Origin of the sequence: Curtobacterium sp. ME-Dv--P-122a, from assembly GCF_030209645.1 — a bacterium.
Taxonomy (GTDB): Bacteria; Actinomycetota; Actinomycetes; order Actinomycetales; family Microbacteriaceae; genus Curtobacterium; species Curtobacterium flaccumfaciens.
The window spans coordinates 53,492-152,403 of the sequence record NZ_JARVRO010000015.1; the positions used below are offsets into that span (position 1 = coordinate 53,492).

The following is a 98,912-nucleotide window of genomic DNA, read 5'->3' on the forward strand; positions in this document are numbered from 1 at the left end:
AGACCCTTGCTGCTCACTGAATGACGTTCGGCGTATCCGGTAGCGCCTCACCGCTCGGATGATGCGTTGGCATGCAGGTCGCGACGCCCGAAGGAGGAGAGGCCAACTTGTTGGAGCCAGAGGGCTCGGTGGAGCGCACACCAATCCCGGCACAGCTCAGCGCGCTGACGCCCGTTATGCGGACGAAACGGAAGCGCGGTCGAGATGCGCCAGTGGGTCGGCTTCCGTGCGGGGTAGTGCGCCGACGAGTGACGAAGTAAAGACGGCCTTCAGGGCGTCGACGAGTTCGAGATTCAGCACGCTGAGCTCGGGCTCGTCCGCATAGGCAGCGAGAAGGCTGGGCGCGGGCGGCACGTAGGTCGAGAGCGCCCCCGCGGACACGAGGGTCGTGAAGCAGAACATCTGTGCACCCTCGCCGAGCTCGGGCAGGTGGCGGCGCACGAGCTCGGTCATCGTTGCGAGCTTGGCAAGGGAGGACCGCTTGTGTGCTTTCACGACCTCGACCGAGACGTTGTGTTCGAGGACACCGCCTTGCGCGCCGAACAGATCGCAGAGCACAACCTGCTGCGCCAGGGAGCGGCTGAGGATCTCCGCCAGCTGGGAGGCCCGCGCCTTCAGCGTGGCCTTCGTGTCGCATGCCTCGTCTAATTCCTGCTTGAGCGTGTCCAGCCAACTCCCGAAGAAGTCGTCCAACAGGTCCAGCAGCACCGCCTCTCTCGACTCGAAGTACCGCAGAACGTTGGACTTGGCCAGTCCAACGCGTCTGCTCAGTTCGTTGAGGCTCACCTCGGCCACGGACATCTCCTCGAGCATGCTCGCTGCCGTGTCGAGAATCACCCGCCGCCGGATCTCTCGTTGCTCTTCGCTGCGCGCTCGTTGGAACGTCATGCCCTGACTCTAGTAAAGACCGGCGGTACCTTGACAAGAGACCGGCAGTCTCTTAACTTGCTAGTAGCAAGAGACCATCGGTTTTTAAAGGAGCATCATGACCCACGACTGGACCGAGCAGCAGATCCCCGATCAGGTCGGGCGGGTGGCGATCGTTACCGGTGCCAACACTGGGTTGGGTTTCGAAACCGCCCGGATGCTTGCCAACCACGGTGCGACGGTGATCCTCGCGGTTCGCGATGTCGAGAAAGGTCGGCGGGCGGCCGCCCGGATGACTGGTGACGTCCGGGTGCAGCCACTCGACCTGACCTCTCTTGACTCGGTCCGTTCCGCAGCGTCGGACCTGCGGAACGAACATGAACGTATCGACCTGCTGATCAACAACGCGGGCGTGATGTACACGCCGAAGAAGATCACCACGGACGGCTTCGAGCTGCAGTTCGGTACGAACCACCTCGGCCACTTCGCGCTCACCGGTTTGCTGCTGGACCGCCTCCTCCCCGTCGCAGGCTCCCGCGTCGTCACCGTCAGCAGCATCGGACACCGGATGCAGGCCGCCATCCACTTCGACGATCTGCAGTGGGAACGCTCCTACAGCCGCACAGGTGCCTATGGCCAGGCCAAGCTCGCCAACCTCATGTTCACCTACGAGCTGCAGCGCCGGCTCGCTCCCCATGGCACTACCGTCGCCGTCGCCGCCCACCCGGGCTTCTCCGACACGGACCTCACCCGCAACGTGCCAGCCGCGTTCCGTCTGCCGGTGAGCTGGCTCACGCCCGTACTAACGCAGCCTGCAGAGATGGGCGCGCTATCGACCGTGCGCGCCGCGACCGACCCGGGCGTGCTCGGTGGCCAGTACTACGGACCCGGCAACCGCATCGAAACCAAGGGCTCCCCCAGGATCGTCACGTCCAGCGCAGACTCGCACGACTTGGATGTCCAGCAGCACCTGTGGACGGTGTCAGAGGAGCTCACCGGAGTCACCTTCCCCGTCGCGGCAGTCCCAGCCCCCTAAGACCACAGGGGCACCGAGCTACGTCACCGCGTGCGGTCCTGAGCCTGCGCGGGGCTTCCGGCGCGGGTAAAAAGCGACAGAACCGTTCGTGCCGCCATCTGCGGTGAGCACTGTTAGCAGCGGCGACGCCCCGGTCGGTCATACGACGGCGCCCGCGGGTCGGGACCGCCGAACATCAACCTTCATCAAAGTGGCTATCACGGCCGCCTCCGGGTTCAGAGGCGGCCCGCGAAGACCGGTAACGCGAGCGCGAACACCGACCCCCGTCGAGCCTCTTAGGAGAGGTCCGCGTGGTCAGTGCACCATCTCGTCGACGCCCAACTCGGTATTGACCCCGGGTGCAAGCACGACGCCACCTTCCCAGAGTGCACAAGCCCACCCGCGAAGGCGTCTCGATAGCCGATCCGCTAGCGGTCTTCGCCGTCCCGCAAGCTTTTCAAGCCCGCATACAGCGGCCACGGCATGAGCACCATCAACAGAAGCCACGACCCGGGGCGGGTGGTGTTGATGATGAAGTTCAGCAGTCCGAGCGCGAGCAGAAGACTGGCTGCGATCACCATGAACCACGCAAACGGGCGCGGATACTTCGGGGGCTTCACCAGCTCAACGTAACGGCGAGCGGATTGTCTCGCACAACGATCGACCGCCGAACGAGGCTGCCGGCGACTCAGGTTCGCTTCGTCCGGTCACGCTCGGATCGGGCGGACCCGTGGAGTGCGAAGCCGATCGCGCCGACGATCGCAGCCAGCAATCCCATCGCCGCGATGACCAGCCCTCCCGCTACGAGTCCGACGTACTGGACGCCTGCACCGAGGAGCGCCATCACGAGCCCCGCGACCAGAGCCCCGAGGCCGAACGCAAGGCCGAACACACGAGGCGGAACGCGAGAGAACATGCGCCCATCTAACTCTCGACTCTCCGCGATCCGCGCGCGCTGGCGAAGTGACGTCCGTGCCGGGATGTGGCGGCCACACCCAGTCCGTCACCAGCTGCGCTCCGGACCTCCTCGACGACGACCGCGGGTCACGCCCGAACACTCGACCGCGGTGCAGTCTCGACTGGAGAACTCGGCGAACTCCCCCGCGAACAGCGTCGGTGACGGAAATGGGTTGCGATCTGCCAAGCGTCCTCGGTCTGCATCCATGCACCTTGCCAACGGACGCCGCTGCCGCCCGAGGCTGCGCGCGCATCACCGTAGCGATCAGGGCACGTCCTCGCCGAACCCGAGCAGCATCCACGGTTCCAGGTCACTCACTCTCCCGATGCGCATCTGCGACAACGGGTGGGCTCTCGAGGGCGTTCAACGGTGACCGTTCAGCCGAGTGCCGGCGGGAGCGCCCCGATCTGCCCGAGGATGCTGAGCACGTCCGGCTGACCGACCTCGTCGACGATCAGTCCCTCGTCGAAACGGTAGAAGTTGCTCGCGTTCGCGACCACCGTCCTCCCCGTAGCGGGGACACCGAGGAACTCGCCGTCGTGCGTGCCGCGGAGTTCGAAACGTGCTGCGACCGTGTCGCCCTCGACGACGATCCGGTCGATGCTCCACTGGATGTCAGAGAACGCGCCCCGCATGATCGTCAGGATTTGCAGGTACCCCGGCAGCCCGCGCAGCGGCTCGGGCGAGAACGGCGTCAAGAACGCCGCCTCCGGTGCGATGACCGTCTCACCGATGGACGGGTCGGCGCTGTTGATGAAGTCGACGAATCGCAGGAAGGACGTGCGGATGTCTGTGGTCATGGACAACTACTTTACATAGCAAGTAGATGCCGTAGAGTCGAAACATGAGCATGGACCTCGCCCCCCTCCCTGGAATCGACGCCCAGGATGACCGGACCGGGCGAGCGGCACGTCTGCACGAGTACTTCGCCGCGCTGGTGCGGCACGAGACCGACGTGTGGAACGCGGTCGAGAAGCGGATGCGGGGCGAGGGTGTGCTGAGCCTGGCCCGACTGGAAGTGTTGCGGATCGTCCAGGCAGCCCCATCGGGCGCCCGGGTGCAGGACGTCGCGACCGGCGTCGGGACGTCGATCGCTGCAGCCAGTCGCTTGCTCGACCGGCTCGCCGCCGATGGTTTCCTCGAGCGTTCGACGGACCCGGACGATCGGCGCAGTGTCCGCAGTGTGCTCTCACCCCAGGGGAGAGACGCCTTCGCCCTCGCGGACGAGCGGTTCGACCAAGCGCTGGACGCCGTGCTCTCGGACGCCGATGCCATGGCGATCGCAGACGGCATCGCGGCACTCGAGCGCCTGCAGTCGACGTTGGAGGCAAGGCGATGACGGCCACCATGCGGGCCGTCGTGATCGACGCACCCGGTGGCCCCGACGTGTTGCACCTCCGTGAGCTGCCGATCCCGATCCCAGGCCCGGGCCAGGTGCTGATCCGTGTGGAAGCGTTCGGGCTCAACCGGTCCGAGCTGCACTTCCGCCGCGGCATGGGCCATTTCGGGACCTTCCCACGGGTGCCCGGGATCGAAGCCGTCGGGACCGTGGAGGCAGCCCCAGGTGGAGAGTTCCCCGCCGGTACCCAAGTAGCCGGGCTGATGGGCGGGATGGGTCGCGACTTCGACGGGGGCTACGCCGAGTACACCGTCGTTCCGGCCAGCAGCGTCGTGCCGTTCCGGAGCAGCCTCGACTGGTCCCTGCTCGGCGCCGTCCCCGAGATGCTGCAGACCGCACACGGTTCGCTCACCGTGGGCGTCGGTGCCCGCCGGGGCGACACGATCCTGATCCGCGGTGGCACGTCGTCGATCGGCCTGGCGTGCATCGTGCTGGCGAAGCAGCAGGGCATGACCGTCATCGCCACCACGCGCAACCCGGACCGCACCGAGCGACTGCACGCCACTGGTGCGGACCACGTCGTGGTGGACTCGGGCCGGATCGCCGACGCGGTCCGTCGAATCGTGCAGGACGGCGTCAACGGAGCGGTCGAGTTGATCGGCACCGACACGCTGCCCGACACGCTCCGGGCGACAGCCGTCCACGGCACCGTGTCGTTCAGCGGGATGCTCTCCGACGTCTGGACCATCCCCGACTTCTACCCGATGGCGGTGATCCCCAACGGGGTGCGCCTCACCGCGTACTCCGGCGAAGCGAGCGACCTGCCGGCATCGGTGCTGCAGTCGTTCCTCGACACCGTCGCAGCCGGCACCGTGCAGGTCCCGATCGCGAAGGTGTACCCGCTCGAGGGGATCGTGCAGGCCCACCGCGACATGGAGGACGGGACCCGGTCAGGCAAGCTCGTCGTCACCATCCGATGATGGGTACGGGCTCTCCGGAACCCCGCTCTCGGGGTGGAACCCGTTCGTCCTCGACAAGGGCGCCAGCCAGTGCAAGGAAGGAAGGTCTCATGTCTCCTCGCAGCTACAAGAAGATTTCGATGGCCCGCAACTGACGGACTGGAGGCCCGGTACCAGCTGGCACCGGGCCTCCAGTCCGTCAGTGGCACGCGTCCAGGGCCTGCGCCTCTGTCGTGGCGTCCCAAGCGCGCCGCCGTACCCGGCAGCACCGTCCGGTCACCCCCAGGTCAAGGGCTGTTCACCCGCTGCCGCTACCTCTGCTTGTCGGACCGCCGCCCGAGGGTCCCGATACCGGAGGACCCATGAACACCCGCACCGCACTTTCCTGCGTTGCCGTCGCTGCCCTCGCCTCGCTGGTGTTCGCGACACCTGCGCACGCTGACGAGGCCAGCTCCTACAGCAGCAAGCAGCCCTACATCGCCCCCAGCCAGTCGGACATCGACGCCTACTCGCCGGCACCGACGGGCTACGCACCCGTCGCCACGGAGTCGGTCGCCCGACACGGATCGCGGGGACTCTCCGCGTACAAGTACGACGCGCTGCTGCACCGTCTCGCCGAGACCGCGCAGGCCGAGGACGGGTTCCTGACGCCGGAGATCGGGAAGGAGTTCTCCGCGAACCTCGATGCCATCACCGCGGCGAACGTCGCGAACGGCTACGGCATGCTCACCGGTCAGGGCGCCGCCCAGCACCAGGGCATCGGAGCGCGAGCCGCGCAGCGCAACAAGCAGCTGTTCGCAGCCGCGGCGAAGACGGGCGGGCGTGTCGTCGCCGAGACCTCGGGTGAGTCTCGCGCAACGGAGTCGGGCGAGAACTTCTTGCGGGACTTCGGGGCCACGGGTGTCAAGCTCGAACCGCCCCCTGACCTGCTCTACTTCCACGAGGTCGAGAACCCGGACGGCACCGACAAGGCAGCGGGGTCGCCCGAGCGGGAGCGCGCCCAGGCGTACGAGGACTACGTCGCCCAACAGACCGGCGACGGCGGCACGATCGCCGCAGCCTTGCAGTACATCGAGGCGAAGCCGCGATCGGTCGAGGCGGCGAACGATCTGCTCTCCGGCATCTTCACGCCCGGGTTCATCGCCGCGATCGGCACGGACAAGGCACACACCTGGTACAACACCGCCGACGGTTCGAAGGGCGGCGCGGTGGCGTGCGCGCCCGGCGCCGACACGAAAGCCGATCCCGATGCCTGCGGCGATCCGAAGAAGTCGATCAAGAGCACCGTCGACGCGGCGATGTCGCTGTACAACCTGTACATCATCGCGGCCGACATGCAAGAGGAGAACGTCGCTCCGCACCAGTTCGACTTCGCGCAGTACTTCGCTGGCCGGCCGGCGGATGCCGAGTGGTTCGCGTACCTGCTCGACGCCGAGGACTTCTACGAGAAGGGCCCGAGCCTCGCCGGGCACGACGAGACCTACTCGATCGCCGAGCCCCTGCTCGACGACTTCTTCGCCACGATCGACGCCCGCGTCGCCGGTGGCGACGTCGTCGCGACCTTCCGCTTCGCGCACGCCGAGACGATCATCCCGTTCGCGGCGCTGCTGCGGCTGCCGGGTTTCACCGTCGCCGCGCCGGACAACGCGGCTCCGGCATCGGACGCCGACGTCTACGGGTACGCCACCAACCCGTGGCGAGGCTCCCAGGTGACGCCGATGGCGGCGAACGTGCAGTGGGACGTCGTGTCGCGAGCGGGCATCGACCCCGCTACCGGAGCGACCTACACGCCGCTCGTGCGCATGCTCTACAACGAGCGGGAGATCGCGTTCGCCTCGGGGTGCCGTGCGGTCGCCGCAGGGTCGCACTGGGTCAAGGAGACCGAGCTCAAGCACTGCCTCACCGGCACGGCGATGACCGAGAGCCCGCTGATCGCTGCAGCCGTGCCAGGACCGACCGCGACGCCCATCGCGGAGCCCACGCCGACGCCGACCCCGACCGTGACACCAGCGGCGCAGGGCGCCGGCGCACCGACGACCCCGCCGACGATCCCGGCGACGGCGACGGCGACGGGCACGCTGGCCGCGACCGGAGCGGAGTCACCTGTCGGACCGGCGTTGCTCGCGACACTGCTCCTCCTGGCCGGCGCCGGGACGCTGGTGCTGCGTCGCCGGCGTCGCCGGCGACCCACCGAGTGACACCGACGCGGATCCGCGGCTTCTCGAAATGACCAGCCGGTACCGGCGCACCGCCCCAGCGGGGTGACGGACGGACTGGAGGCACGGTGCCAGCTGGCACCGTGCCTCCAGTCCGTCAGCGTCTCGAGTCCAGGGCCACGGACGACGCGACCACGCCGCTCACCGGAGCGGCGGAAGCCGCGAAACGAGCCGACGCCCACCTGCCCCTTCCTCGGGAGCCCTCCGGGTCGTATGGTTTACAGCGTTGTAAACGGGCCGCCGCAGGGACGGCCCGAAGGTCACGGCCGTTGCACGGCCCGATGGACGACGACGTCCACGAGGAGCACCCACTTGCGCCCCATCTCCTTCCGATCCCGAGGGCTGCGCCGTGCGCTGTCGTCGGGCATCGTCGCTGCGACCGCCCTCGGCATGCTCGGGATCGCCGCGATCCCGGCCGCCGCGGACCCCGCAGCCGACCGCACCGTCGTCTCGGGCCAGGCCCGGTTCGAGGTGCTCTCCCCCACCCTGATCCGCACCGAGTACGCGGGTGACTCGCAGTTCACCGACGGCAGCACCTTCAACGTCATCGGCCGCGACGAATTCGCACCCACGACGTTCACGAAGACCGAGCGGGACGGCTGGCTGACCCTCGACACGGGCGCGATGACCGTCCGGTACAAGGAGGGTTCGGGGGCCTTCACGCAGGACACCCTGCAGACCACCGTGACCACCGCGTCCGGGCAGCGGGTCACCGGCACGCCGTGGGTGTCGACACCCACCCCCTCGTGCACGATCGGGTCGCTCTGCGAGGCCGAGGCGCTCGGGCTCACCGGCCTGTCCCTCGCGACGGACCACGCGGGCTTCACCGGAGCCGGGTTCGCCGCGGGCTTCGAGTCCGTCGGCAACGCGATGACCTTCACGACCACGGCGGCACGTGCCGGCTCGTACGACCTCGCCCTGCGCTACGCGAACTCGCAGGGCGGCGACGGCCAGGTCGCTACCCGCACCCTCAGCGTGACCGTCGACGGCGGTGCCGCGAAGACGATCCGGCTCGCACCCGGCGCGAACTGGGACGACTGGAAGACCACCGCCGCCACGACCCTCGAACTGACGGCGGGCGAGCACCGCGTGCGCATCGAACGCACCGCGGACGACTCCGGCCGGGTGAACGTCGACAGCCTGGCCCTGGTCAGCACCGGCGACGCCTACCCAGCACCGTCCACCACGGTCACCGGCGAGGACTGCGCGTTCGGCACCGTGTGCCAGGCCGAGGACTCGGCACGCACCGCTCCGGCGACGACCGCCACGAACCACAACGGCTTCGCCGGGGACGGCTTCGTCGCCGGGTTCGAGCGTGGCGGGGCGCAGCTGACGACCCACGTCACCGGGGTGCCGGCCGCGGGCGACTACGCCCTGCAGGTCCGCTACGCCAACGGCTCCGCCGGGGCGCCGACACTCACCGCGGCCCCGACCGGTCAGCAGTCGACCACTGCACCGCTCCCGAAGACGAGCGGCTGGGACCACTGGAACACCGCCACCGTGCCGGTGCACCTGGCCGCCGGCGCGAACGACGTCGTGATCGGGTGCCCGACCGTGGCGAACAACTGCAACGTGAACTTCGACACCGTCGCCGTGGTCGACACCGCGTCGCCGGTCCTCGCCGCACATGCACCGCTCGGCGGGTACCGACGCGACCTCGACACCGCCAACGGCTCGGTCAAGACGAACCCGGGTCTGCTCTACCAGGACGGCTGGTCGCTCCTCGACGACAGCGCCTCGGCGCTGTACGACCAGGCGACCGACACCGTCACCCCCGCCGGCGACCACGGCGGCGAGCGCTACCAGGACGGCTACGTCTTCGGGTACGGCTCGGACTACCGCCACGCGCTCGAGGAGCTCGCCGTCCTGACCGGTCCGACGAAGCTGCTCCCCCGCTGGGCGTACGGCGTCTGGTACTCCGAGTACTACGACCGCTCGCAGGCCGACTACCTGGCGATCGCGAAGCAGTTCGAGGACGAAGGCGTCCCCGTCGACGTCATGGCGATCGACACCGACTACAAGATCGGCAGCCCCACCAACCAGGGCGACAGCAAGTGGAACGGCTGGTCGGTCGACCCGTCCCGGATCCCGGACATGACCGGCCTGCTCGCCGACTGGCACGCCGAGGGCATCCACAACACCCTCAACATCCACCCGTCGATCTCGAGCCAGGACCCGCAGTTCGCGAAGGCCCAGGCCACCGCGAAGGGCAAGCTCACCAAGGGCGACGGCGACCGGTACCTGTTCGACTGGTCCGACCCCGACCAGCTCAAGGCCTACTTCGACCTGCACACCTCGCTGCAGCCGAAGGGCGTCGACATGTGGTGGCTCGACTGGTGCTGCAGCGAGAACTCGAAGTACTCCGCGAACGGCGTCACCCCGGACGCGTTCATCAACCAGCAGTACGCGGAGTACACGGACCAGGCGCTCGGCGGCCGCGGGCTCGCGTTCTCGCGGGCGTACGGCTCGCTGACAGCCGGTGGCTACGGCAACCCGCAGGCGGTCCCGACCGGCCCGTGGGCGGACAAGCGCACGACCGTGCACTTCACCGGCGACACCACGTCGTCGTGGGACATGCTGCTCGCCGAGGTCGGTTACACCCCCGGTGAGTCCGCCGCGACCGGTCTGGCCTCGGTCAGCCACGACATCGGTGGCCACAACGGTGCGCAGTACGGCATCGAGGGCGCCGAGGAGGGCACGACCCAGCTGCCCGAGGACCTCTACGCCCGCTGGGTGCAGCTCGGTACCTTCCAGCCGATCGATCGCCTGCACAGCAACCACAGCGACCGGTTGCCGTGGCAGTACCCGGCCGCTGCCGAGGCGTCGGCGAAGCGGTTCCTGAACCTCCGCGAGGCCCTGGTCCCCCTGACCTACACGCTCGCTGCCCAGGCCACCGAGACGGGCACCCCGATCCTGCAGCCGCTCTACCTGCAGTACCCCGAGGCGCAGGAGGCCTACGCCCAGGCCGGCTCGGAGTACCTGTACGGCCCGGACGTGCTCGTCGCCCCGGTCACCACCGCGAACGACGACTCCGGCACGGCGACCCGCTCGGTCTGGTTCCCGGCCGGGAGCTCGTGGACCGACTGGTTCACTGGTGAGACGCACGCCGGAGGCACCACCGCCGACGTGACGACCGACCTGAACAGCATGCCGGTGTTCGTGAAGAGCGGCGGCATCGTCCCCACCCGCTCGGAGCAGGTCAAGAACGACGCCGCACCGCTCGACGCCGTCACCCTGACGGTCGCGACCGGAGCGAACGGTTCGTTCGACCTGCACGAAGACGCCGGCGAGGACAGCGTCGAGGACAGCGCTGCGAACGGCGCCGCGAAGTCGAGCGCGATGACCACGGCCGCCGCGTCCGCGAAGGCCACGGCGGGCAGCGCCTCCACCGCCGTCCGCTACACGCAGCAGGCGACCGGCGGCTCGCTCGCCATCGCCCCCGCCGACGGCTCCTTCGCCGGCCAGGTGCAGGACCGCTCGTGGACGGCGACGTTCACGAACGCGGACCGCCCCCGCACCGTCACCATCGACGGCCGGGTGATCGCGGACACCGCCTGGACCTACGACTCCGACACCCGCACCATCAGCGTGCCGGTCGACGAACGGTCCGTGACGAAGCGCACGGTCGTCGCCTTCAGCAGCAAGGCGGCGGCGACCCCCGTCCTGCAGGTCGAGTCGCCTCGGGTGGACGCGGGCGACACGCAGACCCTGACCGGCACCGGGTTCCCGGCGGACACCGACGTTGCGCTGGCGACCGCGCCACGCATCGGTGGTGCCACCGCGCACACCGACGCGAGTGGTGCGTTCTCGACCGACCTGCGGGTGCCCGGCACCGCGTCCGGTCGGGTGACCGTCACCGCATCGGTCGGCGGTGTGGCCCTGGCTCGGACCGCCTTCACCGTGGTGGCTGCGGCTGCTCCGGCGCCGACCACGTCGCCGGGTGCGGGCACGCCGGGCAGTGGCACTCCGACGCCGGGTGACAACGGATCGGGTGCGCCGGGCGCGGCAGCGCCGGGCAACGGCGGCGCGGATGCGGGCAGCGACCCGGGCGGCGCACTGGCATGGACGGGCGCGAACCTGCTCCCCCTCGGGCTGTTGGCGGCGGCGCTGCTCGCGGCCGGTGGACTCGTGTGGACACTGCGGAGCCTGCGACGCCGCGCGCGTGCCTGAGTCCGCCTGAGCGGTCACCCGTCACGGGCGGATGACGGACGGGAGGCCCGGTGCCAGCTGGCACCGGGCCTCCCGTCCGTCCGTGGACGCGCTGCAGATCCGCGATCATGCGTCCGCAGGACGGTTGCGACGGAGGTCACGCCCGCTCGACAGATCGTTCTACGTCTGACATTTTAACGGCTACCGTCAGCACACCTGCTGCTGCGTGAGGAGAAGACGTGACGAAGCAACAGATCACGGCAATCGCGGGCCTGCTCCTGTTGGCAATGCTGTTGACGGTCTTGATCGGGGTGTTCGACGCTCGCCGGCGTGTCGTTGCCGCGGAGGGCAACGATCTTCGCTCCGGCCAGAGCGCGTGGGTGATCGCGACGATCGACGAACTCATGCGTGCTCGGAGCGCGTTCGAACCGGGGACGAAGGTCTTCGTGGGTCTGGACGGTGACGTCCGCACCGTCGTGGTCCTGTCCGGACAGTGGACAGACGTTCCGCTGCACGACGGGCACGCACTGACCGGGCACCCCGGCGAAGCCCTCGCCGGCGCTGACGTTGCCGTCCGCGGCGAGGACATCACCGTCGGTGGCACGACGTACGAGGTGGTGGGGCGTCTCGGTGTGCGGGCCGACAGCCTGCTGTCCGATGACGTGGTCCTCGCCGATCCGGCGCAGTTCTCGGCGTCACCACAACGACTGCTCCTCGACGGCCCGAGCAGCGCCCACCACTACAGCGCACAGTTCCCCGGCCGAAGCGTCGAGATCATCGACGACGGCACGAACCGCAGGACGAACGTCGACGCCGTGTCGCCGGTCCTGGTCGCGCTCGGTTCCCTCGTCGTCGTGCTCATCGCCGTGGTCGCCGGGCTGCAAGCTGGACGATGGGAACTCCGCGCTGCCGCCGTCCGCTTCACCACGGGGATCCGACCGCTGACCACCCTCCACAGCGCGGCCGCCAGAGTCGCTGTGATCGGCACCGCCGCCTGTACGACAGCCATCGCGGGCGCGGCAGTCGTGAGGCAGACCACCATCCTCGACCTCGACGTCACCACCGCAGTCGTCGCGGTCGGAACCGTCGTGCTTGCCGTGTCCGTCACTTCGCTCTGGCAGGGAACCCGACGATGGAACTGCTGAACGATCTTCGATCCAACTGGACGATCATCGTCGCCAAGATCGTCCTGCTCGTGCTGCTCGCACTCTGCTGGTACAACGTGGCGTCGTTCACCCAGTCCACCTCGCAGGCAGTGGCCCAGGGCCTGTCCGCTGATGCCGACGTCGACCTCTACACCGTGATCGACGATCTCGGCCCGGAGGCTTTCGAAGCGATCCGGCGAGACCAGCACGCGGTCGACGGAGTCGCCTCGTTCGTCGACCGTATCGACGATGAGCCCGGATTCGACTTCATCTCCTCGTACGACCAACCCGTGACCGTCCAGGACTTCCGCCGCGACGACCGCTTCGACATCGGTTACGGCACCGAGTACACGCTCAAGGGGAAGTACCAGGACGAGTCCGGCAGGACCGTTCAGGACATCAAGTCCGTCCAGCTCAACGAGACCGCGTACGAGTTCGCGGGGCTCTCCGTTCAGGACGGCGTGCCGATCGATTGGGACGCTGTCGACTGGGGATCTGGCCGGATCCCGGTGCTGCTCGGCAACGAGTACCGCGGCGTGTACGAGGTTGGAGCGCGATTCACCGGAGCCGTCATCCTGCAGGAGCAGGAGCTCGAGGTCGTCGGTTTCCTCGAGCCGGACAGTGCCATGTACTTCCGCGGTGAGCCCAACCACTACCTCGACGACACCGTCATCGTGCCCTACCCGCCGACACTCGCCGGACTCGACCGAGCAGCGCTCGACCGGGTGGATCCCGAGCTGTTCGGACGCCTGGTGTTCCAGGTGCTCAACGCCGACCTCGCCGTCGATCACAGCCTCGATTTCGGGGACGTCGTCGCGCGTCTCGACGCGATCGGAGACGACACCGGCTTCCGGTCGTACACGTTGCTCGGAGTACCGACCTACCTCGTGCAGCTCTCCCTCGTCCGCCAGCTCATCCAGGACAACCTGGTGCTCGTCACTGCGCTGCTCATCATCCTCACCGCGGGCGTGGGCATCATCACGGCCTTCCTCCACCGGCTCCTGCATCACCGTCGTGCGCCAGTGGCGCGGGTGCACCATCTCCTCGGGAGGAGCCCGGACGCGACGAACCGACTGTTCCGCGCAAGCCGCCTGACCGAGTACACCGCCGCGCTCGGGCTGTTCCTCACGTCCAGCGCGCTGCTCCCCAACGACAGTGCGATGGCACGACTCGGCGCCGGCACCGCCCTGCTCCTCTGGTGTGTGGCAGACGGCGCACTCGGTCGACGAGCCGTCCGCATCGAACTGACCACCCAACGCCGAAGAGGTACCCCACGATGATCGTGCTGCGCGACGTCTCCAAGACCATCACCGAGCCCGACGGATCGACCCGAGCAATGTTCGACCGACTCGACTTCGACCTTCGCGAAAACGATCGCTCAGTAGCCATCACCGGGCGCAGCGGATCCGGCAAGAGCACACTGCTCCGGATCCTCGCCGGCCTCGACACCGACTTCGGCGGGACCTACGAGCACGACGGGCACGTGCTCGAGCGCACCGCACGGAGGATGGCGGCGCACCGACTCCGACACATCGGCATCGTCACCCAAGACCACAGCCTCCTCGGCGACCGCAGCGTGCTCGACAACGTCCGGCTCGGCGTTCCTGCTCGCGCTGACTCCGCCGACCGAGCGCATGACGCCCTCGAGGCGGTCGGCATCAGTCACCTCGCTGGCAAGCGCCCACGACGACTGTCAGGAGGAGAAGCGCAGCGCGTCGCGATCGCTCGAGCCATCGCGAAGCGCCCTGCCGTCGTCCTCGCCGATGAGCCCACCGGCGCACTGGACGAGACGACCGAAGACGACGTGCTCGCCCTCTTCGATCGGCTGCAGCAAGCGGGAACCAAGTTCGTGATCGTCACCCACAGTGAGCGCGTTGCACAGCGATGTGGACGTCGACTGCAGCTACAACACGAGCAACTCATCGCGCGCGGCACGTGACGGCCGGACTGGAGGCACGGTGCCAGCTGGCACCGCGCCTCCAGTCCGTCAGTGGTTGCGCTCCAGATCCCCGATCACGCGTGCGGAGTACGGTCGCGGCTGAAGAACTCGGCGAACATCTCCCGTTTCGCCGCGTGCGAATCGGGCTCGAGCTCGAGTCCCTCCATGTTGAGGTCGGTGCCGAACAGTCGCAGGATCCCAGGACCACTCGGCTCCGCGGTCTCGAGGGACACCGAGAACAGTGTCGGCGACGTCTCGCCAGCAGCAATCCGCCGAGCTTCTGCGAACGCCGCACGGTACGTCGCGTCGGTGACGCGAATCACACAGACCGCCCAACTCATGGCGTCCCAGTCGGGCGCAACCGTCTCGCCGCTCGGTGCATGGAAGAAGTGCACGACGAACGTGTCGCGCTCGCCTTCGCTGCCGTAGTGCCGCTCGTCCACTTCTTCGATCTGCACGAACTCATCTTGTCAGCGTCAGCCGGGGCGTTCGTGGCCGCAGACCAGCCGAAGCATGCACCTTCGCCGGTACCATTTCGCCATGGCTGAAGCAGGTCTGCTCGCAGCGAGCATCGCAGTCCTGGCGGGTACGGTCGCGATCCTCGTGCATCGCGTGCGGACCCCGGCCTGGGTGCGTGACGTGCAGCTCACCTTGAACGCCACCCCCGTGACCAGCCTGCTGCTGCTCCTCTGCGGTGCACTCCTGGTCGCCCTCGTCCTCGCCTTCGGGATCTTCTTGGTCGTCACCAGGCACGGCGTCGTCGGGTGGGCCATGGTCTGTCTCGCTGCGACCGGCATCGCTCACCTCGGGGTGACCGTGTGGATCCGGCGACAGCCGCTCTCGTGATCAGGTGCGGAGTCAGGTTGTGGTCAGTGTGGATGTTGCATGGGGCACTCCATGCCGTTCGCGACCTGCAAGGCTCAGGACATGTCGTGGCCACAGGCTGATCCCCTGGATTCGGATCGTCTCGCCCTGGAACCGCTTGCCGTTGACCACGCAGCCGAGATGCTGACCGCCCTGGCTCCACCAGAGCTCTACCGGTTCACTGGCGGCGAGCCACCAACCCTGGACGAACTGGGCGCACGGTACCGCCGCCAATCCCAGGGCCAGTCCGAGGACGGCAGCGCGGGTTGGCTGAACTGGATCGTCCGCCCTGCCTGCGGCGGACCCGCGATTGGATTCGTGCAGGCCACCCTCGGACGAGAGGAGGACGGCCTCGTCGCGGACCTCGCCTGGCTGGTCACGCCAGAGGAACAGGGTCGAGGGATCGCCGTCGAGGCAGCATCCACAGTCGTGATGTGGTTGCGTTCGGTCGACGTCCGACACATCCGGGCTTCCATCCATCCCGGTCACACCGCCTCGATACAGGTGGCGCGACGGACCGGGCTTGCACCTACGAGCGCTCTGGTCGACGGCGAGATCCTTTGGGAAGCCTTCTTGCCTACGGCCACTGAGCACTGATCCCGTCCGATAGCCGATATTCCAGCGCCCAGTCCAAGCGCGATGAGCACGTGGGCGTTCATGCGTCGCGCAGCAGTGGTCTGCCCCCGTGCCCAACTGATGGTTGAGAGGACCTCGCGTTGCGAATACGGCTCTGACGGGTTGCTGGGAGGTATCGGAGGGAGTCGTCTGTAACCCGTCCTGACGAGATGCTCCGAGACTCGCAGAAGCAAGGATCGTCGATTGCCGCGGGCCGCTGCCGTGAGGTGCCCGCATCCAACTTGGGCGTAGTACGCGATGACGTTTCGATTGAACAGTGCGGATATCTCGAGTGGGAGTGCTGCGCTCTGCCATCCCCACAAGGTGAACTCACTGACGCCGTTGTACAGATCCTTCGTCTTGTACGGCACGTGCGTCTCGGACCGTTCGACGACGTCGTAGACGAAGTCGCGTATCACCACCCAATGGTTTGGGTCGATGCGCGCTCGGTACGAGCGCGCCTCCTGCTCATCAGTGCCCATATGCTCAAAGTAACGAGCACTTGACTGTTGGGCATGTCTACTGACGGCGTGTCGACAGGTCGTGTCTTTGGGCCATTGCTGGTCCGAAGTCCGCGGTTAGCCCCCGTACGCTGGGTTCATGGGTCGACCGTCACGATTGGTTCCAGCGCAACTCGCTGGCGAACCGTGGCCGGAAGTGCCTGCGAATGACCCGGTCGCGGAGGTCGCGCGTCTCTTCGTGCTGAATGTGCGCGCTGCGATGGACGGGCAGAGCATCCGGTCGGTTGCGGCACGTGTCGGAATCGGCAACGTCACGCTGCTCACCGTGTTGGCGGGCAAGGCGTGGCCTGACCTGGCGACCATCGCCCGCTTGGAAGCGGGTCTAGGTTGTGAGCTCTGGCCGCGACGCCCCTAACGCAAGCGTCGAAGTCGACCACGACGGATTTGCTGCCATTTGAGTATGTCCCGCACGCGCCGGAGCTCTTGTCGGGTGTCGATGAGCGGCACCGGAGTGAACCACTCCGCACTCGACGCCATGGCCATGCTTTGCAGGGCAGACCAGGACGCGGCCTCCGATGGCTCGATCGGCGTGCGTATGGCGATACGTGCCATGGGCTTGGTGAGATCGAACTGATCTCGATCATGTGCGAGCCGACGAAGGGCGACCACCAGGTGACGGCCGCCGGGTCCGACTCCATTCACCTGCAGCAACCGTTCACGGGTGTGAAGGTCCATCAGGAGCCACGCCGTCGCTGCAGGTCTCGACATTCGAACAATGAGCCGCCGTGAAGTTTCATGGGACCAGACACTCGCTCGCGCTGGAAGACGGATCGCGACGGGCCACGTCAGGCTGTCCACCACCCGCCGCCCGGACGCCGAGGGGTAGATTTCCCGCCGTCGCCGCTTTTCGCTCATAGAAACGAGCGTACCGTCCTAGTTGCCAGGTTGCGCGTCATTGGGCAACCGCTGCCGCGATAAGCGGGTTGCGAGGGTGATCGCCGCGGGAGTGACGTGGGCGCGCGTTCCGGCCTCGACAGCGACTAATCCACCGGCTGAGCCGCAGCGTTCAGCGCGGATGAGGGCTTAGAAGAGCTGATTCATCTCCGGTGTGCGTTCCGTCGGGATCTCGCCCCGTTCGATGGCGCGCATGTAGAGCTGCGCACGGAGTTCTTTGCGCTCCGGCTTCGTCAGTCCGCGGAAGTCGACGAAGCAGTGGCCAGGAGCTCGTACCGTGCCGGCAGGCAGGGCGCACGCGGAGTCGTCGACCACATGACGATTAGCTGCGATGACTTCCCCAACGGTGACGCCCCACACGCCCTGTGACTCGCTCGCAGCGTTCTGGTCGAACCAGTCTCGCGCCGCTTGCGCGGTGACGATCGAGGAACGTGAGTAGGAGGGCATGTTGTGGTCGGAGGAGTTCGGGCCGAATGCTGACGTGGCGATCCGCCCGTCGTCGACGAGCATGTAGGGCGCGATCTGCCGATACGCCAACTCGTCTGCGTCGCTCATGAGTTGCTCGCCATCGAGCAGCTCTACAGCCGTCCCGATCATGAGTGCAACTCCTGGACGAACTGGAATGCCTCCGCCAAGTTGATCGTCACTCGGTGCACACCGGTGCGTACCCCGCGCTGCACGGCGAAGAGCTCAAACGAGCCATCCGGAAGTACTTCGACGCTCGACACCGCGGCAGATGAACCCCACTCGGCGAGCACCCCGCCTTCCTCGGTGGGGAACACCCCGGGCCTATCAAGGCGCGCGTCATCAATGCGGCGCAACAGCGTCTGCGCACCGTCGAGCGCGACCGAGGAGATCTGAACCGCGTCAGCGCCATCCCAGCCGGGCCGAAGCGAAGCGAACTGGGTGAGGCGATGACCCCATGCGGTGTCGTCAAACTGGACGCGTTCAACCGCCGTGGCCGGGCGGAAACGCCAGGGTTCGCCGTTCCTCATCCGTAGGTCACCGATGATGCGGGTCAGCGGGCCGTTCGCCGCATCGTCGACGACCGCTCGGAGGTCCTCGAGGAGGTCAGCCGACTGGTACACGCCAGGCAGCACCGTCCCGCCGTCAAGCGTGAGCTCGAACGCTTTCCGAGCAGCGTTGATGGCTGTGACATGGCCGACAACGCTCGCTTCGACCGTCTGCAGCCCGCCCTCGACCGGTGCTTGGTCGGCGCTGACAAGAAAGTCTTCCATCCGATGGAGCTTCTCTATGGCGGCGCCCCGCGTTTCAACGGAGATCGTGATCGGCACTGACGGTGTCGACACCGGGTAGAACTCGATGCTCTGATCGGGCTGGAGACTCGCGCCGAGGCTTGAAAGAGCTTCCCGGAATTCTCGGTCCGCGGCCTGGTCAAGCAGCGGCGGCGCCGGTAGTGGCGCGTCGGAGTACGCAGCCGCGAGGAACGCATCAGCAGCCTCCTGGGCGTCCTCCTGATACTGGACGTACGCGTGCTGCTGCTCGTACGCGAGGAAGACATCAGCGCTGCCGTCCTCGATGCGCTCGATCGCCAAGGCGACGCTCTCTGCGAAGTCCTCGGGGAGGTCTTCTCCGGGATGCTCGCGTCGCCAGTCGGCCTCGGCCGCGATCTGGACAATCTGCTGGTACTTCTGCAGTTCGACGAGCGAAGCGATCGGAAGCCGGCCCCCATCGAACCGTTCACCCCGCAACCGCACGCGGCGGAGGTCTGAGGGGTTCTCGTCCGGCACGCCGCTCATGCTAGCCGTACTGCTCGGAGGGGGCGTCCGAGTTCTGCTTCGTCACGATCCGCGACACCTATCCTCGTCGGGTGGAGTTCTGGTCTACGTTCATCCCGCAATTGCTCGCGACGGTCTGTGGCGCAGGTATCGGCATCTTCGGCGTATGGGTCGCGTTTCGTCTTGAGCGGCGCGCTGCGACCGCTGATGGCTTCGACACGAGCGTCGAACGTCTGCTGCAGCGGATCGACGAACTCGCCGCTGACACGGACGCTTGGCAAAAGACATCGTCGTTGACGAACTGGGCCCGCGGTGACCGGCCGCCTCCTCACCCGCATGTTGGGCGAGTGTCGATCGCAATCGAGATGGTCAAACTGCGTGCCCGCTCCACCGACCAAGCCCCTATCCAACAGATCTCTGACGCATGGGACGTGATCGCGCAGGCGCATGGTGAGCAGCTCGTGCACGGGTGCGGCGTCCTCGCGACCGCTGTCGTAAGGTGGCGAGCGAAAGCTCCCGCAACCGAGTTTGAGCGGGCGCTCCGCGTAGCCACAAGCGCTGCTTCCGCTACCCCAGGTTCAACAGAGCTTCCCTCGACCTGAGTGAAGCGGTCAGCGGGCGCCGGAGATGCTGTCATGGTCGGGCTGATGGCGGCACCCGGCTGGCGTGACTCCTCCCCATCGCTGCACGCACTTCCGAGAGTGTGGCTTCGCAAGCTCGATGGCTCGATCATTTCCACGGGCCAGGACGTCGGTGACCCAACCGTCGTCGTTGGCGAGGTCTCACCGTCCCCGGCTCGAGGGACTCCTGGACGTTACCCAACTGCAGATGCGCCGTTGTTCCTTCCGGAACGGTGACACGTGCCAGCAGGCTGTCGCCGTCGACTTCCCACCCGGACGAGACGGGCCCGAACGGAGTGCCGACGGCTGCCTTTGCGTGGTTGATGCCGGGAAGGAGGGTCGGACGGATGTCGATGCTGCCGAAGCCCGGTTCGCTCGGTGCGATGCCTACAAGGCGTTCGATGAGGAAGTTGACTACAGCGCCGTAGGCATAGTGGTTGTGGCTGTCGCGCGGCTCACCCTTCCGGTTGTGCCCCTTCCATGTCTCGTAGTGGCGCCACGTTCGATCTGAGAGATCCACGATGGCGTTGTCGTCTGCAGCAGGATGCGAGCCGCGACGTCAGCCCGACCGTTGTCCGCCAGGACAAACAGCAGCGAAGGCGTGCTGAGGAAACCGGTCCCCAGGTGCCCTCCGGCCTCTTCCACCAGGTGCGACGGCGTCCCGGACGGCGGTATGTTCGTCGGCCGGTGGCGTTGTGGCCGGCACGAGGTCTTGCTTGCCCGCGGAGGCGATCAGCCAGCTCCCACCTCCGGCGTGCGCCCCGAGCCTGGTTGAGCACTACGCCGCAGGCGATGCCGAACAGGGGTGGGGCACCTCGGGATTGTCGGGCAGGTCGTCGACCCGGCCTCACTCAACAGATCGGGCTCCTCGTAGGCGTCTGTGCGTCGTCGCAGTTAGAACAAGAGGTCACACCGCTATGTGTGAAGGTCAGATGGGCCTTGATATCGAAGTTCGACGACGTTTGCAGTGCTAGACCCGGTGACAGTGAGCAAGCCGCGCCGATTTGGATTGAGCGGTTTCTCGAGCAGACCGACCCGTCGACCGTCAGCGACCTGGAGAATGGTCTCCCCGTTTGCGAGGGACAAAGCCCGGTATGGCGTCCCACTGCTCGGTTGATGACTGGGGAGCCACGTCACCGCGGCATTTTCGACCGTGCTGATCCAGGTTCTCTCCGGTATCGCAGTGCTACTGCCGATAAAATCGACCCAGAGATCGTGAGATGAGACAGTCGGCCAGTGCGTGTCGTCTGCGCGTCGCTGGACCTCTTCCGAGTTCATCCACTGGTGAAGCTCCGACACCGTCGTGAAGGTGCCGCCTTCGCTCGTGACCGCGGCGAGAGCACCGGCTCGGGAAGCGAATCCGGCCTGCATGAGCAGCGCGGCGGAGCGGTTCAGCGTGCCTGGCTCTAGCGCTGCAACTGCGAGTCCGTGTTCGTCGATGAGGAGCGCCCAAAGATCGCCGATAGGCGTTTCATGGGCGGTCGCTCGGACCCTCACCGCTTCCAGCGCCCATGGCAGCCTGTAGGCCAGCGAGTTCTCAATGAATTCGAGGGTGTCCGTGACCTCCTCTCCCGCTATCTGCGAGGGGTCCTCACCGCGAAGCCAACCAGCGAGGACGCCTTCCCAACGTGGAGGAAGAGCGCGGGGTGCGAATGGGTGGATGCCGAAGGCGATCCTGGCGAAGCTCGTTAGGGCATCGATTGCTGCACCAGGCTCGCTGATTCGGATGCCTTCGTCTGCGTCGCGCAGGTACTGCTCCAGAATGGTGGCGTGCTCGTCGAGTTGGCGTCCGGTCTCGAGACCGACCCCAGCAAGGAAGTAGCCTCGGCGCTGTGCCGCGGTTGACTGGCTCCAGAGGAAGCGTGCACGCGCGGTCAGGCCTGCTCGAAGCGCTGTCTGAATTGGCTCCTGCCGTCGAGCCAAGCTCCGGTTCCATAGAGACGAAGCGAGAACGTCATCGAGAGCCCCCTCGAGTCCATCCTCCGCAACCGCGGAATCGTTGAGCAGACTGAGGAGGGCGTTGTCGAGGCTAGCGAGCTGCGAGCGCCATGCAGTTCGGGACTGCTCGGCTTCCTTCACGCTCTCGTCCACAACTTCTGGGTAATCCCACGCCGCTACGCCGGCGACGTATTCCAACAGCGCGTCCAGGTCCGGGAGACCGTGCTTGTGCTGTATCCGGACGAACAGGTTCACCATCAGTTGCAGTAGGCCGCTCTCCATGTCGCGCAGAGCAGTGTCCTCGACCAGCTGCTTCCACTTCCGCCTCCTCCGGGTCTCGTCTGTGAAGATTGGATGGACGACGAGTCCGACGGAGTCCACGAACGCCCGGCCGGCTCTGCCGACGACGTTGCGGAACTCAGACGCCTTGATCAGTTCCCCGTTGCGCCAGAGGCTGTACATTACGAGCGCGCTGGCTGAGAGATTGAGTCCCTGAGCGAGAGTCGGTGAAGAGACCGTGATCTTAAGCACTCCTCGCTGTAGCAGCCTTTCAACCTCTCGTCGGTATGCTGCTGGCAACGATCCGTGATGAATCGCCACGCCGAGTTTTAGACAGGCGAGGATCGAGTGGTCTCGACCCAACCACTCCTCTCCGATTGTGATGGCCGACGCGAGGTCGCCCGGATCTCCTTCGAAGACACTCCCAAGTGCTCCTCGCGCGTGTAGGTCGATGATGACTTTTGCAAAGGCATTTACCGATGACTTTTGTGGGCAAAAGATCAGGACGCTTTGCCCGTCGTCGACGAGCCGCCAGGCGGTAGCCAGCGTCAGCTCCTGCTGATCCTTGGGAAAGGGCGTCGTCCTACGACCAATCGGTGGAACGAAGGGCTCGAAGAACCGAGGCACGAAGGGCTCCTCGTCTCCCACGATGATGCTCAGGCGGGCTCGGTCGCCTTGCCAAATCACTTCGCCATAGCGCAGCTTCGTCGGCCGCCACGAATTGGCGATGAGACCGTCGGGCTGGTCATCGGTGAGCCAGTTGACGAAGTCCTCGACTTCGTCTCCGTCGGGCAGGATCGCCGAGAGGCAGATGATTCGTCTGTTGGCCGCATCCTCACGGCGCAGCAGTCGCTGTACCTGAACTTCGTATCGAACCTCACGTTCATCCGCCCCGATCATGTGCCCCTCATCGAGGACGACAAGCCCTACGTCGTCGAGGAGAGTTGGGTCGTTGCGCAGGGCGAAGTCGAGCTTCTCGGGAGTGGCAACGACGATGTCCCTCTCTCGCAGCAAATCCTCGTCGGCGCTGCTGGCCCCGATCGCGCCGTAGAGGGATGTGACGGTCTTCCCTAGCGGGGTGAAGGTGCGTTGCAGGGCCGTTTCAGTCTGAGCTGAGAGCGCCCGCAAAGGAGTTACGAACACAACTCGCCGGCCCTCCGCTAGGCACGCGAGGATGCAAATTTCGGCAATCCGGGTCTTGCCGGCGCTCGTCGGGAGTGACAACACCAGATTCTCATTGGTGTTCAGCACCCGCTCTGCGGCGGCGAGCTGCGACGGCCACAGGTCGAGCTCCGAGCGTCGCCTCCGGAAGAGGGATGCGATGAAAGTCGCACGCAGTCGTGACCAGTCGCCACCATCGCCGTCGATGGGGCCGTCCGGGAGCAGGCGGTGGAAACTGGCCTCCCAAAGGCCGCGGAGTAGGTGAATCGCAAGTCGATGGCACCACCACTGCGGAACCATGTTCAGCTCCTTGGCGGCTCCTAGACCGACCCGCAGTGTGCTCAGGGCCTCATCCAGCAGCGCTTGCTCGCCCCGTTCGAACGCAAGCAGCGCCATGCTGAGCGCACCGACGAACGCGTCCGTCAGTGCAAGGTCGACGACGTCGATCACATCGGCGTCGCCGGCGTCGTCGTCCTGGTCCTCATCGCTCGTCGGCTCCAGGAGCCCGCGCAGGGTTTCAACCAGGTTGGCGTCTGCTGCCGCGTCCTCGTCGCGGTGGCGCAGGATGAGCGCGGCCAGGGTGTCGAGTTCTCTGCGAATGATGTGTATAAGGGATCGCTCGCCGATTGTGACTTCACCGGAATCGAGCGCTGTCTGAAGCAGCGAATATGCCCTCGCGGAGTAGCTGCCGAGGTGGTAGGAGGCTGCCGCGACGACACGGTGAAAGCCCCGGTCGCGCGAGGCGGGCCCTCTGGCGATGACTGATTCGATGGCTGCGGCTGCGCCCTCGAAGGCGCGTTGGGCGATGCTTTGCGACCCACTCGCCTCTACGAGACGTAGTCCCAGGCTTAGGAGCGAATAGCCGTAGGAGAGTAGGTCGTAGCTCAGCAGCTGATCGAATGCGGGCGCGTCCTCAGGCAGGACGCCATCACGCCAGATCATCGATCTGGCTTCGCCTCGCGCCAGAAGCTGTTCGCGAAAGCCGGGGGTAGTCGCCTCCTCGACCGCGGCTTCAATTTCCTCAACTGTCTGAGGCATTGGCGATCGCTTTCGAGTAGACGTTCGCTATGAACGCTTGATGCCCTAAGACCTGCAAACCCACGGCGAGGCGCTTTACGCCGCCCCGCTATGCAGACGTATTTGTCCGGAGCAGGTTGCGTGGGTCGTTGCCTGTGAAGGTGAAAAGCAGTTGCACCACCTGCCGTTGGCTGATCCCAGTAGCCAGTTGAGCGTCGTCGACTAGGTTCGCCAACGCATGCTCACCGAGGTCGTGGAGTCGGTCAGCAACGAAGCTGAGAGCGTGGGGCGATGGGCGTCCCCGATCGCGTCTGAGCGCGAGGTCCGCGTCTGAGACCGTCGACGTTCCAAGTTTTGCGCGGCTCTTGGCTTCGCCTTTCAGTAATTCGAGAGACCCGTTGGCGGCCGCGCGCACCCCGACTAGGTCATCGCCACGCATCGACATCTCACGGTGATCCTTCCACCGCAGGCGTTCCACGACTCGAAAGCCCAGCTCAACCGTCGCGTACTCCGCTCCAATGATCTCTCCGAGGTCGCCCGAGCGGGTGCGCTTGCTTGTAGGGAGCTTCCCTTCCAAGTATTCGCCCGCAGCAGGCTTACCCAGATCAGCGAGGATCGCTGCGACGCGGTCTGGACCTGTGTACTGGTTCGGAATCTGTGACGCAGCCCAGTCGACCCCCGACCCGATGGTCGCTGGCGGGGCAGCCAAGTGCACCATCGCGTGTCGCCTCAGCGGCTCGCGCGTGGAAGTCGTCCACGAGGAAAGCGTTGCCATCCCTCGATTGTGACAGACGATCAGCTACTGAACTTCGATCTTCCCCTTGTCTCCGATGTATGTTGGCGCTCGATCGAGGGGGCAGTACGACCCGAACCCGTCGGCTTGCGGGGCTTGTTGACTAGCCGGGTGAGCGTGTGCGTTCGGGCCTGACCCGGATCTACCGCTGAGGGAAAGGAAGACGGCATCCTATGAGATATGAAGGCAATCGGTAACGCGCACGAAGTTCCTACCCCATCCGCCGATGACCTCCGCAGGATTGAGAACGTCTTGCGAGAGGTTGGTGGCCCCACGTGTCGTGGGGTGCTCAGCAGACCCTGGACATTTGGGTCATCGAGCAGAGAGCCAAAGCAGACCGATTAGCTGCGGATCGCTTGCGCCGATCCTCCTGGGCGCTCGTCGTCGCAACGGTAGGCCTGGTGCTCTGCACCGGAGGGTTGATTTGGGCAACGTTCGCTGCCTGAGCGTCGTCAGATTTTGCCGGCGTCAACGACACTTCCCGCACACCCGTTGGCCGGGGACGAATCTCCAGCTTTGCCGCCTTGATGGTTGTTCGCTGTGTACTGGCAAACTGCGTTCCGCTGGCCGATAGCCGGTAGCCGGTCCTCCTCCGGACCTCGGTGTCCGACTCGGACTCGGGCTCGACCCGGACGATCCGCGAGCAGACTCGTGTCGCACATAGGTGGTCCGCTGAACGTCGCCATGAAGCAGCCCTATGCGGACGACCCCACGACAGGCACAGGAACGAAGAAGCCCACCGAGACCCTCGGTGGGCTTCTGTCGTCGTGTCAGACACGTTTCGGTCGGGCTGACAGGATTTGAACCTGCGACCCCTTGACCCCCAGTCAAGTGCGCTACCAAGCTGCGCCACAGCCCGCGAGTTCCGGAGAACTCAGGATCCGGGAGGATCCTCGCCCACGTCCGACCGGAGCGCGAGCGACCGGTCCAGCATAGCGGACGTCAGACCCCCTCCGTGCCACGGCGAGTCGGAGCAACACGACCCGAACGACACGCTCAGCCCGGCCGCACCACCTCGCGCCGCGCTGCCAACCACGGCAACCCGAGCCCGACGAGCAACCCGCCGGACCCGTCCGCCGCCAGGTCCCCGATCGTGTCGTCGTACCCGACGAAGATCTTCGAGTCGACGAAGTTGTGCCCGAGCCACTCCCCCATCTCCCAGACCGCCCCGACCGCGAGTCCCGCACACAGCGCGAGCACCGCGACGACCACCCGGCGCTCGGCGTGCGGCGCCGGCACAGCACGCAGGTCGGCACCGATGACGTAGAGCACCGCCGCGAGCAGCCCCGTCAGCACGACGTGCATGAACTTGTCCCACAGGAAGACCGTCGTGTACCACTCGAGCACGCTCGACCACCCGGCGAGGAGCACGAGCACGCACACCGCCACGTCGAAGGCGGGCCGCAGCCCGAGCATCCGCGGCACCACGACCCCGAGCAGCGCCAGTGCCATGACCGGGAACGCCGTCCCGCCCCACCCGACAGTCGCCACGACGACGCTCACGAGCGTCAGCGCCCGCACCACGTCGGCCACCAGGAACCGCGGCCGCAGGAACGTCGGTCCGAGCGTGGCGATCACGACGCCCACCGAACGACCGCGTGCACGGCGGCGTGGTCGGACGGCCACACGCCGCCCGGCCGCCGCACGTCGACCGCGACGCGCTCCACCTCCACATCGGAGGTCACGAGCACCCCGTCGATCCGCCGGCCACCAACGCGCGGACTCCCGTAGTGCGGGTACGTCCCGTAGGGCTCACCCACCTGTCTGGAGGCCCGCCCCCAGCTGTCCTCGACACCCGCCTCCGCCAGGGCTCGCCAAGGTGCGGAACCGGCGGGGCTGTTCCAGTCGGCCATGACCACGGCGGGCAGGCCGCGCTGCCGGACGATCCGGCCGAGCAGTTCGGCGGACCGCAGCCGGGCCCACGGCGAGGCGACGTCGAGGTGGGTGGCGATCGCCAGGAACCGGATGCCCGTCGCGCGGTCGTCGACGACGGCTCCGACGGCGTGCCGGGAGAAGGACGTCGCCCACGACCGCGAGCCGGGGCGGTGCGGCGTCCGGGAGAGCGCCCAGGTACGGCGCTCGACGACGTCGAGGCGGGAGCGGTCGAGGAACAGGCCGACCTGTTCGCCACCGCCACGCGCTCCTCGCCCGGCCAGGACGGGCTCCCAACCCGACCCGAGGCCGGACGTCAAGTCGTCTGCCTGCGCGGGCAGGGCCTCCTGGACGGCGAGGACGGTCGGCGCTTCGGACGTGACGAGCGCGAGCACGGCCTCTCGGCGACGATCCCAGGCATCCGGGTGGGCCGGCTGTCGCGGCACGCGGCGACGCACGTTGAGCGTCATGCAGTGCACCTCGGGCGACCGGACCGGTCCGATGAGCGGGCGGTCGTCGGGGTGGTGGGGCATGCCTCCCTTCTACGAGACGACACCCGTCGGATTCCCAGGGACCTCTCCGTCTGGCTCGTATGGTGGCTCGATGCGTTCTCGTTCCACCCCTCGTCTCCTGATCGCGATCGCGGTCTCCGGGCTGCTGCTCGGAGCCGCCGGGTGCACGTCGAGCGGACCGGACACGAGCCGCCCGACCCTGGCGAAGGCCTCGGCCGACACCGTCACGGTGGCCGATGCCTCGGACGCCGCAGCCCGCTCGGTCCGCGTCAGCAAGGCGCTGTTCGCGAGTGCCCCGGGAGCGGTCGTCGCCCGGGCCGGCGACACCGACGGCATCCACGATGCGGCGAAGGCTGCGGCGAGCGCCCACGTCCCGGTGCTGCTGACGGCCAAGGACACGAGCGCTTCCGTCGCCCGCGAACTCGACCGGCTCGGCGCCGACTGGTACCAGGCCGAGGGCGACGTGTCGGTCGACACGGACGTCGAACAGCGGCAGGCGCCGGACGGTGGTGACGCGCCGGAGTCGACCCGGGCCTCCCGGCAGGCGACGGTGGTGGTGGCGGACGCGAGTGCGGACGCTGCTGCCGTGGCGACCGCGAAGGCCGCCGGCGCTCGCGTCGTGACCATGCCGGAGGGCGTGACCGACCCGGCTGCCGCACCCGACGTGGTGACGGCGCTGCACGAACGGGCGAAGCACCCGACCGTCCTGGTCGGTGCGGCGTTCGAGGCCCTCCCGGACCCGGAGTGGACGGTCCGGGCTGCCGAGGGCGGGTTCCAGCTGCGGAACGGCGGCCAGCGACCGTTCGACGGGCACCGGTACGTCGCGCTGTACGGGGCTCCCGGGGCGCCGGCGCTGGGCGTGCTCGGCGAGCAGGGGCCGAAGGAGACCGTGCAGCGTGCCGAGCAGGTCGCGAAGCCGTACCGGGCGGAGTCCGACGAGCTCGTGACGCCCGCGATGGAGGTCATCGCGACCGTCGCCGCCGGGGACGCCGGAGCCGACGGCGACTACTCGACCGAGCTGCCGGTGTCGACGCTCGAGCCCTACGTCGAGGCCGCCCACGACGCGGACATGCCGGTCATCATCGACCTGCAGCCCGGGCGGTCGGACTTCCTGTCGCAGGCCAAGAAGTACGAGTCGCTGCTGAAGAAGCCGGGCGTCTGGCTGGCGCTCGACCCGGAGTGGCGGCTGACGAAGGACCAGGTGCCGCTCGAGCAGATCGGGAGTGTCTCGGCGTCCGAGGTGAACGAGGTCTCCTCGTGGCTGGCTGCGCTCGTGCAGAAGGAGGGGCTGCCGCCGAAGGCCCTGGTGCTGCACCAGTTCCGGCTGTCGATGATCCAGGACCGCTCAGCGCTGCAGACCCACCCGGAGCTCGACATGCTCGTGCACGTCGACGGGCAGGGGTCGCAGCCGGCCAAGCAGGCGACGTGGAAGGCACTGCACCAGGGCGCGCCGGAGGGGTTGCACTGGGGCTGGAAGAACTTCTACGACGAGGACACGCCCATGCTGACGCCCGCGCAGACCATGCAGGACGTGCAGCCGACACCGTCGTTGGTCACCTACCAGTAGGGAGCTTCTCCACAGCCTGGAGGCGCGACCTGCGTTACGTCGGTCGGTGCTGACAGCATGGGGGCATGGAAACCACCGCCCCGCCTTCTGCAGACATCGCCGCCGAGGCGCAGCAGGCGCTCGCTGCGCTCACGGGGCGCCCCGACGCGGTGTTCCACCCCGGCCAGCTCGAGGCCATCTCGGCGCTGGTCGAGCACCGGCAGCGCGCCCTGGTCGTGCAGCGCACCGGGTGGGGCAAGTCCGCGGTGTACTTCCTCGCGACGCTGCTGCTGCGCCGACGCGGGGGCGGCCCGACGGTGCTGGTGTCGCCGCTGCTCGCCCTGATGCGCGACCAGGTCGCCGCCGCCGCGCGGGCCGGGGTCCGCGCGGTGTCGATCAACTCCGCGAACGCCCACGAGTGGGGCGAGACCCAGGCAGCCCTCGCCCGTGACGAGGTCGACGTGCTCCTCGTCTCCCCCGAGCGCCTGAACAACCCGAAGTTCCGCGACGAGCAGATGCCGACCCTGATCGCCCGGATGGGCATGCTCGTGGTCGACGAAGCGCACTGCATCTCGGACTGGGGCCACGACTTCCGGCCGGACTACCGCCGACTGGCCGAGCTCATCCGGTCGCTCCCCCACGGCGTCCCCGTCCTGGCGACCACCGCGACGGCGAACGAGCGCGTGGTCGAGGACGTCGCCGAACAGCTCACCGCCGGTCCGGCCGACCCGGTGTTCACCATCCGTGGGTCCCTGGCTCGCAAATCCCTGCGCCTCGGCGTCCTGACGCTGCCCGATGCCCGGCAGCGGTTGGGGTGGCTCCTCGCGCACCTGGGTGACCTGCCCGGCAGCGGCATCATCTACACGCTCACCGTCTCGGCGGCCGAGGACATCGCCCGGCTGCTGCGCGACAACGGGTACGCCGTCCGCGCCTACACGGGGCGCACCGACACCGACGAGCGCGAACAGCTCGAACAGCAGCTCAAGGGCAACGAGCTGAAGGCCCTGGTCGCCACGAGTGCGCTCGGCATGGGGTTCGACAAGCCCGACCTCGGGTTCGTCGTGCACGTCGGAGCACCCTCGTCGCCCGTCGCCTACTACCAGCAGATCGGTCGTGCGGGTCGTGCGACCGACAACGCCGACGTCCTGCTCCTGCCCGGGCGTGAGGACCGCGAGATCTGGCAGTACTTCGCCAGCGCCTCGATGCCGACCGAAGCCCGCGCCGCCGCCGTGCTCGGCGCCCTGTCCACCGACACCGCGATGTCGACCGTTGCGCTCGAGGGCCTGGTCGACATCAAGCGCTCCACCCTCGAACTCCTGCTCAAGGTGCTCGACGTCGACGGCGCCGTCCGACGCGTCACCGGCGGCTGGGTGTCGACCGGGCAGCCGTGGGAGTACGACGCGCCCCGGTACGAGCGGGTCGCCGCGGCCCGTGCTGCCGAGGCCGCGTCGATGCTCGACTACGAGTCCACCTCGGCCTGCCGCATGCAGCTGCTGCAGCAGGACCTCGACGACCCCTCGGCCGAGCCCTGCGGCCGGTGCGACAACTGTGCCGGGGCCTGGTTCCCGACCGCCGTGTCCGACACCGACTCGTCCGGAGCCGCGGCCGCACTCGACAAGGTCGGCGTCGAGATCGCCCCGCGTGCCCAGTGGCCCTCGGGGATGTCGTCGCTCGGCGTCTCGGTGCGGGGCAAGATCGGCCCGGACGAGCTCGTGCAGCCCGGCCGTGCGGTGGCGCGTCTGACCGACCTCGGCTGGGGTGGCCCTCTGCGTGCACTGTTCTCGCCGTCCACGCCCGATGCCCCGATCTCGCGCGAGCTCGTCGACGGTTGTGTCCGGGCACTCAAGGACTGGCCGTGGGAGACCCGGCCGACCGGCGTCGTGGCGATGTCCTCGCGGTCACGGCCCGAACTGGTGGGGTCCCTCGCCCAGGCGCTGTCCACGATCGGGCGGTTGCAGTTCCTCGGCACGCTCGGCCGTGCCGGCGGGACCCCTCGCGGCGACGGTGCGACGAACAGCGCCTACCGGTTGTCCGGCGTGTGGGACACCTTCGTGGTCGATCCGTCGCTCGCCACCGCCCTGCAGGCACACGAGGGCCCGGTGCTGCTCGTCGACGACCTGGTCGACAGCCGGTGGACGATGACCGTCGCCGGTCGGGAGCTCCGGCGCGCCGGCGCCTCCGCCGTGCTCCCGTTCGCGCTGGCCACGGTCGCCTAGCCCGCTCGCGCCGCCCCCACATCTGTTTTGCGACAGTCCACGTGTCGATCGACGCGTGTTCTGTCGCAGATCCGGTCCGAAGCCGGCCGCCGGAGCTCTACCGCCGCGCGGGCTTCGGGAACGTCGCCCGCATGTGGTCGCTCGTCAGCACGTCGCCGATGCCGACCATGAGCACCGAGAACAGGATCTGCTCGATGACCATCCAAAACGGGTAGAGCCCGGGGATCGCCGCGACGATCAGCGTCACGATCGGGAAGATCCGGCTGAACAACCGCAGCCGCTGGTACGCCCAGTAGTACCCGAGCTGTGCCCGCCAGGCGAACACGTAGAGCGTCAGGGTGATGAGCAGCACCACGGTGGAGCGGAACCACACTGCCCACGACAGGGTGTCCCCCGAGCGGGTCAGCAGCACGGCGACCACGATGGCGGTGAGCCCGACGACGGTCTCCGCGACGAGCAGCCACCGGATCCACCGGAACGAGCGGACGGTGTCGGGGTGTTCGAGCATGTCCTCGCGGATCACGTACCCGGACTGCCGACCTCCGGCCAACCGGTCGAGCCGAAGACGGCACCACACGCGGTCGGCGAGCACACCGAGTCCGTCGTTCTGCTGCGTCACCAGTACATCGTGCCCCATCCCGGCGGTGGCGGCGGACGCGGCACAGCCACGAGCACCGATGCGGAACGACACTGTCGACGTCGGACGACCACGACACCGTCGTTCTGCGTCGGCGCAACGCGCCCCAACCCCAACCCCGCCCACCCGCGCCCCGCTCAGTCCGACGGGACGAGTGCCGCGCCACCCAGCACGGTCCCGGTGTCGGCGTCGAGCAGGACCAGGGAACGGACCTCGTCGGGCAGTGACCACGGATCGCTGAGCACGACGGTCAGCCCCTGTTCGACCCCGGCGGCCTGGAACAGGTCGTAGGACTCCCCGGCGGGCGTCCACACCGGCTTCGAGCCACCGCGCACCGTCCCCGCGGACAGCACGACGTCGACCGGGCCGTCCCCACCGGTCTCCAGGTGGTCGATCTCCACCGCGAGGGTCTCGTCGCCCGTGTTCCCGGCGATCCGGACGTGCCCGGAGGCCGCGGCCCCGATGCCGACGATGTCACCGGAGACCGGCGGGACGCGGCGCCACCACGGGTCGATGGGCGAACCGTCGACCGGCCGGACGGGTTCGGGCTCGATCGGTTCCTCGAGGCCGTTGGACGGCGGCAGTCGGACGTCGGGCGACTGCGCCGGCTCGGAGGGCACAGAGTCGGCACGGGTGACCGAGTCGCCGTCGTCCGGTGCGTGCGAGATCGTCCACAGGGACACCGAACCCACGACGGCCACACCGACGAGGACACCCACCAGGGCGAACCGACGTCGGTCCGCTGCCCACGGCCCGGTACCCACGCCCCCATGATGCCGCACCGGCGTGCCGGACCGGTTCCGGGCCTCCAGGCCGGACGCGAACGCAGAACGCGCCCCGACGGATCGAGGCGCGTTCTGCGTGACGGGTGGGAGGGCTCAGCGCTTCCGGCGCTCGCGCACCCGCATGTTGACGTTGATCGGCGTGCCGGAGAAGCCCCAGACCTCGCGGAGTCGACGCGTGATAAAGCGTCGGTACTGCGGGTCGAGGAACGCCGACGTGAAGAGCACGAAGGTCGGCGGCTGGCTCGACGCCTGGGTCCCGAACAGGATGCGGGGCTGCTTGCCGCCGCGCACGGGGTGGGGGTGTTCCTGCACGAGCTCGGCGATGAAGGCGTTGACCTTGCCGGTCGGGATGCGGGTGTCCCACGACTCGAGGGCGGTCTCGAGCGCCGGCACGAGCTTCTCGAGGTGGCGGCCGGTGCGGGCGGAGATGTTCACGCGCGGGGCCCAGGCGACGTGCGCCAGGTCCTGCTCGATCTCGCGCTCCAGGTAGCGGCGTCGCTCGTCGTCGAGCAGGTCCCACTTGTTGTAGGCCAGCACGAGGGCACGGCCGGACTCGAGGACGAGGTCGATGATTCGGAGGTCCTGCACGGACACCGGCTCGGTGACGTCGAGGACGACGACGGCGACCTCGGCCTTCTCGAGCGCGGCCGTGGTGCGGAGCGAGGCGTAGAAGTCGGCGCCCTGCTGCATGTGGACGCGCTTCCGGATGCCGGCGGTGTCGACGAAGCGCCACACCTTGCCGCCGAGCTCGATCTGCTCGTCCACCGGGTCGCGGGTGGTGCCGGCGATGTCGTTCACGACGACCCGCTCTTCACCGGCGGCCTTGTTGAGCAGCGAGCTCTTGCCGACGTTCGGGCGGCCGAGGATGGCCACGCGGCGGGGGCCACCGACCTCTTGCTTGGCGACGGCCGAGGTGTCGGGCAGCGTCTTGATGATCAGGTCGAGCAGGTCCGCGACGCCACGGCCGTGCAGGGCCGACACCGGGTGCGGCTCGCCGAGACCCAGGTTCCAGAGTTCGTAGGCGTCGAGTTCACGGCGCTCGTCGTCGGCCTTGTTCGCGACGACGATGACGGGGCGGTCGGTGCCGCGGAGCATCTTGACGACGTGCTCGTCGGTGGCGGTGATGCCGACCGTGACGTCCACGACGAACAGCACGGCGTCGGCGAGGTCGATCGCGACCTCGGCCTGCGCGGCGACGGAGGCGTTGATGCCCTCGGCGCCGGGCTCCCAGCCGCCGGTGTCGACGAGCGTGAAGCGCTTGTCGTTCCAGTCGGCCTTGTAGCTGACACGGTCGCGGGTGACGCCGGGGACGTCCTGCACGACGGCCTCACGACGACCGAGGATGCGGTTGACGAGCGCGGACTTGCCGACGTTCGGGCGGCCGACGATCGCGAGCACCGGGTAGGCGGGCAGGTAGTGGACGCCGTCCTCGCCGACCTGACCGGCTTCGAGCAGGGCGAGGTCCTCGTCCTCGAGGTCGTACTCCTCGAGTCCGGCGCGGAGCGCGGTCGCGCGCTGCTCGGCCTCGGCCTCGTCGAGTCCGGCGAGCCGCTCGCCGAGGGCGTCGTCGTACCGGGGGAAGTCGTCGTTGTCCGGGTTGTCCAGCTGAGCCATCTTGGGTTCCTCGCGAGCGGCCGGGGCCGCGGTGTCGGTGGCCGTTGCCGGCCGGGGCCGGGGGTCCGGCCGTGGTGTGACCAGGCGGCCGAGGCCGTCCGGTCGTGCGTCAGTGCGTGGCCGCGCGGGCCAGGTCGACGACCGCCTGCACGGTCTGGTCGAAGTCGAGGTCGGTGGAGTCGAGCGTCGTGACGCCGTCGGCGGCGTTCATGAAGTCGACGACCTTCGCGTCCGCCGCGTCGCGACGAGCGAGTGCTGCGGAGGTCTCGGCGGCCGACTGGGTCGTGACCTCTGCCGAGCGTCGGGCCATTCTAACGGACTCGTCGGCCGTCAGCAGGATCCGGACCTCGGCGTCGGGTGCGACGACCGTGGTGATGTCCCGGCCCTCGGTGATGATGCCCGGGGCGTCGGTCTTCCGCATGACGGTGCGGAACAGCTGGACCAGCCGCTTCCGGACGTCCGGGAGCTTCGCGATGTGGGCGACCGCGTCGGTGACGTCGGGGGTGCGGATGGCCTCGGTCACGTCGGTCTCCCCCACCTTGACGTAGTAGTCGTCGGGGTCGGTGCCGATGGCGTAGTCGAAGGTGTCCCAGCTCGCCAGGATCGCCGCGGCGTCGTCGAGGTCGACCTGCTGCTGCAGGGCGTGCCACGCGAGTGCACGGTAGGCGGCGCCGGTGTCCTGGTAGCCGTAGCCCAGGGCGCGGGCGGCCGCACGGGAGACGCTCGACTTGCCGCTGCCGGCGGGACCGTCGACCGCGATGACGATCTTCGCCACGTAGGCGCCGTCGGCCAGGCCGGACGGCATCGGGGCGCTGGTCGAGCCGGGCTCCCCGCCGGGTTCGCCGAGGCCGCCGGCCGGGCCCCCGAGTGCGCCGCCGTCGCCGCTGCCGCTGAGCGGGCCGCCGGCACCGCCCTGGCCCGGGGTCGGGAGGCCGGTGTCGGGCCCGTCCGGTCCGCCGGTCACACCGGAGTCGTTCGTCGCTGCGTTCGTGTCGTCGTTCAGGCCCATGCTGCTGCGATCCTCCATCCGCGCCCCTCGAGTTCCTCGACGAGTCGCTGTTCCTGCTCGGGCAGCACCGACACCTCGACGATGCCGATCTGTGCGCCCGGTGAGTGCTCGAGGCGCATGTCCTCGAGGTTGATGCCGATCTCCCCGATGAACGTCAGGAGTGCGGCGATCTGCCCGGGGGTGTCGTCGACCAGGACGACCACCTGGGCGAAGCGCTTGGTGGTGCCGTGCTTGCCGGGGAGCCGTTCGACCCCGCGGTTGCCGTCGGCGATCGTCTCTGCGATGGTGCGCGGCGATCCGGCACCGTCCGGGTCGCCGAGGGCGTCGATCACGCGGGACAGGTCGTCGCGCAGGTCGGTGAGCACCGGCCGGATGTGCCCGGCGTTCGCCCCGATGATCTGCACCCAGAGCCCCGGGTCGCTCGCGGCGATCCGGGTGACGTCGCGCACGCCGCCGCCGGCCAGGCCGAGCGACCCGTCGGGGGCGTCCCGCAGGCGCGAGGCCATCAGCGTGGACACGAGCTGCGGCGCGTGCGAGACGTACGCGACGGCGAGGTCGTGCGACTCGGGGTCCATCGGCACGACGGTGGCGCCGACGTCGAGCGCGAGGTCCTCGACCACCGCGGCGCGCTGGTACGTGATGCCGTCGTGCCCGGCGATCACCCACGGGCGACCGACGAACAGGTCGGCGCGGGCGGCGGTCGGACCGCTGCGCTCGCGTCCGGCCATCGGGTGCGACCCGATGTAGCGGGAGACGTCGGCCCCGGCCCCCACCAGGGCTGCGAGCGGCCCGGACTTCACGCTGGCGACGTCGGTCACCACGGCGTCGGGATGGGCGGCGAGCTCACGCTCGACCACCGTCGCGACGACGTCCGGCGGCACCGCGACGACGATGAGCTCCGGCTGGTCGCCGGCGGCCGGTCGACGCCCGGCACCGTAGTCCACGGCGAGCGCCAGCGCGGCGGGCGAGACGTCGTCGAGGACGACGTCGACGCCCTTCTCACGCAGGGCGAGACCGATCGAGGCACCGAGCAACCCGGCACCGACGATCCGGACCGGGCCGCGCAGACGGCGGTCGATGTCGGTCGGGGTCACGTCGGTCACCGGGCAAGCCTACCGATCGAGGCCCGGGCATCGGTCGATGCCCGGGCCCCGGGGTCGGTCAGTCCGCCGACTCGTCCTCGTACTCGTCGTCGTCCTGGTCGAGCGCGACGTCGCGGTCGTCACGAGCGGACGGCTTCGCGTCACGGACGGTGCTGAGCAGCTTGCCGACCTCGACCGTGCCGAGCTCGCGCATCTTGCCCGGCGGCAGGCTGCCCAGGTGCAGCGGTCCGAACGACCGGCGGACGAGTTCGAGGACCGGGTGGTCGACGGCCTCGAGCATGCGACGGACGATGCGGTTGCGGCCGGAGTGCAGCGTGATCTCGACGAGCGACTCACCCCGCGAGGACTCGAGCAACCGCACCTTGTCGGCCTTGATCGGACCGTCCTCGAGCTCGACGCCCTCGGTCAGGCGCTGCACGACGGCAGGGTTCACGTTGCCGTGGACCTTCGCGATGTACGTCTTCTGCACGCCGAACGACGGGTGCGCCAGCACGTGTGCCAGGTCGCCGTCGTTCGTCAGGACGAGCAGCCCGGAGGTCTCGGTGTCGAGACGGCCGACGTTGAACAGGCGCTCCTCGTAGCGGTCCACGAACTCGGTCAGGTCGCGGCGACCGCGCTCGTCCTGCAGGCTCGAGACGACACCGGTCGGCTTGTTCAGCACGATGTAGCGCCGCGACGAGTCGATCTGCACGGGCACGCCGTCGACGCTGATCGCGTCCTTCTCGGGGTCGACGCGACGCCCGAGGGCGTCCACGACCTCGCCGTTGACCGTCACGCGGCCCTCGACGATCAGGTTCTCCGCGACCCGGCGGGATGCGACGCCGGCAGCGGCGATCACCTTCTGCAGGCGCTCACCCTCTGCCTGGAGGCTCGGCTCGGCCCCGGCAGGCGCCGTTCCGTCCGCCGCGTCCCAGTCCTCGATGATCGGCCGTTCGGGCGTGCCCTCGGCCGGGTTGCCCCGGTCGTCGCGCTGCCCGCTCGGCTTCGGCGTGGTGCGGTCGCTGTTGCGGACGCTCGTGGTGCCGCCGACGTAGCGGCGGCCGTTGTGCCAGACGCGGCTCTGCTGGCCGTCCGGCGTGCGGCGGTCGTCGCGGCCGCGGTCGTCGCGCCGGTCGTCGCGGGGAGCGGAGCTGCCACGGTCGTCACGGCCGCGGTACCCACCACGGTCGTCACGCGGTGCCGAGCTGCGGTCGTCGCGACCCCGGTACCCGCCACGGTCGTCGCGCGGTGCCGAAGCAGCACGGTCGTCACGTCCGCGGTAGCCACCGCGGTCGTCACGCGGAGCGGAGTTGCCGCGGTACCCACCACGGTCACCGCCACCGGAACGGTCGTCGCGACCCCGGTAGCCGCCACGGTCATCGCGCGGGGCCGGAGCCCCACGGTCGTCACGGCCGCGGTAGCCACCACGGTCGTCGCGCGGAGCCGAGTTGCCGCGGTAGCCGCCACGGTCATCGCGGGGCGCCGAGCTCCCACGGTCGTCGCGACCCCGGTAGCCACCACGGTCGTCACGAGGAGCGGAGCCCCGGTAGCCACCACGGTCGTCGCGCGGAGCGGACCCACCGCGATCGTCACGTCCGCGGTACCCACCGCGGTCGTCACGCGGAGCCGAGTTGCCACGGTAGCCACCACGGTCGCCACCACCGGATCGGTCGTCGCGACCGCGGTACCCACCACGGTCGTCACGCGGAGCCGAGTTGCCGCGGTAGCCACCACGGTCGCCACCGCGGTCGTCGCGCGGCGCGGAAGCCCCACGGTCGTCACGGCCCCGGTAGCCACCACGGTCGTCACGCGGAGCGGAGTTGCCGCGGTACCCACCACGGTCGCCGCCACCGGAACGGTCGTCCCGACCCCGGTAGCCACCACGATCGTCACGCGGAGCGGAGGCCCCGCGGTACCCACCACGGTCGCCGCCGCGGTCGTCACGCGACGGGTACCCGCCACGGCGGTCGTCGTCACGCGGCGGGCGTGCGCCCCCGCGGTCGTCCCGACCGTACCCGCCGGAGCGGCCACCGGCACTGGAACCGGCCCCGCCGCGTCCGCCGGCCGGGCGGCCGGAGCGGTCCGGGCCTCCCGAGCGTCCGTTGCGGTCGTCTCGGTCTCGGGGCGCGCCGCGCCCCCGGTCGTCAAACCCTGCCATCGGGGATCCCTTCGTTCTGCTCGAAGCCGTCCGCACCGTCGTCCAGGAGGGGCGAGATGAGCGGCAGCTCGTCGAGCGAGTTGATGCCGAGCTGCTGCAGGAGCAGGTCGGACGTGACGTAGTTGATGGCGCCGGTCTCGGCGTCGGTGAACGACTCCTCGATGAGGCCGCGTGCCACCAGGGTTCGGACGACGCCGTCGACGTTGACGGCGCGGATCGCAGCGATCTGCGAGCGGGTGATCGGCTGCTTGTAGGCGACGACCGCCAGGGTCTCGAGTGCGGCCTGCGACAGCCGCGAGGGGCGCTCGGCCTCGACGAACTGCTCGACCACGGGGTCCAGGTCGGCGCGGACGTAGAAGCGCCAGCCGCCACCGACCTCGCGCAGTTCGAAGCCACGGCGGATCGTGCCGTCGACGCCGTCGAAGTCGGCGACCAGGCGTTCGATCGCCTGGCGGACGGCGGGGACGGGCGACCCGACGGCAGCACCGAGGGCGACGAGCGACTGCGGCTGGTCGGCGATCATCAGGATGGCCTCGAGCTGGCGGTCGATGGAAATGGTCGGGTGGGCCTCTGACACAGCGCGCTCGTGGATCTCGTGCTCGATCGCGCGGGCGTCGGCCATCTCGTCGGCGCCGCCGGGTTCGGCGCTGGACGTGTCGTGCACGTCATCCGTCATAGTCGGCTCCCAGGTTCGCGAGGCTCTCGTCGGACCAGTCCTCGGCGGTCCACCGCAGTGTCAGCTCCCCGAGCGGCTCGAGCTGCTCGAACGAGATCGACGCGTTCCGGTACAGCTCGAGGATCGCGAGGAAGCGAGCCACCACGATACCCGTCTGGTCGACGCCCGCGACCAGTTCACGGAACGAGACGCCCTCACCATCACGGGTGCGGAGGATCGAGACGACGATCGCGGCCTGTTCGCGGATGCTGATGAGCGGGGCGTGCAGGTGGTCGAGGCCGACTGTCGGGATCTCCCGCGGGGCGAAGGCCAGCGCGGCCAGTGCGGCGAAGTCCTGCACCGACAGGGTCCAGACGAGCTCCGGCGTCCGCGCGCGGAACCGCTCCTCGAGTCGGACGCTGCGGACGTGCCGGCGCGACTCGACGCCCCAGCGCTCCCCGAACCAGTCGGCGGCCTGCTTGAACGCCCGGTACTGCAGCAGTCGGGCGAACAGCAGGTCGCGGGCCTCGAGCAGGGCGACGTCCTCGGCGTCCACGAGCTCGCCCTGGGGCAGCAGCCCGACGATCTTCAGGTCGAGCAGCGTCGCCGCGACGACCAGGAACTCGCTGGCCTCGTCGAGCTCGTCGGCGGACTCGGCCTGCCGGACGTACTGGATGAACTCCCCCGTCACGGCACCGAGCGACACCTCGGTGATGTCGAGCTCGTGCTTCGTGATGAGCGACAGCAGGAGGTCGAACGGTCCGTCGAAGTTGGCGAGCCGGACCCGGAACCCCGCGTCAGGCGACGGCGCCACGCTGGACGAGCTCTCGTGCGAGCTGCCGGTAGGCGTGGGCGGCAGGGTGGTCCGGCGCGGTCTGCGTGATCGGGCGTGCGGACACCGTGGCGTCCGGGAACTTCACGGTGCGGCCGATGACGGTGTCGAGCACGCGGTCGTCGAAGGTGTCGACGACCCGCTCCATGACCTCGCGCGAGTGCAGCGTGCGCGAGTCGTACATGGTCGCCAGGATGCCGTCGAGCTTGAGCGCCGGGTTGAGGCGGTCGCGCACCTTGTCGATCGTCTCGATGAGCAGGGCGACACCGCGGAGCGCGAAGAACTCGCACTCGAGCGGGATGAGCACGCCGTGTGCCGCGGTCAGGGCGTTCACGGTGAGCAGGCCGAGCGACGGCTGGCAGTCGACCAGGATCACGTCGTAGTCGTTCGCGACCTTGCGCAGCACGCTCGCCAGGATCTGCTCGCGGGCGACCTCGTTGACCAGGTGCACCTCGGCCGCGGACAGGTCGATGTTCGCCGGGATGACGTCGAGGCCGGGGGTGTTCGTCGGCTGGATGACCTGGTTCGGGTCCTTCACGGCGCCCATGAGCAGGTCGTACACGGTGTGGATGTCGTGCGTCCGGACCCCGAGGCCGGCGGACAGCGCGCCCTGCGGGTCGAAGTCCACGGCCAGGACCTTGCGGCCGTACTCCGCGAGCGCGGCACCCAGGTTGATGGCGGTCGTGGTCTTGCCGACGCCGCCCTTCTGGTTGCAGAGCGCGATGATGCGGGCGGGCCCGGTGCTGTCGAGCTCCTCGGGCACGGGGAAGTCCCGGACGGGACGCCCCGTCGGACCGTGGGTGGTCGCGCCGGTGGGGTTGGTCGTCGGGTTCGGGCTCACCCCGTCATCGTACCGGCGACCTCGGGCTGGGCCGGGTCGCACCGCCGCACTGCTGCTCGTCAGGCAGCGCGCAGGGCGACGCGCATGCTGTCGACCCGCTCGGCGATCACGGGGTCGGTCGACCACCGCTGCTGCAGCCGACCGACGAGCTCGCCGACCTGCTCGCGGTCGAGCCCCGGGTGCAGCGCCAGTCCCACGGTCAGCTCCGGCCCGGCGAACCGTCCGACCGGGTCGCCCGGCGCGAGTTCGACACGGGCGACGCTGGACTCTCCCTCGACCGAGACCGCGAAGGCGCGGGCCACCTCAGGGTCCTCGAAGCACGGGGTCCACGGCAGGTCCTGCCCGAGCGCCCACACCGCCGGACGCCGCAGCACGAACTCGGTCGACGACTTCGGGTCGAGCACGACGAGCTGGGTGTCCTCGCTCGCCGCGGCCATCGCCACACGGCGGGACTCCACCGGCACCGGACGTGCGTCCGGGTCCCACGCGTGCATGGCGTCCACCGAGGTGAACGCCGGCATCACGCTGCGACCGTCCGGACCGGCGACCGTCACGATCGAGAGTTCCTGGGTCTTGTCGACGAGCTTGCCGTGATCGGTCTCCCCCACGTCACCGGCCTCGGCGATGAGCGGGATGAGCAGCCGGGCGGTCCGGAGCGCCTCGACGATCGCCGCCTGGGAGGCACCGCCAGCGATCGCACCGATCGCCGCGACCACCGCGGGGTCGGCGAGTCCGTCGTCGTCCGCGAACGCGGTGTCGTGGTGGTCGAACGTGCGGCCTTCCCACGAGAAGCCCGCCGAGTCCGCCGCCCCGCCGGGGGTGTGCGCGTCGTCGGCGTCCGGCCCGGTGCCACGGCCGTTCGAGATGCCCGCCATGGCGCTACTCGGAGGCGATGTCGAGTGCGGCCGGCAGCGTGAACGCCCCGGAGTACAGCGCCTTGCCGATGATCGCGCCCTCGAGCCCGTACGGCACGAGTTCGCGGAGCGCACGGAGGTCGTCGAGCGTCGAGATCCCGCCGGAGGCCACCACGGGCTGGTCGGTCCGGTCGCACACCTGGCGGAGCAGTTCGACGTTGGGCCCCTGCAGCGTGCCGTCCTTCGTGACGTCGGTCACCACGTAGCGGGCGCACCCGGCGGCTTCCAGCCGGTCGAGCACCTCCCACAGGTCACCGGCGTCCTCGGTCCAGCCGCGGCTCGACAGCGTGGTGCCGCGGACGTCCAGCCCGACGGCGATCTGCTCGCCGTACTCACCGATCACCCGCGCGGCCCAGTCCGGGTTCTCGAGCGCCGCGGTGCCGAGGTTCACGCGCGCCGCACCGGTCGCCAGTGCCGCTTCGAGCGAGGCGTCGTCGCGGATGCCGCCGGACAGCTCGACGGAGACACCCTCGACCTCGCGGACGGCGTGCGCGATCACCCTGCGGTTGTCGCCACGACCGAAGGCTGCGTCGAGGTCGACGAGGTGGATCCACTCGGCACCCTGGTCACGCCAGGTCCGGGCAGCGGCGACGGGGTCGCCGTAGCCGGTCTCGCTCCCCGCCTCACCCTGGGTGAGTCGCACGGCCTGTCCGTCGACGACGTCGACAGCCGGCAGCAGGACGAGGGGCGGGGTGTCGGTGAGGTCGGTCATGGTCCTGTCGGTTTCGTTGCGGTGGAGAAGGGGCTGCGGACAGCCGGGAGGCCCGGTGCGCGTCCGGCACGGCCGTCGCGCCCGGTTCCGGCCGGGTTCAGAGCGAGCGGACCCAGTTGGAGAGCAGGCGGATGCCCGGCTCGCCGGACTTCTCGGGGTGGAACTGCGTGGCGGTGAGCGGCCCGTTCTCGACCGCGGCGATGAACGGCTGCCCGTGCTCGGCCCAGGTCAGACGGGGCGCACGGAACGGCCCGTACGCCTCGAGCGGGAAGTCGGTCACCCCGTAGGAGTGCACGAAGTAGAAGCGCTCGTCGTGCAGCCCGTCGAACAGCACGGAGTCCTCGGGCGCCTGCACGGTGTTCCAGCCCATGTGCGGCAGCACCTCGGCCTGGATCTCCTGCACGGTGCCGGGCCACTGGCCGAGCCCTTCGACGTCGGCACCACGCTCGATGCCCCGCGAGAACAGGACCTGCATGCCGACGCAGATGCCGAGCACGGGTCGCCCGCCGGCCAGACGGTGGTCGACGATCTCGCCGCCCTGCACGCCCTCGAGCTGGTCGATCACGGCGGCGAACGCCCCGACGCCGGGGACGAGCAGGCCGTCGGCCTTGAGCGCCGCCTGCTTGTCCGAGGTCAGGGTGACCTCGGCGCCGGCGCGCTCGAGCGCCTTGGCGGCGGAGTGGACGTTGCCCGACCCGTAGTCGAGGACGACGACGTTCGGCTTGGCGGCGGTCACAGGGCGCCCTTCGTGGAGGGGATGCCGTCGACGCGCGGGTCCAGTTCGACCGCCTTGCGCATGGCTCGGGCGAACGCCTTGAACTCGGCTTCGGCGATGTGGTGGGGGTCGCGGCCCTCGAGCACGCGGACGTGGACGGTGATGCCGGCGTTGAACGTGATCGCCTCGAACACGTGGCGGACCATCGAGCCGGTGAAGTGGCCGCCGATGCGGTGGAACTCGAAGCCCGCGGGCTCGCCGGAGTGCACCAGGAACGGACGCCCCGAGACGTCGACGACGGCCTGGGCCAGCGCTTCGTCCAACGGGACCAGGGCGTCGCCGTACCGGCCGATGCCGGAGCGGTCGCCGAGGGCCTGCTTGATCGCCTGACCGAGCACGATGCCGGTGTCCTCGACCGTGTGGTGCACGTCGATGTCGGTGTCACCCGTCGAACGCACCCGCAGGTCGATCAGGGAGTGCTTGCTGAACGCGGTCAGCATGTGGTCGAAGAACGGGACGGAGGTCGAGATCGACGAGGTCCCGGTGCCGTCCAGGTCGAGCTCGAGTTCGACACTCGATTCGCTCGTCGAACGGCTGATCGAGGCGGTGCGGGCGGTCATGCCTCAACCCTAACCGGCGGCTGCTCGGCGGCGACCTGCCGCATCGCGTCGAGGAACGCGGTCGTCTCGGCTTCGGTCCCCGCACTAACCCGCAGGTGGTTCGGGATGCCGAGGTCGCGCACGATGACGTCGCGCTCGAGCAGCGCCTCGAACGCGGCGTTCGGGTCGGCGACACCACCGAACAGGACGAAGTTCGACCAGGTCTCGTAGGTGCGGTACCCCATGTCCCGCAGCTCGGTGACCATGCGGTCACGCTGCCCCTTGATGTCGTCGACCATCGCCAGCATCTCGGGGGCGTGCCGGAGTGCCGCGATCGCCGCCGCCTGGGTCAGCGCGGACAGGTGGTACGGCAGCCGGACCAGCCGGACGGCGTCGACGACGGCGGGGTGCGCGGCCATGTACCCGACCCGGGCACCGGCGAACGCGAACGCCTTGCTCATCGTGCGGGAGACCACCAGGCGCTCACGACCGGGCAGCAGCGTGAGGGCACTCGGAGCGTCGGACGGCATGAACTCGGCGTACGCCTCGTCCACCATCACGATGCCGTCGGTCGCGTCGTAGGCGGCCGCGATCGTCTCGATGTCGAGCGGAGTACCCGTCGGGTTGTTCGGCCCGCACAGGAACACGATGTCCGGCTGGTGCTCTCGGATCGCCGCCACGACGGTCTCGGGCGAGATGCGGAACTCGTCGTCCCGCTGGGCCGGGATCCACGTAGTGCCGGTGCCCGACGCGAGGATCGAGTGCATCGAGTACGTGGGCGGGAACCCGAGCACCGAGCGACCGGGCCCGCCGAACGCCTGGAGGAGCTGCTGCAACACCTCGTTCGACCCGTTCGCCGCCCAGAGCTGCTCGGCGGTCAGGTCGTGTCCGAGGTAGTCGGCGAGCGACTGCCGGAGCTCGGTGAACTCGCGGTCCGGGTAGCGGTTGACCGTCAGCAGGGCCTGCCGGATCGACTCGACGATGTCAGCAGCGACGTCGTCCGGAACGGGATGCGTGTTCTCGTTGACGTTGAGCTGCACGCGGACGTGCTTCTGCGGGGCGCCGTACGGGCTCTGCCCGCGCAGGTCGTCTCGGATCGGGAGGTCTTCGAGCGTGAATGCCACCGATCCATCGTAGGCCGCTGGCACCGTGCGACGACCAGCCGTCTGGACGGCACTGCCCGAGTGGCTACTCGCCGTCGGTGTACTTGGTGGGGATGGCGATCTCTTCGCCGGCCTGCAGCGCGGAGCCGTCGAGCGCGTTGAGGCTCACGACGTCCTGCACGAAGTCACGCGGGTCCGAGTTCGGGGCCGTCTGCTCGGCGAGCTGCCAGAGCGTCTCGCCCGGCTGGATCGTCACGGTCTCGAACTGGGTGCGGGCGCCGCCGGCGGTGGCGTCTCCGGCGGAGGCCTGCCCGCCGTTCAGCACGCCGAGGGCGACGACGATGAGGAGCGGGAGCGCGGCGAGCGTCGTGAAGACGATGCGGCCGCGACGCGTCAGACGCAGGCGGGTACGCACGGCGGGCGCCGCGGTGCGCTGGATGTCAGCGATGGCGATGGTGCTCATGTCGTTCTTGCCTTCCCGTTCGGTGGAACCGAAGTCGTGTACCGAACATAGTTTCGAATCAGACGACGCACAAGTCCTGGGAGTGGATTTCTGCGGGGTTTTCTTGCAACACGCTCGAACAGGTGTTTGTCCGGCCCTGGCTGGTCGGATACTGTTTCGATCGACTGGGACAAGCCTGACGGGGACCACCGACATTCCCGCCGCGGCCGGACCGGCACCGACGAAAGCGAGACGACGTGGTGGACGAACTGCGGGGCCAGAAGCCGCTGACGCCGAAGCAGCAGGCGATCTTCGACGCGATCCGTGCGTCGATCGCCTCACGGGGCTACCCGCCGAGCATGCGCGAGATCGGCGACGCCGCCGGGCTCTCCTCGCTCTCCAGCGTTTCCCACCAGCTCGGCCAGCTCGAGCTCGGTGGCTGGATCCGCCGCGACCCGAACCGCCCGCGCGCGCTCGAGGTCCTGGTCGACGAGCCGTCGTCCGAGGTCGGCGGACCGGACATCGACGCCACCACGCTCGTGCCGCTCGTCGGCCGGATCGCCGCCGGTGTCCCGATCACCGCCGAGCAGCACGTCGACGAGATCATCCCGCTCCCCCGACAGCTCGTCGGCACCGGCGAGCTCTTCATGCTCAAGGTCGTCGGTGAGTCGATGATCGACGCCGCGATCTGCGACGGGGACTGGGTCGTCGTCCGGTCGCAGCAGACCGCCGAGAACGGTGACATCGTCGCGGCCATGCTCGACGAAGAGGCGACGGTCAAGGTCTTCCGACAGCGTGACGGTCACACGTGGCTGCTGCCGCGCAACTCAGCCTTCGAGCCGATCCTCGGCGACGCCGCTTCGGTGCTCGGCAAGGTCGTCGCGGTCCTCCGCTCCCTCTGACCGCGGCTCGCGCTGCACCGGCGCGAATCACCGTCGTCACCGTACGACGTCCCCTGCACGACGAAACGCCGCCGGATCCGGCGGCGTTTCGTGTGTTCGGGGGCGTCTCGGTGACGCGACGGCGTCCGGCGGACCCGTCACGGGCCTCCAGGCCGCGCGGCAGCGCTCCCCAGCGCCAGCGACTGTCGGAGGTGACCGTCAGACGGTGGTGACCGGCGTGACCACGTAGGGCTCGAGCTCGGAGACCTGCCGCTGGAAGACGCGCACCCGCAGGCGCGTGCCGTCCTCGACGTAGTCGACGGACTCGACCGAGCCGGTGTCGTGCAGCGACGACACCAGGTCGCCGCGGTCGTACGGCACGACGATGGTCAGGTCGACGTCGGGCTCGGGCAGGCGGTCCTCGATGACGCCGAGGAGCTCCGGGATGCCCTCGCCGGTGCGCGCCGACACGAACACCGCGTCCGGCACGAGTCCGATGAGCACGAGGCGCTGCGCGTCGTCGATCAGGTCAGCCTTGTTGAAGACGACGATCTCCGGGATGTCACCCGCACCGACGTCGCCGATGACCTCGCGCACGGTGGACAGCTGCGCCCCGGGGTCGGGGTGCGAGCCGTCGACCACGTGCACGATGACGTCGGCGTCGCCGACCTCTTCGAGGGTGGAGCGGAAGGCCTCGACCAGCTGGTGCGGCAGGTTGCGCACGAAGCCGACCGTGTCGACGAACGTGAACTCCCGGCCCTTGGCGCTCTCGGTCCGACGGACGGTGGCGTCCAGCGTCGCGAACAGCTGGTTCTGCACCAGCACGCCCGCGCTCGTCAGCCGGTTGAGCAGCGACGACTTGCCGGCGTTGGTGTAGCCCGCGATCGCGACGCTCGGCACTTCGTTGCGGTTGCGCTCGGCACGCTTGGCTTCACGGGCCGGGGTGAACCCGGCGATCTGCCGGCGGAGCTTCGCCATCCGCGTGTGGATCTTGCGGCGGTCGAGCTCCATCTTCGTCTCACCGGGGCCACGAGAGCCCATGCCCGCGCCTCCGGAGACCTGGCCACCGGCCTGCCGGGACATCGAGTCACCCCAACCGCGCAGTCGAGGCAGCAGGTACTGCAGCTGGGCGAGTTCGACCTGCGCCTTCCCCTCGCGGGTCTTCGCGTGCTGGCTGAAGATGTCGAGGATCACGGCCGTGCGGTCGATGACCTTCACCTTCACGACGTCCTCGAGCGCACGACGCTGCGAGGGTGCGAGTTCGGTGTCGGCGATGACGGTGTCGGCGCCGGTGGCCTTGACGACCATCGCGAGCTCCTGGGCTTTGCCCTTGCCCAGGTAGGTGGCCGGGTCCGGGTTCGGCCGGCGCTGGAGGAGCCCGTCGAGCACCACGGCGCCCGCGGTCTCGGCGAGTGCCGCGAGCTCGCGGAGGGAGTTCTCGGCGTCCGAGGCGTCGCCCTGGGGGTACACGCCGATCAGGACGACCTGCTCGAGCCGCAGCTGGCGGTACTCGACCTCGGTGACGTCCTCGAGCTCGGTGGAGAGGCCGGCGACACGGCGCAGCGCCGCTCGGTCCTCACGGTCGTACTGGTCGCCGTCGCCGGTCCAGCTGCGGTCGTCGACCGACTGCGTCTGGATGGCCTGGGCGGGTGCGAAGATGGACGATGCTGCGCGGTGGTCTGCGTTGCGCAACACCCTCTCGACGACACCGTCTGCGCTGTCGTCGTTGGTCTGGTGGTTCTGCTGATGGGTATCCGTCATCCTGAGCACAGGCTACCTCTGGAGGCCCTCCGACACACTCGGTTGCCGGTACGGTTCATCCATGGCGAACGACCACTACTTCTCGGCCACCCCCGAGAGCGAACTCCGGCCGCGCCAGGTGCACGTCACGCTCGCCGGTCAGCCCCTCACCCTGTCGACCGCGGCGGGGGTCTTCAGCCCCGACGGCGTCGACCGCGGCACGAAGGTTCTTCTGGGTTCGGTGCCCGCACCCGCTGCCGACGGAGCGCTGCTCGACATCGGCTGCGGCTGGGGCCCGATCGCGATCACGATGGCCCTGCAGTCCCCCGAGGCCCAGGTGTGGGGCGTCGACGTCAACGAGCGGGTGCTCGGGCTCGCGCGCGCCAACGCTGCTGCTGCCGGGGCATCGAACGTCACGATCGCGCTGCCCGACGACGTGCCGGCCGACCTGCGCTTCCGCACGATCTGGTCGAACCCGCCGATCCGTGTCGGCAAGGACGAGCTGCACCAGATCCTGCTGACGTGGCTGCCCCGGCTCAAGGTCGGGGGCGACGCCTGGCTCGTCGTGTCGAAGGACCTCGGGGGTGACTCGTTGCAGAAGTGGCTCGTCGGGGCGCTCGGCTCGGGGTTCGCGGTCACGCGGGAGTCCACGGCGAAGGGGTTCCGCGTCATCCGGGTGCAGCGCAGCGCGTAGGGCGCGTGCGCACTTCGTGTGCGTGCACTTCGTGAGCGTGCACTTCGTGAGCGTGCACTTCGTGTGCGTGCACTTCGTGAGCAGGAATGGTCGGGTCGCCGCTGGGCACCCGACCATTTCTGCTCACGAAACGGCAACGAGGCGAGCGGGGCGCCCGCGCACCCGCGTCCGCGCCGCGTCAGACCGTCAGGTCGCCGGAGAACACGAGCTCGGCGGGACCGGACAGCGAGACGTGCTCGCCGTCCTCGGTCGCCGTCATCCGCACCGTCAGCAGCCCGCCCGGCACCCGCACGCGCCAGGTGTCCGGCGCCCCCGCACCGACCCAGTAGCGCGTCGCGAGGGCAGCGGCGACGGCCCCGGTGCCGCACGAGAGCGTCTCGCCGCTCCCCCGCTCGTGCACCCGCATCGTGATCTCGCCGACGCCGTCCTTGATCAAGGGGTCGCCGGGCAGGACGAACTCGACGTTCGCACCGTGCTCCGGCGCCGGGTCGAGCACCGGCAGGAAGGTCAGGTCGAGGTCGGCCAGCTCGTCCTCGGTCTCGACGGCGACGACCACGTGCGGGTTGCCCACGTCGATGCCGATGCCGGGCCGCGCCCCGTCGAGGTTCTTGGCGCGGACGAGCACGTCGTCGGAGCCGCCGCCCTCGATGCCCAGGCCCCAGCGACCGAGATCGGCTGCGAACCCGTTCGTGGTGCGCTGGATGTCGACCAGCCCCTTGCGACTGCCGACGGTGAGGGTCTCGCCGGGAGCGAGCTCGACCAGGCCGGACTCGGTCAGGTACCGGGCGAACACGCGGATGCCGTTGCCGCACATCTCCGCGACCGTGCCGTCGGCGTTGTGGTAGTCCATGAACCAGGTCGCCTCGGGCTCGACGGCCACGAGCGCCCGCCCCTCGGGGATCGCCTCGGACCGCACCGCGCGGATCACGCCGTCGCCGCCCACGCCGAAGCGTCGGTCCGCGATGGCGCGGATCCGCTCGGGGGTCAGGTCGACGGTGGCGTCGGGGTCGGCGAACAGGACGAAGTCGTTGCCGGTCCCCTGGCCCTTGGTGAAGTGCAGCTCGGTCACGGCACGATCCTACGGGCCAGTTCCGACAGGTCGCCGCGGTCCGCGCCCGTGACGTCGAGCGTCTCGGCATCGGCGTACCGGCGGAACCACGACACCTGCCGCCGGGCGTACTTGCGGGTCGCGATGCCGGTCGCCTCGACCGCCTGATCGCGGGTCGCCGTGCCGGCGAGCACCTCGAGCGCCTGCGAGTACCCGATGGCACCCCGCGCGGTCTTGCCCTGCTCGAGTCCCTGCTCGCGGAGCGCCGCGACCTCGTCGACGAGCCCGGCCTCGAACATCCGCGCGGCCCGCTCGTGCAGCGCCGACACGAGCTGCTCGCGGTCACGCCGCAGGTGCAGGATCCGGGACGGTCGCCAGGCGCGGGGCGCTGCCGGGAGGCTCGGGGTCACGATCTCGGATCGGCTCGCGATCTCGAGTGCACGGATCAAGCGCCGTGGGTTGCGCGCGTCGATCGTCGCGGCGGCCGCCGGGTCGAGGGCGCGGAGTCGCTCGAGCAGGATGCCCGGGCCGAGCTCCTCGTGCTCGCGCTCGAGCTGCGCGCGGAGCGCGGGATCGGTGCCCGGGAACGCCAGGTCGAACAGCACCGCGGAGACGTACAGGCCGCTGCCGCCGACGAGGACGGCCACGCCACCGGCGGCCTGGATCCGGTCGACGTCGGCTCGGGCGGCGACCTGGTAGGCGGCGACACTCGCCTCGTCGGTGACGTCGAGCACGTCGAGCTGGTGGTGCGGGATGCCGTGCCGTTCGGCCGGCGGCAGCTTCGCGGTGCCGATGTCCATGCCCCGGTACAGCTGCATGGCATCCGCGTTGATGATCTCGGCGTTCCGGCCGGCAGCGCGCAGCCGGTCCGCGATCGCGATGCCGAGGTCGGACTTCCCGGTACCCGTCGCGCCGACGACTGCGATCAGGTCCGCGGCGTCACCGGGTGCGGGCAACGCGGCGCTCGTCGGCGCAGCCCCGGGGAGCTCAGCGCCCGACACGGAGCGTCGGCAGCCCGAGCGAGACCGGACGGGGTCCGTCGCCCGTGGCGGCAGCGGGCGTCGGCACGCCGCAGCTCTCGGCCTGCGCGCGGTCCCAGGCGTCGCCGGCCCGGGTGCGTCGAATGCGCAGCGGAGCCTCGTCGTCGGCGAGCAGGAAGTGCGGTGCGGCACGGGTGATGTCGACGGTGACGACGTCACCGGGGCGCGGGACCTCGGACCCGGCGGGCACGGTGAAGTGCACGAGCCGGGAGTCCTCCGCGCGACCGGAGAGCCGGCGGGTGGCGTCGTCCTTGCGCCCTTCGCCCGAGGCGACGAGCACTTCCACGCTCCGGCCGACCTGCAGCGCGTTCTCTTCCGCGGTGATGCGTTCCTGCAGGGCGACGAGTCGTTCGTAGCGCTCCTGCACGATGTGCTTCGGCAGCTGGTCGTCCATCGTCGCGGCCGGAGTGCCCGGACGGATGGAGTACTGGAACGTGAACGCAGAGGCGAACCGTGCCTGCTCGACGACGCGCAGGGTGTCCTCGAAGTCGGCGTCGGTCTCGCCGGGGAACCCGACGATGATGTCGGTGGAGATCGCCGCGTGCGGGATCTTCGCGCGCACGCGGTCGAGGATGCCGAGGAACCGCTCGCTGCGGTAGCTCCGGCGCATGGCCTTGAGCACCCGGTCGGAGCCCGACTGCAGCGGCATGTGCAGCTGGGGCATCACGTTCGGGGTCTCGGCCATCGCGTCGATGACGTCGTCGGTGAACGCCGCCGGGTGCGGGCTCGTGAAGCGGACGCGCTCGAGCCCCTCGATGGCCCCGGTGGCCCGCAGCAGCTTGCCGAACGCCTGTCGGTCGCCGAACTCGACCCCGTAGGAGTTCACGTTCTGCCCGAGCAGCGTGACCTCGATCGCGCCGTCGTCGACGAGCGCCTGGATCTCGGCCAGGACGTCACCGGGACGGCGGTCCTTCTCCTTGCCACGGAGCGAGGGGACGATGCAGAACGTGCAGGTGTTGTTGCAGCCGACGGAGATGGAGACCCAGCCGCTGTGCGTCGAGTCGCGCTTGGTGGGCAGCGTCGACGGGAAGACGTCGAGCGCCTCGAGGATCTCGATCTGCGCCTCGTCGTTGTGCCGCGCCCGCTCGAGCAGCGTCGGCAGTGACCCCATGTTGTGCGTGCCGAAGACGACGTCGACCCACGGCGCCTTCTCGAGGATGACGTTCTTGTCCTTCTGCGCCAGGCACCCGCCGACGGCGATCTGCATGCCGGGGTGCTCGCGCTTGATGCCCGCGAGCTGCCCGAGGTTGCCGTACAGCCGGTTGTCCGCGTTCTCGCGCACCGCACAGGTGTTGATGACGACGACGTCGGCCTGCGCACCGTCCGCCGCGGTGTAGCCCGCGGCCTGCAGTGACCCGCTCAACCGCTCGGAGTCGTGGACGTTCATCTGGCACCCGTAGGTGCGGACTTCGTAGGTGCGGGGGCGCGCTTCGACGGTGGCCATGGTCGTCCCAGTGTAGGTCGGAGCGGCTACTCGAACCGGACGGTCCCGCGGCCGGAAGGCGGCCGCTTCCCGCCGCCGTCGAGGGCACGTGCCACAGCGATCCGGACGACGCCGGAGCTGTAGCCCTTGCGCATCAGGAAGCCGGACAGCCGGCGTTCAGCGGTCGCCCGGTCGAGCCCGCGCATCTGCGGTGCCCGCTTGTCGGCGAGCTCCTGCGCGCGGAGGAACTCGTCGTCCTCGTCGTCGGCGGCCTCGTCGAATGCGGTGTCGATCGCCACCTGGTCGATCCCCCGGCGACGGAGCTCGGTCACGACACCCTGTCGACCGAGGCCCTTGCGGGCGTGCAGTCGATCCACCAGGTCGGTGGCGAGGGCGACGTCGTCGAGGAGCCCGACACGGGTCAACCGCTCGATCTCGTGCTCGACCACGTCGGGGTCGAGGTCCTGCTGCAGCAGCAGGGTCCGCATCTCGGACTCGCTCACGCCCTTGCGCCCGAGGGCCCGCATGCTGAGCCGTTCGGCGTCCGCGCGCTGTTCGTCGAGCGGACGGGGTGCATCGGCCGGGTCGATCTCCTCGCCGCCGGCGATGGAGAACACCGACGCCGTGGTGGCGTCAGCCGTCTCGGAGTCGTAGCCGTCCTGCTCCGCACGGCTCGAGCGCCCGCTGCCGTCACCGATCACGGGCGACACCCATGCTGCCGGCCCGCGGGCACCGTGCAGGGGCACCGGCGAATCGGCGTCGAACGACGCGGGGAACTCGTCCGCACGACCTTTGTCCGACTCGGGCAGCGCCCAACCGTCGGTGTCGCGCGGTTCGTCCGGTGACACCGGCGGTGCGGGGATCGCCGGCGTCACCGGGGTGACGGGGGCACGGCGACGCGACCTCGCACCGAACAGGTCGGTGACCGGTGCGAGGCCGTCGTCGTCGTGGTCGGTGCTCACGCGCCCTTGCGCTCCGCGAGCTTCGGCGCGATCGACTCGACCGGGGCGTCCTCGGCCTTGGCGCCGCCAACCCCGAGCTTGGCGAGGATCTTGCCTTCGATGTCGGCAGCGATCTCGGGGTTCTGGATCAGGAAGGAACGCGAGTTCTCCTTGCCCTGCCCGAGCTGGTCGCCGTCGTAGGTGTACCAGGCGCCCGACTTCTTGACGATGCCGTGGTCGACACCGAAGTCGAGCAGCGAGCCTTCGCGCGAGATGCCGACGCCGTACAGGATGTCGAACTCGGCCTGCTTGAAGGGCGGCGCCATCTTGTTCTTGACGACCTTGACCCGCGTGCGGTTGCCCACCGCGTCGGTGCCGCTCTTGAGCGTCTCGATGCGACGGATGTCGAGGCGGACGGACGCGTAGAACTTCAGCGCCTTACCGCCCGAGGTGGTCTCGGGCGAACCGAAGAACACGCCGATCTTCTCGCGCAGCTGGTTGATGAAGATCATCGTGGTCTGCGTCTGGTTCAGGCCACCGGCGAGCTTCCGCAGGGCCTGGGACATGAGCCGGGCCTGCAGACCGACGTGCGAGTCGCCCATCTCGCCCTCGATCTCGGCACGGGGCACGAGGGCCGCGACGGAGTCGATGACGATGAGGTCGATGGAGCCGGAGCGGACCAGCATGTCCGCGATCTCGAGCGCCTGCTCGGCGGTGTCGGGCTGCGACACGAGCAGGGCGTCGATGTCGACACCGAGCTTCTTGGCGTACTCGGGGTCGAGCGCGTGCTCGGCGTCGATGAAGGCCGCGATGCCACCGGCGCGCTGGGCGTTGGCGATGGCGTGGATGGTGAGGGTCGTCTTACCCGACGACTCCGGGCCGTAGATCTCGACGATGCGGCCGCGGGGCAGGCCACCGATGCCGAGCGCGACGTCCAGCGCCACCGACCCGGTCTGGATGACGTTGACGGGGGCGCGTTCGTCCGAACCGAGGCGCATGATCGCACCCTTGCCGAACTGCCTGTCGATCTGTGCGAGTGCGGTCTCGAGGGCCTTCTCGCGGTCTGCCGGTGATGGCATGGGGTGCTCCTTCGTGCTCGTGTTCGGCCGCCTGTAGGCTGTCGCGTCCACGCCGGCCGATGGTGCAAGGCCGATGGTTCTGCGACAAGGCTTCGGGCTGTTCCCGATGTCCATCAACCTATGGCGAGCCACCGACATCACTGCCGACGGTCACGCGATCTGTGGATGGAACATCCGGGCGACGCCGCTGTGGAGGAAGCTACCACCGATCGAACACGCGTTCGAGCAACACGCCGAACACAGTTTCGGGTGCGCCGCCCCGCGGGACCCGCTCAGTCCTGGGGTTCGGCGAGGCCCTTGCCGTGCCGACGGTCCATCGGGACGTCCTGCGAGTCGCACACTGCGTCCCACACCCGGCGGGCGTCGATGCCGGCGGCGAGGGCGTCCACGGCGGAGCGACCGCCGAGCCCTTCGAGCACGACGTCACGGGTGACCACGGCACCGTAGGCCTCGCCGAACACCTGGTCGACGGCTCGCCAGAACTCACTCACGCGCATCCGACCAGCCTAGGCGCGTGGTCGTGGGCCGGAACGCAGAACGCCCCCGCCGGGAAGGACCGGCGAGGGCGTTCGGTGGGGTGCGCTCAGCGCACCGCGAGGTCGTTGTCGAACTCGGCGACGAGGTCGTCCGGGAGCGTGTCGGGGACGGGGGTCAGCCCCTCGACGATCGCGAGGCGGTCACCCACTTCGCGCATGATGGTCGAGATGGGCGTGTCCAGAGCATCCGCGACGGACGCGAGGATCTCCGAGCTGGCTTCCTTCTGCCCGCGCTCGACCTCACTGAGGTACCCGAGCGCGACACTGGCCTTGGACGCGACCTGACGGAGGGTCCGGCCCTTCTGCAAGCGGAAGTCCCGGAGCACATCGCCGATTTCCTGACGAACGAGAACCATGAGAACTCCTCCTCTCTGTCGTCTCCGCGCCCGCTCGGTCCGGTGGATCGAGTTCGGGTTCAGCAACAATAGCGTTGCCGGTTGCAGCATGTTAGCCAGGCTGGCTGCCGTACTGCTGGAGATTTCGTGAGATGTAACCCAGTGGAAACGGGACCTATTCCCGGCCCCGGACCTCGGACGACATCCGTGCAAGGAGTTCGGAGACGGTGGCGTGCCGGATTGCTCCGCGGTCGCCGTCGAGGTGCAGCTCGAAGGCCTCAGCCCCCGCGGCGGAGGCGATCCCCACGTACACGGTGCCGACGGGCTTGCCGTCCTGCGGGTCCGGGCCGGCGACGCCCGTCGTGCTGATCCCCCACGTCGCGGGTTCCCCGTCGACGGACAGCGCGATCCGGACACCGGCGGCCATCTGCCGGGCGACCTCCGGGTGCACGGCACCCTCGGCCTCGAGCAGCTCCGCCGAGACCCCGAGCACGGAGTGCTTCACGGGCGTCGCGTAGGCCACGACGCCGCCCCGGACGACGGCGCTCGCGCCCGGCACGTCGACCAGCGTCGCCACGACGAGTCCGCCGGTCAGCGACTCCGCCACGGCGAGGGTCTCGCCCCGTGCCGTCAGCTCGGCGATGAGCCCCGGTGCGACCGGGACGGGAGGCGCGGCCTGCGTCGAGCGGTCGGGCCCGTTCATGCGGTGGTGCGGTTGTGCTTCCATGCCTGCCAGAGGTAGTCGATCCCGCTCAGGATCGTTGCCAGGAACGCGGCCGTCATCAGGATGCCGTTGACCCAGTGCGCCCAGTCGCCGACCAGGTTCCACCACGGGAACAGCGCGGCCGTCAGCGCGACGGCCTGCAGCACGGTCTTGATCTTGCCGCCGCGGCTGGCCGGGATCACCCGGTCGGAGAGCACCGCGAACCGGAAGACCGTGATGCCGATCTCGCGCACCATGATCAGCACGGTCACGTACCAGGGCAGCTCGGCCAGGATCGACAGCGCGACGAGCGCACCACCGATGAGCACCTTGTCGGCGATCGGGTCGACGAGCTTGCCGAAGTCCGTGACCAGGTTCTGCCGACGGGCGATGATGCCGTCGGCGCTGTCCGTGACGATGGCCACGACGAAGACGACCGCGGCCCAGATGCGCAGCGGCCCGTCGTTGCCGGCGTCGGTGAGCAGCAGGACGAAGAACAGCGGCGCCATGAGGATGCGCACCACCGTGATGATGTTCGCGACGTTCGCGGTCGACGCGGGGCCGGGGCCCTTGCGCAGCAGCCGCCCGCGCCACGGGAACCGTGCGCCGTGCGTGGTGTTCGTGCTGTCCGAGGCGGTCATCGCCGTCACTCCCTGCCCGTCAGTCCCCACGCGTCCTCATCGGGCTCGTCGTGGACTTCATCGTACCCGCGGGTCATGTCCCCGACGGGGTCTGCTCCGTAGCGGTCACCGTCGCCGGACGGCGTCGGGGCCGGCGCTGCCGGAGCAGCCGCGGCGGGCGGCTCCTCGCCACGGAGCTTCGCGAGCACCGCGGGCAGCTGGTCGGCGGTCACCAGGACGTCGCGGGCCTTCGAGCCCTCGGACGGCCCGACGATGTCGCGCGACTCCATCAGGTCCATCAGGCGACCGGCCTTGGCGAAGCCGACGCGGAGCTTGCGCTGCAGCATCGACGTCGAACCGAACTGGGTCGACACGACCTGCTCGACGGCCGCGAGCAGCAGTTCCAGGTCGTCGCCGATGTCGGCGTCGATCTCCTTGCGCTCGACCACTGCCTGGACGTCCTGGCGGTACTCGGGCTGCGCCTGCCGCGTGACGTGCTGGACGACCTCGGCGACCTCGCCCTCCTGCACCCAGGCGCCCTGCACGCGGAGCGACTTGGACGAGCCCATCGGCAGGAAGAGCGCGTCGCCCTGACCGATGAGCTTGTCGGCGCCCGGCTGGTCGAGGATGACGCGGGAGTCCGTGACGCTCGTCACCGCGAAGGCGATGCGCGACGGCACGTTCGCCTTGATCAGGCCGGTGATGACGTCGACCGAGGGGCGCTGCGTCGCGAGCACCAGGTGGATACCGGCGGCACGGGCGAGCTGGGTGATGCGGACGATCGACTCCTCGACGTCACGCGGCGCCACGAGCATGAGGTCGGCGAGCTCGTCGACGACGACGAGCAGGTACGGGTACGGCTTGAGCTTCCGCTCACTGCCCGCCGGCAGGACGATCTCGTTGTTCTCGATCGCCTTGTTGAAGTCGTCGACGTGGCGGAACCCGAACGACGCCAGGTCGTCGTACCGCATGTCCATCTCCTTCACGACCCACTGCAGCGCTTCGGCCGCCTTCTTCGGGTTCGTGATGATGGGCGTGATGAGGTGCGGGACACCGGCGTAGATCGACAGTTCGACGCGCTTCGGGTCGACCAGGACCATGCGGACCTCGGACGGCTTCGCGCGCATCAGCAGCGACGTGATCATCGAGTTGATGAACACCGACTTGCCGGAACCGGTGGAGCCTGCGACGAGCAGGTGCGGCATCTTCGCGAGGTTCGCGACGACGAAGCCGCCCTCGACGTCCTTGCCGACGCCGATCGTCATCGGGTGCTTCGACTTGCGGGCGGCGTTCGAGCGCAGCACGTCGCCGAGCGAGACGATCTCGCGGTCGGTGTTCGGGATCTCGACGCCGATGGCGCTCTTGCCCGGGATCGGCGACAGGATGCGGACCTCGTTCGAGGCGACCGCGTACGACAGGTTCTTCGACAGGGCCGTGACCCGCTCGACCTTGACGCCGGGGCCGAGCTCGATCTCGTACCGGGTCACCGTCGGCCCGCGGGAGAACCCGGTGACCTTCGCGTCGACCTTGAACTCGGTGAGCACCCCGGTGATGGCGGCGACGATGTCGTCGTTCGCCTGGCTCCGCGCGACCGAGGGCGTTCCGGAACTCAGCGTCGTGGCGGCGGGCAGTCGGTAGGGCTTCGACGGATCGTCGCCGGCACCGGCGGCGGCTGCGCTCAGCTCGGCGGCGGCGTCGATGTCCTCTGGCTCGTCGACGATCTCGGGCTCGGACAGCACCTCGGGCACCGCCGGACGGATGTCGGCGGTCGGCTCCGGCCGCGCGGGGACGTCGGTGCCGAACGCGCGGAGCGCCTGCTCGGCGTCCTGCAGGTCCTGCTCGACGGAGTCGTTGAGGTTGACCGACGCGGGCTCGGCCGGCGTGAGGTCGACGAGCCCGGCGGCGGCACCGGCGTTCGGGCTCACCGCGGGCGCAGCGGGCACGACGGGGGCAGCTGGTGCGACGGCAGCGGCAGCCGGGGCAACGCCGGTGGCCGGGGGCAGCACGGGGCTGTCGTACGCCGGGTCCTCTTCGCGCCCGGACTTGTTCCGGCGCCACCACGGCACGTTGTCGCCGCCGGCGTCGGCAGCGGCCTGCTCGTCACCGAACCCGAGGTCGTCGAACAGCTGGAAGTCGGTGTCGCCCTTCTTGCCGCGCTTCGACGTGCGGGCGCGGGCGGCGGGCTCCGCCACGGCGGCGGCGTCGGCTTCGGGCTCGGCTGCGGGGGCCGGTGCGCCGAACAGGTAGGCGTAGAGCTCGTGCAGGCGTCGCCCGAGCTTGTTCGGCGGCGTCTTGGTGATGATGAAGAGCGAGAGCACCAGCAGCACGATCGCCACGGGGACGGCCACCCAGGCGGTCGCGATCGTGACGAGCCAGCCGATGACCACCCAGCCCAGCACCCCGCCGGCGGCGGCCAGCGCGGGCATGCCGTCGGCCGCGCTCGGACGGCCGCCGAAGACGTGGCAGAGCGAGGCGATCGACACGATCAGGATGCCCAGCCCGATGCCGATCCGGGTGTTGTCGTGCACCGAGGCCGGGTGTCGGAACAACCACCCGGCGAACACGATCATGATGACGGGCAGGGCGAACGCCAGGCGGCCGAACAGCCCGCCGAACGTGTACGCGTCGAGTGCGACGGAGACACTGTTGGTCGGGTTGAGCCACTCGACGACCCCGCCGGCGATGGCCAGCAGGAACAGCAGGAACGGGAACCCGTCGCGCCGCTGGTCCTTCTCGAGGGTCTCCTTGCCGAGCAGCCGGAACATCGCGCCGACGCCGTGCGCCATCGCGAGCCAGAAGGTCACGAGCGGGTTCTGCTCGCGGAACACCGGCGTGGGTGCGGCCTGCGGCAGCTTCTTCGTCGTGGCCTGGGTGCGCGACGAACCGCGCGTCCCGTTGCCACGGGACGACGTGGACGCGCGCGAGCGCGTGGTCGACTTGGTGCCTCCGGCCATGGGCAGAACCCTAACGCCCGCTCAAGACAAACGCAGGAAGGCCCGCCGCAGCGTCCGTGACGGACGCTGGACGGGCCTCCCGGGCGGGGACGGACGCGAACGCGCGCCCACCCGCGAACGGGCCCTACGCCTCGATGACCACCGGGACGATCATCGGACGACGACGGTGCTTGGTGTTCACCCAGCGACCGACCGTGCGACGGACGACCTGCGCGAAGGCGTGCGAGTCACGCGTGCCGTTGGCCGCGGCCTCGGAGATCGCCTTGGCGATCTGCGGGCGGACGTCGTCGAAGACGGAGTCGTCCTCGGCGAAGCCGCGCGACTGGATCTCCGGGCCGATCACGCACTGCCCGGTGGTGAAGTCCACCGCGCAGAAGACCGAGATGAAGCCCTCTTCCGCCAGGACGCGGCGGTCCTTCAGGTCGGCGTCGGTGATCTCGCCGACGGTGGAGCCGTCGACGTAGACGTAGCCGATGTCGAGCTGGCCGGCGACCGTCGCGACGCCGTCCTTCAGGTCGACGACGATGCCGTCCTGCCCGAGGATCACGTTGCGCGGCGGGACACCCGTCTGGATCGCCAGGTCGGCGTTCGCGTACAGGTGGCGGTGCTCGCCGTGGACGGGGAGCACGTTGCGCGGCCGCAGGATGTTGTAGCAGTAGAGCAGCTCGCCGGCGGAGGCGTGTCCGGAGACGTGCACCTTCGCGTTGCCCTTGTGCACGACCTTCGCACCGAGCTTGGTCAGCCCGTCGATGACGCGGTACACGGCGTTCTCGTTGCCCGGGATGAGCGACGACGCGAGGATGACGGTGTCGCCCTCGCCGATCTCGATCTGGTGCTCGAGGTTCGCCATGCGGGCCAGGACGGCCATCGGCTCACCCTGCGACCCGGTCGACATGTAGACGATCTGGTCGTCGGGGACGTTCTTCGCCTTCTTCGTGTCGATGAGCACGTTCTCCGGCACCCGCAGGTACCCGAGGTCGGCGGCGATCGTCATGTTGCGGATCATCGAGCGGCCCATGAACGCGACCTTGCGGTTCGCGGCCGCGGCGGCGTCGAGGACCTGCTGCACGCGGTGCACGTGCGACGAGAAGCTCGCCACGACGACCTTCTTGCGGGCGCGCATGATGATGTTCTCGAGCACCGGGCCGATGTCGCGCTCCGGAGCGGTGAAGCCCGGAACGTCGGCGTTCGTGGAGTCTGGCAGGAACAGGTCCACGCCGGCCTCGCCCAGACGGGCGAACGCACGGAGGTCGGTGATGCGGTCGTCCAGCGGGAGCTGGTCCATCTTGAAGTCACCCGTGTGCAGCACACGACCGGCGGGGGTCGTGATCGCGACGGCGAGGGCGTCCGGGATGGAGTGGTTCACGGCGACGAACTCGAGGTGGAACGGGCCGATCTGCTCGGTCTGGTCCTCGGCCACGACGAGCGTGTACGGCTTGATCCGGTGTTCCTTGAGCTTCGCCTCGACGAGCGCCAGGGTCAGCGTGGAGCCGATCAGCGGGATGTCGTCGCGGAGCTTGAGCAGGTACGGGACGGCGCCGATGTGGTCTTCGTGGCCGTGCGTGAGCACGACCCCGAGGACGTCGTCGAGGCGGTCACGGATCGGCGAGAAGTCCGGCAGGATCAGGTCGACACCGGGCTGGTGCTCCTCGGGGAACAGCACGCCGGCGTCGACGATGAGCAGCTTGCCCTCGTACTCGTAGACGGTCATGTTGCGACCGATCTCGCCGAGGCCCCCGATGGGGACGACGCGGAGGGTGCCGGCTTCGAGCGGCTGCGGTTCGGAGATCTGTGTGGGCATTCGGTCCTACGGATTCGGGCGACACGCGTGCTGCGCGCCGCGGTGTTCGCTAGCGGGTGGTGCCTGGCACCTTCGGTAGTGCACCGCCGGCCGCCGCGTTGCGGTCGGGGCGGAAGTTCGAGAAGTCGGCGCCGGGCACGTCGCGCACGGCTTCGAGGGAGGTCTCGATGGCGTACGCCTCGGAGTCCTCGGGGCCGACGAGCGGCAGTCGGACGCGCGGGCTGCCGATGCGGCCGAGCCCGTGCAGGATGTACTTGGCGGCCACGGTACCGGGAACGTGCGTCATCACGGCGCGGACGAGCGGCTCGAGTCGCTTGTGCTCGGCCGTCGCGGTGGCCAGGTCGCCCCGGTTCACGGCGTCGACGATGGTGCGGTACGGCGCGCTCGTGATGTTCGCGGTCACGCCGATCAGGCCGGTGGCGCCGATCGACAGGTGCGGGAGCACGTTCGTGTCGTCCCCGGAGAAGTACATGAGGTCGGTGTTGTTCAGCACCCGTGAGACCTCGGCGAAGTCGCCCTTGGCGTCCTTCACAGCGAGGATGTTCGGGTGCTTCGACGCACGCAGGATCGTGTCGTACGTGATCGGGATGCCGGTGCGGCCCGGGATGTCGTACAGGATCACCGGCAGGTCGGTGGCGTCCGCGATCATCCGGAAGTGGGTGAGGACACCCGACTGCGTCGGCTTGTTGTAGTACGGCGTGACGATCATCACGCCGTCCGCGCCGGCCTTCTCGCTCTGCTTGTACAGGTGGATCGCGTGCGCGGTCTCGTTCGAGCCACCGCCCGTGATGATCTTCGCGCGGCCGGCGGCGACGGACTTGCCGACCTCGACCAGCCGGAGTTTCTCCGGGTCGGTCAGCGTCGACGTCTCGCCGGTCGTGCCGGTGACGACGATGCCGTCGGCGCCGGCGGTGATGCAGTCGTCGATGTGCTGCTCGACGCCGGGCCAGTCGACCTCTCCGTCGGCCGTGAACGGGGTCACGAGGGCGACGAGGACCTGACCGAAGGGATTCTCACGCGGGGACACGGGCACCAGCGTACCGGGGATGCGCGCGAGGACCGCCGTCCGTGTGGACGGTGGACCGCCTGCGGCGCGGCCGGGAGGCCCGGATCACGCCCGTCCCGCCGGTCACGCCCGGCCCGTGCGGGCGCTCAGGCGCGGCGCTGCCACTCCAGGAACCGGTAGCGGGTGCCGTCGTTCCGGGACTCCTGCCAGGGGCCCTCCTCGGTGAGCGTCCAGCCGGCCGCCTCGTCGAGCGTGGGTGCGACGGTGTCACCGGGCACGTCGACGTCGATCAGCGTCTCGGAGACGTGGTCGGCCGCGTCGAGTGCGGCGGCGTAGACCTGACCGCCGCCGATCACCCACACGGTCTCGTCGGCGCCGTCGGCACGCTCGAGTTCGGCCTGCAGGTCGTGCACGACCTCGGCGCCGTCGGCCGTCCACGTCGTGTCCCGGGTGAGCACGACGTTGCGCCGACCGGGCAGCGGCCGGAAGCGCTCGGGTAGGGACTCCCAGGTGCGCCGGCCCATCAGCACGGTCGCGTCGCCGGTGACCTGCTTGAAGTGCGCCAGGTCTTCGGGCACGTGCCAGGGCATGCCGCCGTCGGCACCGATGACACCGGTGGTCGAGCGGGCCCAGACCATGCCGATCATCAGACGGCGACCGCGGCCTTGATCGCCGGGTGGTGCTCGTAGCCGACGACGGTGAAGTCCTCGTACTCGTAGTCGTCGATCGAGTCGCGCGGAGCGAGTTCGAGCGTCGGCATCGGGTACGCCGTGCGGGACAGCTGCTCCTCGACCTGTTCGACGTGGTTGTCGTAGATGTGGCAGTCGCCACCGGTCCAGACGAAGTCGCCGACCTCGAGCCCGGTCTGCGCCGCGATCATGTGGGTCAGCAGCGCGTACGAGGCGATGTTGAACGGGACGCCGAGGAACATGTCGGCGCTCCGCTGGTAGAGCTGGCACGAGAGCTTGCCGTCGTTGACGAAGAATTGGAAGAAGGCGTGGCACGGAGCGAGCGCCATGTCCGGAACGTCGGCCACGTTCCATGCCGAGACGATGAGACGGCGGCTGTCCGGGTTCGTCTTGATCTGGTCGATGACCTGGGCGATCTGGTCGACGTGCTCACCCGAGGGGGTCGGCCACGAGCGCCACTGCACGCCGTACACCGGGCCGAGGTCGCCGTCGGCGTCCGCCCACTCGTTCCAGATCCGGACACCGTGCTCCTGCAGCCAGGTGGCGTTGCCCTCGCCACGGAGGAACCAGAGGAGCTCGTACGCGACCGACTTGAAGTGCACGCGCTTCGTGCTGACGAGGGGGAACCCCTTCGACAGGTCGTAGCGGAGCTGTGCGCCGAACAGGCTGCGGGTGCCGGTGCCGGTGCGGTCACCCTTCGGCGAGCCCTCCGTCAGGACCCGGCGGAGCAGGTCTTCGTAGGGCGTCGGGACGGAGGCGTCGGGCTGTACGGTCTCGCTGTCGGTCACACGCAGAATCCTACGTCGGTGTGAGTAGCGTTGCGGGCATGCCCGACACGACGGAACAACCGCTCTCGATCCTGGTGGCCGGCTCGTCCGGGTTCATCGGGACGCCCCTCGTCCGCGCCCTGCGCGAGGCGGGGCACCACGTCACCACGCTCGTCCGCCGCGAAGCACGCACCGCGACCGAGTTCCGCTGGGCACCGGGGCGGCGTCCGCTCGACCCGGCGATCCTGGACGGTGCCGACGTGGTGATCAACCTGGCCGGCGCGAACATCGGCAAGCTGCCGTGGACGGACGCGTACCGCAAGGAGATCCGCAGCTCGCGCATCGACGCCACCGACACCCTGGTCGAAGCGATGCGGCACGCCGCCACTCCCCCGGCGCTGTTCCTGTCGGGCTCGGCCTCGGGCGTGTACGGCGACCGCCCGGCCGACGTGCTGCAGGACGACGCCGCCCCGGGCACGGGCTTCCTCGCCGACGTCTGCACCGCGTGGGAAGCCGCCGCGAACGCCGCTCCCGCCGGGGTCCGGGTCGTCACGCTCCGGACCGGCATCGTCATCGGCAAGGGCGGCGGTGCACTCGCGCCGCTCGTCCCGCTCACGAAGCTCGGCGTCGGCAGCCGGCTCGGCACCGGTGGCCAGCACTGGCCGTGGATCGCACTCGAGGACGAGGTCGGCGCGATCGTGCACCTGGCGACCGCGGCACCGGACGTGTCCGGTCCGGTGAACCTGGCGGGCCCCGAGCCCGTCGTCGCCGACCGCATCACGAAGCACGTCGCCGAGGTCCTGCACCGCCCGTACCTCTTCCGGATCCCCGAGTTCGCCCTGCGCCTGGCGCTGCGGGACGCCGCCGACGACATGCTCCTGTCGAGCCAGCAGATGGTCCCCACGAAGCTGCTCGAGTCCGGCTACACGTTCCGGTACACGCAGGCGGCGGACGCGATCGACGCCGTCTTCTGATCCGCGGATCAGCCCGCGGTCAGCGGTCGGTGGCGCGCGCCAGGGCGGTGCGCATCGCCGACCGTGCGCGCTTGCGGTCACCGGCGGCGTCGTAGACCACACCGAGCCGGTACCAGGCACGCCAGTCGGCCGGGTCCTGCTCGACCGCGTCGCGGTACCGCGGGAACAGCTCGTCGGCGGCGTCGCGGATCGGCCGTCCCGACGGGCGCACCGGGACGACGTCGTCCGGGGTGCCACCCTCGGCCTCGAGCCGCGCGCCGAGCCGGGTGATGCGGATGCCGAAGCGGAACTCGAGCACGAGCAGCAGCGCCCCGATCGCGGCGACGACGAACAGCGCGACGCCGATGCCGATGCCGATCGGGATCCCGGTCGCGATGAAGGCGACGGCGCGCTGCCCGACGAGCACGATGTACAGGGCGAGCAGCACCGCCATCAGCGCCGCACCCCAGAACGGCGAGCGGATCGTACGTCCGGCCCGCTCCATCCGACCCATGGCGGTCAGCCGATGCCGAGGACGCTGCCGAGGCCCACGGTGAGGCCCCGCGCCGACACCACGTTCGCCAGCGCCGCACGGATGCCCGCCACGTAGGCGACGTCGTCGTTGGTGTCGTGCCGGATCGTCAGCGTCTCACCGGGGCCGCTCAGCACGACGTCCTGCACGGCCTTCACCCCGGGGAGCCGGAGCGAGTGGATGGGCACGCTGGCGACCTGCTGGCCGCGGGCGCGCTGGTCGACGTGCGGGGCGTCCACGGGACCGACCTCGCGCCGGGCGTCGGCCATCAGCTCGGCGGTGCGCACCGCGGTGCCCGAGGGCGAGTCGATCTTGCCGGCGTGGTGGGTCTCGACGATCTCGGCGGCTGGGAACCACGGTGCCGCGATCGTCGCCAGGTGCGTGCCGAGCACGGAGCCGATGGAGAAGTTCGGGACCACGAGCACCCCCTGGTCCGGGCGTTCCCGCAGCCCGGTGCGGAGCTTCGCGAGCCGGTCGAGCGACCAGCCGGAGGTGCCGACGAGCACGTTCGCGCCGCTCGAGAGCGCGTTCTCCACGATCGCCGGGCTGAGCGACGGCACCGTCACGTCGACCACCAGCGCCGCACCGCCGAAGACCGACGGCGGCGCCTCGTGCGCGCCGTCCTTCGACGACAGGCGGGCGACGAGCTCGAACTCCGGGAGTTCCTCGACGACGGACGCCACGAGGCCCCCGAGACGACCGGTGGCGCCGACGACGGCGACGGGAGTGACCATGCGGTCCATCCTAGGATCGACGCATGTCAGTCGAGGTCAGGACCGTGCCGGCCGATCTGCCCGAGGTCGACGCGCTGCTCGACGCGTACCTGGACGAGCGCGCGGCGACGTTCCCGAGCGCGCAGGGCACGTACTCGCGGAAGCGCACCCCCGCGGCCGAGTTCACGCCGCCGAACGGGGTGTTCGCGGTGGCGTACGACGACGACGTCGCGGTCGGCTGCGGCGGCCTCCGTCGGATCGCGGACGGGGTCGACGCGACCGGTGCCGTCGACGTCCGGTTCGAGGTCAAGCACGTCTTCGTGGCACCGGCCGGGCGCGGCACGGGCGTCGCGACGGCCGTGATGGACCTGCTCGAGCGGGCCGCGGCCGACCTCGGTGCGACGAGCATCGTCCTCGACACGAACGACTCGCTCGTGGCAGCCGGTGCGATGTACCGCGGCCGCGGGTACCAGCGGGTCGAGCCGTTCAACGACAACCCGAACGCGACCGCCTGGTACCGCAAGCCGATCGCCTGAGCCGCCACGGGCCTCCCGGCCGCGCCACCGCGGACCGGACGGGCAGCCGCTAGACGGGCTGGTCGACGGGCAGACCGGTGCGCAGCTCCACCGGCAGGTGGGCCAGGTCGTTCAGCGTGACGACCTCGGCGGGCTTCGCCGACCGGATCCGGATGATCGTGAGCGCGGTGTGGGCGACGTTCGTGCCCATCCAGCGCCACTCGGGGGCTTGGAACGCCTCGCGCACGAACCAGCCGATCACGGCGTTGTGGGTGATCAGCAGGTCGTGCCGGTCCTCGCGCGCCGGGGTGAACCACTCCGACACGGCGTCGCCCATCTGAGCCTGCCCGGCGACGATCTCCTCTTCGGTGATGCCGCCGTACCAGCCCTGGTAGGCGTGCGGCATGTCCGGGGTCGGGCCCGAGGGGATGCAGTCGAACAGCAGAGTGGAGGGCTCGGGCTGGATCGACGGCAGGCGCTGCGACAGGAACGCGGCGGTCTCGCTCGGGGCCTCGAGCGGCGAATGGTACACGCCGTCGAAGGGCACGCCACCGAGACGGTCCGCGATCAGGGTCGCCTGGCGCTTGCCGCGTTCGGAGAGCTTGCCGTCCCGCAGGCCGTGTTCGGCGTCCTGGTGTTCGCCGTGCCGGACGAGGTACAGGTAGTGCGACATGTCCGTGCTCAGCTGCCGATCCCGATGGCCGCGGCGAGTTCGTCCTGCTGCACGGCACCGACGACCGAGGTGATCGTCGGCCGGGTGAGCAGGTCGCGCGCGAGTTCGAGCACGCCGTCGGTCGTGACGCCGTCGACACGCTCGAGCGCCGTCGACAGGTCGGTGTACTCGCCGGTGCCGAGCTCGGAGCGGCCGAGGCGGGTCATGCGGGCGTCGGAGTCCTCGAGCGAGAGCGTCAGCGCGCCCTCGATCTGGCCCTTGGCACGTCGGAGCTCGTCGTCGGTGATGCCGTGGTCGACCATCCGGCGGAACTCGGCGTCGACGATGTCGACGACACCGGCGACGTTGTCCGGTGCACAGCCGGCGTAGACACCGAAGGCACCGTTGTCCAGGTAGGCCGGGGCGAACGACGAGACCGCGTAGGCCAGACCGCGGCGCTCACGGACCTCCTGGAACAGGCGTGAACTCATGCCCCCACCGAGCACGGCGTTCAGGACGCTGAGCGAGGGGCGGCGGTCGTCACGCAGGTCGAGGCCCTGCGAGCCGCGGAGCATGCTGACCTGCTCGGTCGGGCGGTGCACCACGGTCAGCTTCGCCTCGACCGGGTCGGCCACGGTCTCGGGCGTGCGGCGCGGCAGCGGGTCGGCGTCGGGGGCGTCGTGGAAGACGCCGGCGACGAGCTCGCAGAACCGGTCGTGGTCGACGGCGCCGGCGGCGGTGACGACGATGCCGTTCGGCGCGTAGTGCTCGCGGTAGTGGGCCAGTACCTCGTCCCGCTGGACCGCACGGATGCTGTCCGGGGTGCCGCCGATCGGACGGCCGAGGGGATGTCCGCCGAAGGCCGCGGCGAAGAACGCTTCGCCCGCGACGTCGGCCGGGTCGTCGGCGGCCATCGCGAGCTCTTCGAGGATGACCCCGCGCTCGACGGCGAAGGCGTCCGGTTCGAGCACGGAACCGGTGACCATGTCACCGATGACGTTCACGGCCATCGGGACGTCGGTGTCCCGGACCCGTGCGTAGTAGCAGGTGTACTCCTTGGCGGTCGCAGCGTTGTGCTCACCGCCGACCGAGTCGAACGCGATGGCGATGTCGAGCGCCGACCGGGTCTCGGTGCCCTTGAAGAGCAGGTGTTCGAGGAAGTGCGTCGACCCGAACTGCCCGTCACGCTCGTCCCGCGAACCGACGCCGACCCAGAACCCGATGCTCGTCGACGCGGCACCCGGCACCGCCTCGGTCAGCACACGGACGCCCGAGGGCAGCACGGTGCGACGGACGAAGGCCCCGCCGGACGTCAGGAACGACGTGTCCGGGGCCCCGAGCGGCAGTGGCACTGGCTGGTTCATCGCAGACGAGCCTACTGATCCGCCGATGCCTCCCGCCCAGTTTCCCGGTCTCGGTCGCGTGCCACTCGAAGTGGGGTACAGAAAGTGTGGACAGACCGACTCGTCTGTCTGTCCTCCTTGTGCTACTGTTGGCAACGCCGGATCGAAAGCCCCCCTAAGTTCCGATCCGGCGGCTCGGGGCATCAGTCCTGCGCGACCACCGAGTCCCCCCACTCCGGTCGCGGAGCCGATGAGTCCGAGGAGTACACGCTGTGACGGTCGATTCCCCCCAACCGGCCGCGCAGCGTCTCCCCGGCCCGAGCACGAACCTCGCGTCGCCGGACGGGTCGAGCGTCCCCCCGACTCCCCGCTCCGGCGGCGCGAAGGTCCGTGTCCTCGAGACCGCCACGCGGCTCTTCTACGAAGAGGGCATCCACAGCGTCGGCGTCGACCGTCTCATCTCCGAGGCGAGCGTCACGAAGGCGACGTTCTACAAGCACTACGGGTCGAAGGACAACCTGATCCTGGCCTACATCCGCACCCAGCACGAGCGCGTGCAGGAGCGGATGGAGCAGCTCATCGCCGACGCCGGCTCCCCCGAGCGGGCCGTCCGTGCGTGGGTCGCCGCGCTGGCCGACGACGTCAACGACCCGGCGTTCCGCGGCTGCGCGTTCCTGCACGCCGCCGCCGAGTACCACGACCCGCGCGACCCGGTCCGCCAGGTCGTCGCCGTGCACCGCGACTGGTACACCGAGCGACTCGCGACCCTGCTGCAGGAGGCTGGACACCCCCTGCCCGGCGACGGCGCCGACGAGCTCATGCTCGCGCGCGACGGTGCGATGGCCGGCGCGTACGCCGGTGACGCGATCGCCGCCACCGCTGCGCTCAACCGCGTGGTCGACCGGGTGCTCGCGGGCTGACGCCCGGCTCGCCGCCAGCGCTGTCACCGTCGGCTGTCGACTGTCGACTGTCGGCTGTCACTGTCGCTTTCTCGAAAGCGACAGATCACCGCGAACCGTTCGCGGCATCCTGTCGCCTTCGCGGCACGGACGCACCCGCGCGACGCACATCCGTCGCTTCCGCGGGGCGGTCGAGGCGACCGCGGCCGGACGGGAGGCCCGTGGCGGGCCCGCACCGCGCCTCCAGGCCGTCACGTGCGAACTCCCACAGCCCCGCGCGCGCGCCGAGCGCGGCCCGAGCCGGCGGGTGTTGGCTTGAGGCATGGCCAACGACCCCAACTGGAACCTGCCCGACGTCCCGTCCTTCACCCTGACGAGCCCCGACTTCACCGACGGAGGCGAGCTGCCCACCTCGGCACGCGGCTCCGACGTCGGCGGTGAGGACCGCTCCCCCGCACTCGAGTGGTCGGACGCACCCGAGAGCACGAAGAGCTTCGTCCTGACCGTCTACGACCCCGATGCCCCGACCGGCTCCGGCTTCTGGCACTGGAGCCTGACGGACATCCCGGGCTCGGCGACCTCGCTCCCCGCAGGCGCCGGCACCGACGACGCCCTGCTGCCCGCCGAGGCACTCCGCCGCCGCAACGAGTTCGGCACGGACACGTTCCTCGGGGCCGCTCCGCCCGCGGGCCACGGTGCGCACCGCTACTTCTTCACGCTGAGCGCCCTCGACGTCCCCGTGCTCGAGGTCCCCGCCAACGCGACCCCCGCGGTCGTGGGCTTCATGCTCCGTGGACACCTGCTCGGGCGCGCACAGCTCATGGGCACGCAGGAGACCCCCGCAGCCTGACGGACACGCGTGGCACCTGCCCCGCAACGGCGAACGGCCGCCGCCCCGGAAGGGACGGCGGCCGTTCGTGCGTCAGGACGCGGAGAGGATCAGCCCTCGGCCGGGTCCTCGGCGTGGGCGCGGACCGTCTCGGCCGAGGTGGAGTCACCCTCGGTCTCGTCGGCCACGACCGGCGCGAGCGACAGCTTGCCGCGGTCGTCCACCTTGGTGACCTCGACGAGGACCTTCTGGCCGACGCCGAGCACGTCTTCGACGTTCTCCACACGCTTGCCACCGGCGAGCTTGCGGACCTCGGAGACGTGGAGCAGACCGTCACGCCCCGGGAGCAGCGACACGAAGGCGCCGAAGGTGGCGATCTTCACGACGGTGCCGAGGAACTGGTCCCCGATCTCCGGGTTGGTCGGGTTCGCGATCGCGTTGACCTGGGCACGAGCGGCCTCGGCCGACGGACCGTCGACGGCACCGATGTAGACGGTGCCGTTGTCCTCGATCGAGATGTCGGCGCCCGTGGTGTCCTGGATGCCGTTGATCGTCTTGCCCTTCGGGCCGATCAGCTCGCCGATCTTGTCGACGGGGATCTGCACCGAGATGACGCGAGGAGCGGTGTCCGCCATCTCGTCGGGGGCGTCGATGGCCTCGTTCAGCACACCGAGGATGGCCGAGCGGGCCTCCTTGGCCTGCTTGAGCGCCGCGTCGAGCACCGTCGACGGGATACCGTCGAGCTTGGTGTCGAGCTGGATCGCGGTGACGAACTCCGAGGTACCGGCCACCTTGAAGTCCATGTCGCCGAGGGCGTCTTCCGCACCGAGGATGTCGGTCAGGGCCGCGTAGCGGGTCTGACCGTCGACGGTGTCGGACACCAGGCCCATCGCGATGCCGGCGACCGGGGCCTTGAGGGGCACACCGGCGTTGAGCAGCGACAGGGTCGAGGCGCAGACGGAACCCATCGAGGTCGAGCCGTTGGAGCTGAGCGCCTCGGAGACCTGACGGATGGCGTACGGGAACTCGTCACGCGACGGCAGCACCGGCACGAGGGCGCGCTCGGCGAGGAAGCCGTGCCCGATCTCGCGACGCTTCGGCGAACCCACGCGGCCGGTCTCACCGGTCGAGTAGGGCGGGAAGTTGTAGTGGTGCAGGTAGCGCTTCTTCGTGACGGGCGACAGCGAGTCGATCTGCTGCTCCATCTTGAGCATGTTCAGCGTGGTGACGCCGAGGATCTGCGTCTCGCCACGCTGGAAGATCGCCGAACCGTGGACGCGCGGGATCACGGCGACCTCGGCGTCGAGCGGACGGATGTCGGCGAGGCCGCGGCCGTCCATGCGGATCTGCTCGGTCAGGATGCGGCCGCGGACGACCTTCTTCGTGACCGACTTGTACGCGGCGCCGACCTGCGAGTTGGCGACCTCGGGCAGCGAGCCCGCGGTGACCTGCTCGGCGATGGCGGCCTTGACGCGCGACTTGAGCGCGTCGTCGGCGTCCTGACGCTCGGTCTTGGCGGCGATCTTGTAGACGTCACCGAGCTCGGAGAGCGCGAGGGCCTCGACGGCCGAGTAGACCTCGGGCGCGTACGGCGGGAAGACCGGGAAGTCCTGGATCTCCTTGGCCGACTGCGCGGCGAGCTTGGCCTGTGCGTCGACGAGGGACTTGAGGAACGGCTTCGCCGCCTCGAGACCCTGGGCGACGATGGCCTCGTCGGGCTTGGTGGCGCCGCCCTGGATGAGGTCCCAGGCGTGCTCGGTGGCTTCCGCCTCGACCATCATGATCGCGACGTCCTCGTTGCCGGCCTCGTCCGTGACGACACGACCGGCGACGGTCAGGTCGAACACGGCGTCGGCGAGCTGCGAGGCCTTCGGGAACGCGACCCACTGGTCGCCGATGAGCGCGAGGCGCACACCGGCGATCGGGCCGGAGAACGGCAGACCGGAGATCTGCGTCGACGCGGACGCGGCGTTGATCGCCAGCGCGTCGTAGAACTCGTCCGGAGCGATGCTCAGGACGGTGATGACGATCTGCACCTCGTTGCGGAGGCCGTCGACGAACGACGGACGCAGCGGCCGGTCGATCAGACGGCAGACGAGGATGGCCTCGGTCGACGGACGGCCTTCGCGACGGAAGAACGAACCGGGGATCTTGCCGGCGGCGTAGGAACGCTCCTCGACGTCGACGGTCAGCGGGAAGAAGTCGAAGCCCTCACGCGGGTGCTTGCCGGCGCTGGTGGCCGAGAGGAGCATCGTTTCCTCGTCCAGGTACGCGGCGACCGCGCCCTGGGCCTGCTGTGCGAGCCGACCGGTCTCGAACCGGACGGTGCGCTTGCCGTACTTGCCGTTGTCGATGACGGCTTCGGCGAACTTGATCTCGGGACCCTCCAAAAGGGCGCCTCCTTGATGTGTTTCCGGCAGGCCGTGGCGACGGCACTCGATGGTGCGTGCGCGCCGATCGTTCCGGACGCATGTCTGGCCAGCAGTAGAAGCACTCGGGAAACCGTTCCGGCCCGCGAGCCACCACCGATGACCAGCTCCGTGCCCGGCCTGCGCAGTGTTGTGTGTGACGTCCGGGGAATGAGTCCTCGGACACGATGGACTTTACCAGTCCTCAGGCTGTCGGCGGCGCGGCTCGCTGGACTCCTGGTGAACATCGGTAGCCTGCCGACATGCGCCTCACCCCCTCGCGGGGCGTGCTCGTCGCGGCCGCCGTGGTCGTCGGCGCGCTCGTCGCCCCGGCCCTGACCGCTGCCCCCGCGAACGCCACCGAGTACCCCACCTGGCAGGACGTCCAGCGCGCCAAGGGCAACGAGACCGCCAAGCGCGCCGAGGTGCAGAAGGTGCAGGCGGCGCTGCAGTCGGCGCAGGACGAAGCAGCCGCGAAGTCGCAGGCCGCCCTGGTGGCCTCGTCGAAGGCGGACGCGGCCGAGTCGGAGCTGGCGTCGGCCACCCAGGCCGCCACGAGCCTCCAGGCCCAGGCGCAGCACGCGAGCGAGACGGCGGACCGGGCCCAGCAGCGGGCCGGTCAGCTGGCCGCGAACCTGTACCGCGACGGCAGCACGAACCAGATGACCACCCGCATCGCGACCGCGAAGAACCCGGACCAGCTGCTCTACCAGCTCGGCGCGCTCGACCAGCTGTCGGAGACCTGGGCCGGCGTCATGGACGACGCGTCCGTCGCGGCCGGCACGGCGTCCTCGCTGCACGAGCAGGCCGAGCGGGCCGAGACGGAGCGGGCGACGCGCGCGCAGGCGGCCGAGGAACGCTCGGCCGCGGCGAAGTCGGCGGAACAGGCGGCGGACGCCGCTGTCGAGTCGACGGAGCAGCACAGCGACGAGCTGTACGCGCAGCTCGCGTCACTCAAGGACAGCACCGCGAAGCAGGAGGCCGGGTACGAACTCGGGCAGCGGGTCGCCGCGCAGAAGGCGGAGCAGCAACGCAAGCGGGCTGCGGCGGCTGCGGCCGAGGCGGCGGCGAACGCGGCCGCGGCGAACGCCGGCAGCAGCGCCTCCGGCGGCAGCGCGACGAGCGGCGGCACCGGCTCGTCCTACCCGAGCACCGGGGGCGTCGCCGTGGACCCCGCGGCGGCGCAGGCCTACGCACGGAGCGCACTCGGGTCGTACGGGTGGGGCTCCGACCAGTTCTCGTGCCTGGTGTCGCTCTGGACGCAGGAGTCCGGGTGGCGGGCGAACGCCCTGAACGCCTCGAGCGGCGCCTACGGCATCCCGCAGTCGCTGCCGGCCGAGAAGATGGCGGTCGCCGGAGCCGACTGGCGCACCAACGCGAACACGCAGATCGACTGGGGGCTCGCGTACATCAAGAGCGCCTACGGATCACCCTGCGGGGCGTGGGGCCACGAGATGAGCGTCAACCCGCACTGGTACTGAGCGCTGGGCCGGCCGGGCGCCGGTCGCCGGCTGCTCACCGCTCCACCAGTCGGAGCGCCTGCAGGGGGCACATCGCGACGGCGTCGGCCGCAGCGGCCCGCTCGTGCGGACGGACCGGGACGTCGCGGGTGCCGGTGTCGGGGGTGCCGGGGTCACCCGGATTGCCGGCCCGGACACCGGGATCGCCGGGGTCGCCTCCGGCCCGGGCGCCGGGGGTGCCAGCCCGGGCGATCGGGTAGCCCCACTCGTCGCGCTCGAGCCGCTCGGCGAGCAGTTCCGTGCACAACCCCCGGCCCCGGCAGCGCGTCCAGTCGACGTGCAGCGAGACGACACCCGCGCCTGCACCCGCGCCCCCGCTCACCACGCACCCCCGCGCCGCAGCAGGCACCGGCCACCGAGGTGCGCCTGCACGTCGTCGTGGAACACGTCGAGCGCGCTCCGCACCATCCGCGCCACCCCGTCCGGGTGGTGACACGCCCCACGACCGTGCACCAGCGCGGCGACCCGACGCACCTCTCCCGCCAGGTCCCCCGCTGGGCGCCCCGAGGCCAGGTCCCCGACGACGTCGGCGATCCGCGGCAGCCCGTTCACGCACGGTCCGCACCGTCCGGCCGACGCTCCGGCGAGCGCCGCCGCCAGCCGTGCCGTCACCGCGATCGGGCAGGTCCGGTCGTCGAGCACGGCGAGCACCCCGGCCCCGGGCGCGGCACCCCACCGAGCCAGTCCCTCGGGGTCGAACGACGCGTCGAGGGCCGCGGCCGGCAGCCACGTCCCGCCCCATCCGCCGACCAGCACGGCGCGCGTGTGCGCCGGATCGGTCACCGGCAGCCGGGAGGCCCGCAGCAGTTCCCCGAGCGGCACACCCCCGGCGGTCTCCAGCACCACCGCGGTGGTCGGGTCCGTCACATCGCTCACCGTGACGAGCCGGGTGCCGGGGGCACTCGGGCTGCCGACGCCCCGGGCCCACGCCGCCCCGAAGCGCACGACGAGTGCTGCCTGGGCGAGGGTCTCGACGTTCGACACCAGGGTCGGTCGCCCGCTCGGGCCCCGTTCGGCGAGCCGCACCACGCGGTCCTCGGGCACACCCCGGCCACCGGCGACGGCCGAGGCGAGGGCGCTGGCCTCCCCGGAGACGAAGGAGGCGTGGGGCAGGACCCGCAGGCTGATCGGCACGGGGTCGCCGCCGCGGTCGGTGCCGCAGTCGGCACCACGGTCGGCGCGTTCCGCGAGGGCCCGGCGGACCGGACCGGCGAGTCGGTCGCTCGTGGCGAGCACCGCCTCGGACGCACCGACCGCGGCGGCCGCGACGACGATGCCGTCGAGCACCAGGTGCGGTGCGCGCTCGAGCAGGACGGCGTCCTTGCGGCTGGCGGGTTCCCCCTCGGCGGCGTTCGCGACCACGAGGGGCGCACCCCGACCCCGACGGCGGCCGCGGACGGTCACGGCGGCGAGCTTCCGGGCGAGCGGGAACCCGGCTCCGCCGCGGCCGTCGACGCCGGCGCGGCCGAGTTCTTCGACCAGCCACGGGCCGAGCTGCGGCAGCGGGCCGAAGGTGTCCTCGTGGTCGGTGCGGGCCGGACCGGGTGCGGCCAGGAGCCGTCGGGTGCCGGTGGGTGGGACGACGGTGCGGGGGTGGGTCAGGGTCATCGGACGACCTCCAGCTTCGCGGAACGGAACTCGGTGACACGGGCGGTGCACCGCCAGACGACGGCGCCGACGACGGCCGCGGTGCAGACGCCGGCGAGCACGAGGAACCACGCGGAGGTGCCGTCGGTCCCGGTGCCGACCGCGTGGGCCAGGGCGACCGGCCACATGGCGTAGGCCGCCCAGTGCACGGCGCGGAAGGCCCGCGGGCCGATCACCCGGCGGAGCAGTGCGGTGACGACGAGCACGACGAGCAGGTCGACGGCCAGGGTGCCGAGCCCCAGCCAGAACCACCGGTCGGCGCCGACGAACGGCACGACCGTGTCGAGGAGGCGCAGCTCGGCCTCGGTGTCGAGCAGCAGCGACCCCACGTGCACCGCGACGAACACGGTGGCGGCGAGGGCGACGTCCCGGTGCACGAGCTGCACGGCGAACCGGGGCAGCCCGGGCAGCGGTCGTCCTCCCCTGCTGACGATGCCGAGGAGCACCGTGAGGGTGAGGAGCAGGACGGCGGTGACCCCGAAGCCCCGGCCGATCACCCAGAGAGCGGTGTTCATCAGGCGACCGCCGATCGGTCGTCGTCGGCGCGCTGGCCGTCGGTGCCCTGGTCGTCGGGCCAGCCGCCGAGCCGTACGACCGTGCCGTCGGCGGCGACGAGCCGGGCGGCGCGTCCGCTCTGCCGGAGCCACTCGGCGGCGGTGCGACCGCGCACCACGGCGGCGGTCGTCATCGTGTTGGCGGTGGTGCACGACGGGGCGACGACGGTCACCGTGCGCCAGACCGGCTCGGCGGGCAGACCCCACCGGGGGTCGAGGATGTGGTGCCGGGCGGTGCCGTCCTGCTCCCAGCGGCGCTTCTGCGTGCTCGAGGTCGCCACGGACCACCCCGAGGCGATCCGGACGTGGTCGACCGGGTCACCCTCGAGGTCCGCCACCCGGACCTGCCAGCCGCCGGACGGATCCGGGCCGGCGGTCGCGACGTCACCGCCGAGGGACACCAGCGCCCCGATGCCGAGCCGTGCGGTGATGCTCGCCGCGGCCATGTCGGCGGCAGCGGCCTTCGCCGTGGCACCGAGGTCGAGGGTGACGCCCTCGGGGATGCGCAGGAACGTGCCCGACAGCAGGATGCGCTGCCACGCCGGACGATCGTCGAGTGCACGCGACAGGGCCTCGGGCGACGGGACCGGCCGGGCGTCGGCGAAGGCGGCGTCGTACCCGAGGGACACCATCCGGCGCCCGAGGGTGGGGTCGACGTCACCGTCGGAGAGCCGGGCTGCGTCGAGGGCCTGGTGCACCAGTGCGGCGAGGAGCGGCGACACCTCGGTGCCACGCACGAGGTCGTCGGCGCGTGCGGTGAGTTCGGAGTCGTCGCGGAAGCGGCTGCACGCGGCGTCGACGGCGGAGGTGACCTGCCGGACGCAGGACTCCGCGGCAGCGAGGTGCCGACGGTCCCGGTGGTCGAGGACGACCCGGGCGGTCGTGGTCCAGAGGTCCCAGCCGGTGGCGGCGCGCACGGTCACGACCCCGTCGTCGTGGTGTCGGAGGTCCCGCCGGTGGTGCCCTGCGACACCCCGGTGTCCGAGTCGCTGGTCCCGGAGTCGCTCGTGGCGGAGTCGGTCGGCTGGGTCGACGAGTCGGTGCTCGTGTCGGCACTGCTGCTGGACTCGCTGCTGCTGGAGTCGCTGCTGCTGGAGCTGCTCGTGCTCGTGTCGCTGCTCGTGCTGGTGCTCGCCTGCTCGTGCCCGAGCCAGAGCCCCGCACCGGTGACCATCGCCACCACGAGCCCGCCCACGCTGACGAGCGCACTCGTGATCCGTGCGGATCGCCTGCCGCTGCCTCTGGTGTCCATCGGTGCTCCTCGTCGTCACGACGAGGTTCCCGAGGGCACCGATGAGCCAGCCGCGCACCCGCCGCGCACCGACCGTACGAACCCTGTGGTCCGTCTAAGAGCACGTGCTCCCGTCGACGGCGGCGGGACGCGGGTCAGTGGCCGAGGCCGCCGAGCAGGCTCGCGAAGTCCGGGGTCGCGGGGAGCGCATCGGCTTCCTGCGGGGCCCGCCTGGAGGCCCGGATCGCCCAGGCCAGGTCGGCTCCGGCCCGGCGGATGCGACCGTCCAGGGCGGCCGCGTCACCGTCGGTCCCCCAGTCGTCGGTCGCGGCGAAGACCCCCGTGGGCACGATCGCCGCGCGCAGGTACGCGAAGACGGGCCGGAGGGCGTGGTCGATCGCGAGGGAGTGCCGCGAGGTCCCGCCGGTGGCACCGAGCAGGACGGGCATGTCGGCCATCGAGTCCTTGTCGAGCACGTCCAGGAACGACTTCGCCAGTCCGCTGACGCCCGCGGTGAAGATCGGCGTGACGAACACGACGGCGTCGGCCTCGACCACGGCGGCCATCGCTGCCGAGAGTGCCGGGGCCGCGAAGCCGGTCAGCATGGCGTCGGTGATCTCGTGCGCGAGCGGCCGGAGTTCGACGTGCACGACGTGTGCCGGGGTGCCCTCGGCGACGAGCGACGTGACGGCGGCCTCGCCGAGACGGTCGGCGAGCAGGCGGGTGGAGCTGGGCTCGGAGAGTCCGGCGGAGACGACGGCGATGGTGGTCATGATGCTTCCCGACTTTCGATGCGTTTGCATGAACATAGCATCCAACCGAGTCACCGTCACGACCATTCCCGCCGTCGAGCAGCGTGCCGATCGGTCACGACTCCCCGCGTGTCGACTGCGGAGCGGCCACGAAGTGTCGACTGGAACCCCGGCAACCGACGAACTGTGACCGCCGCACGAGCGCAGGCGACGTGTCGTGACCGACCTCGCGACCGACCGAGCACGGAGCGCGAACTGAGCGGGGCCCCGCCGAGCATCGAACACCCCGGGAACGAAGAACGCCCCGGTCCTCACGAGGAGGACCGGGGCGTTCGGTCAAGCGTGTGTCGGTCGACTAGCGACGCAGGCCGAGGCGCTCGATGAGCGTGCGGTAGCGGGCGATGTCGACGTCGGAGAGGTAGCCGAGGAGACGGCGACGCTGACCGACCATGAGGAGCAGGCCACGACGCGAGTGGTGGTCGTGCTTGTGCTCCTTGAGGTGCTCGTTCAGGTCGTTGATACGACGCGTCAGAACGGCGACCTGGACCTCGGGGGATCCGGTGTCGCCCGGGTGGGTCGCGTACTCTTCGATGATCTCCTCCTTGACCTGTGCGTCAAGTGCCATGGTGATCCCCTTCCTGTCCGTTGCGCGGTGCCCGTGCCTGATGCACGAGCGCTCTTTGTCCGCGGCCGTTCGACGGCAACCGCACAAGACTACCAGAGTCCTAAGCGGTCCTGGGGTGCAGACGGCGTCGGCGACGACGCTCCGGCAGCAGGCTGCGGACGAGTCCGACCAGCGTCGCGCCGAGCAGTCCACCGAGGCCGTTCGACAGCACGTCGCGCGGGTCCGCGACGCGGTACGGGAGGTAGGTGGCCTGCGCGAACTCGATGCCGGTCGACAGCGCGACCGCGACGAGCGCGCCGAGGATCCACCAGCGCCGGGGCAGCCACAGCGCCGCGAGCATCCCCACGGGCACGAACATCGCGATGTTGGCGAGGAACTCGGTGCGCTCGTACGTGAACCAGGCACCGTGCGGCAGCTGCTGCACCCAGGCGATCGCGTGCAGCACGAGGGAGTTCTGGGCCGAGGTGAAGACCTGCGGGGTCAGCGTCATCCGCCAGATCACCCAGGCGTAGCCCGCGGTCAGGGCGAGGAGGAGGAGTCGACGGAACATCCGCACAGTGTGCTGCACGGTCCTGCGCGGTCGCTGGAGCGCTCCTGTCAGCCGTCGGTGCGACACCTGGGCGATCGCGGATCGGCGCTGGTCAGGACTCCCCCGCACCTGTCAGCATGGGTCCGGGCGCGATCGGTGCCCGCACCACCGACACCGCACGGTCAGATCAGGAGCACCGCAGCATGCCGGAGCACGAGGCACCCAGCACCCCACGCCGCAACCGCACCGGCGGCCTGCGGCAGTGGGGGTGGATCGCCGCTGCGGCCGTCGTCGTCGCCGCGGTCGTCACGACCCTCGTGGTCGTCGGCCCGTGGAACGGCGGCCAGCCGGACGGCGACCGTACCCCGAGCGGCCGCAGCGTCGCCGAGCGGAAGTCCGCGGCCGAGGCGTTCCCGGGCGGGCTCGCGCGCCAGCCGACCGCCGTGAACCAGGCCGGCCTCCGCGAGCGCCAGGCCCGTGCCGACGGTGACACCCAGACCGCCGAGCAGATCGCCGTGATCGCCGACCAGCCGATCGCGACCTGGCTGACGAACACCTCGCGGGTCGAGACCCGCTCGACGATCCGGTCGGTGGTCAGCACGGCGGAGGAACGTGGGGGCACCCCCGTGTTCGTCCTCTACAACATCCCGGACCGTGACTGCGGCAGCTACTCGAAGGGCGGCACCGAGGACGACGCCTACCTGCCGTGGGTCCGGTCGGCCGTCCGGGCGATGGCCGGTTCGCACGCCGTCGTGCTCGTCGAACCCGACTCGATCGCCCAGATCCAGAACTGCGAGCGGCTGCGCGACGAACGCCTGCCCCTGCTGCGGAAGGCCGTCGACGCGCTGACCGGCCACGGGCTCACCGTGTACCTGGACGGCGGCAACGAGAACCGTGTGCCGACCGCCACCATGGCCGACTGGCTGCGGCAGGCCGGCGTCGACGAGGTGCAGGGGTTCTTCACGAACGTGTCGAACTTCTACCGCGTCGACCAGGAGCGCGCGTACGCCGACGAGCTCGCCGACGCGGTCGGCGGCGACCCGCACTTCGTCATCGACGTCTCCCGGAACGGGCAGGGGTGGCGGGGCACCTGGTGCAACCCCGAGGGCGCCGGCCTCGGCCAGGAGCCGCACGTCACCGGCGGCAGCACGCGGCTCGACGCCCTGCTCTGGGTCAAGACGCCGGGGCTCAGCGACGGCACCTGCAACGGCGGCCCCGCGGCCGGCCAGTGGTGGGAGTCGTACGCGCTGGCCCTCGTCGAGCACCGCAAGCGCGACTGACCGCCGCCCGACAGCCCGCGCAGGGCCGTGTCGGTGCCCGGTGGTTGCATGTGCGCATGACCGCGACCGACCGCATCCGCTCCGTCGTCCCGCCCTACCTGCTCCGCGCCGTCGCCGGTGCCGACGCGTTCCCCCGGGCGGCCTCGGCGGCACGCACCGCGCTGGCCTCGCTCGACGCCGTGCAGGCGCCGAAGCACGCGCACCTGGTCGCACCGCGCGGCGTCAGCGGTGCGGTCGACCGCTCCCCGCAGCGGACGATCACCGACGCGCACGGCACCACGACGCTGCCCGGCACCGTCGTCCGGCGCGAGGGTGATGCCGACTCCGGTGACGCCGCGGTCGACGAGGCGTACGCGGGCCTCGGCGCCACGCACGCCTTCTGGCTCGAGGTGTTCGACCGGTTGTCGATCGACGGCGCCGGGCTCCCCCTCGACGCGACCGTGCACTACGGCCAGGACTACGACAACGCCTACTGGGACGGCCGCCGGATGGTGTTCGGCGACGGCGACGACGAGGTGTTCCGCCGCTTCACCGTCGCGCTCGACGTCATCGGCCACGAGCTGGCGCACGGCGTCACGCAGTACACCGCCGACCTGACCTACCAGGGCCAGTCGGGCGCCCTCAACGAGTCGATCAGCGACGTCTTCGGCTCCCAGGTCGCCCAGTACGCGGCGGGTCAGACGGCGGAGCAGGCGAGCTGGCTCATCGGCGAGGGGCTGTTCACCGACGCCGTGCAGGGCGACGCGCTCCGGTCGATGCGGGCCCCCGGCACCGCGTACGACGACCCGGTGCTGGGCAAGGACCCGCAACCGGCGACCATGTCCGGCTTCGTCGTCACCACGGACGACGCCGGCGGGGTCCACACGAACTCCGGCATCCCGAACCACGCGTTCTTCCTGGCGGCCACGGCCATCGGCGGCCCCGCGTGGCCGGGTGCCGGTGCCGTCTGGTGGGACGCCCTGACGTCGACCGAGGTGACCGCTTCGATCGACTTCGCGGGCTTCGCCACCGTCACCGTCGACGCGGCCGGGCGGCGGTTCGGGGAGGGCTCCACCGAGCAGACCGCGGTCCGTCAGGCCTGGCAGCAGGTGGGCGTGCTCGACTGAGCAGGCCACCCGGGCGTACCGTCGGGGCCATGCGCATCGAGGTCCGCCGCTCCGGGGGGTTCGCCGGCACCACACGACGCTGGCGGGTCGACACCGACACGAGCAGCGACCCGACGGCGTGGCCCGACGTCGTCGACGCGCTGCGGCGCACCCAGGCACCGACGGCCGCGCCCGTCCCCGACGACTTCAGCTGGACGATCACCGTCGAGCGCACCACCGTGACGATCCCTGGTCGCCGCCTCGACGGCCCGTGGGCCGACCTCGTCGCGCGGGTGCGGTCCGAGGGCGACCCGACCTGAGCCGGGAGGCCCGTGGCGGGCCCGCACCGGGCCTCCCGTCCGCCCCGCGGGGACGCCACCGCCCACCGATCGTGCGCAGGAACGGTCGCGTGGGACCGACGGACCCGACCGTTCCTGCGCACGAAGTGCGCGGGGACACGCGCACGACCGTCAGTCGACGTCGATGACCGTCAGGCGACGGGTCGGACGCGTCATCGCGACGTACACCGCGGCGGCGGCACGGGCGGCGTCGGCACCCACGCCGTCCGGGTCGACGAGCAGCACGCCGTCGAACTCCAGACCCTTGGCGTCCGCACCCGTCAGCACCGTGAGCGAGCCGGCGTTCGGCGAGGCGAGGCCCCGGACGTCCGCCTCGGTGCGGGCGAGCCGCTGCCGGACCGTGTCGACCTGGGCCTCGGGGACGATGACGCCGATGGTGCCGGATCCGATCCGGGCACGCTCGGCGTCGGCAACGGCCACGACGGTGTCGAGCAGGTCGGCCCGGGCGACGCGGACGCGCTCGACGGGGTCACCGTCTCGAACGGCCTCGTTGCGGGTGACCGTGAGGCCGGCGCTGTCCGCGAAGGCCCCGGCGGCCTCGACGATGGAGCGCGGGGTGCGGTAGTTCACCGTGAGCTGCTCGATGCGGTGGTCGAGCGGCACCTGCGGCGCACGGCCGCGTCGGCGACGCGCGAGCGCCCCGATGACGTCGTCCCAGGTGCGTGCGGCACCGGGCGAGGAACCCTGCGCCATGTCGCCGACGATCGTGAAGGAGCGCAGCGGGTTGCGGCGGGCGAGCACGCGCCACTGCATCGGCGAGAGCTCCTGCGCTTCGTCGACGACGATGTGCCCGTAGGTCCACTCGCGGTCGTCGGCGGCGCGCTCGGCGGTGGAGCGGGGGTCGCCGCCCTCGGCGAACGAGCCGGCGACCTGCTCGGCGCTGACGATGCCCTCGACGCCCATGTTCTCGATGGCCTGGCGGGCGTTCTCGATGTCACGGTTCCGGCTGGCCTTCGCCGCGCGCTTGGCGGCGCCGCCGGTCGGGTCGAACGGGCCGAGCAGTTCGGCGGCCTCGTCGAGCAGGGGGACGTCCTCGACGGTCCAGGCCGTGCCGCGGGCACGCTGCAGCAGGGCGCGGCGCTCCGGGGTCCAGTCGGGGGTGAGCGACGCGAGCCAGTTCGGCCGGGCGTAGAGGTCCTCGAGGAACTTCTCGGGCGGCAGCGGCAACCACGCGGTGTTGAGCAGCACACGGGCGTCGTACGAACTCCGGATGTCCTCGCGCAGGACCTTCTCGTCGGCCTCGTCCACCGTGGTGCCGCGCTCCCGCAGCTGCTCGGCGAGCAGGCGGGTCATCGCGTCGAGGGCGGTCTTGTTGAACGTGACGCGGGCGGCGTTGTGCGGCTTGCCGCGGTCCTGCGCGCGCTTCATGGCGTCGGCGACGAGCTGCGGCGGCACGACGAGCCGCTCGCCCTCGATGTCGAGCGTGACCGACTCGGTCGGCACGACCTGGCGCGAGCGCACGGCCCGGCGCAGCAGTGACGCCATCTGCGCGGCGCCCTTGACGGCGGCGACGTCGCGGGTGTCGTGCGTCGTCGCGTGCACGCCCGGGTAGAGCGAGCCGAGCGACGCCATCACGACACCGGTCTCGCCGAGCGACGGGAGCACCTGCTCGATGTACGTCAGGAACGCCGGGGACGGGCCGACCATGAGCACGCCGGAGCCCCGCAGCCGCTCGCGGTACGAGTACAGCAGGTAGGCGGCTCGGTGCAGCGCCACGGCGGTCTTGCCGGTGCCGGGGCCGCCCTGCACGATGAGCACGCCCTCGAGCGGGGAGCGGATGATGCGGTCCTGCTCACCCTGGATCGTCGCGACGATGTCGGTCATCCGGCCGGTGCGTTCGGCGGTCACCGCGGCAAGCAGCGCCCCCTCGCCCTGCAGGTGGGTGCGCTCGTCGTCGTAGAGCGAGGCGTCGAACACCTCGTCCTCGACGCCGACCACGCGACGGCCCTGCAGGGACAGGTGCCGGCGGGAGCGCATGCCCATCGGGTGCGCTGCGGTGGCCTGGTAGAAGGCGCTCGCACCGGGGACGCGCCAGTCGAGCAGCAGCGGCCGGTGCTCGGCGTCGCGGAGCCCCACGCGGCCGATGTACCGGAAGGTGTCGTCGGGGTTGTCGGGCTCGGCGACCTCGAGCCGGCCGAAGACCAGCCGGTCCCCCACCCGTTCGAGCGTCGCGACGGTGTCCTCGTAGAGCCGCGCGTACGCGTCGCGCTCGCTGCGGCTCTGGTGGTTCCCGCCGACCGCCTGTCGGCGGGTCTCGGCGAGGCGCTGCTCGGCCTCGGCGGTCAGCTCGTCGAGACGACGGAAGAGGCCGTCGACGTAGCCGCGTTCACGGTCGATCTCGGTCGGTTCGGACACACGCAACCCTTCGGGAAGAGGGGGAACCAGTGTACTGCCCACCGGGAGCCCCGCTGTCCCCGAAGGGTCGCGTCTGGGTCACATCTCTTCGTGCGTGTCCGGGTCGCCGTCCCACAGACGACCGCGCTCGAGCGCGGAGATCGCCTGCACCTCGTCGTCGGTCAGCTCGAAGCCGAAGACGTCGAGGTTCTCCTTCTGGCGGGCGGCGTCGCCCGACTTCGGCACCGGCACCGCACCGAGCTGGACGTGCCAGCGCAGCACGACCTGGCCGGGTGCCACACCGTGCGCCGCGGCGGCATCGACGATCGGCTGCTCGGTGAGCAGTTCCGACCGCTTCGCGAGCGGGCTCCAGCTCTCGGTCACGATGCCGAGCTCCTGGTGCACCTTCCGCAGTTCCGCCTGGGGGAAGTACGGGTGCAGCTCCACCTGGTTGACGGCCGGGGCGACCCCGGTGGCGTCGACGATGCGGCGCAGGTGCTCGGGCGTGAAGTTCGAGACGCCGATCGAGCGGACCTTGCCGCTGTCGCGGAGGTCGACGAACGCCTTCCAGGTGTCGACGAACTTGTCCACCGACGGGTTCGGCCAGTGGATCAGGTACAGGTCGACGTGGTCGAGCCCCAGGTTGCCGAGGGTCTCGTCGATCGAGCGGTGCGCCTCGTCGTAGCCGTGGTGCCGGCCGGGCAGCTTCGACGTGACGACGAGGTCCTCGCGCGCCACCTCGGACTCACGGACGGCCTTGCCGACGGCGTCCTCGTTGCCGTAGTTCAGCGCCGTGTCGAGCAGCCGGTAGCCGCTCGCGATCGCGGTGCCGACCGCGGCAGCACCCTCGTCGCCGTTCAGGCCGTAGGTGCCGAGGCCGAGCTCCGGGAACCGGTGGCCGTCGTTCAGCTCGATCGTCGGGGCACCGACCTGCATCAGCGGACCCCGAGCAGGTCGATCACGAAGATGAGGGTCTTGCCGGACAGGAAGTGGCCACCACCGGCGGGGCCGTAGGCGAGCTCCGGCGGGACGACGAGCTTGCGGCGTCCGCCGACCTTCATGCCGGGGATGCCCTCCTGCCAGCCGCGCACCAGGGCCGCGAGCGGGAAGTCGATGGGCTCGCCGCGGTTCCAGGAGCTGTCGAACTCCTCGCCGGTCTCGTACTCGACCCCGGCGTAGTGGACCTTGACGGTCGAGCCGGCGGACGCTTCCTCGCCGGAACCCTCGACGATGTCGGTGATGACGAGCTCGGTGGGGGCGGGGCCCTCGGGGGCGTCGAACTCGGGCTTGCTGTTCAGGTCAGTCATGCGGATCAGTCAACCAGAGCGCGCACCGGGCACGCGCAACGAGCGTCCAGCCCGCAGAATGGTTCCACCGTGACACCATCGACTCCCGCACCGCCGCGCCGCCGCCTGCTCGCCGACCTCACCCCGCTCCGCCGCTCCCCCGCCTTCGCCCGGCTCTGGGCCGGCACGGCGATCGCCGGCATCGGTACCCAGATGACCACCGTCGCCGTCGGGCTCGAGGTCTACGAGATCACCCGCTCGACCTTCGCCGTGGCCCTGGTGGGTGTCATCGCACTCGTGCCGATGATCGTCGCCGGCCTGTACGGCGGCATGCTCGCGGACGCCTTCGACCGACGCCTCGTCGCGCTCGTGTCGTCGATCATCGCGTGGGTCGCCGTCGCCCTGATCGCCACGCACGCCTGGCTCGACCTGCACAGCGTCGCACTGCTCTACGTGCTCGCGACGGTCAACGCCGTGGCCGCCACCGTCAGCAACGCCTCCCGCTCGGCCATCGTCCCGCGGCTCGTCGGCACCGACCTGCTGCCCGCGGCGAGCGCCCTGGGCGGGATCGCGTCCGGGTTCCAGGTCACCGTGGGTCCGGCGATCGCCGGCGTGCTCATCGCGACCGTTGGGTTCGCGCCGACGTACACGATCGACGTCGTGCTGTTCACGTTCGCGTTCCTCGGGGTGTTCACGCTGCCCCGGATGGCCGCCGACCACGACGCACTGCGGCCGGGGCTCGGCTCGCTCATCGAGGGCGCGAAGTTCCTGCGGCGGTCGCGCAACATCACGATGACCTTCGTGCTCGACATCATCGCGATGACGTTCGGGCAGCCGCGCGTGCTGTTCCCGGCGATCGGGGCGCTCGTCATCGGCGGCGGATCGATCACGGTCGGCATCCTGACCGCCGCGTACGCGATCGGAGCGCTGCTGTCGAGCGTGTTCTCCGGGCCGCTCGGGCACGTCCGACGCCAGGGTGAGGCCGTCGGCTGGGCCATCACGGCGTACGGCGGGGCGATCGCGGCCTTCGGTGTGGTCATCGCGCTGGCGCACGTGCTCGGCGGCCGCTCGGGCGAGGCGTTCGGGGTCGAGATCCTGCCGGCGCTCGGGCTCGCGGCGCTGTTCCTGGCGATGGCCGGCGGTGCGGACAACGTCAGCTCGGTGTTCCGGAACACGATCCTGCAGGCGGCGTCGCCGGACGGCATGCGCGGTCGGCTGCAGGGCATCTTCATCGTGGTGGTCACGGGCGGCCCGCGGCTCGGCGACCTGTACGCCGGCCTGGTCGTCGCGGCCGGCATCGCGTACCCGCCGGTCATCGGCGGCGTGCTCATCATCGGCCTCGTCGCGCTGCTCCTCCGGATGGTCCCGTCGTTCCGCCGCTACGACGCCCTGCACCCCCACGCCAACTGACCGCGAGCGGTGCGCGCGGCCATCTGCCGGACTGTCCTCCCTCGCGAAAGCGACAGATCTGCACGAACCATCCGCGGACATCCGTCGCTTCAGCGACGCGGACGGCGGACCGACGCGGGATCGTGTCGCTTCGGCGGGGTGGACGCGACCACCATCGGCCTGGAGGCGCGGGGCGGGCCCGCCACGGGCCTCCAGGCCGTCACGTGTCGGGTACCGTACGACACATGCCGGACAGCGCATCGCGCGACCTCCAGCGGACGGGAGTCCGCGCCGTCGTCCGGCGCACCTACCACTCGGTGATCCGGCACCGCGTCGTCGACGCGGCCGCGTCGCTGACGTTCTTCGCGCTGCTGACGGTGTTCCCGACCGCGCTGGCGGTCGTGTCGGCGCTGTCGATCGTCGACCGCAAGGGCGACAGCCTGACCGACATCGTCGAGGTCCTCGGGTTCATCGTCCGGCCCGAGACCGCCCAGCACCTCGAGGGGCCACTCCGGCAGCTGCTGACCCTGGACAACCCGTGGCTGGGGTTCACGATCGGCGTCGTGCTGACGCTCTGGTCGCTGTCCGGCTACGCGACGGCGTTCGGGCGGGCGATGAACACCGCCTACGAGGTCGAGGAGGGCCGGCGGATCTGGAAGTTCCGCAGCATGATGCTCCTCGTCACGCTGCTCGTCATGGTCGGCGGTGCCGTCGCCATCGTCATCCTGCTCGGGACACCGACGATCTCCGAGGCCGTGATCCGGCAGCTCGGGTGGGCGCCCTGGATCGACGACGTGTGGAACGTGGTGAAGTGGCCGGTGCTGGCGGCCGACCTCGTCGTGATGGTGGCGGTGCTCTACTACGCGACGCCGAACGTGAAGACCCCGCAGCTGCGGTGGGTGTCGGCCGGTGCCGCGTTCGCGATCGTGACCTGGGCCATCGCCACGGTGGGGTTCGCGCTCTACGTGGAGACCCTCGGTGGCGGGAACCGCGCCTACGGGTGGCTCGGTGGCGCGATCCTGCTGCTCGTGTACCTGTACATCTCGAACTTCGTGCTCGTGGTCGGCGGGGAGCTCGACTCCGAGGTGATCCGGATGCGGCAGCTGCTCGCCGGCATCGAGGCGGACGAGTCGATCCGGCTCCCGCTCCGCGACGTCACGCGGAACTTCACGCTCGCGCGCTGGCGGGACCAGGACATCGCGGCCGCGCAGCACGTCCGGGCCGAGGCCGCGCGGGTCGCCGAGGACGAGGACGCCGAGCTGACCCCGAACGAGGAGCACCTGCGGGCGATGGCGCAGCAGGTGCGGGTGGGCGAGCGGCCGTTGCCCTGACGGGGGTGCGCGCGTGCGTGGGCGCGCGCGTGCGCGTCCGCGTCCGCTTTTTCGCGCGGACGCCCCGCGTCAGCGCTTGCGCGCCTCGGCGTCCAGCATCTCCTCGGTGACGATCGGGATCGCACCCGTCGCCAGCTCGATCCCCGACAGCCGTGCCGGGCTGAGCACCCGCATGACCTGGTCCTCCTCCATCAGCCCCGCGGCCACGACGAGCGTCGAGATCGGCGTCGAGGTGGTCAGCGCCGTGTGCGCGATCGACGCCGCGGCCGCGTACCCGATGTACGGCGTCAGCGCGGTGACGACGCCGACGTTCGTGTCGACCTGGGCGGCGAGCTTCGCCTCGTTCGCCTCGATGCCGACGACGCAGTGCTCACGCAGGGTCGCGCAGCCGCGGGACATCCACTGCAGCGACTGCAGGATCGAGTGGGCGATGATCGGCTCGAAGGCGTTGAGCTGGAGTTGCCCGCTCTCCGCCGCCATCGTCACGGTGGTGTCCGCGCCGGCGACCGCGTAGGCGATCTGGTTCACGACCTCGGGGATCACCGGGTTGACCTTGCCGGGCATGATCGACGAGCCGGCCTGGCGAGCCGGCAGGGTGATCTCGCCGAGGCCCGCCTGCGGACCGGAGGACAGCAGCCGCAGGTCGTTGCAGATCTTCGAGAGCTTGGCGGCGCTGCGCTTCACCGTGCCGGACAGGGTCATGAACGCACCGGCGTCACTCGTCGCCTCGATGAGGTCGGGGGCGGTGACGACGTCGATGCCGCTCGCCTCCTGCAGCTGTCGGCGGACCTCGTCGCGGTAGAGCGGGTCCGCGGTGATCCCGGTGCCGATCGCCGTCGCGCCGAGGTTCATCTCGGCGAGCAGCGGCATCACCTTGCGGAGCAGGTCAGCGTCCTCCTGGATCGTGTGCGAGAAGCCGGTGAACTCCTGCCCGAGGGTCATCGGCACCGCGTCCTGCAGCTGCGTCCGGCCCACCTTCAGCACGTCGGCGAAGGCGCGGCCCCGCTCGGCGAACGCCGCGGAGAGCTCCTCGAGCTGCACGATCAGACGACGGACCCCGAAGATCATCGCGATCTTGATGCTCGTCGGGTAGGTGTCGTTCGTGGACTGGCTGCGGTTCACGTGGTCGATCGGGTGCAGGTACGCGTAGTCGCCCCGCTCCCGCCCGAGCAGTTCGAGGGCCCGGTTCGCGAGTACCTCGTTCGTGTTCATGTTCGTGCTCGTCCCCGCGCCGCCCTGCACGACGTCGACGACGAACTGCTCGCGGAGCGCTCCGTCGCGGACCTCCTGCGCTGCACGGTCGATCGCGTCGGCGCGCTCCTCGTCGAGGACACCGATCGCCCGGTTCGCCCGCGCCGCCGCCTGCTTCACGGTGACGAGCGCCTCGATGAGGTCCGGGTACACGGCGATCGGAACGGAGGTGATCGGGAAGTTCTCCAGTGCCCGCAACGTGTTGATGCCCCAGTACGCATCGTTCGGGACCTCCCGTGATCCCAGCGAGTCGCTCTCGGTCCGCGTCGTCGTCGTCACAGGTGCCTCCTCGTTGCCGGTCACACGTCGAGGCTAGTCCCGTCCGTCCGGCCGGTCCGGGAACGCGCCGGGGCTGTGCGGAGCGGGCGGCGTGCCCGCGCGAGCGCCTCCCGTCGCTTCGTGAGCAGAAGATGTCGGCTCGCGCTGCGGGACTCGACATCTTCTGCTCACCAAGCGCGCCGCCTGCGCGCCCGCGACGGCCTGGAGGTCCGGTGCCAGGCCGCCACGGGCCTCCCGTCCGACCCGCCCGCGCACTTCATGAGCAGAAGGGGTCGCGTCCCACCCGGCGACGCGACATCTTCTGCTCACCAAGCGCGCCGCCCACGCGAGCGGGCGGAATGGCGTGGTCGCGTCCGCCACACACGGCGGCATTTCGCCCGCTCGCCCGCGACGGACTGGAGGCCCGGTGCCAGGCCGCCACGGGCCTCCCGTCCGACCCGCGGTCATGCCCCGGACGCGAGCGGGCGAAATGGCGGGGTAGGCGCGAGCGCGGACGCGGGCGTTTCGCCCGCTCGCGCTGCGGGCGCGGCGAACGCGCGCCCGCCCGCGCACTTCGTGAGCAGAAGGGGTCGGGTTCCACACCGCGACTCGACATCTTCTGCTCACCAAGCGCGCTGCCCGCTCGCGAGCGTGCCCGTCAGTGGAACTGCGGGACGATGAGGTAGATGCCGTAGAGCACGACGGCGCCGCACACGACGAAGCACGCGACGGCAGCGGCGCGGAGTGCGCGTGCGGCCGCCGAGGCTCCGGCGGGGTTCGGGAAGCCGGCGGTGGCCGGGCCGATCGTGCCGTCCTCCTTCACGGTGAACTTGCCTTCGCGGGTGTCGGCGGCGCTCCAGAGACGGAGGCCGACCGAGTACACGGCGACGACGAAGCACGACGAGACCACGGCGACGAGCGCCACCGTGAGGAATGCAAACCAGTCGATGCCCATCAGCGACGGCCTCCCTTGCGGGCCGCCATGCGACGGAGCGTGCGCTCGCGGCTCAGTTCGGCGCGACGCTGGGCGACCGCGTCGGCACGCTTCTTGCGCTGCATGTCACGCAGCTCCTTGCGGGTCAGGACCGCGTTCGCGGCGACGTCGACCTCGATCGCGGAGGCCTGCTCGTGCGGCTTGCGGAGCGACCAGAGGTACAGGCCGAGGATGACGGCGGCACCGACCACGGCGTCGATCACGAGCCCGATGACACCGAGACGGGCGATCCCGGAGGCGACGGCACCGACCGCAGCAGCGGCAGGCAGGGTGATGAACCAGGCGATGACGATCTTGCCGGCAGTCGACCACTGGATCTTCGAGCCCCGGCGGCCGAGACCGGCACCGATGATGGAACCCGAGGACACCTGCGTGGTGGACAGTGCGAAGCCGAGGTGGCTGGAGGCGAGGATCGTCGCCGCGGTCGAGGCCTCGGCCGCGAAGCCCTGGGTCGCCCGGATCTCGGTGATGCCCGAGCCGAGCGTGCGGATGATGCGCCAGCCACCCGTGTAGGTACCGAGCGCGATCGCGAGGGCACAAGCCACGACGACCCAGAACTGCACGCCCTGGTTCGACGACTGCGCGCCCGAGGCGATGAGGGTCAGCGTGATGACACCCATCGTCTTCTGCGCGTCGTTGGTGCCGTGTGCCAGGGACACCATTGAGCTGGTGAAGACCTGCCCGATCCGGAACCCGCCGCGCTCGTTCGGGAACACCGGCCGCTTGGTGATCCGGTACGCGATGCGCGTCGACAGGAACGACACGAGCGCCGCGATCACGGGCGAGGCGAACGCCGGGATGATCACGACCGTCAGCAACGCGACGTAGTTGACCGACTGGAACCCGGCTCCGACGATCGCGGCACCGATCAGCCCGCCGAACAACGCGTGCGAGGACGACGACGGCAGCCCGCGGAGCCACGTGATCATGTTCCAGACGACTGCCCCGATCAGGCCCGCGAAGATCATCTCGGGGCTGATCGCGACGCCACCGGGGCCCTCGTTGATCAGCCCGTGCGAGATCGACGTCGCCACGGCGGTGCTGAGGAACGCACCGACCAGGTTGAGCACCGCAGCGACGGTGACCGCCACCTTGGGCTTCATGGCGCCGGTCGCGATCGGGGTCGCCATCGCGTTGGCGGTGTCGTGAAAACCGTTTGTGAAGTCGAAGAAGAGGGCCAACGCGATGACCAGGACGACTATGAGTGTGATGTCCACCGCGGGCAAGTGTCCCAGGCGTCGGCCCTTCGAGCAAACCTGATCGGCAACCTGTTGTTCACCGTCGCTTCACACTCGTTCAGGTTCGGAACCATGCCGATGGAAGAATGGGTCCATGGACACCGCTGAGCTCCTCATCCTGTTGATCGGATCGCTCGCGGTGACCGGGTTCGCCCGCGCCAAGGGGCTCCCCGCTCCCCTGCTCGTCACAGCGGTCGCCCTGGCGGCCTCGTTCCTGCCCGGGCTGCCCCCGATGGAGATCGACTCCGAGGTCATCCTCACGGTGATCCTGCCGCCGCTGCTCTACTCCGCCGCGCTCGACGTGTCGTGGCAGAGCTTCCGCGGCTCGATCAAGCAGATCCGACGACTCGGCATCTTCCTGGTGATCGTGACGGCCCTGGTCGTCGGCGGGGTGGCGTACCTGCTCATCCCGGACATGACGCTGCCTGCGGCGATCCTGCTCGGCGCGATCGTCGCCCCGCCGGACGCGGTGTCCGCCGCCGCGATCGGCCGGAAGCTCGGACTCCCCCGGCGTGTCATGACCGTGCTGTCCGGCGAGAGCCTCATCAACGACGCAGCCTCGCTGACCCTGGTGCGCGTGTTCACGCTCATCATCGCCGGCACGTCGCTGACGGTCTGGCAGGACCTCGGCATCTTCGGGCTCGCGATCGGCGTCGGCCTGGTCGTCGGCATCGTGCTCGGCGTCGTCGTGCACTGGATCCGGATGCGCATCAACGACCCCGTGGTCGAGACGATCATGAGCATCCTGCTGCCCTTCGTCGCCTACATCCTCGCCGAGGACCTGTCCGGCTCCGGGGTCATCGCGGTCGTGACGGCCGGCCTGTACATCGGCTACAACTCGCCGAAGGAGGGCTACGCGACCCGCCTGCAGGAGCGCCCGCTCTGGACGAGCATCGACGTCATCCTCGAGGGCTTCGTGTTCGCGCTCATCGGCCTGCAGCTCAACACCGTCGTGCAGGACCTGGTCGAGAGCGAGCGGAGCCTCGGGCAGACGCTCACCGCCGCGGCCGTCGTGCTCGCGGTGGTGATCCTGGTCCGGCCGCTGTTCGTCTTCGAGTCCTACGCGCGCAACCGGTTCAACGGGAAGTGGCTCCGGCCGCTCCGGATCAAGCTGTCCCGCGGCCACCCGTCGCTGCGCTGGATGCGTGGTTCCGCCGAGCCGAAGCTCAACTGGCGGGAGCTCACCGTCATCTCGTGGACGGGCATGCGCGGCGTGGTGACCCTTGCCGCAGCCGTGTCGGTCGTGGCGAGCCCGACGCAGATCCCGGCGCAGGACACCATCTTCATCATCGCCTTCTTCGTCACCGTCGGGACCCTGCTGCTGCAGGGACTCACCTTGCCGTTCGTCATCCGCGCGCTCAAGGTGCAGGACCCCGCCGAGGGCGAGGAGGACGTGCGCAGTGAGATGCGGCTCAACCAGCGCACCACCGAGGCCGCGATCGAGCTGCTCGAGAAGCGGCGTCCGGCGTGGGCGAAGCAGTACGGCTCGGAAGCCGTCGACTCGGTGGTCAACCGGCTGAAGGCGCGACTCGAGCGTCAGGCCGAGACGTTCCGTCAGGACGCCGAGGAAGAAGAGGACGAGGGGCGGAACGTCGCACTGCGCCTGCGTGGCTCGCAGATCCAGGACATCCGGCGCGAGCTCCTCGACCGCCGCCGCGAGATCGTGCTCGAGGAGCGGGAGAAGGGGAACCTCGACGAGGAGGTCATGCGCCGCGTGCTCGTGACCCTCGATGCGGAAGAGCTCGCGATGGACTCGGCGCAGGCGTCGCGCAGTCGCTCCTGAGCACCCCGGGCGTATCCTGGCGCTCCGATCGAGAGCAGGAGCAGAGCGCCGAGTGAGCACGCCGCGGAACGACGTCCCCAGGAACGACGACGGACCGGAGCGCCCCGGCGGTTCCCGTCCCACGCCGCCGAAGCCGCGTGGGACCAGGCCCTCCGCACGTGGGACCAAGCCGCGTCGTGGCGGCAAGGTCGCCGGGCACACGCGTTCGGGACCCCGGCGACAGGCTCCGGTGCCCGCGCCCCAGCAGCACGGCGCCTACCGCCGGTGGTACTCGACCCTGCACCCGTCGCTGCAGCTGATCGGCCTGCAGCTCTGGATGCCGCTGTTCTTCATCGTCGGGTTCTGCCTGTGCTACGTCTTCGCGTTCCACGCCCCGCACCCGCACGACGTCCCGATCGCCCTGATCGGCAGCGACCCGGCGTTCGTGCAGGCGGTGCAGCAGGCGTTGCCCGGCGAGTTCGTGTTCCACACGTACGACTCGCTCGCGCAGGCGAAGCGCGACGTGGTCGGCGGCTCGATGGCGGTCGCGTACGACCCCGCCGCGAACGAGTTCTTCAAGGCGAGCGCGCACCAGTTCCAGGTCGCGAGCCTCGTGCCGGCCACCCTCACCGCGGTGCTGACCGGCCTGGGCGTCGCGACCCCGAAGGTCACCGAGCTCGCACCCCTGCCGGCGTGGGACGAGTACGGCACCGTGGCGATGTACGTCATGCTCGCGTGGTGCATCGGCGGCTACATGGTCGCGATGTTCATCGGCATCATGGGCGGCCCGCTCCGGCACCGCACCCGGATGACGGTCATCGTGGTCGGCGGCCTGGTCATCTCGCTCATCACGAACACGCTCGCCGGGCCCGTGCTCGGCGCCATCCACGGGCACTGGATCCAGCTCGTGCTCATCGCCTGGGGCTGGATCGTGGCGATCGGCCTCGCGGTGAACGGCCTGAGCTACTTCGTCGGCCGGTTCATCGCCGCCCCCGCGATGATCTGCTTCGTCTTCCTGTCCATGCCGTCGTCCGGCGGCGCCTACCCGAAGTGGTTCATGCCCGAGCCCTTCGCCTGGCTGAACAACGTCGTCGTCGGCTCGAGCATGGTCGACATGATCAAGCACCAGGTCTACGGCGTCGGCCCCGGCCCGGCTCGCGGACTGATCACGATGGCCTGCTACGCCACGGCTGGCCTGGTGCTGATGTACTTCGGCAAGAAGTGGTGGGAGCGCCGACGGATCCGGGCGATCGTCACCGGCCGGACCACGATGTTCCAGGACGCCAACACCGCCAACCGCGAGTTCCTCGGCGGGCAGCGCGACGCCGAGCTCGAGCGCCACGGCCTGACCTCCACCGAGACCGGCACCCTGAGCGTGCTGCGCGACGACGACTGGGAGGACGAGCGCACCGGCGGTGACGTCTTCACCGGCGGTCGCGACGGCCTGGAGCCGGACGCGACGCCGACCGGGCGCATCGCCGTGCAGCGCCCCGCGAACCGGAAGGAACCGCGACCGGCGGCGGCTCCGCACGGCAAGCACGCCGACCGCTGACGCGTATCCTGATCGGATGAACCCGCGCATCACCTGGCACCGCGTCCTCATCACCGTCGTCGTCGTGTTCCTCGTGCTGACGGTGGGCTTCTACGCCGCGAGCGTCCTGCTCGCGCCCGCCGACGGCCGCGGCACCGCCGGGCTGTTCGTCGGGTGGGCGATGTTCTCGATGATCGGCGCGATCGTCGTCGGCATCATCGACTTCTTCGTGCGGCCCCTGGGTGGCCGGAGCGGCGACGCCGACGTCATGGCCGCCGCCGAGGAAGCGCGCACCGGCAGCACCCGCACCCAGCAGCCGCGCTAGCAGCCAGCAGCTAGTCCTCCACGCCGACGCCCACGCCCGTCCCGGTGAACCCGGCGACCGTCGCGTCGTCATCTGCGAACGTGAACCGCGCCCGGACGTTGCCGCCCGCGAGCACCCCCGGCAACCAGTAGCGGGCGTCGTCCCACATCGCGTCGTAGGGCACGGTGTTGACAGGGATCCACCGCGGCTCCAGTTCGTCAGAGCCCGACGGGTCGCCCTGCCAGCGGCGGCAGACGAAGACGTCCGAGACCTGGGACCAGGACGGTCGGTACGGGAACCGGTAGTCCAACGTGCCACGGGCCTCCAGGTCGACCGCGTCGAGCCGCAGGCCGACCTCTTCACGCACCTCGCGCACGGCGGTCTCGACCGCCGACTCGCCGGCCTCGCGCTTGCCGCCGGGGCCGACCAGCCGGCCCGTGCCGAGACCGCGGCGCTTCTCCCCCAGCAGGACCTCGGGGCCTGCCTCGCCGTCGCGCAGCAGGTACACGACCACCACCCGGGGATGCTGGGACTTGCTCTCGTCGCGAAGGGTCACGCGTCCAGTGTGACCGATGGAGTGTCGTACGCTTTTCCCATGGCAGGCGTGCTGCGGGGGCACCATGGCTGAGCCCCGCAGGACCGGGCGCAGCCTCGAAGTGCTGCGCGCCGAGGCCGCCGAGGAGATCTCGATGCTCGTCGAGCACCGGAGCCGTCAGGGCGAGGACCCGTGGGAGTTCATGCCGACGCTCCCCACCGTCGACGAGCAGGTCGTGCTGATCCTGCGCGCGGATGCCGTCGACCTGGACGAGGCGATCGGCAAGCGGCACGCGCAGTGGTCGAGCCACCCGGCGTCCGGGCAGGGCACCCGGCTGGGCGAGGAGTACCACCGGCTGCGCCGGATCGCGCTGCAGCACCCCGAGCTGACGCCCGCCGTGTGGAAGCTGCTGGGCGCGCTGCCCGAAGCCGGCTGAGCTGCGGTTGGATGGACGCATGACCGAAACCGTGCTCGCCGTCCTCAACCAGCCCTCCCGCGACGCTGCGCCGCACGACCCCGCGGCCGACGCCTTCACCTGGGCGAAGCCACTCGAGGAGCACGTGCAGGTGCAGGACCTCGGCGTCACGCGCGGTGACGGCGTGTTCGAGACGATCACGGTGATCGACGGTCGGCCCCAGGCCCTCGAGGCGCACCTCGCCCGTTTCGGCCGCTCCGCCGCGATGCTCGACCTGCCCGCTCCCGACCCGGAGGCCTGGCGCCATGCCATCGAGGCCGTCTGCGCCCGCCTCGACCCGGTGCGCGAGGCCTTCGCCAAGACCGTCCTGACCCGCGGCGTCGAGGGCACCGACCGCCCGACCGGGTGGGTCTACGCCGCGCCGTCGGGCGACTCCACGGCCGCCCGCACCGAGGGCATCTCCGTCGTCGTCCTGGACCGCGGGTACCGGCACGACGTCGAGCGCACCTCGCCGTGGCTGCTGCAGGGCGCGAAGACGCTGTCGTACGGCGTCAACATGGCCGCCCTGCGCGAGGCCGTCCGCCGCGGCGCCGACGACGCCCTGTTCGTCTCGAGTGACGGCTACGTGCTCGAGGGCACGCGCGCGAACCTGATCATGAAGGTCGGCGACCGGCTCGTCACGCCCCGCACCGACATCGGGATCCTGGCCGGCACGACGCAGGCCGACGTGTTCCGCTTCGCCGAGCAGGAGGGCATCGAGACCGCCTACGAACTCGTCACCCTCGCCGACCTGGCGGCGGCGGACGCGCTCTGGCTCGTGTCGAGCGTGCGGCAGGCTGCGCCGATCCGTTCGGTGAACGGCGACGCGCGGCCGATCGACGCGGAGCTCACGACGCGCATCAACGACTTCCTGCTGGCGCGCGAGGTCTGAGCACGCGGCGCCCCCGGCGCAACGGCCTGGAGGCCCGGATCGCGACTCGCAGGCACGTCGCGATCCGGGCCTCCCGGCTGTGCACCCGCTACCAGCGCGGGGTGGTGACGCCGGCCCCGTCGGTCCACGCGAAGACGGGCTTGCCGTCGATCCAGACGCGCGTCGCGCGGCTGGTCGCGTCGAGCGGATCGCCGTCCCAGAGCACCAGGTCGGCGTCGTAGCCCTCGGCCAGCCGACCGACGCGGTCCCCGAACCCGAGGAACTCGGCCGGGTTGACGGTGAGCGCCTCGAGTGCGGTCTGGGCGGGCAGGCCCTCCTTCACGGCGGCGGTCGCCTGGTCGACGAGCATGTTGATCGGCACGACCGGCGCGTCCGTCGTGATGGCGACCCGGACGCCGGCCGCCGCGATGGTGGCGAGGTTCGGGATGCCGCGGTCGCGGAGCTCGACCTTCGAGCGGCTGGTGAAGAGCGGGCCGTAGATGACCGGGATGTCCTTGGCGGCCAGCACGTCGGCGATCTTGTGCGCCTCGGTGCCGTGGTTCACGACCAGGCGGTAGCCGAACTCCTCGGACAGGCGGATCGCGGTGGCGATGTCGTCGTGGCGGTGGGTGTGCTGGTCCCAGACGAGTTCGCCGTCGAGCACCCGGACGAGCGTCTCCTTCGTCAGGTCGCGGGCGAACGGCTCGTCCTTCGCGGCTGCGGCATCGCGGGCGGCCTTGTAGTTCTGCGCCTCGACGAAGGCGTCGCGGATGATCTTCGCGACGCCGAGCCGGGTCGAGGGCGTCTGGCCCTTGCCGCCGTAGACGCGCTTCGGGTTCTCGCCGAGGGCGCTCTTCACGCTCACCGAGTCGGAGATGAGCTGCTCGTCGATCGTCCGGCCACCCCAGGTCTTGATGGCGACGCTCTGGCCGCCGATCGGGTTGCCGGAGCCGGGCTTGACGACGATGCTCGTGATCCCGCCGGCAAGGGCGTCCCGGAAGCCCTCGTCGTCGATGTCGATCGCGTCGATCGCGCGGACGCCGGCCATGTTCGGGGCGGTCATCTCGTTCGTGTCGTTGCCGGCCTCGCCGTTGGCCTCCTCGTGGATGCCGACGTGGCCGTGCGCCTCGACGAACCCGGGGACGAGCCACGAACCCGCGGCGTCGATGACCGTCATCCCCTCGGGCGGGGTGACGTCCGGACCGATCGCGGTGATCCGGCCGTCCTCGACGACGACCGCGCCGCCGTCGAAGGCTGGAGCGGAGACGGGGACGACGTGGGCACCGGTGATCGCGAAGGAGTTGCTCATGGCACCAACGGTACGCGGGGGCGCGGTGCGCGGGCGGGACCGGGGGGGGCGGGACCGGGGGGGGGGGGGCGGGCCCGCGGGGGGGGGCGCGCGGCGGCGAGCGGCGGCGG

At 70.2% G+C, this 98,912-nt stretch carries 93 protein-coding genes and 1 tRNA gene; 30 read left to right on the forward strand and 64 right to left on the reverse strand.

The features are described from left to right. Positions 1-174 precede the first annotated feature (174 nt). Positions 175-888, reverse strand: a complete 714-nt coding sequence (locus QRN49_RS16455) for a TetR/AcrR family transcriptional regulator (protein ID WP_182710769.1) — start codon at positions 886-888, stop codon at positions 175-177. 97 nt (positions 889-985) lie between these two features. Between QRN49_RS16455 and QRN49_RS16460 the strand changes: the two genes are divergently transcribed. Continuing rightward, positions 986-1,903: an SDR family NAD(P)-dependent oxidoreductase gene (locus tag QRN49_RS16460; protein WP_284756706.1), complete on the forward strand. Its 918-nt coding sequence runs from the start codon at positions 986-988 to the stop codon at positions 1,901-1,903. Positions 1,904-2,310: 407 nt separating this feature from the next. Here the strand turns inward: QRN49_RS16460 and QRN49_RS16465 are convergent, their stop codons facing one another. Both QRN49_RS16465 and QRN49_RS16470 read right to left on the reverse strand, forming a co-directional pair. Beyond that, entirely contained in the window at positions 2,311-2,502 is a 192-nt protein-coding gene (locus QRN49_RS16465) for a hypothetical protein (RefSeq protein WP_284756709.1), read from the reverse strand. Between the two features lie 715 nt (positions 2,503-3,217). After that, complete coding sequence (locus tag QRN49_RS16470; protein ID WP_259492175.1) at positions 3,218-3,640, reverse strand: ester cyclase; 423 nt, start codon at positions 3,638-3,640, stop codon at positions 3,218-3,220. Positions 3,641-3,684: 44 nt separating this feature from the next. On the opposite strand from QRN49_RS16470, the gene QRN49_RS16475 reads away from it, so the two are divergent. The 7 genes from QRN49_RS16475 (at position 3,685) to QRN49_RS16505 (ending at position 14,587) form a co-directional block, all read left to right on the forward strand. Next, on the forward strand, positions 3,685-4,179 hold the full coding sequence (locus QRN49_RS16475) for a MarR family transcriptional regulator (protein WP_284756712.1): 495 nt from the start codon (positions 3,685-3,687) through the stop codon (positions 4,177-4,179). After that, positions 4,176-5,159: a zinc-binding alcohol dehydrogenase family protein gene (locus QRN49_RS16480; protein ID WP_284756714.1), complete on the forward strand. Its 984-nt coding sequence runs from the start codon at positions 4,176-4,178 to the stop codon at positions 5,157-5,159. The genes QRN49_RS16475 and QRN49_RS16480 overlap by 4 nt, the downstream gene beginning before the upstream one ends. Before the next feature lie 341 nt (positions 5,160-5,500). Next, positions 5,501-7,336 carry a histidine-type phosphatase gene (locus tag QRN49_RS16485; protein WP_284756715.1) on the forward strand — a complete coding sequence of 612 codons (1,836 nt, stop codon included), beginning with the start codon at positions 5,501-5,503 and terminating at the stop codon, positions 7,334-7,336. 330 nt (positions 7,337-7,666) lie between these two features. Next, positions 7,667-11,524 (forward strand): TIM-barrel domain-containing protein, encoded by a 3,858-nt coding sequence (locus tag QRN49_RS16490; protein WP_284756716.1) that lies wholly within the window; start codon positions 7,667-7,669, stop codon positions 11,522-11,524. Between the two features lie 218 nt (positions 11,525-11,742). Beyond that, on the forward strand, positions 11,743-12,648 hold the full coding sequence (locus tag QRN49_RS16495; protein WP_284756718.1) for a hypothetical protein: 906 nt from the start codon (positions 11,743-11,745) through the stop codon (positions 12,646-12,648). After that, entirely contained in the window at positions 12,636-13,928 is a 1,293-nt protein-coding gene (locus tag QRN49_RS16500; protein ID WP_284756719.1) for a hypothetical protein, read from the forward strand. The genes QRN49_RS16495 and QRN49_RS16500 overlap by 13 nt, the downstream gene beginning before the upstream one ends. Next, entirely contained in the window at positions 13,925-14,587 is a 663-nt protein-coding gene (locus QRN49_RS16505; RefSeq protein WP_284756720.1) for an ABC transporter ATP-binding protein, read from the forward strand. Before QRN49_RS16500 ends, QRN49_RS16505 begins: the two co-directional genes overlap by 4 nt. A gap of 74 nt (positions 14,588-14,661) precedes the next feature. On the opposite strand, the gene QRN49_RS16510 is transcribed toward QRN49_RS16505, so the two are convergent. Then, entirely contained in the window at positions 14,662-15,030 is a 369-nt protein-coding gene (locus QRN49_RS16510; protein WP_284756722.1) for a hypothetical protein, read from the reverse strand. 97 nt (positions 15,031-15,127) lie between these two features. Between QRN49_RS16510 and QRN49_RS16515 the strand changes: the two genes are divergently transcribed. Both QRN49_RS16515 and QRN49_RS16520 read left to right on the forward strand, forming a co-directional pair. Beyond that, positions 15,128-15,433 carry a hypothetical protein gene (locus QRN49_RS16515; protein ID WP_284756724.1) on the forward strand — a complete coding sequence of 102 codons (306 nt, stop codon included), beginning with the start codon at positions 15,128-15,130 and terminating at the stop codon, positions 15,431-15,433. A 51-nt stretch (positions 15,434-15,484) separates the two neighbouring features. Continuing rightward, a complete protein-coding gene (locus QRN49_RS16520; protein WP_284756726.1) occupies positions 15,485-16,048 on the forward strand; it encodes a GNAT family N-acetyltransferase in 564 nt (187 codons plus the stop codon). A gap of 1,562 nt (positions 16,049-17,610) precedes the next feature. On the opposite strand, the gene QRN49_RS16525 is transcribed toward QRN49_RS16520, so the two are convergent. Next, the gene (locus tag QRN49_RS16525) at positions 17,611-18,078 is read right to left on the reverse strand and encodes a hypothetical protein (protein WP_284756728.1); all 468 of its coding nucleotides are present in this window, start codon (positions 18,076-18,078) and stop codon (positions 17,611-17,613) included. Continuing rightward, the gene (locus tag QRN49_RS16530; RefSeq protein WP_284756730.1) at positions 18,075-19,232 is read right to left on the reverse strand and encodes a hypothetical protein; all 1,158 of its coding nucleotides are present in this window, start codon (positions 19,230-19,232) and stop codon (positions 18,075-18,077) included. Before QRN49_RS16530 ends, QRN49_RS16525 begins: the two co-directional genes overlap by 4 nt. An 80-nt stretch (positions 19,233-19,312) precedes the next feature. Between QRN49_RS16530 and QRN49_RS16535 the strand changes: the two genes are divergently transcribed. Beyond that, the gene (locus tag QRN49_RS16535; protein ID WP_284756732.1) at positions 19,313-19,822 is read left to right on the forward strand and encodes a hypothetical protein; all 510 of its coding nucleotides are present in this window, start codon (positions 19,313-19,315) and stop codon (positions 19,820-19,822) included. 127 nt (positions 19,823-19,949) lie between these two features. Here the strand turns inward: QRN49_RS16535 and QRN49_RS17965 are convergent, their stop codons facing one another. The 7 genes from QRN49_RS17965 to QRN49_RS16560 all read right to left on the reverse strand — a co-directional run bounded on the left by QRN49_RS17965 (position 19,950) and on the right by QRN49_RS16560 (position 27,433). After that, positions 19,950-20,360: an alpha-L-rhamnosidase C-terminal domain-containing protein gene (locus tag QRN49_RS17965; RefSeq protein ID WP_350309138.1), complete on the reverse strand. Its 411-nt coding sequence runs from the start codon at positions 20,358-20,360 to the stop codon at positions 19,950-19,952. Next, entirely contained in the window at positions 20,255-20,485 is a 231-nt protein-coding gene (locus QRN49_RS17970; protein WP_350309139.1) for an alpha-L-rhamnosidase-related protein, read from the reverse strand. The genes QRN49_RS17965 and QRN49_RS17970 overlap by 106 nt, the downstream gene beginning before the upstream one ends. Before the next feature lie 270 nt (positions 20,486-20,755). Further along, positions 20,756-24,256, reverse strand: coding sequence for a DEAD/DEAH box helicase (locus QRN49_RS16540; protein ID WP_284756734.1), 3,501 nt, complete (start codon positions 24,254-24,256; stop codon positions 20,756-20,758). A gap of 88 nt (positions 24,257-24,344) precedes the next feature. Beyond that, the gene (locus QRN49_RS16545) at positions 24,345-25,010 is read right to left on the reverse strand and encodes a Hachiman antiphage defense system protein HamA (RefSeq protein WP_284756736.1); all 666 of its coding nucleotides are present in this window, start codon (positions 25,008-25,010) and stop codon (positions 24,345-24,347) included. Between the two features lie 803 nt (positions 25,011-25,813). Then, positions 25,814-25,887, reverse strand: a tRNA-Pro gene (locus QRN49_RS16550). Positions 25,888-26,024: 137 nt separating this feature from the next. Then, positions 26,025-26,606 carry a DUF2238 domain-containing protein gene (locus tag QRN49_RS16555; RefSeq protein ID WP_128781346.1) on the reverse strand — a complete coding sequence of 194 codons (582 nt, stop codon included), beginning with the start codon at positions 26,604-26,606 and terminating at the stop codon, positions 26,025-26,027. Next, complete coding sequence (locus QRN49_RS16560) at positions 26,603-27,433, reverse strand: endonuclease/exonuclease/phosphatase family protein (RefSeq protein WP_284756739.1); 831 nt, start codon at positions 27,431-27,433, stop codon at positions 26,603-26,605. The genes QRN49_RS16555 and QRN49_RS16560 overlap by 4 nt, the downstream gene beginning before the upstream one ends. 70 nt (positions 27,434-27,503) lie before the next feature. Between QRN49_RS16560 and QRN49_RS16565 the strand changes: the two genes are divergently transcribed. Together QRN49_RS16565 and QRN49_RS16570 are read left to right on the forward strand one after the other, a co-directional pair. Then, positions 27,504-28,979, forward strand: a complete 1,476-nt coding sequence (locus QRN49_RS16565; protein ID WP_284756741.1) for a hypothetical protein — start codon at positions 27,504-27,506, stop codon at positions 28,977-28,979. A gap of 65 nt (positions 28,980-29,044) precedes the next feature. Further along, positions 29,045-31,174 (forward strand): RecQ family ATP-dependent DNA helicase, encoded by a 2,130-nt coding sequence (locus QRN49_RS16570; RefSeq protein ID WP_284756743.1) that lies wholly within the window; start codon positions 29,045-29,047, stop codon positions 31,172-31,174. A 97-nt stretch (positions 31,175-31,271) separates the two neighbouring features. Here the strand turns inward: QRN49_RS16570 and QRN49_RS16575 are convergent, their stop codons facing one another. The 15 genes from QRN49_RS16575 to QRN49_RS16645 all read right to left on the reverse strand — a co-directional run bounded on the left by QRN49_RS16575 (position 31,272) and on the right by QRN49_RS16645 (position 45,293). Next, positions 31,272-31,793, reverse strand: a complete 522-nt coding sequence (locus QRN49_RS16575; protein ID WP_284756745.1) for a hypothetical protein — start codon at positions 31,791-31,793, stop codon at positions 31,272-31,274. A gap of 155 nt (positions 31,794-31,948) precedes the next feature. Further along, positions 31,949-32,575, reverse strand: coding sequence for a hypothetical protein (locus QRN49_RS16580; protein WP_284756747.1), 627 nt, complete (start codon positions 32,573-32,575; stop codon positions 31,949-31,951). Between the two features lie 114 nt (positions 32,576-32,689). Next, positions 32,690-34,210 carry a ribosome biogenesis GTPase Der gene (gene der / locus QRN49_RS16585; RefSeq protein ID WP_071405612.1) on the reverse strand — a complete coding sequence of 507 codons (1,521 nt, stop codon included), beginning with the start codon at positions 34,208-34,210 and terminating at the stop codon, positions 32,690-32,692. Positions 34,211-34,319: 109 nt separating this feature from the next. Continuing rightward, positions 34,320-35,015 carry a (d)CMP kinase gene (gene cmk, locus QRN49_RS16590; RefSeq protein ID WP_284756818.1) on the reverse strand — a complete coding sequence of 232 codons (696 nt, stop codon included), beginning with the start codon at positions 35,013-35,015 and terminating at the stop codon, positions 34,320-34,322. A 194-nt stretch (positions 35,016-35,209) separates the two neighbouring features. After that, on the reverse strand, positions 35,210-36,322 hold the full coding sequence (locus tag QRN49_RS16595; protein ID WP_284756750.1) for a prephenate dehydrogenase: 1,113 nt from the start codon (positions 36,320-36,322) through the stop codon (positions 35,210-35,212). A gap of 58 nt (positions 36,323-36,380) precedes the next feature. Then, positions 36,381-37,169, reverse strand: a complete 789-nt coding sequence (locus tag QRN49_RS16600) for a pseudouridine synthase (protein WP_231495626.1) — start codon at positions 37,167-37,169, stop codon at positions 36,381-36,383. A 1,276-nt stretch (positions 37,170-38,445) separates the two neighbouring features. Then, positions 38,446-39,135, reverse strand: coding sequence for an SMC-Scp complex subunit ScpB (gene scpB, locus QRN49_RS16605; protein WP_228516047.1), 690 nt, complete (start codon positions 39,133-39,135; stop codon positions 38,446-38,448). Next, positions 39,125-39,928 (reverse strand): segregation and condensation protein A, encoded by an 804-nt coding sequence (locus tag QRN49_RS16610; protein ID WP_171907825.1) that lies wholly within the window; start codon positions 39,926-39,928, stop codon positions 39,125-39,127. The genes scpB and QRN49_RS16610 overlap by 11 nt, the downstream gene beginning before the upstream one ends. Then, positions 39,912-40,787 carry a ParA family protein gene (locus QRN49_RS16615; RefSeq protein ID WP_017885900.1) on the reverse strand — a complete coding sequence of 292 codons (876 nt, stop codon included), beginning with the start codon at positions 40,785-40,787 and terminating at the stop codon, positions 39,912-39,914. The genes QRN49_RS16610 and QRN49_RS16615 overlap by 17 nt, the downstream gene beginning before the upstream one ends. Positions 40,788-40,846: 59 nt before the next feature. Continuing rightward, a complete protein-coding gene (locus QRN49_RS16620) occupies positions 40,847-41,662 on the reverse strand; it encodes an SseB family protein (RefSeq protein ID WP_284756752.1) in 816 nt (271 codons plus the stop codon). A 4-nt stretch (positions 41,663-41,666) separates the two neighbouring features. Continuing rightward, positions 41,667-42,413: a bifunctional 1-(5-phosphoribosyl)-5-((5-phosphoribosylamino)methylideneamino)imidazole-4-carboxamide isomerase/phosphoribosylanthranilate isomerase PriA gene (priA, locus tag QRN49_RS16625; protein ID WP_017885902.1), complete on the reverse strand. Its 747-nt coding sequence runs from the start codon at positions 42,411-42,413 to the stop codon at positions 41,667-41,669. Positions 42,414-42,510: 97 nt separating this feature from the next. After that, a complete protein-coding gene (gene hisH, locus QRN49_RS16630) occupies positions 42,511-43,149 on the reverse strand; it encodes an imidazole glycerol phosphate synthase subunit HisH (protein WP_071405609.1) in 639 nt (212 codons plus the stop codon). Further along, complete coding sequence (gene hisB / locus QRN49_RS16635; protein ID WP_027464776.1) at positions 43,146-43,748, reverse strand: imidazoleglycerol-phosphate dehydratase HisB; 603 nt, start codon at positions 43,746-43,748, stop codon at positions 43,146-43,148. The genes hisH and hisB overlap by 4 nt, the downstream gene beginning before the upstream one ends. Continuing rightward, the gene (locus tag QRN49_RS16640; protein WP_284756755.1) at positions 43,745-44,851 is read right to left on the reverse strand and encodes a histidinol-phosphate transaminase; all 1,107 of its coding nucleotides are present in this window, start codon (positions 44,849-44,851) and stop codon (positions 43,745-43,747) included. The genes hisB and QRN49_RS16640 overlap by 4 nt, the downstream gene beginning before the upstream one ends. Before the next feature lie 64 nt (positions 44,852-44,915). Next, on the reverse strand, positions 44,916-45,293 hold the full coding sequence (locus QRN49_RS16645; protein WP_027464774.1) for a LysM peptidoglycan-binding domain-containing protein: 378 nt from the start codon (positions 45,291-45,293) through the stop codon (positions 44,916-44,918). 236 nt (positions 45,294-45,529) lie between these two features. On the opposite strand from QRN49_RS16645, the gene lexA reads away from it, so the two are divergent. Next, positions 45,530-46,174, forward strand: a complete 645-nt coding sequence (lexA, locus tag QRN49_RS16650) for a transcriptional repressor LexA (protein ID WP_128781337.1) — start codon at positions 45,530-45,532, stop codon at positions 46,172-46,174. Between the two features lie 198 nt (positions 46,175-46,372). Here the strand turns inward: lexA and hflX are convergent, their stop codons facing one another. Beyond that, on the reverse strand, positions 46,373-47,914 hold the full coding sequence (gene hflX / locus QRN49_RS16655; protein ID WP_284756758.1) for a GTPase HflX: 1,542 nt from the start codon (positions 47,912-47,914) through the stop codon (positions 46,373-46,375). A gap of 61 nt (positions 47,915-47,975) precedes the next feature. Here hflX and QRN49_RS16660 point away from each other — a divergent pair, with 61 nt between their 5' ends. Further along, on the forward strand, positions 47,976-48,587 hold the full coding sequence (locus QRN49_RS16660; RefSeq protein ID WP_284756759.1) for a class I SAM-dependent methyltransferase: 612 nt from the start codon (positions 47,976-47,978) through the stop codon (positions 48,585-48,587). A 178-nt stretch (positions 48,588-48,765) separates the two neighbouring features. Here QRN49_RS16660 and dapF read toward each other — a convergent pair whose 3' ends face one another. From dapF to QRN49_RS16730, 14 genes are all read right to left on the reverse strand, one after another. Next, positions 48,766-49,656: a diaminopimelate epimerase gene (dapF, locus tag QRN49_RS16665; protein ID WP_027464770.1), complete on the reverse strand. Its 891-nt coding sequence runs from the start codon at positions 49,654-49,656 to the stop codon at positions 48,766-48,768. After that, positions 49,653-50,591, reverse strand: coding sequence for a tRNA (adenosine(37)-N6)-dimethylallyltransferase MiaA (gene miaA, locus QRN49_RS16670; protein ID WP_284756762.1), 939 nt, complete (start codon positions 50,589-50,591; stop codon positions 49,653-49,655). Before miaA ends, dapF begins: the two co-directional genes overlap by 4 nt. 31 nt (positions 50,592-50,622) lie before the next feature. Then, a complete protein-coding gene (gene miaB, locus QRN49_RS16675) occupies positions 50,623-52,119 on the reverse strand; it encodes a tRNA (N6-isopentenyl adenosine(37)-C2)-methylthiotransferase MiaB (protein ID WP_260689693.1) in 1,497 nt (498 codons plus the stop codon). 26 nt (positions 52,120-52,145) lie between these two features. Beyond that, a complete protein-coding gene (locus tag QRN49_RS16680) occupies positions 52,146-53,060 on the reverse strand; it encodes a regulatory protein RecX (RefSeq protein WP_284756763.1) in 915 nt (304 codons plus the stop codon). Then, complete coding sequence (recA, locus tag QRN49_RS16685) at positions 53,057-54,118, reverse strand: recombinase RecA (RefSeq protein ID WP_027464767.1); 1,062 nt, start codon at positions 54,116-54,118, stop codon at positions 53,057-53,059. The genes QRN49_RS16680 and recA overlap by 4 nt, the downstream gene beginning before the upstream one ends. A gap of 272 nt (positions 54,119-54,390) precedes the next feature. After that, positions 54,391-54,615 carry a DUF3046 domain-containing protein gene (locus QRN49_RS16690; RefSeq protein WP_284756765.1) on the reverse strand — a complete coding sequence of 75 codons (225 nt, stop codon included), beginning with the start codon at positions 54,613-54,615 and terminating at the stop codon, positions 54,391-54,393. An 86-nt stretch (positions 54,616-54,701) separates the two neighbouring features. Next, on the reverse strand, positions 54,702-55,010 hold the full coding sequence (locus QRN49_RS16695) for a helix-turn-helix domain-containing protein (RefSeq protein WP_027464765.1): 309 nt from the start codon (positions 55,008-55,010) through the stop codon (positions 54,702-54,704). 154 nt (positions 55,011-55,164) lie between these two features. Continuing rightward, positions 55,165-55,692 carry a CinA family protein gene (locus QRN49_RS16700; RefSeq protein WP_284756766.1) on the reverse strand — a complete coding sequence of 176 codons (528 nt, stop codon included), beginning with the start codon at positions 55,690-55,692 and terminating at the stop codon, positions 55,165-55,167. Further along, positions 55,689-56,333 (reverse strand): CDP-diacylglycerol--glycerol-3-phosphate 3-phosphatidyltransferase, encoded by a 645-nt coding sequence (pgsA, locus tag QRN49_RS16705; protein WP_164941245.1) that lies wholly within the window; start codon positions 56,331-56,333, stop codon positions 55,689-55,691. Before pgsA ends, QRN49_RS16700 begins: the two co-directional genes overlap by 4 nt. Positions 56,334-56,338: 5 nt before the next feature. After that, positions 56,339-59,266 carry an FtsK/SpoIIIE family DNA translocase gene (locus QRN49_RS16710; RefSeq protein ID WP_284756769.1) on the reverse strand — a complete coding sequence of 976 codons (2,928 nt, stop codon included), beginning with the start codon at positions 59,264-59,266 and terminating at the stop codon, positions 56,339-56,341. Positions 59,267-59,390: 124 nt separating this feature from the next. After that, positions 59,391-61,067 carry a ribonuclease J gene (locus QRN49_RS16715; RefSeq protein ID WP_111023207.1) on the reverse strand — a complete coding sequence of 559 codons (1,677 nt, stop codon included), beginning with the start codon at positions 61,065-61,067 and terminating at the stop codon, positions 59,391-59,393. A gap of 49 nt (positions 61,068-61,116) precedes the next feature. Next, entirely contained in the window at positions 61,117-62,094 is a 978-nt protein-coding gene (dapA, locus tag QRN49_RS16720; RefSeq protein WP_017885921.1) for a 4-hydroxy-tetrahydrodipicolinate synthase, read from the reverse strand. Between the two features lie 125 nt (positions 62,095-62,219). Continuing rightward, positions 62,220-62,720 (reverse strand): dihydrofolate reductase, encoded by a 501-nt coding sequence (locus QRN49_RS16725; protein WP_284756773.1) that lies wholly within the window; start codon positions 62,718-62,720, stop codon positions 62,220-62,222. Next, a complete protein-coding gene (locus tag QRN49_RS16730; RefSeq protein ID WP_111023205.1) occupies positions 62,720-63,550 on the reverse strand; it encodes a thymidylate synthase in 831 nt (276 codons plus the stop codon). The genes QRN49_RS16725 and QRN49_RS16730 overlap by 1 nt, the downstream gene beginning before the upstream one ends. Positions 63,551-63,588: 38 nt before the next feature. Between QRN49_RS16730 and QRN49_RS16735 the strand changes: the two genes are divergently transcribed. Further along, positions 63,589-64,503 (forward strand): TIGR01777 family oxidoreductase, encoded by a 915-nt coding sequence (locus tag QRN49_RS16735; RefSeq protein ID WP_284756775.1) that lies wholly within the window; start codon positions 63,589-63,591, stop codon positions 64,501-64,503. A 19-nt stretch (positions 64,504-64,522) separates the two neighbouring features. On the opposite strand, the gene QRN49_RS16740 is transcribed toward QRN49_RS16735, so the two are convergent. Continuing rightward, positions 64,523-64,987, reverse strand: a complete 465-nt coding sequence (locus QRN49_RS16740; protein WP_111023204.1) for a tetratricopeptide repeat protein — start codon at positions 64,985-64,987, stop codon at positions 64,523-64,525. A gap of 14 nt (positions 64,988-65,001) precedes the next feature. Then, complete coding sequence (locus QRN49_RS16745; RefSeq protein WP_228513608.1) at positions 65,002-65,748, reverse strand: 4-hydroxy-tetrahydrodipicolinate reductase; 747 nt, start codon at positions 65,746-65,748, stop codon at positions 65,002-65,004. Between the two features lie 23 nt (positions 65,749-65,771). On the opposite strand from QRN49_RS16745, the gene QRN49_RS16750 reads away from it, so the two are divergent. Then, the gene (locus QRN49_RS16750) at positions 65,772-66,263 is read left to right on the forward strand and encodes a GNAT family N-acetyltransferase (RefSeq protein WP_110864732.1); all 492 of its coding nucleotides are present in this window, start codon (positions 65,772-65,774) and stop codon (positions 66,261-66,263) included. 49 nt (positions 66,264-66,312) lie between these two features. Here QRN49_RS16750 and QRN49_RS16755 read toward each other — a convergent pair whose 3' ends face one another. Further along, entirely contained in the window at positions 66,313-66,915 is a 603-nt protein-coding gene (locus QRN49_RS16755) for a histidine phosphatase family protein (RefSeq protein ID WP_027464756.1), read from the reverse strand. A gap of 8 nt (positions 66,916-66,923) precedes the next feature. Then, a complete protein-coding gene (locus tag QRN49_RS16760) occupies positions 66,924-68,258 on the reverse strand; it encodes a M16 family metallopeptidase (RefSeq protein ID WP_111023201.1) in 1,335 nt (444 codons plus the stop codon). Positions 68,259-68,509: 251 nt separating this feature from the next. Between QRN49_RS16760 and QRN49_RS16765 the strand changes: the two genes are divergently transcribed. Both QRN49_RS16765 and QRN49_RS16770 read left to right on the forward strand, forming a co-directional pair. Continuing rightward, entirely contained in the window at positions 68,510-69,157 is a 648-nt protein-coding gene (locus QRN49_RS16765) for a TetR/AcrR family transcriptional regulator (RefSeq protein WP_284756777.1), read from the forward strand. Between the two features lie 301 nt (positions 69,158-69,458). Further along, positions 69,459-69,986, forward strand: coding sequence for a YbhB/YbcL family Raf kinase inhibitor-like protein (locus QRN49_RS16770; RefSeq protein ID WP_284756778.1), 528 nt, complete (start codon positions 69,459-69,461; stop codon positions 69,984-69,986). Positions 69,987-70,075: 89 nt separating this feature from the next. Here QRN49_RS16770 and QRN49_RS16775 read toward each other — a convergent pair whose 3' ends face one another. Continuing rightward, the gene (locus QRN49_RS16775; protein WP_110864729.1) at positions 70,076-72,355 is read right to left on the reverse strand and encodes a polyribonucleotide nucleotidyltransferase; all 2,280 of its coding nucleotides are present in this window, start codon (positions 72,353-72,355) and stop codon (positions 70,076-70,078) included. 281 nt (positions 72,356-72,636) lie between these two features. Between QRN49_RS16775 and QRN49_RS16780 the strand changes: the two genes are divergently transcribed. Continuing rightward, a complete protein-coding gene (locus QRN49_RS16780; protein WP_284756779.1) occupies positions 72,637-73,854 on the forward strand; it encodes a coiled-coil domain-containing protein in 1,218 nt (405 codons plus the stop codon). Positions 73,855-73,888: 34 nt separating this feature from the next. Here the strand turns inward: QRN49_RS16780 and QRN49_RS16785 are convergent, their stop codons facing one another. From QRN49_RS16785 to QRN49_RS16820, 8 genes are all read right to left on the reverse strand, one after another. Further along, positions 73,889-74,329, reverse strand: coding sequence for a ferredoxin (locus QRN49_RS16785; RefSeq protein ID WP_284756781.1), 441 nt, complete (start codon positions 74,327-74,329; stop codon positions 73,889-73,891). After that, a complete protein-coding gene (locus QRN49_RS16790; protein ID WP_284756782.1) occupies positions 74,212-75,501 on the reverse strand; it encodes an NADH-ubiquinone oxidoreductase-F iron-sulfur binding region domain-containing protein in 1,290 nt (429 codons plus the stop codon). The genes QRN49_RS16785 and QRN49_RS16790 overlap by 118 nt, the downstream gene beginning before the upstream one ends. Next, positions 75,498-76,055 carry a ferric reductase-like transmembrane domain-containing protein gene (locus QRN49_RS16795; RefSeq protein WP_284756783.1) on the reverse strand — a complete coding sequence of 186 codons (558 nt, stop codon included), beginning with the start codon at positions 76,053-76,055 and terminating at the stop codon, positions 75,498-75,500. Before QRN49_RS16795 ends, QRN49_RS16790 begins: the two co-directional genes overlap by 4 nt. Continuing rightward, positions 76,055-77,017, reverse strand: coding sequence for an FAD:protein FMN transferase (locus QRN49_RS16800; protein WP_284756785.1), 963 nt, complete (start codon positions 77,015-77,017; stop codon positions 76,055-76,057). The genes QRN49_RS16795 and QRN49_RS16800 overlap by 1 nt, the downstream gene beginning before the upstream one ends. Further along, a complete protein-coding gene (locus QRN49_RS16805) occupies positions 77,014-77,346 on the reverse strand; it encodes a hypothetical protein (RefSeq protein WP_146245001.1) in 333 nt (110 codons plus the stop codon). The genes QRN49_RS16800 and QRN49_RS16805 overlap by 4 nt, the downstream gene beginning before the upstream one ends. 134 nt (positions 77,347-77,480) lie before the next feature. Beyond that, positions 77,481-78,098 carry a CE1759 family FMN reductase gene (locus tag QRN49_RS16810; protein ID WP_111038865.1) on the reverse strand — a complete coding sequence of 206 codons (618 nt, stop codon included), beginning with the start codon at positions 78,096-78,098 and terminating at the stop codon, positions 77,481-77,483. 334 nt (positions 78,099-78,432) lie between these two features. Further along, on the reverse strand, positions 78,433-78,702 hold the full coding sequence (gene rpsO, locus QRN49_RS16815; RefSeq protein ID WP_284756788.1) for a 30S ribosomal protein S15: 270 nt from the start codon (positions 78,700-78,702) through the stop codon (positions 78,433-78,435). 100 nt (positions 78,703-78,802) lie between these two features. After that, positions 78,803-79,252, reverse strand: a complete 450-nt coding sequence (locus QRN49_RS16820; protein ID WP_084741173.1) for a VanZ family protein — start codon at positions 79,250-79,252, stop codon at positions 78,803-78,805. Between the two features lie 182 nt (positions 79,253-79,434). On the opposite strand from QRN49_RS16820, the gene QRN49_RS16825 reads away from it, so the two are divergent. From QRN49_RS16825 to QRN49_RS16835, 3 genes are read left to right on the forward strand one after another with little or no spacing between them, the layout of a single operon-like run. Next, positions 79,435-80,511, forward strand: a complete 1,077-nt coding sequence (locus QRN49_RS16825; protein WP_284756792.1) for a glycoside hydrolase family 6 protein — start codon at positions 79,435-79,437, stop codon at positions 80,509-80,511. Positions 80,512-80,567: 56 nt separating this feature from the next. After that, the gene (locus QRN49_RS16830) at positions 80,568-81,617 is read left to right on the forward strand and encodes a M4 family metallopeptidase (protein ID WP_284756794.1); all 1,050 of its coding nucleotides are present in this window, start codon (positions 80,568-80,570) and stop codon (positions 81,615-81,617) included. 29 nt (positions 81,618-81,646) lie between these two features. Beyond that, complete coding sequence (locus tag QRN49_RS16835) at positions 81,647-81,916, forward strand: protealysin inhibitor emfourin (RefSeq protein WP_284756796.1); 270 nt, start codon at positions 81,647-81,649, stop codon at positions 81,914-81,916. Positions 81,917-82,066: 150 nt separating this feature from the next. Here QRN49_RS16835 and QRN49_RS16840 read toward each other — a convergent pair whose 3' ends face one another. From QRN49_RS16840 to QRN49_RS16850, 3 genes are all read right to left on the reverse strand, one after another. Continuing rightward, positions 82,067-84,310 carry a HelD family protein gene (locus QRN49_RS16840; RefSeq protein WP_241660464.1) on the reverse strand — a complete coding sequence of 748 codons (2,244 nt, stop codon included), beginning with the start codon at positions 84,308-84,310 and terminating at the stop codon, positions 82,067-82,069. Between the two features lie 78 nt (positions 84,311-84,388). Next, on the reverse strand, positions 84,389-85,225 hold the full coding sequence (locus QRN49_RS16845; RefSeq protein ID WP_027464743.1) for an aldo/keto reductase: 837 nt from the start codon (positions 85,223-85,225) through the stop codon (positions 84,389-84,391). Then, entirely contained in the window at positions 85,225-85,596 is a 372-nt protein-coding gene (locus QRN49_RS16850) for an FKBP-type peptidyl-prolyl cis-trans isomerase (protein ID WP_173035534.1), read from the reverse strand. Before QRN49_RS16850 ends, QRN49_RS16845 begins: the two co-directional genes overlap by 1 nt. A 69-nt stretch (positions 85,597-85,665) precedes the next feature. On the opposite strand from QRN49_RS16850, the gene QRN49_RS16855 reads away from it, so the two are divergent. Beyond that, a complete protein-coding gene (locus QRN49_RS16855; RefSeq protein ID WP_284756801.1) occupies positions 85,666-86,985 on the forward strand; it encodes an MFS transporter in 1,320 nt (439 codons plus the stop codon). 224 nt (positions 86,986-87,209) lie between these two features. Then, a complete protein-coding gene (locus QRN49_RS16860; RefSeq protein WP_194654252.1) occupies positions 87,210-88,295 on the forward strand; it encodes a YihY/virulence factor BrkB family protein in 1,086 nt (361 codons plus the stop codon). A gap of 69 nt (positions 88,296-88,364) precedes the next feature. On the opposite strand, the gene QRN49_RS16865 is transcribed toward QRN49_RS16860, so the two are convergent. The 3 genes from QRN49_RS16865 to QRN49_RS16875 all read right to left on the reverse strand — a co-directional run bounded on the left by QRN49_RS16865 (position 88,365) and on the right by QRN49_RS16875 (position 92,015). Next, positions 88,365-89,825 carry an aspartate ammonia-lyase gene (locus QRN49_RS16865; protein ID WP_258370489.1) on the reverse strand — a complete coding sequence of 487 codons (1,461 nt, stop codon included), beginning with the start codon at positions 89,823-89,825 and terminating at the stop codon, positions 88,365-88,367. Positions 89,826-90,462: 637 nt separating this feature from the next. Next, positions 90,463-90,759 carry a hypothetical protein gene (locus tag QRN49_RS16870; RefSeq protein ID WP_152377618.1) on the reverse strand — a complete coding sequence of 99 codons (297 nt, stop codon included), beginning with the start codon at positions 90,757-90,759 and terminating at the stop codon, positions 90,463-90,465. Continuing rightward, positions 90,759-92,015, reverse strand: a complete 1,257-nt coding sequence (locus QRN49_RS16875) for an inorganic phosphate transporter (protein WP_284756805.1) — start codon at positions 92,013-92,015, stop codon at positions 90,759-90,761. Before QRN49_RS16875 ends, QRN49_RS16870 begins: the two co-directional genes overlap by 1 nt. 115 nt (positions 92,016-92,130) lie before the next feature. Here QRN49_RS16875 and QRN49_RS16880 point away from each other — a divergent pair, with 115 nt between their 5' ends. The 3 genes from QRN49_RS16880 (at position 92,131) to QRN49_RS16890 (ending at position 95,654) form a co-directional block, all read left to right on the forward strand. Then, a complete protein-coding gene (locus QRN49_RS16880; protein WP_284756807.1) occupies positions 92,131-93,819 on the forward strand; it encodes a cation:proton antiporter in 1,689 nt (562 codons plus the stop codon). Positions 93,820-94,048: 229 nt separating this feature from the next. Continuing rightward, the gene (locus tag QRN49_RS16885) at positions 94,049-95,350 is read left to right on the forward strand and encodes an ABC transporter permease (protein WP_284756809.1); all 1,302 of its coding nucleotides are present in this window, start codon (positions 94,049-94,051) and stop codon (positions 95,348-95,350) included. 16 nt (positions 95,351-95,366) lie between these two features. Further along, the gene (locus QRN49_RS16890; RefSeq protein WP_027464737.1) at positions 95,367-95,654 is read left to right on the forward strand and encodes a hypothetical protein; all 288 of its coding nucleotides are present in this window, start codon (positions 95,367-95,369) and stop codon (positions 95,652-95,654) included. 10 nt (positions 95,655-95,664) lie between these two features. On the opposite strand, the gene QRN49_RS16895 is transcribed toward QRN49_RS16890, so the two are convergent. Continuing rightward, the gene (locus QRN49_RS16895; protein WP_284756811.1) at positions 95,665-96,189 is read right to left on the reverse strand and encodes an 8-oxo-dGTP diphosphatase; all 525 of its coding nucleotides are present in this window, start codon (positions 96,187-96,189) and stop codon (positions 95,665-95,667) included. A gap of 64 nt (positions 96,190-96,253) precedes the next feature. Between QRN49_RS16895 and QRN49_RS16900 the strand changes: the two genes are divergently transcribed. Together QRN49_RS16900 and QRN49_RS16905 are read left to right on the forward strand one after the other, a co-directional pair. Beyond that, the gene (locus QRN49_RS16900; protein WP_027464736.1) at positions 96,254-96,604 is read left to right on the forward strand and encodes a tryptophan synthase subunit alpha; all 351 of its coding nucleotides are present in this window, start codon (positions 96,254-96,256) and stop codon (positions 96,602-96,604) included. A gap of 19 nt (positions 96,605-96,623) precedes the next feature. Beyond that, positions 96,624-97,514 (forward strand): aminodeoxychorismate lyase, encoded by an 891-nt coding sequence (locus QRN49_RS16905; RefSeq protein ID WP_284756813.1) that lies wholly within the window; start codon positions 96,624-96,626, stop codon positions 97,512-97,514. A gap of 88 nt (positions 97,515-97,602) precedes the next feature. Here QRN49_RS16905 and QRN49_RS16910 read toward each other — a convergent pair whose 3' ends face one another. Continuing rightward, positions 97,603-98,802, reverse strand: coding sequence for an amidohydrolase (locus QRN49_RS16910; RefSeq protein ID WP_284756814.1), 1,200 nt, complete (start codon positions 98,800-98,802; stop codon positions 97,603-97,605). Positions 98,803-98,912: the final 110 nt, after the last annotated feature.

Coding starts and splice junctions, on each gene's coding strand:
- QRN49_RS16745 (WP_228513608.1), bottom strand. CDS start 65,748: ATGGTCACTCCCGTCGCCGTCGTCGGCGCCACCGGTCGTCTCGGGGGC.
- QRN49_RS16870 (WP_152377618.1), bottom strand. CDS start 90,759: ATGGGCATCGACTGGTTTGCATTCCTCACGGTGGCGCTCGTCGCCGTG.
- rpsO (WP_284756788.1), bottom strand. CDS start 78,702: ATGGCACTTGACGCACAGGTCAAGGAGGAGATCATCGAAGAGTACGCG.
- QRN49_RS16545 (WP_284756736.1), bottom strand. CDS start 25,010: ATGGCAACGCTTTCCTCGTGGACGACTTCCACGCGCGAGCCGCTGAGG.
- hflX (WP_284756758.1), bottom strand. CDS start 47,914: ATGACGGATACCCATCAGCAGAACCACCAGACCAACGACGACAGCGCA.
- QRN49_RS16780 (WP_284756779.1), top strand. CDS start 72,637: ATGCGCCTCACCCCCTCGCGGGGCGTGCTCGTCGCGGCCGCCGTGGTC.
- QRN49_RS16715 (WP_111023207.1), bottom strand. CDS start 61,067: ATGCCCACACAGATCTCCGAACCGCAGCCGCTCGAAGCCGGCACCCTC.
- QRN49_RS16560 (WP_284756739.1), bottom strand. CDS start 27,433: ATGCCCCACCACCCCGACGACCGCCCGCTCATCGGACCGGTCCGGTCG.
- QRN49_RS16770 (WP_284756778.1), top strand. CDS start 69,459: ATGGCCAACGACCCCAACTGGAACCTGCCCGACGTCCCGTCCTTCACC.
- QRN49_RS16620 (WP_284756752.1), bottom strand. CDS start 41,662: ATGGCGGGCATCTCGAACGGCCGTGGCACCGGGCCGGACGCCGACGAC.
- QRN49_RS16905 (WP_284756813.1), top strand. CDS start 96,624: ATGACCGAAACCGTGCTCGCCGTCCTCAACCAGCCCTCCCGCGACGCT.
- cmk (WP_284756818.1), bottom strand. CDS start 35,015: ATGCCGTCCGGCCTGGCCGACGGCGCCTACGTGGCGAAGATCGTCATC.
- QRN49_RS16845 (WP_027464743.1), bottom strand. CDS start 85,225: ATGCAGGTCGGTGCCCCGACGATCGAGCTGAACGACGGCCACCGGTTC.
- QRN49_RS16470 (WP_259492175.1), bottom strand. CDS start 3,640: ATGACCACAGACATCCGCACGTCCTTCCTGCGATTCGTCGACTTCATC.
- QRN49_RS16880 (WP_284756807.1), top strand. CDS start 92,131: ATGGACACCGCTGAGCTCCTCATCCTGTTGATCGGATCGCTCGCGGTG.
- QRN49_RS16850 (WP_173035534.1), bottom strand. CDS start 85,596: ATGACTGACCTGAACAGCAAGCCCGAGTTCGACGCCCCCGAGGGCCCC.
- QRN49_RS16735 (WP_284756775.1), top strand. CDS start 63,589: ATGCCCGACACGACGGAACAACCGCTCTCGATCCTGGTGGCCGGCTCG.
- QRN49_RS16645 (WP_027464774.1), bottom strand. CDS start 45,293: ATGAGCACCATCGCCATCGCTGACATCCAGCGCACCGCGGCGCCCGCC.
- QRN49_RS16710 (WP_284756769.1), bottom strand. CDS start 59,266: ATGGCCGGAGGCACCAAGTCGACCACGCGCTCGCGCGCGTCCACGTCG.
- QRN49_RS16805 (WP_146245001.1), bottom strand. CDS start 77,346: ATGGACACCAGAGGCAGCGGCAGGCGATCCGCACGGATCACGAGTGCG.
- QRN49_RS16565 (WP_284756741.1), top strand. CDS start 27,504: ATGCGTTCTCGTTCCACCCCTCGTCTCCTGATCGCGATCGCGGTCTCC.
- QRN49_RS16460 (WP_284756706.1), top strand. CDS start 986: ATGACCCACGACTGGACCGAGCAGCAGATCCCCGATCAGGTCGGGCGG.
- QRN49_RS16910 (WP_284756814.1), bottom strand. CDS start 98,802: ATGAGCAACTCCTTCGCGATCACCGGTGCCCACGTCGTCCCCGTCTCC.
- QRN49_RS16725 (WP_284756773.1), bottom strand. CDS start 62,720: ATGATCGGCATGGTCTGGGCCCGCTCGACCACCGGTGTCATCGGTGCC.
- QRN49_RS16900 (WP_027464736.1), top strand. CDS start 96,254: ATGGCTGAGCCCCGCAGGACCGGGCGCAGCCTCGAAGTGCTGCGCGCC.
- QRN49_RS16890 (WP_027464737.1), top strand. CDS start 95,367: ATGAACCCGCGCATCACCTGGCACCGCGTCCTCATCACCGTCGTCGTC.
- QRN49_RS16475 (WP_284756712.1), top strand. CDS start 3,685: ATGAGCATGGACCTCGCCCCCCTCCCTGGAATCGACGCCCAGGATGAC.
- QRN49_RS16790 (WP_284756782.1), bottom strand. CDS start 75,501: ATGACCCTGACCCACCCCCGCACCGTCGTCCCACCCACCGGCACCCGA.
- QRN49_RS16700 (WP_284756766.1), bottom strand. CDS start 55,692: ATGAACGGGCCCGACCGCTCGACGCAGGCCGCGCCTCCCGTCCCGGTC.
- QRN49_RS16740 (WP_111023204.1), bottom strand. CDS start 64,987: ATGGAGCGGGCCGGACGTACGATCCGCTCGCCGTTCTGGGGTGCGGCG.
- QRN49_RS16480 (WP_284756714.1), top strand. CDS start 4,176: ATGACGGCCACCATGCGGGCCGTCGTGATCGACGCACCCGGTGGCCCC.
- QRN49_RS16835 (WP_284756796.1), top strand. CDS start 81,647: ATGCGCATCGAGGTCCGCCGCTCCGGGGGGTTCGCCGGCACCACACGA.
- miaB (WP_260689693.1), bottom strand. CDS start 52,119: ATGGCCACCGTCGAAGCGCGCCCCCGCACCTACGAAGTCCGCACCTAC.
- QRN49_RS16695 (WP_027464765.1), bottom strand. CDS start 55,010: ATGGTTCTCGTTCGTCAGGAAATCGGCGATGTGCTCCGGGACTTCCGC.
- QRN49_RS16505 (WP_284756720.1), top strand. CDS start 13,925: ATGATCGTGCTGCGCGACGTCTCCAAGACCATCACCGAGCCCGACGGA.
- der (WP_071405612.1), bottom strand. CDS start 34,210: ATGGCTCAGCTGGACAACCCGGACAACGACGACTTCCCCCGGTACGAC.
- pgsA (WP_164941245.1), bottom strand. CDS start 56,333: ATGACCGCCTCGGACAGCACGAACACCACGCACGGCGCACGGTTCCCG.
- QRN49_RS16455 (WP_182710769.1), bottom strand. CDS start 888: ATGACGTTCCAACGAGCGCGCAGCGAAGAGCAACGAGAGATCCGGCGG.
- QRN49_RS16525 (WP_284756728.1), bottom strand. CDS start 18,078: ATGATCGGGACGGCTGTAGAGCTGCTCGATGGCGAGCAACTCATGAGC.
- QRN49_RS16570 (WP_284756743.1), top strand. CDS start 29,045: ATGGAAACCACCGCCCCGCCTTCTGCAGACATCGCCGCCGAGGCGCAG.
- QRN49_RS16760 (WP_111023201.1), bottom strand. CDS start 68,258: ATGAACCAGCCAGTGCCACTGCCGCTCGGGGCCCCGGACACGTCGTTC.
- QRN49_RS16690 (WP_284756765.1), bottom strand. CDS start 54,615: ATGCGCGTGAGTGAGTTCTGGCGAGCCGTCGACCAGGTGTTCGGCGAG.
- QRN49_RS16660 (WP_284756759.1), top strand. CDS start 47,976: ATGGCGAACGACCACTACTTCTCGGCCACCCCCGAGAGCGAACTCCGG.
- hisB (WP_027464776.1), bottom strand. CDS start 43,748: ATGACCGCCCGCACCGCCTCGATCAGCCGTTCGACGAGCGAATCGAGT.
- QRN49_RS16500 (WP_284756719.1), top strand. CDS start 12,636: ATGGAACTGCTGAACGATCTTCGATCCAACTGGACGATCATCGTCGCC.
- QRN49_RS16520 (WP_284756726.1), top strand. CDS start 15,485: ATGCCGTTCGCGACCTGCAAGGCTCAGGACATGTCGTGGCCACAGGCT.
- QRN49_RS16540 (WP_284756734.1), bottom strand. CDS start 24,256: ATGCCTCAGACAGTTGAGGAAATTGAAGCCGCGGTCGAGGAGGCGACT.
- scpB (WP_228516047.1), bottom strand. CDS start 39,135: ATGACGGATGACGTGCACGACACGTCCAGCGCCGAACCCGGCGGCGCC.
- QRN49_RS16750 (WP_110864732.1), top strand. CDS start 65,772: ATGTCAGTCGAGGTCAGGACCGTGCCGGCCGATCTGCCCGAGGTCGAC.
- QRN49_RS16820 (WP_084741173.1), bottom strand. CDS start 79,252: ATGTTCCGTCGACTCCTCCTCCTCGCCCTGACCGCGGGCTACGCCTGG.
- priA (WP_017885902.1), bottom strand. CDS start 42,413: ATGACCGACCTCACCGACACCCCGCCCCTCGTCCTGCTGCCGGCTGTC.
- QRN49_RS16485 (WP_284756715.1), top strand. CDS start 5,501: ATGAACACCCGCACCGCACTTTCCTGCGTTGCCGTCGCTGCCCTCGCC.
- QRN49_RS16515 (WP_284756724.1), top strand. CDS start 15,128: ATGGCTGAAGCAGGTCTGCTCGCAGCGAGCATCGCAGTCCTGGCGGGT.
- QRN49_RS16825 (WP_284756792.1), top strand. CDS start 79,435: ATGCCGGAGCACGAGGCACCCAGCACCCCACGCCGCAACCGCACCGGC.
- QRN49_RS16755 (WP_027464756.1), bottom strand. CDS start 66,915: ATGTCGCACTACCTGTACCTCGTCCGGCACGGCGAACACCAGGACGCC.
- recA (WP_027464767.1), bottom strand. CDS start 54,118: ATGCCATCACCGGCAGACCGCGAGAAGGCCCTCGAGACCGCACTCGCA.
- QRN49_RS16810 (WP_111038865.1), bottom strand. CDS start 78,098: ATGACCACCATCGCCGTCGTCTCCGCCGGACTCTCCGAGCCCAGCTCC.
- QRN49_RS16830 (WP_284756794.1), top strand. CDS start 80,568: ATGACCGCGACCGACCGCATCCGCTCCGTCGTCCCGCCCTACCTGCTC.
- QRN49_RS16860 (WP_194654252.1), top strand. CDS start 87,210: ATGCCGGACAGCGCATCGCGCGACCTCCAGCGGACGGGAGTCCGCGCC.
- QRN49_RS16795 (WP_284756783.1), bottom strand. CDS start 76,055: ATGAACACCGCTCTCTGGGTGATCGGCCGGGGCTTCGGGGTCACCGCC.